Annotated in this window: 82 protein-coding genes, 1 tRNA gene and 3 pseudogenes (1 of these 86 running past the window's edge); 42 read left to right on the top strand and 44 right to left on the bottom strand. The window is 72.3% G+C overall.

The window, feature by feature from the left end:
* From CC117_RS13105 to CC117_RS38945, 4 genes and pseudogenes are all read left to right on the top strand, one after another.
* The coding region (locus CC117_RS13105; RefSeq protein WP_116287780.1) for an IS30 family transposase at positions 1-472 on the top strand (472 nt) is incomplete at its 5' end.
* Positions 473-1,271: 799 nt separating this feature from the next.
* Positions 1,272-1,705 (top strand): annotated as a pseudogene (locus CC117_RS13110) (transposase); the annotation flags it as partial.
* A gap of 169 nt (positions 1,706-1,874) precedes the next feature.
* Positions 1,875-2,267, top strand: a complete 393-nt coding sequence (locus CC117_RS38940) for a site-specific integrase (protein ID WP_071084019.1) — start codon at positions 1,875-1,877, stop codon at positions 2,265-2,267.
* A gap of 5 nt (positions 2,268-2,272) precedes the next feature.
* A complete protein-coding gene (locus CC117_RS38945; protein WP_241830083.1) occupies positions 2,273-2,554 on the top strand; it encodes a tyrosine-type recombinase/integrase in 282 nt (93 codons plus the stop codon).
* A gap of 7 nt (positions 2,555-2,561) precedes the next feature.
* Here CC117_RS38945 and CC117_RS13125 read toward each other — a convergent pair.
* Positions 2,562-2,635, bottom strand: a tRNA-Ile gene (locus CC117_RS13125).
* 72 nt (positions 2,636-2,707) lie between these two features.
* Positions 2,708-3,430 carry a DUF3566 domain-containing protein gene (locus CC117_RS13130; RefSeq protein WP_241830066.1) on the bottom strand — a complete coding sequence of 241 codons (723 nt, stop codon included), beginning with the start codon at positions 3,428-3,430 and terminating at the stop codon, positions 2,708-2,710.
* Between CC117_RS13130 and CC117_RS13135 the strand changes: the two genes are divergently transcribed.
* Entirely contained in the window at positions 3,429-4,415 is a 987-nt protein-coding gene (locus tag CC117_RS13135; RefSeq protein WP_198541833.1) for a hypothetical protein, read from the top strand. The genes CC117_RS13130 and CC117_RS13135 overlap by 2 nt on opposite strands.
* A 120-nt stretch (positions 4,416-4,535) precedes the next feature.
* Here CC117_RS13135 and gyrA read toward each other — a convergent pair whose 3' ends face one another.
* The 6 genes from gyrA to dnaA form a co-directional block, all read right to left on the bottom strand.
* Complete coding sequence (gene gyrA, locus CC117_RS13140) at positions 4,536-7,049, bottom strand: DNA gyrase subunit A (protein WP_071084022.1); 2,514 nt, start codon at positions 7,047-7,049, stop codon at positions 4,536-4,538.
* Positions 7,050-7,246: 197 nt separating this feature from the next.
* Entirely contained in the window at positions 7,247-9,352 is a 2,106-nt protein-coding gene (gyrB, locus tag CC117_RS13145; protein WP_071084023.1) for a DNA topoisomerase (ATP-hydrolyzing) subunit B, read from the bottom strand.
* A 283-nt stretch (positions 9,353-9,635) separates the two neighbouring features.
* A complete protein-coding gene (locus CC117_RS13150) occupies positions 9,636-10,301 on the bottom strand; it encodes a DUF721 domain-containing protein (RefSeq protein WP_241830067.1) in 666 nt (221 codons plus the stop codon).
* On the bottom strand, positions 10,291-11,751 hold the full coding sequence (locus CC117_RS13155; protein ID WP_071084024.1) for a DNA replication/repair protein RecF: 1,461 nt from the start codon (positions 11,749-11,751) through the stop codon (positions 10,291-10,293). Before CC117_RS13155 ends, CC117_RS13150 begins: the two co-directional genes overlap by 11 nt.
* 1 nt (position 11,752) lies before the next feature.
* Positions 11,753-12,913 carry a DNA polymerase III subunit beta gene (gene dnaN, locus CC117_RS13160; protein ID WP_071084025.1) on the bottom strand — a complete coding sequence of 387 codons (1,161 nt, stop codon included), beginning with the start codon at positions 12,911-12,913 and terminating at the stop codon, positions 11,753-11,755.
* Between the two features lie 1,544 nt (positions 12,914-14,457).
* Entirely contained in the window at positions 14,458-15,981 is a 1,524-nt protein-coding gene (dnaA, locus tag CC117_RS13165; protein ID WP_071084026.1) for a chromosomal replication initiator protein DnaA, read from the bottom strand.
* A gap of 1,163 nt (positions 15,982-17,144) precedes the next feature.
* Between dnaA and rpmH the strand changes: the two genes are divergently transcribed.
* The 9 genes and pseudogenes from rpmH (at position 17,145) to CC117_RS13210 (ending at position 26,058) form a co-directional block, all read left to right on the top strand.
* Positions 17,145-17,282 carry a 50S ribosomal protein L34 gene (gene rpmH, locus CC117_RS13170; RefSeq protein WP_018636658.1) on the top strand — a complete coding sequence of 46 codons (138 nt, stop codon included), beginning with the start codon at positions 17,145-17,147 and terminating at the stop codon, positions 17,280-17,282.
* A gap of 29 nt (positions 17,283-17,311) precedes the next feature.
* A complete protein-coding gene (gene rnpA / locus CC117_RS13175; protein ID WP_071084027.1) occupies positions 17,312-17,695 on the top strand; it encodes a ribonuclease P protein component in 384 nt (127 codons plus the stop codon).
* Positions 17,692-18,147 carry a membrane protein insertion efficiency factor YidD gene (gene yidD / locus CC117_RS13180; RefSeq protein WP_071084028.1) on the top strand — a complete coding sequence of 152 codons (456 nt, stop codon included), beginning with the start codon at positions 17,692-17,694 and terminating at the stop codon, positions 18,145-18,147. Before rnpA ends, yidD begins: the two co-directional genes overlap by 4 nt.
* A gap of 12 nt (positions 18,148-18,159) precedes the next feature.
* A complete protein-coding gene (gene yidC, locus CC117_RS13185; RefSeq protein ID WP_071084029.1) occupies positions 18,160-19,581 on the top strand; it encodes a membrane protein insertase YidC in 1,422 nt (473 codons plus the stop codon).
* 228 nt (positions 19,582-19,809) lie between these two features.
* Complete coding sequence (locus CC117_RS13190; protein WP_071084157.1) at positions 19,810-20,403, top strand: Jag family protein; 594 nt, start codon at positions 19,810-19,812, stop codon at positions 20,401-20,403.
* 171 nt (positions 20,404-20,574) lie between these two features.
* Positions 20,575-22,398, top strand: coding sequence for a glycosyltransferase family 39 protein (locus CC117_RS13195; protein ID WP_084132032.1), 1,824 nt, complete (start codon positions 20,575-20,577; stop codon positions 22,396-22,398).
* A 489-nt stretch (positions 22,399-22,887) separates the two neighbouring features.
* Positions 22,888-23,643 carry a 16S rRNA (guanine(527)-N(7))-methyltransferase RsmG gene (gene rsmG / locus CC117_RS34655; protein ID WP_241830084.1) on the top strand — a complete coding sequence of 252 codons (756 nt, stop codon included), beginning with the start codon at positions 22,888-22,890 and terminating at the stop codon, positions 23,641-23,643.
* 106 nt (positions 23,644-23,749) lie between these two features.
* Positions 23,750-24,628: pseudogene (locus CC117_RS40510) on the top strand (ParA family protein); the annotation flags it as partial.
* 500 nt (positions 24,629-25,128) lie between these two features.
* Positions 25,129-26,058 (top strand): ParB/RepB/Spo0J family partition protein, encoded by a 930-nt coding sequence (locus CC117_RS13210; RefSeq protein WP_071084031.1) that lies wholly within the window; start codon positions 25,129-25,131, stop codon positions 26,056-26,058.
* Between the two features lie 188 nt (positions 26,059-26,246).
* Here the strand turns inward: CC117_RS13210 and CC117_RS13215 are convergent, their stop codons facing one another.
* The 10 genes and pseudogenes from CC117_RS13215 to CC117_RS13260 all read right to left on the bottom strand — a co-directional run bounded on the left by CC117_RS13215 (position 26,247) and on the right by CC117_RS13260 (position 42,849).
* Positions 26,247-26,885 (bottom strand): GNAT family protein, encoded by a 639-nt coding sequence (locus tag CC117_RS13215; protein WP_018636667.1) that lies wholly within the window; start codon positions 26,883-26,885, stop codon positions 26,247-26,249.
* 163 nt (positions 26,886-27,048) lie between these two features.
* Positions 27,049-28,344 carry an N-acetylmuramoyl-L-alanine amidase gene (locus tag CC117_RS13220; RefSeq protein ID WP_071084032.1) on the bottom strand — a complete coding sequence of 432 codons (1,296 nt, stop codon included), beginning with the start codon at positions 28,342-28,344 and terminating at the stop codon, positions 27,049-27,051.
* Between the two features lie 572 nt (positions 28,345-28,916).
* Positions 28,917-29,243 (bottom strand): thioredoxin, encoded by a 327-nt coding sequence (trxA, locus tag CC117_RS13225; protein ID WP_018636669.1) that lies wholly within the window; start codon positions 29,241-29,243, stop codon positions 28,917-28,919.
* A 155-nt stretch (positions 29,244-29,398) separates the two neighbouring features.
* Positions 29,399-30,442, bottom strand: coding sequence for a thioredoxin-disulfide reductase (gene trxB / locus CC117_RS13230; protein WP_071084033.1), 1,044 nt, complete (start codon positions 30,440-30,442; stop codon positions 29,399-29,401).
* A gap of 238 nt (positions 30,443-30,680) precedes the next feature.
* On the bottom strand, positions 30,681-32,153 hold the full coding sequence (locus tag CC117_RS13235; RefSeq protein WP_071084034.1) for a hypothetical protein: 1,473 nt from the start codon (positions 32,151-32,153) through the stop codon (positions 30,681-30,683).
* A 252-nt stretch (positions 32,154-32,405) separates the two neighbouring features.
* A pseudogene (gene sigM / locus CC117_RS13240) lies at positions 32,406-33,161 on the bottom strand (RNA polymerase sigma factor SigM); the annotation flags it as partial.
* A 161-nt stretch (positions 33,162-33,322) separates the two neighbouring features.
* Positions 33,323-35,350 (bottom strand): protein kinase family protein, encoded by a 2,028-nt coding sequence (locus CC117_RS13245; RefSeq protein WP_071084035.1) that lies wholly within the window; start codon positions 35,348-35,350, stop codon positions 33,323-33,325.
* A 649-nt stretch (positions 35,351-35,999) separates the two neighbouring features.
* Positions 36,000-39,740, bottom strand: a complete 3,741-nt coding sequence (gene murJ, locus CC117_RS13250; protein ID WP_071084036.1) for a murein biosynthesis integral membrane protein MurJ — start codon at positions 39,738-39,740, stop codon at positions 36,000-36,002.
* Entirely contained in the window at positions 39,737-42,382 is a 2,646-nt protein-coding gene (locus CC117_RS13255; RefSeq protein WP_407673515.1) for a DUF6049 family protein, read from the bottom strand. The genes murJ and CC117_RS13255 overlap by 4 nt, the downstream gene beginning before the upstream one ends.
* A complete protein-coding gene (locus CC117_RS13260; RefSeq protein WP_071084038.1) occupies positions 42,379-42,849 on the bottom strand; it encodes an NUDIX hydrolase in 471 nt (156 codons plus the stop codon). The genes CC117_RS13255 and CC117_RS13260 overlap by 4 nt, the downstream gene beginning before the upstream one ends.
* 185 nt (positions 42,850-43,034) lie before the next feature.
* On the opposite strand from CC117_RS13260, the gene CC117_RS13265 reads away from it, so the two are divergent.
* Positions 43,035-44,579 carry a CCA tRNA nucleotidyltransferase gene (locus CC117_RS13265; RefSeq protein ID WP_071084039.1) on the top strand — a complete coding sequence of 515 codons (1,545 nt, stop codon included), beginning with the start codon at positions 43,035-43,037 and terminating at the stop codon, positions 44,577-44,579.
* On the opposite strand, the gene CC117_RS13270 is transcribed toward CC117_RS13265, so the two are convergent.
* A complete protein-coding gene (locus tag CC117_RS13270) occupies positions 44,569-46,059 on the bottom strand; it encodes an MFS transporter (RefSeq protein WP_071084041.1) in 1,491 nt (496 codons plus the stop codon). The genes CC117_RS13265 and CC117_RS13270 overlap by 11 nt on opposite strands.
* 286 nt (positions 46,060-46,345) lie before the next feature.
* Between CC117_RS13270 and CC117_RS13275 the strand changes: the two genes are divergently transcribed.
* A complete protein-coding gene (locus tag CC117_RS13275) occupies positions 46,346-48,205 on the top strand; it encodes a substrate-binding domain-containing protein (RefSeq protein WP_071084042.1) in 1,860 nt (619 codons plus the stop codon).
* A gap of 114 nt (positions 48,206-48,319) precedes the next feature.
* On the opposite strand, the gene CC117_RS13280 is transcribed toward CC117_RS13275, so the two are convergent.
* A complete protein-coding gene (locus CC117_RS13280; RefSeq protein WP_071084043.1) occupies positions 48,320-49,393 on the bottom strand; it encodes an inositol-3-phosphate synthase in 1,074 nt (357 codons plus the stop codon).
* Between the two features lie 254 nt (positions 49,394-49,647).
* Complete coding sequence (locus CC117_RS13285; RefSeq protein ID WP_071084045.1) at positions 49,648-50,352, bottom strand: PadR family transcriptional regulator; 705 nt, start codon at positions 50,350-50,352, stop codon at positions 49,648-49,650.
* A gap of 338 nt (positions 50,353-50,690) precedes the next feature.
* Between CC117_RS13285 and CC117_RS13290 the strand changes: the two genes are divergently transcribed.
* From CC117_RS13290 to CC117_RS13360, 15 genes are all read left to right on the top strand, one after another.
* Positions 50,691-51,098 (top strand): DUF5318 family protein, encoded by a 408-nt coding sequence (locus CC117_RS13290; RefSeq protein WP_071084046.1) that lies wholly within the window; start codon positions 50,691-50,693, stop codon positions 51,096-51,098.
* Between the two features lie 314 nt (positions 51,099-51,412).
* Positions 51,413-54,835, top strand: a complete 3,423-nt coding sequence (locus tag CC117_RS13295) for a transglycosylase domain-containing protein (RefSeq protein WP_071084165.1) — start codon at positions 51,413-51,415, stop codon at positions 54,833-54,835.
* A 174-nt stretch (positions 54,836-55,009) separates the two neighbouring features.
* Entirely contained in the window at positions 55,010-56,821 is a 1,812-nt protein-coding gene (locus CC117_RS13300) for a glycosyltransferase family 87 protein (protein ID WP_071084168.1), read from the top strand.
* 116 nt (positions 56,822-56,937) lie between these two features.
* Positions 56,938-58,170, top strand: coding sequence for a hypothetical protein (locus CC117_RS13305; protein ID WP_407673518.1), 1,233 nt, complete (start codon positions 56,938-56,940; stop codon positions 58,168-58,170).
* Positions 58,171-58,258: 88 nt separating this feature from the next.
* Positions 58,259-58,576, top strand: coding sequence for a hypothetical protein (locus tag CC117_RS13310; RefSeq protein ID WP_071084048.1), 318 nt, complete (start codon positions 58,259-58,261; stop codon positions 58,574-58,576).
* Between the two features lie 165 nt (positions 58,577-58,741).
* Positions 58,742-59,068, top strand: a complete 327-nt coding sequence (gene rpsF / locus CC117_RS13315) for a 30S ribosomal protein S6 (RefSeq protein ID WP_026310950.1) — start codon at positions 58,742-58,744, stop codon at positions 59,066-59,068.
* A 63-nt stretch (positions 59,069-59,131) separates the two neighbouring features.
* Entirely contained in the window at positions 59,132-59,737 is a 606-nt protein-coding gene (locus CC117_RS13320; RefSeq protein WP_071084170.1) for a single-stranded DNA-binding protein, read from the top strand.
* Positions 59,738-59,798: 61 nt separating this feature from the next.
* Positions 59,799-60,035 carry a 30S ribosomal protein S18 gene (gene rpsR, locus CC117_RS13325; protein WP_006543269.1) on the top strand — a complete coding sequence of 79 codons (237 nt, stop codon included), beginning with the start codon at positions 59,799-59,801 and terminating at the stop codon, positions 60,033-60,035.
* Between the two features lie 11 nt (positions 60,036-60,046).
* Positions 60,047-60,493, top strand: coding sequence for a 50S ribosomal protein L9 (rplI, locus tag CC117_RS13330; RefSeq protein ID WP_071084172.1), 447 nt, complete (start codon positions 60,047-60,049; stop codon positions 60,491-60,493).
* Positions 60,494-61,339: 846 nt separating this feature from the next.
* Complete coding sequence (dnaB, locus tag CC117_RS13335) at positions 61,340-62,698, top strand: replicative DNA helicase (RefSeq protein WP_018636689.1); 1,359 nt, start codon at positions 61,340-61,342, stop codon at positions 62,696-62,698.
* Between the two features lie 77 nt (positions 62,699-62,775).
* Positions 62,776-63,138, top strand: coding sequence for an antibiotic biosynthesis monooxygenase family protein (locus tag CC117_RS13340; RefSeq protein ID WP_018636690.1), 363 nt, complete (start codon positions 62,776-62,778; stop codon positions 63,136-63,138).
* Positions 63,139-63,164: 26 nt separating this feature from the next.
* Complete coding sequence (locus tag CC117_RS13345; protein WP_071084049.1) at positions 63,165-64,121, top strand: hypothetical protein; 957 nt, start codon at positions 63,165-63,167, stop codon at positions 64,119-64,121.
* A 309-nt stretch (positions 64,122-64,430) separates the two neighbouring features.
* Positions 64,431-66,284, top strand: coding sequence for a dihydroxy-acid dehydratase (ilvD, locus tag CC117_RS13350; protein WP_071084174.1), 1,854 nt, complete (start codon positions 64,431-64,433; stop codon positions 66,282-66,284).
* A 127-nt stretch (positions 66,285-66,411) separates the two neighbouring features.
* Positions 66,412-67,704, top strand: coding sequence for a glycoside hydrolase family 16 protein (locus CC117_RS13355; protein WP_241830070.1), 1,293 nt, complete (start codon positions 66,412-66,414; stop codon positions 67,702-67,704).
* A gap of 85 nt (positions 67,705-67,789) precedes the next feature.
* Positions 67,790-68,728, top strand: a complete 939-nt coding sequence (locus tag CC117_RS13360; RefSeq protein ID WP_071084176.1) for a cold-shock protein — start codon at positions 67,790-67,792, stop codon at positions 68,726-68,728.
* Positions 68,729-68,803: 75 nt separating this feature from the next.
* Here the strand turns inward: CC117_RS13360 and egtD are convergent, their stop codons facing one another.
* The 4 genes from egtD to egtA are packed head-to-tail and all read right to left on the bottom strand — an operon-like array spanning position 68,804 to position 73,667.
* On the bottom strand, positions 68,804-69,967 hold the full coding sequence (gene egtD, locus CC117_RS13365) for an L-histidine N(alpha)-methyltransferase (RefSeq protein WP_071084052.1): 1,164 nt from the start codon (positions 69,965-69,967) through the stop codon (positions 68,804-68,806).
* Between the two features lie 42 nt (positions 69,968-70,009).
* The gene (gene egtC, locus CC117_RS13370; RefSeq protein WP_071084054.1) at positions 70,010-70,756 is read right to left on the bottom strand and encodes an ergothioneine biosynthesis protein EgtC; all 747 of its coding nucleotides are present in this window, start codon (positions 70,754-70,756) and stop codon (positions 70,010-70,012) included.
* Between the two features lie 32 nt (positions 70,757-70,788).
* On the bottom strand, positions 70,789-72,246 hold the full coding sequence (egtB, locus tag CC117_RS13375; RefSeq protein ID WP_084132043.1) for an ergothioneine biosynthesis protein EgtB: 1,458 nt from the start codon (positions 72,244-72,246) through the stop codon (positions 70,789-70,791).
* Positions 72,228-73,667, bottom strand: a complete 1,440-nt coding sequence (gene egtA / locus CC117_RS13380; RefSeq protein WP_071084055.1) for an ergothioneine biosynthesis glutamate--cysteine ligase EgtA — start codon at positions 73,665-73,667, stop codon at positions 72,228-72,230. Before egtA ends, egtB begins: the two co-directional genes overlap by 19 nt.
* Before the next feature lie 495 nt (positions 73,668-74,162).
* On the opposite strand from egtA, the gene CC117_RS13385 reads away from it, so the two are divergent.
* On the top strand, positions 74,163-74,954 hold the full coding sequence (locus CC117_RS13385) for a nuclease-related domain-containing protein (RefSeq protein WP_071084180.1): 792 nt from the start codon (positions 74,163-74,165) through the stop codon (positions 74,952-74,954).
* Between the two features lie 41 nt (positions 74,955-74,995).
* Here CC117_RS13385 and CC117_RS13390 read toward each other — a convergent pair whose 3' ends face one another.
* From CC117_RS13390 to CC117_RS13410, 6 genes are all read right to left on the bottom strand, one after another.
* Positions 74,996-76,912 carry a conjugal transfer protein TraC gene (locus tag CC117_RS13390; RefSeq protein ID WP_071084057.1) on the bottom strand — a complete coding sequence of 639 codons (1,917 nt, stop codon included), beginning with the start codon at positions 76,910-76,912 and terminating at the stop codon, positions 74,996-74,998.
* On the bottom strand, positions 76,909-78,411 hold the full coding sequence (locus CC117_RS13395; RefSeq protein WP_071084058.1) for an SCO6880 family protein: 1,503 nt from the start codon (positions 78,409-78,411) through the stop codon (positions 76,909-76,911). The genes CC117_RS13390 and CC117_RS13395 overlap by 4 nt, the downstream gene beginning before the upstream one ends.
* A 7-nt stretch (positions 78,412-78,418) precedes the next feature.
* Entirely contained in the window at positions 78,419-79,642 is a 1,224-nt protein-coding gene (locus CC117_RS13400; RefSeq protein ID WP_456320345.1) for a hypothetical protein, read from the bottom strand.
* A gap of 185 nt (positions 79,643-79,827) precedes the next feature.
* Positions 79,828-80,607 carry a hypothetical protein gene (locus tag CC117_RS34660; RefSeq protein WP_241830071.1) on the bottom strand — a complete coding sequence of 260 codons (780 nt, stop codon included), beginning with the start codon at positions 80,605-80,607 and terminating at the stop codon, positions 79,828-79,830.
* Positions 80,608-80,679: 72 nt separating this feature from the next.
* Positions 80,680-81,117: a DUF6112 family protein gene (locus tag CC117_RS13405; protein WP_071084061.1), complete on the bottom strand. Its 438-nt coding sequence runs from the start codon at positions 81,115-81,117 to the stop codon at positions 80,680-80,682.
* Positions 81,114-84,341, bottom strand: a complete 3,228-nt coding sequence (locus CC117_RS13410) for a hypothetical protein (RefSeq protein ID WP_071084063.1) — start codon at positions 84,339-84,341, stop codon at positions 81,114-81,116. Before CC117_RS13410 ends, CC117_RS13405 begins: the two co-directional genes overlap by 4 nt.
* A gap of 422 nt (positions 84,342-84,763) precedes the next feature.
* Between CC117_RS13410 and CC117_RS13415 the strand changes: the two genes are divergently transcribed.
* From CC117_RS13415 to CC117_RS13425, 3 genes are all read left to right on the top strand, one after another.
* A complete protein-coding gene (locus CC117_RS13415) occupies positions 84,764-84,955 on the top strand; it encodes a helix-turn-helix domain-containing protein (RefSeq protein WP_071084065.1) in 192 nt (63 codons plus the stop codon).
* Positions 84,956-85,029: 74 nt separating this feature from the next.
* On the top strand, positions 85,030-85,665 hold the full coding sequence (locus CC117_RS13420) for a hypothetical protein (RefSeq protein ID WP_241830072.1): 636 nt from the start codon (positions 85,030-85,032) through the stop codon (positions 85,663-85,665).
* A 46-nt stretch (positions 85,666-85,711) separates the two neighbouring features.
* Entirely contained in the window at positions 85,712-86,710 is a 999-nt protein-coding gene (locus CC117_RS13425) for a C40 family peptidase (RefSeq protein WP_071084067.1), read from the top strand.
* 42 nt (positions 86,711-86,752) lie between these two features.
* Here CC117_RS13425 and CC117_RS38020 read toward each other — a convergent pair whose 3' ends face one another.
* The 4 genes from CC117_RS38020 to CC117_RS13440 all read right to left on the bottom strand — a co-directional run bounded on the left by CC117_RS38020 (position 86,753) and on the right by CC117_RS13440 (position 94,380).
* Positions 86,753-86,911: a hypothetical protein gene (locus tag CC117_RS38020; RefSeq protein WP_198541830.1), complete on the bottom strand. Its 159-nt coding sequence runs from the start codon at positions 86,909-86,911 to the stop codon at positions 86,753-86,755.
* A gap of 520 nt (positions 86,912-87,431) precedes the next feature.
* Entirely contained in the window at positions 87,432-89,159 is a 1,728-nt protein-coding gene (locus CC117_RS13430) for an FAD-binding oxidoreductase (RefSeq protein WP_071084068.1), read from the bottom strand.
* Positions 89,160-89,208: 49 nt separating this feature from the next.
* Positions 89,209-91,737 carry a serine/threonine-protein kinase gene (locus CC117_RS13435; protein ID WP_071084070.1) on the bottom strand — a complete coding sequence of 843 codons (2,529 nt, stop codon included), beginning with the start codon at positions 91,735-91,737 and terminating at the stop codon, positions 89,209-89,211.
* 15 nt (positions 91,738-91,752) lie between these two features.
* Entirely contained in the window at positions 91,753-94,380 is a 2,628-nt protein-coding gene (locus CC117_RS13440) for a serine/threonine-protein kinase (RefSeq protein ID WP_071084071.1), read from the bottom strand.
* Positions 94,381-94,737: 357 nt separating this feature from the next.
* On the opposite strand from CC117_RS13440, the gene pgi reads away from it, so the two are divergent.
* Together pgi and CC117_RS13450 are read left to right on the top strand one after the other, a co-directional pair.
* Positions 94,738-96,396: a glucose-6-phosphate isomerase gene (gene pgi / locus CC117_RS13445; protein ID WP_071084073.1), complete on the top strand. Its 1,659-nt coding sequence runs from the start codon at positions 94,738-94,740 to the stop codon at positions 96,394-96,396.
* Between the two features lie 147 nt (positions 96,397-96,543).
* Entirely contained in the window at positions 96,544-96,891 is a 348-nt protein-coding gene (locus tag CC117_RS13450) for an STAS domain-containing protein (RefSeq protein WP_071084075.1), read from the top strand.
* On the opposite strand, the gene CC117_RS13455 is transcribed toward CC117_RS13450, so the two are convergent.
* Entirely contained in the window at positions 96,853-97,260 is a 408-nt protein-coding gene (locus tag CC117_RS13455; protein ID WP_071084077.1) for a hypothetical protein, read from the bottom strand. The genes CC117_RS13450 and CC117_RS13455 overlap by 39 nt on opposite strands.
* Positions 97,261-97,565: 305 nt before the next feature.
* Between CC117_RS13455 and CC117_RS13460 the strand changes: the two genes are divergently transcribed.
* Positions 97,566-97,808 (top strand): hypothetical protein, encoded by a 243-nt coding sequence (locus CC117_RS13460; protein ID WP_018636713.1) that lies wholly within the window; start codon positions 97,566-97,568, stop codon positions 97,806-97,808.
* Between the two features lie 18 nt (positions 97,809-97,826).
* Here the strand turns inward: CC117_RS13460 and CC117_RS13465 are convergent, their stop codons facing one another.
* The 3 genes from CC117_RS13465 to CC117_RS13475 are packed head-to-tail and all read right to left on the bottom strand — an operon-like array spanning position 97,827 to position 102,504.
* Positions 97,827-98,990 carry a right-handed parallel beta-helix repeat-containing protein gene (locus CC117_RS13465; RefSeq protein WP_071084079.1) on the bottom strand — a complete coding sequence of 388 codons (1,164 nt, stop codon included), beginning with the start codon at positions 98,988-98,990 and terminating at the stop codon, positions 97,827-97,829.
* Positions 98,987-101,233, bottom strand: coding sequence for a right-handed parallel beta-helix repeat-containing protein (locus tag CC117_RS13470; protein ID WP_241830073.1), 2,247 nt, complete (start codon positions 101,231-101,233; stop codon positions 98,987-98,989). Before CC117_RS13470 ends, CC117_RS13465 begins: the two co-directional genes overlap by 4 nt.
* The gene (locus CC117_RS13475) at positions 101,230-102,504 is read right to left on the bottom strand and encodes a glycosyltransferase family 2 protein (protein WP_071084080.1); all 1,275 of its coding nucleotides are present in this window, start codon (positions 102,502-102,504) and stop codon (positions 101,230-101,232) included. Before CC117_RS13475 ends, CC117_RS13470 begins: the two co-directional genes overlap by 4 nt.
* A 358-nt stretch (positions 102,505-102,862) precedes the next feature.
* On the opposite strand from CC117_RS13475, the gene CC117_RS13480 reads away from it, so the two are divergent.
* Both CC117_RS13480 and CC117_RS13485 read left to right on the top strand, forming a co-directional pair.
* Positions 102,863-104,290 (top strand): UDP-glucose dehydrogenase family protein, encoded by a 1,428-nt coding sequence (locus CC117_RS13480; protein WP_071084081.1) that lies wholly within the window; start codon positions 102,863-102,865, stop codon positions 104,288-104,290.
* A gap of 59 nt (positions 104,291-104,349) precedes the next feature.
* On the top strand, positions 104,350-105,279 hold the full coding sequence (locus CC117_RS13485; RefSeq protein ID WP_241830074.1) for a polysaccharide lyase: 930 nt from the start codon (positions 104,350-104,352) through the stop codon (positions 105,277-105,279).
* Here the strand turns inward: CC117_RS13485 and CC117_RS13490 are convergent.
* The 4 genes from CC117_RS13490 to CC117_RS13505 all read right to left on the bottom strand — a co-directional run bounded on the left by CC117_RS13490 (position 105,231) and on the right by CC117_RS13505 (position 110,856).
* Positions 105,231-108,461, bottom strand: a complete 3,231-nt coding sequence (locus tag CC117_RS13490; protein ID WP_071084083.1) for an adenylate/guanylate cyclase domain-containing protein — start codon at positions 108,459-108,461, stop codon at positions 105,231-105,233. The genes CC117_RS13485 and CC117_RS13490 overlap by 49 nt on opposite strands.
* A gap of 104 nt (positions 108,462-108,565) precedes the next feature.
* Positions 108,566-109,366 carry an ABC transporter permease gene (locus tag CC117_RS13495; protein ID WP_071084085.1) on the bottom strand — a complete coding sequence of 267 codons (801 nt, stop codon included), beginning with the start codon at positions 109,364-109,366 and terminating at the stop codon, positions 108,566-108,568.
* Entirely contained in the window at positions 109,363-110,346 is a 984-nt protein-coding gene (locus CC117_RS13500; protein WP_071084182.1) for an ABC transporter ATP-binding protein, read from the bottom strand. The genes CC117_RS13495 and CC117_RS13500 overlap by 4 nt, the downstream gene beginning before the upstream one ends.
* Before the next feature lie 54 nt (positions 110,347-110,400).
* The gene (locus CC117_RS13505) at positions 110,401-110,856 is read right to left on the bottom strand and encodes a MarR family winged helix-turn-helix transcriptional regulator (RefSeq protein ID WP_071084183.1); all 456 of its coding nucleotides are present in this window, start codon (positions 110,854-110,856) and stop codon (positions 110,401-110,403) included.
* Between the two features lie 202 nt (positions 110,857-111,058).
* On the opposite strand from CC117_RS13505, the gene CC117_RS13510 reads away from it, so the two are divergent.
* Complete coding sequence (locus tag CC117_RS13510; RefSeq protein WP_071084185.1) at positions 111,059-111,688, top strand: nitroreductase family protein; 630 nt, start codon at positions 111,059-111,061, stop codon at positions 111,686-111,688.
* 313 nt (positions 111,689-112,001) lie between these two features.
* Entirely contained in the window at positions 112,002-112,829 is an 828-nt protein-coding gene (locus CC117_RS13515; RefSeq protein ID WP_241830076.1) for a hypothetical protein, read from the top strand.
* Between the two features lies 1 nt (position 112,830).
* On the opposite strand, the gene CC117_RS13520 is transcribed toward CC117_RS13515, so the two are convergent.
* Positions 112,831-115,343 carry the 3' portion of a patatin-like protein gene (locus tag CC117_RS13520; protein WP_241830077.1) on the bottom strand. It continues 784 nt past the right edge of the window, so the window shows 2,513 of its 3,297 coding nt (coding positions 785-3,297); its start codon lies off the right edge, out of view; the stop codon is at positions 112,831-112,833.

Consider the following 115,343-nt stretch of genomic DNA (forward strand, 5'->3'; position numbering starts at 1 on the left):
GGGAGACCTCATCATCGGCAAAGACCAGAAGTCGGCGATCGGCACGCTCGTCGAACGCACGACCCGCCTGGTCCGGCTGCTGCATCTGCCCGGCCGAGACAGCGGCAGTCTGCACGAGGCGTTGAAGGCCCGGCTGGGCGACCTGCCCGCGACGCTGATGCGGTCGATCACCTGGGACCAGGGCACCGAGATGGCCCATCACGTCACGATCAGCCGCTCGCTCGGTGCCCAGGTCTACTTCTGCGACCCCCACTCGCCCTGVCAGCGCGGCTCGAACGAGAACACGAACGGCCTGCTGCGCGACTACTTCCCGAAAGGCACCGACCTCAGCGTCCACTCCCCGGAGCACCTGCTGGCGGTCGAGAACGAACTGAACAGGAGACCACGGCGCGTCCTCGACGACTGCACACCGGCCGAACTCTTCGCAGCGCTGGTAGCCTCCGAAACCACTCCACGTTGCGACGTTGACTAGAACCCAAGTCGGCAACGCCTGTTCAGTTTTGCGTCGGCATCGACACCCCCATCGTCATCCGTCGGGGCTTCGTCATGGCCCGTGACACGAAGCATGAAACGACGTTCCCAGACACGGCGCGGCAGACAGACAGAAGAACGTCCTGGTACGGCAATCGGTGGAATCCATTTCAGGGGAACACATTTCTGGAACTAAGCGGTACGCGGTGGAACACTCTGTCGGCGGCTCATAATCCGCCGGTAGTGGGTTCGAGCCCCACCCGCCCCACCACATTCCGTCACGAACCATCTGACCTGCATAAATAGGTTCCACGAGCAGCTTCGGCCGGTGGGGTGCGTACTGAACGGGCAGGTCGGCCGGCTCGATAGCGGTTCGCTCAGCACTTAGGTTCCCCGGGATCGCAACCGCGAGGGGTGATCGTAGGTGATCGGCGGCCCCCGTCGACCCTGTTGGGGTCTGCTATCACCGTCTGGGGCGCCCGAGCGGGTGACACTGTCGGTGTGGTCCGGCGCCGTAGTTGGACGGGTACGACGGGTCTGACAGCTGGGCTCCGGAAGTCGGTGTGGCGGTGCTTGTGGCGCGGGGCCAGCGAAACTCCCGCCTGTAGGCCACGGTTGAGGACGCTTTGCCGTGCGGTCCGGAGCGTCCGTGACTGCACGGAAGCTCAGGACTCGTCCTGATGCGCCCCGCGTTCCCGGACAGCCAGCAATGGCTGGTTATAGGCGGCCGGCCTTCTGTTCGTGGCACTCGGCGTAGACCTCGCTGGGGTGTTGTAGCCGAGACCGCGAGTGGCGTTTCCCCAGGCGCGCAGCTGCGCCTCACCGACGTCGATGGCCACCGCTGCACCGCCTTCGCCACCAACACCGCCCGCGGCCAGCTCRCCGACCTCGAGCTGCGCCACCGCCGCAGAGCACGCTGCGAGGACCGGATCCGCGCGGCCAAGGACACCGGCCTGCGCAACCTCCCGCTGCACGACTTCGACCAGAACCGGATCTGGTGCGCGCTCGTCGCGCTGGCCCTGGACCTCCTCGCCTGGACCCAGACCCTCGCCCTGCCCGGCCACCCGCCCGACGCTGGGAACCRAAACGCCTGCGCCACCGGCTGTTCTCCCTCGCCTGACGCCTCGCCCGCCACGCCCGGCGCACCGTRCTCCACCTGCCCGCCCACCACCCCTGGACCGCCCTGGCCGTACAGGCCCTGACCACCCTGCGCGCCCTGCCCGACCCCGGGTAGACCAAGGACACCTACGTCAGGCCGGTCATCGGCGCGACCTCGCTCGAGGAACTCACCCCCGTCCGCCTGAACCTGCTCTACGCACACCTTCTCAACCAGGGGCGGGTACGACGGGCGCGCCGCCCAAGGGCCGGGGCTCTCACGGTCGTCGGTCGCATCCGTTCATCGGATGCTCCACCGTGCGCTGCGGGACGCGGTCCGCTGGGACTACCTGGCGCGCAACGTCGCCGAGGACGCCGAGCCGCCGAAGCCCGGGCGTCGACCGCCCACGGTCTGGACGCCGGCCCAGTTGCGAACGTTCATCGATCACGTCAAGGACGACCGGCTCTATGCGACGTACCTCCTGCTGGTCACGACCGGCCTGCGCCGTGGAGCCGTCGCGGGTCTGCGGCGGGCGGACGTCGACCTGGACCAGGGCGCCGTCTCGCCGAGCATCCCGAGGGTCGTGGTGGACGGGAAGGCCGACGACGGGGAGCAGAAGACAGACAGCGCCTACCGGCCGCTGGTCCCGGACACGATCTCACTGACTGGTTCCAGCAGCACGCCCGCGCCGCAGGCCTGACCGCAATCCGGCTACACGACGTCCGGCACTCCTACGCCACCGCCGCGCTCAAGGCGGGGGTGCATCCCAAGGTCGTCTCCGAGCGGCTCGGCCACGCCGACGTCGCGTTCACCCTCCGGATCTACAGCCACATTGTGCCCGGCCTCGACAGGGAGGCTGCGAACCAGGTCGCGAGCGTGATCCTCGGCACCGATCAGCCGGTCCGCCAGGGGATCCCGGACGGCCCCGGCCACAACGAGGCCGGATCGCCACTCACCGGAAGGGAGGGAAGGGGTAAGCCCTGCTAGCTAGGGGTGGACCTAGGTGGACTTGAACCACCGGCCTCTTCCTTATCAGGGAAGCGCTCTAACCGACTGAGCTATAGGTCCTTGCTGGTGATGAGAGTACAGGATGGCGGCGGTTGTGGGACGGCCGCCGCCACCCTGGTTCCGGCTGATCCGCTACTGGTCGCTCAAGGTGACCTCGAGGCCGCCGATCATGTCGGCGCAGAGGTTGTAGAGGAGCGCTCCGAGGGTGGCCAGGGCCGTCATCAGCACCACGTTGATCGCGCCGACGAGGAGGCTGATCTGCATCGCGCGGCCGAAGGACAGCCAGCCGGACACGTCGGTGTTGGTGCCGTCGGTCAGCGTGTCGGCGGCGTCGGTGACGCTGTCGAAGACGCCGATGGAGTTGAGGACGAACCAGAGCACCGCCACGGCGACGATCAGAATGAGGAAGACACACAGGGAGAACGCGAACGACAGCCTGGTGACGGACAGCGGTTCGACGCGGGAGAGCCGCAGCCGGGCGCGTCGGCTGCCGGCGGGGCTGCGGCGCTGGCCCTGGTCGGGCTGGTCGCCACGGATGGGTTCGAAGCTGTCGTGGCTGCCGCGCTGGGCGCCACGCGGCCCGCTCTGGGGTCCGGGCGGGCCGAGGGGGCCGGGCGGGCCGAGGGGGCCGGGCGGGCCGAGGGGGCCGGGACGAGCGGAGCCGGGGGCACCGGTGGGCCCCAGCGGCTCGGTGGAGAGCCCGTTCGGGCCGAGGCCACCCGACAACGGCGGTGCGCCGGGTGACGCGCCTGGGCGGTCGTAGGGGGCGGCGCGGTCGGCCGGGACGGCCCGGGTGGCGGCTGAACCGGCGCCGACCCGGGCCGGTTCGGGGGTGGGCCGGCGTTCGACGGGCATGCGTTCGGTGACGGCCGCCCGGTCGGTGGGGTTCCTCACGTCCGCGGCGCCCGGCTCCGTGGGGGCAGCTGTCCCGCGTTTCGACAGGTTCGGGCGCACCAGGGAGATCGTGTCGGTGTCCCGGGGCCGGTCCACAGGCGCGCCGGGGCGGGCCGCCGGGGTCGTGACGGTGGTCTGCGCATCGTGCTTTCTTGTCGTGTCGGTTCCGCCCGCCCGGGTGCCACCCTGGCCGGTGGTGGTCGCGGTGGCTGGCTCGGCGCTGGTCCGGCGCCTGGCGTCGGCCGGTTTCCGGGCAGCGCCGCCGGCGGGTGCGGGGTCGGTGTCACGGGCGGATGTTCTGGTCGGGGCAGGTCGTGCCCCGCTGCCGCGATCGGTGTCGCTGCCGCGGGGGGCGGGGGCCGGGCGGTCGGTTCCGCCTCCCCTGCCCGCGGGCGCGGGGCCCGAAACGGGCGGGCTGCCACCAGGCGTCTTCGCCGCCACCGAGGTGCCGGAGCCCGGTGCCGTGCCGGAGCCCGGTGCCGTGCCGGAGCCCGAGGATGACTTGCCCCGTTGGAAGAAGGGGCTGGCGCTGTCCGCGGCCGCGCCTCCGCTCCCCTTGCCGCCGCCCGCACCACGCGAGCCCGATCTCGTCGGCGCCGAGGCCGGCAGCGGCGGCGCCGCGGCGGGGTTGGACGCAGATGACGGTGATGCGCCCGAGGAGGACGGCGTGGCCGGCTTCGGCGCCGAGGAGGCGGTGGATGGCCGCGCCGGGTTCCGCGCGGCCGATCCCGACGCGGGTGGCTCGGCCGGGTCGGCCTTCCCCGCTCCGGCCTTCCCCGGCGTGCCGTCGGCGCCCGTCGCGCGGGGCTCGCCGGGGCCCGCGGACCCGGTGCCGTCCGGCCGTCGCGTCCGGTCGGGGTCGTCCGGCCGGCCGCCGCTCACGGGTGACTCCGGGCGGCCCGGGGATGCGCGGTGGACGGCCGACCGGACGGGCCGGTCATTCTGACTGTCGCTCACGGATACTCCCCGTCCACTCCTGGTCGCACGTGGGCATTCTCGCCCAGTGGTCCTGGCGTTCCACCGGCGAGGCGCGACATGGCCATCTGGGTCTGCCGGATGGCCGAGCTCAGGAGGCCGCCCCGTCCGGCCCCGTGGTCTCGTCGCTTCCGTCACCGTCGTTGGCATCAGCATTGCGCGCCACACCCACCACCTGCACACCGGCCTCCAGGTCGATGAGCCGTACGCCCATCGTCTGCCGTTGTGCCCGGCGGACATCCTTGGCTACGGTACGCAACACACCGCCATTGGATGTGATGGCGTAGAGCTGGTCGTCGGGTGCCGCGACGAGCGCTCCGACCAGTCCGCCCCGGGTGGAGACGATCTTGGCGGTGAGGACTCCCTTGCCCCCCCTGCCCTGGACGGGGTACTCCGCGAGCGGGGTCCGCTTCGCGTAGCCGCCGCTGGTCGCGACCAGCAGGTCCGCAGTGCTTTCCGGCACGACGACGTCCATGGAGAGCAGCTCGTCCGCCTCGTCGAACCGCATGCCGATCACACCGGACGTCGCCCGGCCCATCGGCCGGAGCTGCTCGTCGTCGGCGTGGAAGCGGATGGACTGGGCGTTGCGGCTGACCAGCAGCAGATCGTCCCCGGGAGCGACGAGGCGGGCCGAGATCAGCTCGTCGTCGTCGCGCAGGTTGATGGCGACCAGGCCGCCGGCCCGGTTGGAGTYGAAGTCGGTCAGCGCGGTCTTCTTGCACAGTCCGCGCTTGGTGGCGAGCACCAGGTACGGCGCGGCCTGGTAGTCCTGGATCGCCATCACCTCGGCGATCCGCTCGTCCTGGCTGAACGCGAGGATGTTGGCGACGTGCTGCCCCTTGGCACTGCGTGCCTGCTCGGGCAGTTCATGCGCCTTCGCCCGGTAGACCCGGCCCTTGTTGGTGAAGAACAGCAGCCAGTGGTGGGTCGTGGTGACGAAGAAGTGCTCGACGATGTCGTCCTCGCGCAGCGTCGCGCCCATCACGCCCTTGCCGCCGCGCTTCTGCGAGCGGTACAGGTCGGTCTTGGTGCGCTTGGCGTAGCCGCCGCGGGTGACGGTGACGACGACGTCCTCGCGGGCGATGAGGTCCTCGACGGACATGTCGCCCTCGAAGGGCACGAGACGGGTACGTCGCTCGTCGCCGTACTTCTCGACGACCTCGGCCAGCTCCTGACCGATGATCTCGCGCTGCCGGGGCGGCGATGCCAGGATCGCCTCCAGGTCGGAGACGCGCGCCCGCAGCTCGGCGGCCTCGTCGGTGATCCGCTGGCGTTCCAGGGCGGCCAGCCGGCGCAGCTGCATGTCCAGGATCGCGACGGCCTGGATCTCCGAGAGGGAGAAGCGTTCCATGAGCTGGCCGCGGGCGGCGTCCGCCGACTCGGCGTTGCGGATGAGGGTGATGACCTCGTCCAGGTGGTCCAACGCGATGAGCAGGCCGTCCAGGACGTGCAGCCGCTCGCGCGCCTTGCGCAGCTGGTAGCGCGTGCGCCGGACGATGACCTCGACCTGGTGCTCGACGTAGTACGAGATGATCTGGTCGAGCCGCAGCGTGCGGGGCACCCCGTCGACGATCGCCAGCATGTTGACGCCGAACGTGTCCTGCAGCTGGGTGTGCTTGTACAGGTTGTTCAGCACGACCTTGGCGACGGCGTCGCGCTTGAGGTCGATGACGAGCCGCTGCCCGATCCGTGCGGACGTCTCGTCGCGGACGTCCGAGATTCCGGTGATCTTGTTGTCACGGACCAGCTCGGCGATCTTCTCCGCGAGGTTGTCCGGGTTGACCTGGTAGGGCAGCTCGGTGACGACGAGCTGGGTACGGCCCTTGTTCTCCTCGACGTTGACCACCGCGCGCATCCGGATGCTGCCCCGGCCGGTGCGGTAGGCGTCCTCGATGCCGTTCCGGCCGACGATCAGACCGTAGGTCGGGAAGTCCGGGCCCTTGACGATGCCGAGGAGGGCCTCGAGCAGCTCCTCGGGCGTCGCCTCGGGGTGGTCAAGCGCCCACTGGACGCCCTTCGCGACCTCGACCAGGTTGTGYGGCGGAATGTTCGTCGCCATRCCCACGGCGATGCCGCCGGCACCGTTGACGAGCAGGTTCGGGAAGCGGCTGGGCAGGACCAGCGGCTCGGACGAGCGGCCGTCGTAGTTCGGCGCGAAGTCGACCGTCTCCTGGTCGATGTCGCGCAGCATCTCCATGGCCAGCGGCGCCATCCGGGCCTCGGTGTACCGCATGGCGGCGGGCGGGTCGTTGCCCGGCGAGCCGAAGTTGCCGTTACCGTCGACCAGTGGGTAACGCAGCGACCACGGCTGGGCGAGGCGGACGAGGGTGTCGTAGATCGCCGAGTCGCCGTGCGGGTGGTAGTTACCCATGACGTCACCGACGACGCGGGAGCACTTGAAGTACCCCCGGTCCGGTCGGTAGCCGCCGTCGTACATGGCGTACAGGACCCTGCGGTGGACGGGCTTGAGCCCGTCACGCACCTCCGGCAGAGCACGGCCGACGATGACGGACATGGCGTAGTCGAGGTACGACCGCTGCATCTCGACTTCGATGCCGATGGGTTCGATGCGGTCGCCGGGGGGCGGGGGTAGGACGTCGACCACGGGGTCCTTCCAGGCAGTGGGAGCGATGAGTCGGCGGGGGCGGGCCGGGCGCCGGGTCGCGGGGGTGGCCCGGTCCGGGCCCTGCCATCCGCGGGCCGCTCACTCGCGGGTCCGCCGGGATCGGGAACGCCAGATCGCCCCGCCGGGCCGGGTCGGTCGGCCCGGTCAGCCCGGACCCGACCCCGACGGGGGCTGGCTCAGATGTCCAGGAAGCGCACGTCCTTCGCGTTGCGCTGGATGAAGCTGCGGCGTGCGTCGACGTCCTCGCCCATCAGGACGGAGAACAGCTCGTCGGCGACGGCGGCGTCGTCCAGCGTCACCTGGAGCAGAATTCGCTTGTCCGGGTCCATGGTGGTGTCCCAGAGCTCGGTGGCGTTCATCTCGCCGAGGCCCTTGAACCGCTGGATGGCGTCCTTGGGCAGCTTGCGCCCGGCCTCCACGCCCCGCTCGAGCAGACCGTCACGCTCCCGGTCGGAGTAGGCGTACTCCCAGTCCTCCCGCCCCCATTTGATCTTGTAGAGCGGGGGCTGGGCCAGGAAGACGTGCCCGGCCTCGACCAGTGGGCGCATGAACCGGAAGATCAGGGTGAGCAGCAGGGTGCGGATGTGCTGGCCGTCGACGTCGGCGTCAGCCATCAGAACGATCTTGTGGTAGCGCAGCTTGGCGATGTCGAAGTCGTCGTGGATGCCGCAGCCCAGGGCCTGGATGAGCGCCTGGACCTCGGTGTTCTTCAGGACCCGGTCGATCCGGGCCTTCTCCACGTTCAGGATCTTCCCGCGCAGCGGCAGGATGGCCTGGTACTTGGAGTCCCGGCCGCCCTTCGCGGAGCCGCCGGCCGAGTCGCCCTCGACGATGTAGAGCTCGCAGCGCTCCGGGTCGGTGTACTGGCAGTCGGACAGCTTGCCGGGCAGGCCGGTGCCGCCGAGCAGGCCCTTGCGCCGGGTGAGGTCGCGGGCCTGGCGGGCGGCGATCCGGGCCCGCTGCGCGTCGAGTGCCTTGCTGACGATCGCGCGGGCCTCGGTCCGGTTGACCTCGAACCAGTCCTTCAGCGCGGCGTAGCACATCTCCTGGACGAACTTCTTGGCCTCGGTGTTGCCGAGCTTCGTCTTCGTCTGGCCCTCGAACTGGGGCTGCGCGAGCTTCACCGAGATGATGGCGGTGAGGCCCTCGCGGATATCGTCGCCGGACAGCCGCTCGTCGGAGTTCTTCGAACCTGCCTTCACCGGCTTGAGCAGGTTCTGGTCCTTCGCGTAGGCGTTCACCGCGCTGGTGAGGGCGGCCCGGAAACCCTCTTCGTGGGTTCCGCCCTCATGGGTGTTGATCGTGTTCGCGAAGGTGTAGACCGACTCGTTGTAGCCGCCGTTCCACTGCATCGCCAGCTCCGCCTCGATGCCCGTGCCCTGGGCTTCGAGGGAGATCACGCTGCGGTGGATGGCCTCCTTGGTCGCGTTCAGGTGACCGACGAAGTCGACCAGCCCGTTGTCGTACTTGAAGGTGACCTCGGTCGGCTCGGCGGCCTCGAGCGGCTCCGCCGCCGCTGCCCCGGAACCGTCGACGGCTGGCGTGACCTCGGCAGCCACTCCCTCGGCGTCGGTCTCCACGCCGCTCGGAGAGCCGTCCGCACCGTCCGCCGCCGCGGCGGCCGCCACCGCCTTCGCGGCCCTGGCCGGGTCCTTCGCCGCAGGGCCTCGCTCATCACGCAGCGTGATGGAGAGGCCCTTGTTCAGGAAGGCCATTTCCTGCAGACGGCGGAAGAGCGTCTCGTACTTGTACGTGGTGGTCTCGAAAATCGTCGGGTCGGCCCAGAACGTGATCGTCGTGCCGGTCTTCTTCGAGGTTCCTGTTTTCGCCAGCGGTGCCGCGGGACGGGAGCCCGCATAGGGCTGGAACCAGGAGTGACCCTCCCGCTCGATCGCGACGTCGAGCCGGGTCGACAGCGCGTTCACGACGCTGACACCGACGCCGTGCAGACCGCCGGAAACCGCGTAGGACTTGCCGTCGAACTTTCCACCGGCATGCAGGGTGGTGAGCACGAGCTCCACCGTGGGAATCTTCTTGACAGGATGCTCGCCGACCGGGATACCACGGCCGTTGTCCGTGACGCGAACGCCGCCGTCGGCCAGCAGGGTCACGGTGATCGTGTCGCAGTAGCCAGCGAGCGCCTCGTCCACCGCGTTGTCCACAACCTCGTAGACAAGGTGGTGCAGGCCCCGCTCCCCGGTGGAGCCGATGTACATACCCGGGCGCTTGCGTACCGCGTCGAGACCCTCGAGAACCTTGATCGAACTAGCGTCGTAGGCCACGCGGCAGGTCCCCTCGTTCTGGACGGAAGTACTCCTCAGTCTACCCGGCAACCCGCCGCAACGGACGCAAGGTGCCCTCTCAGCTGTGCGCTGGGCCCCGAATTCCGGGCGGGTGTGGCCCCCTACCGGCTCCACATCGGCCGTGGCCTTGCGTCCGTCTGCGACGGGCGACCGGTCCGCGGCGCCACCGGGACGATCCGGACACTGCTCCCGATCAGGTCCGCAGCGCCCGTCCGGGGCGATACCGGGCCCGCCCTCGGCAGGCGGCCCGGGAGCCGGAATGTCATCCGTACGTATCCCGCGGCCCGCGCCCACCCTGCGCCGACATGCCCCCGCGACTCCAGGAAGGAGCGGCCGGGCCACGCACCGTGATATGGCGGACGACGTGCGGACCCAGCTCACGACGCAGGATCCCGAGGATCTGCCGCGACAGCATGCGCAGCTGGGTTGCCCACGCCGTCGATTCGGCGACCAGCTCCAGCTCGCCGTCACGCAGCGAGACCGGCGTGCAGTGCGCGGCGATGTCCGGCCCGACGAGGACATCCCACCGCGCCAGCACCGAGGCATCCGTCGTCTGGGTCTGCCAGCCGCGCTCCGCCACCAGCCGCGCGACCGCGGAGCCGAACGCCATCGGCGTCCGCCACTCCCGGCCCGGTGGTGCGATCCCCGGCAGCCGTGGCCGTGGCGGCGGATCACCGGGGCGCTCCTGGCCCCGGCGGCCACGCCGCGAGCCGTAGCCGTGACCTCCGGCGGCATCCCCGGTGCCGTCGCCGTCAACGGAATCGGCACCGGCACCGGCAGGGGCGCCGGAGCCACCGGAGCTGCGGCCCTGTCGCGGGCCGAACCTGTTCTGATCGCGGGCCCGTGCGTCCCGCTTCGCGCGCGCCAGCATCTCGCGAGCGAGGTCGGCACCGCGCGCGGCGGACGCGGCGGCGTCGTCAGCCGACACGTCGCACCTCGCCAGCAGCCACCTCGAACCGGGTGCCGGCCAGCTCGGCGGGCACGTCCGCGCCGACGGCCGCTGTGACGAGCACCTGCTCGGCCTGCGCGACGAGGGTCCCGAGCCGCGCCCGGCGCCGCGCGTCGAGCTCGGCGAACACATCGTCCAGCAGCAGCACCGGTTCCCGGTCATCCGCGCGAAGCAGCTCGAACGACGCCAGCCGCAGCGCGAGCGCCAACGACCACGACTCGCCGTGGCTCGCATATCCCCGGGCGGGACGTCCCTTCACCGAGAGCAGCAGATCGTCGCGGTGCGGCCCGACCAGCGTGACCCCGCGTTCGATCTCCTGAGAGCGGACCTCGGCGAGGCCGGCCAGGATGGCCTCGGCGAGGCCGGCCCGCGTACTGGCGTCCGCGGCCCGCCGGGCCGCTCCACCGACTCCACCCGTTCTGTGTCCGTCTGTTCCGCCCGCCGCACCCACGCCGGGCACGGCACCCGGCCTCGCGTCGTTCGGGGCATCCGCGCCAGCGCCCACCGCCGGGGCGACCGGAGTGTCCCGCGGCGGGGCGGCGTCCAGCCCCGGCTCCCCGGACGAGGCTGATGACGTCGCGGAGGATCCGTCGGCTGTGTCGTTGCCGGCTGGGCGATCGCCCGCTGTGTCGTGGTGCCCGGTCCCGCTCCCGGCGGCGTCGCCGCTCGTCAGGCCAGTGGCCGCTGCCTCGTCGGGTGCGTCGGGCGCGGGCCGGGGGGTGTCGGGGACGCTCGAACGGTAGGCGAGATCCGTGGGCGAGTCCTCCCCGGCGACCGCGGCGTAGGCGCTGCGCACCCTCGGTCGGAGCTCCTCGACGAGTGCCAGGCGGGCCGCGAGCAGCTCCGCCCCGTGATCGGCGAGGTGTCTGTCCCAGACTTCCAGTGTGCGCAGGTCGCCCCGGCTACCGGCACGCCGGGCGGCGCCGGCGGTCCGCAGCAGCGCCGACCGCTGTTTCAGCACCCGGTCGTAGTCCGCCTGGACAGCGGCCATCCGCGGCGAGCGGGCCACGAGCAGCTCATCGAGGAACCGCCGCCGCTCGGCCGGATCTCCCTTGACGAGAGCCAGGTCCTCCGGTGCGAACAGGACCGTGGCGAGCAGCCCGGCGACGTCACGTGCCCGCTGCAACGGGGCCCGGTTCAGCCGGACCCGGTTCGCCTTCCCGGGCATGATCTGGATCTCGACGAGCGCCGCCCGGTCGCCGCGGACGATCCGGGAGCGGACCACGGCCTCCGAACATCCCTCCCGCACGAGGGGGGCGTCGTTCGCGACCCGGTGACTACCCAGAGTGGCAACGAATCCGATCGCTTCGATCAGGTTCGTCTTTCCCTGCCCGTTCGCTCCCACGAACGCGGTGACCCCGGGCTCCAGCAGCAGATCCAGCCGCGGGTAGGAGYGGAAGTCGGTCAGGGACAGGTGCGTGAGATGCACGTCACCCGTTGAGACGAATCGGCATCAGCAGGTAGCGGTAGTCGGGGATCTCCGTCTTGTCGTCGCCGCCCTTGCCGGTGAGGATCGCGGGCTTGTTCGCAGCCAGGGCCGCGTCCTCGTCGCTGGCGAACCCGATCCGCACGATGTCGGACTCCAGAGCGCCGAGGGCGTCAAGCAGGTAGGCGGGGTTGAACGCGACGGTGAGTTCGGGGCCGTCGTAGGTGACCGGCAGGGTCTCGGACGCCTGCGCCTCACCACCGGTGCCCGCCTCCAGCACGAGATGGTCGGGGGTGAAGGTCAGCTGCACCGGGGCGGTGCGGGGGGCGACGAGTGCCACCCGCTTGACGGCCTCGGTCAGGGGGGAGATCTCCAGCTGAGCGATCAGCGGCGAGCTGTCGGGCAGCAGCTTGCGGTAGGGCGGGAAGGTGCCCTCCAGCAACCGGGTCGTGGTCTGCCGGGTGTTCCCGGCGAAGCCGGCGAGGGTCTCGCCCGACGGGCCTGTTCCCAGCGCGATGGCGACCTCCACGCCAGCCCCCGACAGCGACTTGGCGGTGTCGAGCAGAGTGCGGGCCGGAACGAGAGCGACGCCGGACGCATCCGGTGACGCCGGGCGCCACTTGAGGGTGCGCACTGCGAGCCGGTACCGATCGGTGGCGGCGAGGGTGAGTGTGTCGCCCTCGATCTCCACCCGGACGCCGGTGAGGACCGGAAGGGTGTCGTCCCGGCCCGCCGCCACTGCGACCTGTGCGACGGCGCTACCGAACGCGGCGCCCTCGATGTGGCCGGTGATCTCCGGCATCGGCGGCAGGGTCGGGTAGTCGTCGACGGGCAGCATCGGCAGCGCGAACCTGGCGTTGCCACAGGCGACGACGAGGCGGGTGCCGTCGACGCTGACATCGATCGGGGCCGCGGGCAGCGAGCGGGTGATGTCCGCCAGCATCTTGCCGTTGACCAGGCCGCGGCCCTCCTCGGTGACCGTCGCGTCGACCTCGCCCTGGGCGGCGACCTCGTAGTCGAACGCGGCGACCTTGAGCGCCGGGCCGGTGGCGTCGAGCAGCAGGCCGGCCAGCACCTGCAGCTGGGTGGTCGCCCGGCTCGGCAGGGTGCGCGCCGTCCAGGCCACCGCATCGGTGAATTCGTCCCGTTCCACCCGGAACTTCATGGACATGTCCTCCCGTCGTTCCACGTCCGCCGTTGCCTGCGGCGAGCCGCGGAACCTGACATCACCGGTAGAGCCGCGCAGGAACCAGCTCGCCACCGCCRATGCCACGCCCCGGCCAACCGGGACGGACGAACGGCCACGATGYCGGGCCTGACCCGATCCAGCATCTCAGAGCCGGCCGGGCGTGCGGCGAGTGGTCTGTGTTCCGAGGGTGGCACACCGACCCGGGTGACCGGACGGCGGTGCCGTGGTGTCCGGCTCCGCTGCCGATGACCCGTGCACACCACGCGGCCTGGGACCCGCCCGCTGACGCGCGCGCTCCTGCACGTTCATGACGCGTTTGCGCGAACGCGTTTGCCGGGAGGCGCCGGCGGGGACGACGCGTCTCGGCGGGCGATCGGTGCGGTGTGGGCGAACGGCCCGTCCGGAGCGGGTGGACCACTCCAAGATCGTTTTCGAGCACTTGTCCCCAGCCCCTACTGCTTCKCGTTTTTTCTCTCCTGAAGAAGATCTCTCTCGTAGTAGTAGTAGGGGCTGTGGATACTGTGGAAAACAGGCGTTTTCCCAGCTCAGGGCACCTACGGGCCTGTGCGCATCCTGGGGGCGACGATGTGGATGATCAAGGTGCTTATCCCCAGGGCTTGATCGATTCCACAGCACCCCCCCAGCTACACACAGGCTGTGCACACGTTCATCCACCGGCTACCCACAGGCCACGAGACCACTGTTCCGCAGTTTCGGGGCACGCTCAGCCAGCCCGGGATGACCAGCATCGACCGACATTGACCAACATCAACTGTCTCGCGCCGAGAATGACGACTTATCCACAGCCTTCTCCACAACCTGTGGGCAAATACCACTAGTGGCCTCTCGGCTGGTATCGAGACGCGGTCGGAGATGGCACGAGTCCCCGTTCGGCAGGTACACCCGATCTGAGTTGAGCACCCCTGTTCGGACGCACACATCAGCTCTCGCCCGTTATAGGCATTCCATGCTTTCTGGCAGGGAAACTAGATGAATAGCGGGTAACGGGTGGAAGGCCCCGAGTCCGCCGTCCGCACCACTCCCCCGCCGCGCGGGCCGCATGCCACCGCCTTCAGGAGCTGAGGAGGACGGTGCGGGGACRCCGGGCGGCCGGCCGCGTGGGGCGAGGGCCACGGCGGCGGCGCAGGGCCGGGTGCGACGCCGCGACGCTGCACCGCCRCAGGGCGTCGGTGGGCGTCGGTGGGCGGAACGCCGTCCCATGACAGCGCACGGCGCTGTCAGAAGGGCGCGGCGCGACACGCACAACCGAGAGGGCATCGCGGGTTGCGGAGTGGCGATGGTGAGCCGCGTGGACGGCGGAAGGAGAAGGTCGTTCCGTGGGCCGGTCGGCGCTGGGTGCCGGGCGCTGCGCATCCGGCTGTATCTCTCCTACTTCGTCCGGGAGAGACGGGTCATTGATGCGCGGCGCGTTATGCCCGATTCGGCCGCATTTATCGCAGCTGCCTTTCCGCTACGCCATCCCGGCCATACCGGTCGTCGCAGTCCGAACGAGCGCCGGTTCAGGCGTGGCGGGCCTGCGCGCGGATCCGGTTCGTCAGCTCGGTCACCTGGTTGTAGATCGCACGGCGCTCGGCCATCAGGCCACGGATCTTGCGGTCGGCGTGCATCACCGTCGTGTGGTCGCGGCCGCCGAAGTGCTGGCCGATCTTCGGCAGCGACAGGTCGGTCAGCTCGCGGCAGAGGTACATCGCGATCTGGCGGGCCGTGACGAGCACCCGGCTGCGGGACGTTCCACAGAGGTCGTCCATGGAGACCCCGAAGTACGCTGCGGTCGCGTTCATGATCGCCGCTGCGGTGATCTCGGGGTTGGCCGCATCGGGGATGAGATCGCGCAGAACGATCTCGGCCAGCGTGCGGTCGACGTGGGACTTGTTGAGGCTCGCGAACGCGGCGACCCGGATGAGGGCGCCCTCGAGCTCGCGGATGTTGCGCTCGATGTGGGTGGCGATGTACTCGAGGACGTCCGGCGGCACCGGGAGCCGCTCGGTGGCCGCCTTCTTGGACAGGATCGCTATCCGCGTCTCCAGGTCCGGCGGGGTGACGTCGGTGATCAGGCCCCATTCGAACCGGCTGCGCAGCCGGTCCTCCAGCGCCGACAGCTGCTTGGGCGAGCGGTCGGAGCTGATGACGATCTGCTTCTCGGTGTCGTGCAGGACGTTGAAGGTGTGGAAGAACTCCTCCTGTGTCCGCTCCTTGTTCTCCAGGAACTGGATGTCGTCCACGAGAAGCACGTCGATGTCGCGGTAGCGGCGCTGGAAGGCGAGCTGCCGGTCGTCGCGGATCGACGCGATGAAGTCGTTGGTGAACTCCTCCATGCTGACATACTTGATCTTGCTCTCGGGGTAGAGCCGGACCGTGTAGTGGCCGATCGCATGCAGCAGGTGGGTCTTGCCCAGACCGGAGTCGCCGTAGATGAACAGCGGGTTGTAGGCCTTGGCCGGAGCTTCCGCCACCGCCACCGCTGCGGCATGGGGGAACCGGTTGCTGTCCCCGATGACGAAGGTCTCGAACAGGTAGCGGGGGTTGAGCCGGGCCGGCTCGGACGGCCGGGGGGACGGATCGCGGCCGAGGCCTGGTGACACCCGCCCGGGCGCCGGGCCGTCGGCCCGGCCGTTGTCGTCCGCGGTGGTGTCGGCGCCCAGCACGTGCCGGGAGACGTCGGGCCCGGTGCCCGGCAGGGTGAGCGGTCCGGTCATCGGTTCGGGGTCCGGCGTGTGCTCGACGGTGACCGCGACCCGGATCTCCCTGCCATAGGCCGAGGAGAGAGCGGTGGAAAGGAACGGCCGCAGCCGGGAGTCGAGCAGGTCCTTGGTGAACTCGTTCGGTGCGGCGAGCAGCGCCGTGTCCTGGACCAGGCCGAGCGGCCGGGTCAGCCGCAGCCACGCACGCTGCTGTGCCGACAGCGCACCGTCCGCGACACCGGCCACAGCTTCCTCCCACACCGCCGACAGGTCCGGATCGGACGTCGGCGCGGCTCCCCGGGACGGCAGACCGGCGACGGAGTCGGCGCTGAGGTCGGTCACTGCGGGGCTCCTTGTGGCTCTTCGTGGCTCTTCGGCGGACCACGCGACCGCCGGAGCCGGAGTCGCTGGCTGGCACTGTGACGCTCCGGCTGGCACTGACGCTGTGGCTGCACTGACGTTCTGGCTGTGACTGTGGTCTTTGAGAGTCTGCGGTCGTCCTGTCCCGGTGCTCAGTCCTTCTGTCCCGRCTGCCGTCGGATGTTGCGGTGCTGACGAACGGGGCCGGACTGACGACTATGCCGGCCGACGAGCGATGTGTCGTGCCGACGGGATCCGGGACGGACCTGGGCGGGAGTCGGCGGTGGGGCGCTGCTGGCAGTTGCTGGTGGTTCCTGGTCGTTCGCGGGGTTCAGGATCTGTTCGCTGTCTCGTGGTCGGACCGTACGGGGCAGTTAACAGGGCGGYGGTGACAGGGTGTGGGGCGGTTGTGCTACTGGGGATTGTTCCGCCTCGCCACGGCCGGTGTGCGTGGGACCCCCCGCGGTGTCGGCACGGTCCACGGCCGGTCCCGGGCTGCCGGAACAGCTCTGCGGCCTGTCGCGTCCGGCGGCACACGGCTCCTCCGAGAAAGTTCTCCACAACGTCGTCCACAGCCTGTGCATGGACATGACACCGCATCGGGTATGGCACCGCGGTCGGCCCACATCGGGTGGCGGCCGGGCCAGGGGGCGCGTGGTTTCCGACAGGTGGCGGTGCTGCCCGCCCGCGACCCTGCGTCCGGGCGAAGGGAGCCGGTGGTGCACGGGTTCGTGTTCAGGTGATGCGCGGACGGAGGTTGCGGACGTTCACGGAGGCACGGACAGAGCACCAAACGTTAACAGCAGGGCACTGCAGGCGGGATCGGGGTCTCCCGACGGCCACGCATCGGCCACGCATCGGCCACGAGAGCGTGGCCTGCGGTCAGGACGGACCCGGCGTTGGTGGCATCGTGTGTAGGCTAGGGCGAACCACGGCGACGGTCGGCTCAGCACCTGTTCGAAACGGCTCAGTGCCTGTTCGAAACGCAGGGTCTGGCTTCCCGGACGTGGGCTTCGGCGAGCGGCCTCCCCTAGCYTTGGGGGTGCCCGGTGCTGTTGGCCCGGGTCCTCGCCCCGTAGCCGAGGTGTCAGCCATGACCGGCGTGCCGCCGGTGTCCCGCCCGCCTGTGTCTCCGGAGTCCTCACGTGAGTAAGCGCACCTTCCAGCCGAACAACCGCCGGCGGGCCCGCACCCACGGGTTCCGGCTCCGGATGCGGACCCGCGCGGGCCGCTCCATCCTGTCCGCTCGCCGCCGCAAGGGCCGCAACGAGCTTTCCGCCTGACRGCGGAACGAGCCCGCCGCCGTCCGGCCATGCTCCCCCGGGGCTCCCGAGTACGCACAAAGCAGGACCACGCCGAACTGGGGCGGTCCGGGCGGCGTGTTCGGGCGGGGTCAGTCGTTGTCCACAGTGTGTACACCGATGTGGACAGTCCGCCCCGGGCCGGCTTCACTGTCGGGCGGCGGGTTGGTAACGCTGTGGTCCGCAACCGCGTCCGTCGGCGTCTGCGGGAGCAGACCCGGCTGCGGCTGTCGTCCCTGCCGCGGGGAACCGCGGTGCTGATCCGGGCGCTGCCCGGCGCGGCGGGCGCGACGTCGGTCGAGCTGGGTAGCTCACTTGACTCGGCTTTCCGAACGGTGCGGTCCGCCGCTTCCGCGCGCTCCACGGGGCCACAGCGAACGGCCCGGTCCACATGAGCATGGCCGCGGCCCTCGGCACGGTGGCCGTGATGCTGGTGCTCGCCGACCTCGGTCTCGCCGCTCCCCTGACAGCCAGCCGGTTCCCCGCACTGGCCCGGACATCCAGCGGTGCGGTGCGCGGCCCGTTGGCCTGGTCGCTCGCGGCGCTGGTACGGCTCTACCGCGCGGGCTGGTCGGGGCGGAACGCGGGCTGTTGCCGCTTCGAGCCGTCGTGCAGCGCCTATGCCCTGGCGGCGATCACCCGTCACGGCGGCGTCGTCGGTGGCCTGCTGGCCGTCCGCCGGTTGCTGCGCTGCCAGCCGCTGTCGGTGGGCGGCTACGACCCGGTGCCCGGCGCGGCGGCCGGGGGCACCAATCGGGTGCATGTCCGGCCCGGGTATCGCACTGCGTCCCCCCGCCGGGGGACGCGTTCCGAGATCGAAGGTTCCCGTCGCGGAACGCGGGTGTGAGGAGACAGACTGGTGTTGGATCCGCTTTACCATCTCGCGGCAAACGCGATCGTCTTCTTCCACAAGGGCTTCGGGCCCATCTTCGGCCACGACAGCTTCTTCTCCTGGGCGCTGTCCGTCGTCCTGCTGGTCATCTCCGTCCGCATCCTGATCTTCCCGCTGTTCGTCAAGCAGGTGAAGTCCCAGCGGACGATGCAGATGATGCAGCCGCACATCAAGGAGATCCGGGAGAAGTACGGGCACGACAAGCAGCAGATGCAGCTGGAGATCATGAAGCTGCAGAAGGAGCACGGTAACCCGCTCCTCGGCTGCCTTCCGATCCTGCTGCAGATCCCGCTGTTCATCTCGCTGTTCCACGTCTTCACCCACCTGGCCCCCATGAACGAGGGGCCGGGCGGCTCCCTGGTCTGGCGGCCCCGGGTCGGCCTGTCCGCCGATCAGGTCGAGCAGATCGCCTCGGCGAAGCTGTGGGGCATTTCGCTGTCGGGTAAGTTCACCTCCTCGCAGGAGTTCCTGGACTTCCTCGGCGGTAACGGAACCAACACCAAGATTCTCGCGGTCGTACTGATCGTCCTGATGGGCGCGACGACCTTCCTCACACAGCGCCAGATCATGGCGCGCACCGGGCCGGTCGACCCCCAGCAGGCGATGGTCCAGAAGGTCCTGCTGTACGGCTCGCCTCTCATGCTGGCGATCTTCGGTTTCCAGTTCCCGATCGCCGTCCTGCTGTACTGGTTCACCACGAACCTGTGGAGCATGGGCCAGCAGTTCTTCGTCATCAAGAAGATGCCGCCGATCAAGCCGGGCGGCGGCGGCAAGGTGCCGGGCGCGCGTCCCGGCTCGGCGGACGGTGCCGCGGTGTCCCGGCCCGCTCCCGGCGCCCGCGCGGGTGCCAAGTCCAAGAGCCGTCCGCGGGCGGACGAGGTCTCTCTCACCAAGGGCACGGCTGGGGCCGGAGCCACCGGCGCGCAGGTAGCGACGCCCCGGTCGGGCAGCCGGCCGTCGACCGCCCCGCCCGGGACACGTTCCCGGACCGGTGCGTCCGCGGGTAACGGCAACGGCGCCCCCAGGACCGGCGCCGCCGGCAAGCCCGGCGCTGGCAAGCCTGGTGCCGGAGGTAAGACCGGTGCCGCGGGTAAGGCAGGTGCGGCCGCGGCAGGAGCGAAGGGTGCTCCCGCCGGCGGCAAGCCCGGTGCTGCGGGCGGCAACGGGACGGCGGGCGCGACAAGCGGGCTGGCGGAGGGTGCGAACGACACCCAGGCCGGTTCGGTCCCCGCCGCGGCGGGCACGCCCCGGACGAACGGCATCGCCGACGCCGACCAGACAGCCCGGCCCACCCCGGCGCCGGTACCCGCGGGTGCGCGGCGCGCGCCCGGTGGGTCCCGGCCCGCGAAGCGCCGTGGGAAGGGCAAGCGGCCGGGCGGGCGCCGGTGATGTACGGGCGGTGGCCCCGAGCGCGCTCCACGAGGTGTCCGGTCGACGTCCCAGGGCCCACGCCCGGCAGCGGTCCCGGACCCGACCACAGGCATCGTCCGGGCAGTCTGGCCGGGACGACCCGGAACGTCCGCGTCGGTCGCCCCCGACAGCGTCGCGTTGACCCCGCGGCGTTCGGACGTCCCGTACCCTCGGCACCGCCGCCCACTTTCCCCTGGAGTAATGCTGATGACCGGTTCGGCACCTGATCTGGCCGTGGAAGGACCTGAGGCCGACGTGGCCAACGAGGACGGCTCCGCGGCCGGGGCCGACACCACCACGACCGAGGAGTCCGCGGACCCCGTCCGCTCCGAGGAGCGCCGCCTGGCCGACCTGGAGCAGGAAGGCGAGGTCGCGGCCGACTACATCGAAGGTCTGCTCGACATCGTCGACATRGACGGTGACCTCGACCTGGACGTCGAGGGTGGGCGTGCCATCGTCGCCGTGGTCGGCGACGGGCTGGACAAGCTCATCGGTCCCGGCGGCGAGACGCTGGAGGCCCTGCAGGAGCTGACCAGGCTCGCGGTGCTGCAGAAGACCGGCATGCGTAGCCGGCTGATGCTGGACGTCGGTGGTCACCGCGCCCGCCGGCGGATCGAGCTGCGCAAGGTCGCGACCACGGCCGCAGGCCGCGTCCTCGACAGCGGCGAGCCGCGGAAGCTGGCCGCGATGACGCCGTTCGAGCGCAAGGTCGTGCACGATGTGATCGCCTCGATCGATGGTGTGCACAGCGAGTCAGAGGGCGAGGAGCCCAGCCGCAGGGTCGTGGTCCTGCCCGACTGACGGCCGTGTACCGTCGCGGGAACCTGTCCGGGGCCCGGTACCGACGGCGGACCTGAGACCCGCGCGGATGTCACCTGCGTGTGCGAGTGATGCCACGGCGTGAAGGGCAACCCCCGGCGCGGTCACCGCGCCCGGGGCCCCGGGCGTTCGGCACGGGATCGGGGAGCACGGGTGGTTTCGCCACGGGTGGAGGACCCGGCCGCTGGGATCCCGGCAACGCAGACGGTGCCGGCGCGGACCGCCGAGGCCGGGTGTCTGACGGGCAGGCCGGACACGCCGGTCGCGGCCCGCGACGCCGGCGGGCCTGGTGGGGCCGAGACGGTCCGGTCATCGGGGCGCGCCCGGCTGTGGACAGTGGCCTTCGTCGTCGCGGCGCTGGTGGGTCCGGTGGTCCTCCTCTCCGCCTACCTGCGCCGGCCGTTCTGGTACGACGAGATCTGGCGCGGGCACTTCGTCAGCGAGCCGGTGAGCTCACTGTGGTCCGAGCTGTCGGTGGCCAACACACCCTCCGCTCTCGGCTGGCTCGGCCTCGTCCGGCTTTCCGGCGAGGTGTTCGGCTGGCATGGCTGGGCGCTGCGGCTGCCGGGCCTGCTGGCGGTCCCCGCACTGGGCATCGCGATCGCCGTCCTGGTCCGCCGGTTCGCCGGACCCGTCGCCGCCGTCGCCGCGGTGTGCCTGCTGTGCCTCAACGCGACCTTCCTCGACCTGGCGAGCCAGCTCAAGCCATACGCGATCGAGACACTCGCGGTGGTCGCCGTCGTCCTCCTCTGGCTGGGGCCGGCCCCCGGCGGTCGCGAGGAACGTGCCCGCGGGATGAGGCGCACGGCGGCCGGCGTCGTGGCCCTGTGTGCCGTGCCCGCGGTCTTCGTGGTTCTGCCGCTCACCGCGCTGGACGTCCTGGCCGGTGCCGGGAAGCGGAGACGCCGCCTGGTCGAGGCGCTGCCGGCCGTCTGTCTTGTCACCGCGCACACACTTGTCTTCCTCGGGCACCAGTCCGCGCAGCGCGGCGGCGTCTACTGGGACACCCAGTTCCTCGCCGGGCGCGACCCGTGGGAAGCCCTCGTCTTCGTCGCTGACCAGCTCTGGCTGACCGTCACCGGATCCCCACCGGGGATCGACAGGTTCGACCCGAGTCTCCTGCCGGTGTTCGTCGAGCTGCCGCACCAGCTGCCCTGGCTGCTTGCTCCAGCGACGGTAGGGTTCGGCGCGGTCGGAGTGGCGGCGCTGCTCCGGCGGACGGACGGCCGGCGGGTGCTGGGGGTTGTCGCGGGGGCCGAGCTGCTCATGCTCGCGGCGAGCGCCGTCCGGTTCTGGCCGTTCGGCCCGACCAGGACGAACCAGTTTCTCGTACCGCTGCTTCTCCTGGTCGTGCTGGTAGGCGCTGACCGGGTGGCCCGCCGCGCACTCCGCTCCGACGGTCTCCCTTTCCGCTTCCGTGGGACTGCCGGCGCTGTGTCCGCGGTGATGGCTGTCGTCCTGACAGCGGGTGTGGCGCTCGCCGGCGGGCTGTCCGGGGACGGGCTGCTGTGGGAGCGGCGGGACCGCCTGCGCGGGATGGACCTCACAGTCGACGCGGCGGTGGCCGCGCGACGGCTGGTCCGGCCAGGGGATGTCGTGGTCGTCGGTGGGCGTCTGGCTCGGCCCGGCTGGATCTACGCCATGGAGGTCAGCGACGATGCGCCGCGGTCTCCCGGCGGGCTGCCCCCCGTGCCGGCGGGCACACCGGCCGGGCGGGAGCCGGCCCGGATCCCCCGCGCAGAGACCGTCTTCGTGCCGGCCGATCTCCGTGACGACGCCGGCCGCCCGATACCGCTCGCTGCTGCGCTGGCGCGCCCCCGGAAGCCGGAGCGACTTGTGGTCTTCATCCTCGACATCGAGGAACGGGAGATGGCCGCCGGACTGGCCGCACTGCGCGCGGACGGATGGTGCGCCGGCGAGCGCTGGTTGTTTCGACTCACTGGTTCGGTCACGGTCTACGGGCGCTGCGCGGCCTGACCGTCCGGCGCCGGCGGAATGATTCACGGGAAACATCGGGCGGCGGCGGGCGGGTCGCTCGTCCCGAAACGACTCTCTGAGCCCTGATTCCCGACACAGCACCTATCCTGGGCATCGCCTGGCCCGTCAGCGCGTGTTGAGCAGGGATGCTGGTTCTGTGCCTCCATACCCCACCTTTCCGACCCGTCGCGGGTGTCGCCCGTTGTCGGCTCGCTCCGGCCTGTCTGGACCGCCCTCCCCCGATTGGGGGAGGGCGCGCCTGCCGCGTCACCACCCCGCCGCGGAAGTGGATCGCGCGCGACACAACCGGACGGCGGCCTGCCAGTGACCGGTCAGGATGGCCCCGACACTCCAGAGAGCGCCCGTGGCGCGGACAGCCCCGACCGTCTCGACAGCGTCGCCGGCCCCGACAACGTCGCCGGCAGCGGCGGTGAGGTCGGTGGAGTCGGGCCTGTTCCGGCGGCCGCGGCCACCGTCTTCGGTGCGCGCCTGCCGCTTGCGGTCCGGTACACGGAGCTGCTGGCGACTGCCGGCGTCGAACGTGGCCTGATCGGTCCCCGTGAGACGGGCCGGTTGTGGGAGCGCCATCTCCTCAACTGCGCGGTGCTCGCCGAGGCCGTCCCCGCGGCAGCGCCGGATGCCGCCGGCTCCCCCGGGCGCCCGCCCGAGGTGGTGGACGTCGGCAGTGGCGCGGGTCTGCCGGGTATCCCCCTGGCGCTCGCCYGGCCGGACCTGCGGGTGACCCTGCTCGAACCGATGGACCGAAGGTGCCGGTTTCTCGGCGAAGTTGTGGCACAGCTTGGCCTGGACGAACAGGTGACCGTTGTGCGTGGCCGTGCTCCGGACTTCGCAGACCTGCCGCCACGTCGGGTTTTCGACGTATCCGTGGCCCGCGCCGTGGCTCCTTTGGCGCAACTTGGCGCGGTACTGCTTCCGATGACTCGTCCGGGCGGTGTCATGCTTGCACTGCGCGGTTCGCGAATCCTTGAGGAATTGCAGGCGGCGCGTAGTGATCTCGATTCCCAGGGTTGGCGCGAGGTGGACGTCGTGACGTGCGGAGCTGGCCTGGTGGAGGAACCCACCCGCCTGCTGCGCGCTGTGCGCTCCCGTTCGTCGGCTCGCGGGGACGGCGGGAGGGGACGGCGCGGCGCGGATGACCGGCAGGCCAGGCGGGCGACACAGCCACGGCGAGTACGGGAGGGCACTCCTGATCGACCGGCACGTGGACGGTCTCGTTCCACGTGAAACACAGATGCCTCATCACATGGCGAGGGCACCTGAAGCAGCGTCGACGGGTTGGGGTGGCCTGGTACCCGGGGGGGCTCCGGGCCACGCGTCCGGCTTCCCGGGGCTGGACCCCCTCGACTCCTCGACCCCGATCGGAGCGGCGGCGGCAGCAGCGGTGGAAGCACTGACGATGGAACGACGACGGCCATTTCCCCGACCCAGGCGGCGGCGGATCATCACCGTCGCCAACCAGAAAGGTGGCGTCGGGAAGACGACGACCACCGTCAATCTCGCGGCCGCACTGGCCATGCACGGCATCCGGGTGCTCGTGGTGGACCTGGACCCCCAGGGCAACGCCTCGACGGCGCTGGGTGTGGACCACCGCTCCGGGACTCCGTCGATCTACGAGGTGCTCGTCGGTGACCGGCCACTCGACGAGATCGTCGTGCAGTCCGGTGAAGCCGAGGGGCTCTTCTGCGCACCGGCCACCATCGACCTCGCCGGCGCCGAGATCGAGCTGGTCTCCCTGGTGGCGCGGGAGACCCGTCTGCGGCGGGCCATCGAGGGCATGCGCAACGAGGTCGACTACGTCCTCATCGACTGCCCGCCATCCCTGGGCCTTCTCACGGTCAACGCGCTGGTCGCCGCCCGTGAGCTCCTGATTCCGATCCAGTGCGAGTACTACGCCCTCGAAGGCCTCGGTCAGCTGCTGCGTAACGTCGAGCTGGTCCAGGCCCATCTCAACCAGGAGCTCCGGCTGTCGACCATCCTGCTGACCATGTACGACTCGCGCACCCGGMTCGCGGACCAGGTCGTGCACGAGGTGAAAGAGCATTTCGGTGACCGGGTGCTGAACACCACGATCCCCCGCAACGTCCGGCTCGCCGAGGCGCCGAGCTACGGGCAGTCCGTCCTCACCTACGACCCGGCGTCCCGCGGGTCGCTGTCGTACCTGGCTGCTGCACGGGAGCTCGCCGAGCGCGGGGCTGCAGCACCTCGCGGCGCCGCCGTCCCGCCCGAGCGGGAGACTCCGCCCGCCGCCGGGGCACCGGCACCGAGCACCGCCGGGGCCGCACCGGCACCCGTCGTGCAGGGCGGTCCCCTCGCACCTGGGGGCGGGGCTCCGAGCGGGCCTGTCCCACAAGCGCCCGGAGCCATGAACGGGCACTCCCCCGCCGGTGACACCGCCTCCGCCGGTTTCGGGCCGCAGCAGCCCGCTGAGCGCCGCGCCGCGCCCCTTCCGCAGTTCCGCAGCGCGGAACGGCGCGGCGGCGTGGACGGCTATGCCGAGGCCGCGGCCTACCCGAGCAGCACCCCGTACCCGAAGGGCGACGGCTACGCGCCGGCTGACGCCTACTCGTCGGCTGACGGCTACCCGACCGCCGATGACTACGAGGCCGCGGACGGCTACCCGGCCCCCGACGCCCAGCCGGCCCCCGACGGCTACCCGGGGTCGGGCGGCTACGCGGGTCCCGGTGGTCCGAACCTGAACGGGGCCCGCCGATGACGGCGCGGCGCGGCGGACTCGGCCGCGGGCTCGGCGCGCTCATCCCCGCGTCCGCCGAAGCCGCGGATGCCTACCACCAGCCAGGCGTGGCCCCGGAGCGCGGGCCGGCACCCGCCCCGGTCGCCGGCGCGACCTTCCGCGAGATCGCGCTGGACTCGGTCACCCCCAACCCGCGGCAGCCGCGCAACCACTTCGACGAGGATGCTCTGGCCGAGCTGGCCGACAGCCTCAAGGAGGTGGGCCTGCTCCAGCCGATCGTGGTCCGCGAGCTGCTGCCCGGCCGGTATGAGCTGGTGATGGGTGAGCGCCGCTGGCGCGCGTCGCGGCTCGCCGGCCTCGACCGGGTACCCGCCATCGTCCGGGAGACCGCGGACGACGCCATGCTGCGCGACGCGCTGCTGGAGAACCTGCACCGCCAGCAGCTCAACCCGCTGGAGGAGGCGGCCGCCTACGAGCAGCTGCTGCGGGACTTCGGCGCCACGCACGAGGAGCTGGCGGGCCGACTCGGTCGTTCCCGCTCGCATGTCACGAACACCATCCGGCTGCTGGGCCTGCCGCCGGCCGTCCAGCGGCGGGTGGCCGCTGGTGTCCTTTCGGCCGGGCACGCCCGCGCGTTGCTCTCCCTGGAGGACCCTGAAGCCCAGGACCGCCTGGCCACCCGCATCGTGGCCGAAGGGCTTTCGGTGCGGGCGGTGGAGGAGATCGTGGCGCTGGGCGAGGAGGGGCCACGCAAGCGCGCGCCGCGCCAGCCGCGGTCGCCGGCCCCGGCGCTGACCAGCATCGCCGACCGGCTGTCCGACCGGCTCGAGACGCGGGTGAAGGTGGACATGGGCCGGAACAAGGGACGGATCACCGTCGAGTTCGCGACGTTGGAGGACCTGGAGCGCATCGTCGAGGCGATGTCGCCCAACTCGGCCGTCTCCTGATCCGTCCGCTTCCCCGCAGGCCCGTCTCCTCGCAGGTCCGTTTCTCGGTCGCCTGGGTCCTGCGGACCCGGCCGACGGCCGTTCCCTGACCCGACGGCCGGCCTGCGGTTCACCCCCCTGTTCCGCCCTGCCTCGCCTCGCCTCGTCCCGTCCTGCCTCGTCCCGCCCCGCGAACGCAGGGGCGGGCCTCAGATCGCTCCAGGGACAGGGTTCACCTGGCGCAGGACGCCCTCCGGGTTCATCGACCCGAGCAGGCGCTCGAGGGCGACCTCGACGTCCTCCCGCCAGCTCACCGCGTTCTTGACCTCCAGCCGCAGCCGGGGCCACCGGTGGTGCGGGCGCACCGTCTTGAACCCGACGGCCAGGAGGTAGTCGGCAGGCACCACGCAGCGGGTGCCGGAGCCCTTGAGATCGCCGAACGCCTCGATGGCGCGGTAGCCGCGGCGGGTGATCTCCTTCGCCACCGACTGGACGATGACCCTGCCCAGGCCCTGGCCGGTGAACTCGGGGACGATCTGGGCCGTCGTGAGCAGCACGGCATCCGGACTGACCGGGCTGGTCGGGAAGGCCACGGCCCGCGGGACGTACGCCGGCGGCGCGAACATCACAAATCCGGCCGGGACGTCGTCGACATAAACGATTTTTCCGCAGCTGCCCCATTCGAGGAGCGCGGATGACACCCAGGCTTCCTTCTCGATGTCGGTGCCGCCCGCTTCCTCCGCCCGGCTGCGGGCGACCGGATCGAGTTCCCAGAAGACACACCGCCGACAGGGGAGCGGGATGTCGTCGATGTTGTCGAGCGTGATGTTCGCGATCCGTCGACTCATCGAGCAGCGCCTCCCAGCGGTGGGGATGATCCCGTCAGGCCGGTCCTTTCGCTTACCTCGGACAGCCTAGGACGCCCAGCGCCTCTGGTGACCACGGGCACGCCGTGACGTGTTCCACGTGAAACCCGCGGACGGCCGCCGGATGGCTCGTCGGTGGCCGACGTCAGGCGCGAGCCGTGATGCGGGGGACCCGCAGCTGACCGGTCGGCGGGTCCTGCTCCGGCGGCAGGAACAGTCGCTGGGTGGCGGCGAGCAGCGCCTCGGCCACCGCGGCCCGGAACTCGGTCGAGGCGAGTGCGGCCACGTCGTGGGTGTTGGTGAGGTAGCCGAGGTCGATCTGGACCGCGGGCATCCGCGTACGGCGCAGCAGCTCCCACGTCTTGGGGTGTGCCCGGCAGTCGACCATGTCGGTCCGCGAGATGATCTCCCGCTGGACGAGTAGCGCGAACCGCTCACCGACCGCCGACGACCCGCGCGCGTGGCCGTAGTAGTAGGTCGACACGCCCTGCGCCTGACTGGAACCGCTCGCGTCGACGTGTAGCGAGACGAGCAGGTCGGCGCCGATCTCGTTCGCCCGGGCCGCGCGCTCCGCCTCGGGGGGCGACTCGTGCGGGCCGTGCACCAGGTGTGCCTCCAGCCCGGACGCCAGCAGACGTGCCTCCAGCCGGGAGGCGAGGTCGGCCATCAGATCGCGCTCGCACAGGGGGCCGTTCGTGACGCCCGGGTCATCGCCACCATGGCCGGGGTCGATGGCGACGACCATCCCGAGCAGGGACGGCCCGCGGGCCAGCAGCCGCACCGACTCCCGCAGGACGTCCGGCCGGCCGCCGGTGACCGTGCGCTCGAGCCGCTTGAGCTCACGAAGGGTCCGGGGGCCGCACAGGCCGTCGGGGTCGAGCCCGCGGTTGCGCTGGAAGTCCCGGACGGCGGCGTCCGTGCGGGCACCGAAGATGCCGTCGGCACGGCCGACGTCGAACCCCATGTTCGACAGACGTTCCTGCAGGGCGGCCACGTCGTCGCCGACGAACGGGTGCGTGACGCTGTAGTAGAGGAGGCGGTCACCGAGGCGGCGGCGTGCCTCCTCGATCGCGCGGAAGGTGTCCGGGCCGATGATGCCGTCGACGGAGAGGCCACGGCTCTGCTGGAAGGCCCGGACCGCGTTGTCGAGCTCCCGGTCGAACAGCTCGGCCGTATCGGACGTCTCCGTCGAACCGGCGGTGCTGCCCAGACCTGCGGCGCCACCTGAACCGGCGGCACCGGCCGAGTCGTAAGCGCCGGTCGAGTCGGTGGTGCCGACTGAATCCGGGGCGCTGGCCGGCCGGGCCTGATCGGCCGGTGCGTCGACGTYTGACGAGCTGGACTGCTGGCGCGGTGCGACAGGCAGGAAGCCGAGGTGGATGAAAGCTGCCCGTGCCTCGGCTACGGAGGGATCACGGTCGCCATGCCGCAGCAGCTTCACGAAGAAAGACCTTTCATCACCTGTGCGTTCACCGGACCGCCGATCTGCGCCGACCGGTCCGGCCGCCGGATCCCGCCATCAGATTAGGGCATGGGCCCAGGCGTGAGAGGACGGCGATGCCCATCGTCCGGCTTTCGGCACTCACGCACGATTGGCTGGTCCGGTACCCCGCCGGACGTGCGGAAAACGGGTGTCACTACCGCGCGTGATCGAAGGTAACGGCAATGGGTGGGTCAGGACCCTGCGTTCCGCTTTCGATCATGTCCACGGCCCGTACAGGGCCGTTGAGCGCCATCTGGTGCCCCAGGGACGTTCCGCGACCGCTTTCTGGTACCGCAGGCAGCCACGGTGTCACGTGGCGTCGCGGGCTGGCCAGGCCGGATCCCGGCCGGGGCCGACGTCGGGTCCGGCCGGGATCGGGCGGGTCGAGGAGGGACCGGGTCGGGTCGGGAGGGGAAACAGCGACGGCCCGCTCCGAGCGGAGCGGGCCGTCGTTTCTGGCTCAGATCAGGTCGGTGCCGGATGAGTCCGGGCGCACAGGCCGCCGGCCGGGGGACCGGACGGCAGCCCGCTCAGACGTACGACGCCAGGTCGCGCAGCAGCGCGGCCTTCGGCTTCGCGCCGACGATCGTCTTGTCGACCTCGCCGTTCACGAAGACGGCCATCGTCGGGATCGACATGATCTGGTACTGGCGGGCGATCTCCGGGTTCTCGTCGATGTTCAGCTTGACGATCCGGAGCTTCTCGCCGTGCTCCTTCGCGATCTCCTCGAGGACCGGCGCGACCATCTTGCACGGGCCGCACCACTCGGCCCAGAAGTCGACGAGCACGGGCTTGTCGCTCTTGAGTACCTCGGCGGCGAAGGTGTTGTCCGTCACCGACGGTGTGGCGCCTGCCATGGGAGTCTCCTTGCGGGTTGCGTACCGGGTCGGGGTGGTGAGGTGGGGTGGGCGTGAGGGGCCTGGGGTGGTCGTCGGCGGCGGGGGGCCGCCTCGGCCCGCCGGCTTCGGTGGCGGAGAGCCCAGGGCGGTGGAGAGCTCAGGCGGTGGAGAGCTCAGGTGGTGGCGAGCTCGGGTGCCGGCTGGCGGGGGGCCTGCGCGGTGGTGTCGGACRCCCCCTCCAGACCGGCGATGTAGCGCTCGGCGTCGAGGGCGGCCGAGCAGCCGGTGCCGGCCGCCGTGATGGCCTGGCGGTAGGTGTGGTCGACCACGTCACCACAGGCGAACACGCCTGGGACGTTGGTCAGCGTGGTCGGGTGGGCCACCTTCACATAGCCCTCCTCGTCAAGCTCGAGCTGGTCGCGGACGAGGTCCGTCCGGGGGTTGTGGCCGATCGCCACGAACAGGCCCGTGACGGCCAGCTCGTCGGTGGCGCCGGTCACCRTGTCGCGCAGCCGCACACCCGACACCTTGTTCTCGCCGAGCACCTCCTCGACCGCGGCGTTCCACCGGAACCTGATCTTCGGGTCGGCGAAGGCGCGTTCCTGCATGATCGCGCTGGCACGCAGCTTGTCCCGGCGGTGCACGACGGTGACCGACTTCGCGAACCGGGTGAGGAACGTGGCCTCCTCCATCGCCGAGTCACCGCCGCCGACGACCGCGATGTCCTGGTCCCGGAAGAAGAAGCCGTCACAGGTGGCGCAGGCGGAAACGCCGCGGCCGAGCAGCCGGTCCTCGTGTTCGACGCCGAGCTTCTTGTAGGCCGAACCGGTGGCGATGATCACCGACCGGGCCAGGTAGGTCTCCTCGCCGACCCTGACGACCTTCGGGTTCGCGGCGAGGTCGACCTCGGTGACGTCGTCCGGGATCAGCTCGGCGCCGAACCGCTCCGCCTGGGCGCGCAGGTTGCCCATGAGCTCCGGGCCCTGGATGCCCTCGGGGAAGCCGGGGAAGTTCTCCACCTCGGTCGTGGTCATCAGCGCGCCGCCGGCGGTGATGGCGCCCTCGAACACCAGCGGGCGCAGGCTCGCGCGGGCCGTGTAGATCGCCGCGGTGTAGCCCGCCGGCCCGGATCCGATGATGATGACGTCCAGGACCCGCTCGCCGGAACGTTCGGTCCCGGCGGTCGGGGCCGCCTGGTCCTTGCCCTGGCCTGCCACACCCGCTCCCTTCGTGGTCGCCGGCGGATCCCCGCCGGCTGCTGTTCGGCTTTTCGGCCGGTGCCGGCCGCGGGTGCCGGGTCGACGTGATGTCTGCCCGCATAACCCCCGGCACCCGCCGCTGATTCCTTCGGTGAGTCAGTGTGGCCGGCGGCATCCGGGCCGGGCCGGCACCCACGGGCGGTCCGCGCCCGTGCCCGTCCTGCGCACTCCACCACAGCCACCGATGATCACCCGGTCATGCACGGTTCGCGTTCACGCTGTACCACACAGCGCTGTGCGCCGGTACGACCCCGCAGTGCGCGTCGATGATGACGAGCCGCGTGGACGTCGGCTGTCCCGCGACCGAAAGAACGATCATGATGGCCGCCTGGTCGTCGAAGCGGACCCGGTCCAGCGCGATCACCGTGCCGCCGGTCTGCGCTGCCAGGCCGTCGTAGCACATCCGCAGCTGCGGTGTGTCGATCAGCCGGACGAGGGACTCCGGGGTGTTCCGCATGGGCGTGCTCTGCCCGCCCTGCGCGTCGCCGGGCCCGCTTCCGCCGGCGCGGGGCGGGGCGGCGAGCGGATCGTCCGCCCGCGGGGACGGCGCCCCCGCCATGGACCAGGCCAGCCGCGTCACCGCGATCCGCCCGGCCAGCAGGGCGTGGCCGTGGGCCACGACGGTCGCCGGGCGGAGCACTTCGTCGGAATCACCGACGAGCACGAAGGTGCCGCCCGGCGCCTCGGCCAGGGCGTCGGTGTCCGCGTCCGGGACGGGCGCCGCGGCGGCCGCCGGCCCGGACGCGCTGTCGGCAGCGACCTCCACCGCCGGGTCGCTGGCCGAGGTCGCTGCCGAGTACGACTCGCTGCCTCCGCCGGTCAGCGCGCGCACGGCGAGGAGCGCGGTGCCGAACGCGAGCAGCGCCACGCAGGCGGCGGCGATCGACACCCAGTCACGGGTGATCCGGTCGCGGCCCTGCGCCGCCTGCCCGCGCCGCGGCGCACGGCTGTCCTGCCCACCGCCGACCAGCCCGGGGCCGGGGCCGCGGCCCCGGACGGGCTCCCGTTCCCGCCTCCGCCGGAGGCCGCCGGCGACGCGGGAACGGCGGCTGCCGAGCCCACCAGGCACCGCGGCGCCGCCGGGGTGGTCATGCATCCCACCGGTGCCAGGCCCGCTCAGGGGGGCGCCGCCGACGCTCGTGCCGTTCGTGCCGTTCGTGCCGCCGGGTCGGCCTGCCTTCGTGACCTGGCCGGCCTGGCGAGCCTCGCCGGAGCTGTCAGCCGGCCCTCGGCCGGGTCCCGGCTCGGCGTCATCACCACCGGCGCCGGAACGGGAGGCGAGGGCCGCCTGGATGCGTGCGGCGACCTCGTCAGGCATCGTCATGGTGGCCAGCCGGGCGAGTTCCGCGCGGACCCGGTGCAGAGCGGCGAGCGTCTCCTGGCAGGTGACGCACCCACGAACGTGCCGGTCGACCCGGGACGCGGTGATCACCCGGGAACGGCCCGGGCCCGGGGGTTCCGGATGAGTGTCGAGATAGGCGTCGAGCACCTCGATGTCGGGGTGCGAGCCGCGCCGGGTCACCGAGGACGTGTCATCGGCGAGAGCGTCGTCGGGTGCGTCCGGATCGGTGAGGCCGCCGGGGCCGGGGCCGTGTGCGCCGTCGGCGCCGGTCGGGTCGCCGAGGTGCCAGCCGGGATCAGAGTCCTGGGCGCCGTGCTTGTCCGTCATCACCGCTGATCACCTCCTCCGGCGAGTTGGCCGCCCGGCCGTCAGGTCGGTCGGATCGGTCGGTTCGTTCAGGCTGATCGGGCCGGCCGGCCCGGGCGGACCAGCGTCACCGGATGCCGCCGTGGCAGTGCCCCCCGGACTACCGGAGCCTGCCGGGCCAACGGCGGCCTCCGTGGCGAGGCTGGCGGAGACATGCGCGGCCGGATCGACGGCGGCGATGTCACCCGCCGTTCCGCTGCCCGCCGTTCCGCGGCCGGTCGCAGGCGCCTCCGTCGTCGCAGGTGCCTCTGCCAGGTCGCTCGCCGGCACCGTGATGCCCTCATCGGATCCGTCCCGTGCGTCGCGCCGTCCCTCATCTGAGACGGAAGGCGAGGCCCCCGGGTTCCCGAATGCCGGCTGCGGCGCGCTTTTGGGGGCGAGATGCCCGAGATGAGCGGCCAGTCGGGCCCGGGCCCGCGCGCAGCGGCTCTTCACCGTGCCGACGGGAATGTCCAGCATCTCGGCGACCTCGGCGACCGGGCGCCCCTCGACGTCCACCAGCACGACCGGGACGCGCAGCGTGTCCGGGAGCAGGGCGAGCGCGGTCCGGATGTCCATCCGGGTGTCATGCTCGGCGATCGCGTCGCGGGCGTCCACCGGCTCGTAGGGGACACCGTCAGGAGATGACGGAAGGGGCACTGTCGGGCGGACCGCGCGGCGGCGAAGGCGGTCCAGGGCCGCGTTGGTGACGATCCGGTGCAGCCAGGTGCCGACGGCCGCCTCGCCACGGAAGTCGGCCGCGCGGCGGTGCGCGGAGAGCATCGCCTCCTGGACGGCGTCCGCCGCGTCCTCGGCATCACGCAGCAGGACGAACGCGACCGTCCACAGCCGGTCCGCGTGCGCGCGGAACAGCTCGCCGAACGCCTCCGGATCACCTGCCACATGCCGGCGCAGCGCCTCGGCGTCCGCGGCAACCCCGGCGGCCCGGTCCGCCGCGGGGACCCGCGCCGTATCGGCAGCCCGCTCCACGCCGGCAGCCTGGTCCGGCACATCAGCAGGCCCGGTCCGATCCACGAGGTCCGCCCCGGTGCCCGCAGCGCCCGCGGGAAGGACGGGGGCGCCGCGCCCCTCCGGCCCTGCCGGAGACGGTGTCACCGTCGTCCCGTCGCAGCCCACCGCCTCCGCGTCGCTCAGTTCCGGAACTCGACCTCCGCGAGCGACCCCTTGAACTTGCCCTGCACGGTCGGCAGCTTGGTGAGCCAGACCACCCAGTACTTGTACGCCGTCTGTTCGGACGGCATGCCGATGGTCACCGGACCCGACTTGTCCTCCTGCACGAGGCCGACGACCTTGTAGCCGTCGATGGCCCCCGAGGGGGTGTCGGATGCCCTCAGCTCGAACGAGACCGGCGCGAGGTCTCCAATGGTGACCACCACCTGGCTGGGGGAGATGGGCTCGCTGAAGGTGAACCGCAGCCCGACGCCGGTCTTCGACGGATCGCCGAACATATGTGGAGGGTTGTAGCCGCTGGTGGTCCACGAGGTGCTCGGCTGACCGTCCGAGACATTCGGTACGGAGTCGGGGTTCTCGTCGGTGTCGTCGGGCGACTGGGGATCGAACGATATGACGTCGACGGGCGGGATCTTCTGCCCGGCGGGTACGACCGCGGGACCCGACGGCCCGGCCTGGGCGCCGGGCTCGCCGTCGTCGTCCTTCGGCTGGAGCGCGATCACCGCGACGACGGCGACGAGCGCGATGACGACCAGCAGCGCCAGCCACGGCAGGAGACGCCTGACCGTGCCACCGGCGCCGTCCGCTTCGCCGCCGCGCCGGCCGTCGGACGGCGGCACAGGACCGCCGCCGTCGTAGCGGCGTGGCTCGGAGGGCCCGCGCTGGGCGGGGTAGCCGTCGTAGCCGCGGTCCCGGTCGTCGTAGCCCCGGTTGTCGCGTTCGTCGTAGCCGCCGCGGGCGCCGTAGCCCCGCTCGTCGTAGGACGTCTGGTCGTAGCCGTCGCGGCCCAGGTAGGAGGTCTGGTCGTAGCCCTGGCGCTCGCGGCCGCCGTACCCGTTGGTCGGGTTCGAGTCGTAGCCGCCGCGGCCGTTGTAACCGGAGCTGTCCTGGTAGCCCCCGGTGCCCTGGTAGCTGCCGTTGGACGGGTAGTCCGCGGTGCCCGGGCCGTAGGGGTCCATCGACATCGCCTCGGTGCTGACCGGGCCGTCGTCGCCGAGGCTCATCAGGCCGGTGTCGAGCACCTGGTCGACCGGGCTGACGGCCTCCAGCTCGGCGACCAGGTCGGCGGCCGTGGTGATCGGCGCGCCGGCCCGCTCGTCGCCGAGGGTGGCCAGCGTGATCGCGTCGAGGTCGCGGGGGACGGCACTGTTGATCTGCCGGGGGGTGCGCAGCCGCCCGTTGGAGGTCGGGGCCGCCGGCAGGGCGTGCTCGCCGACGAGGGGCCAGGTGCCGGTGAGGCCGGCGTAGAGCAGCGCGCCGAGAGCCCGCACATCCGCCAGGTCTCCGGCGGTACCGACGCCCGCGTCGTCGCCGCCCTCCGCTTCGGTGGAGCCGATCGTGGGCTCGGCGCCGGTGAYGGCGCCGTCGAGCCCGGCGAGGATGCCGCCGATCTCCAGATCGACGACCTTGACCGTGCCGTGGCCGGAGACAATGACGTCACCCGGGTTGAGTCCGCCGTGGTGGATGCCGCGCTCGTGGGCAGCGGCGAGGACCCGGGCCGCGGCCAGCACGATGGCGCCGGCCTGCTCGGGGCGCAGCGGTGTCTCGGCGGCGAGCTGGCGCAGCGTGCGCCCCTCCACCCACTCGGACACCACGTAGGAGACACGTGCCGACCCGGTGGTGGTGGTTGTCGCGTCATAGGTGGAGGCCGCACCGGGATGGACGAACCGCCCCGAGCTGATCGCGGCCCGTAGGAGCGCCTGGGCGATGTCCTCGAGAGCGGCCTGATCGATCTCGCCTTCGGTGTCCGGTTCATCGCTGTCGAGATGCTCCACGATGCGGACAGCCACCGGACGGGCCAACACGTTGTCATCGCCCCGCCACAGCGTGACCGGACCACGGGTGTTCAGGGGGGCCAGCAGCCGGTAGCGCCGGTCGAGAACGGATTCGGCCRGCACGGCGGTACTGGCGGGGCCTTGCGCCGACGCTTCGTTCGTCACGTCGTTATCGACGTCCGCGCCCTGCGGTCGGTTGCTTCCGTCGACCACAGCGCCTCCGTCGTCCGCATACCCGCCGGCCGACCCGACGGCGGGTTGCCCCACCCGAACCGGGCAGGGGATCCGCCCAGCGTTCCGCCACTGTGAACGAACACCCCGGACACCCTCCGTCGCCTTGGCAGACATCGGGCGCCCATAGGCGCCGCGAGCCTGGGTGCTGCGCCTGGTTCACCGGCGACGTTGGGCGGGGCCCGCGCACAGCGTGTTCAGTGTACGAGGCGAGCCCAGTCATCTCGCGGATGTCTTCGGACAAGCCAGGTTGGCACACGCACCGGAACCGCGTGCCTATCGATGCGCCACGGACACCGTCTCGCGCCGGCCCGGATATGGGGCGGGCCGGCGGCCCGGGCGACACGAATCCGATTGAAGTTTTCTCCTCGACACTCTCCGTTCCAGATCCTGCCGGATGGCTGGAGAATTTCACGCGATCGACACGTAATTGCTACGTGTCGTTGTGTCGCGGGATGGCGGACACGGCCGGGTGGGATCGGAAGCAGTGCCGGGCCCGCCGCCGCCAACCGCAAGGGGCTTTGTCGTGCCCCCGGTGGTCCTCCCAGGCTGGCAAACCGCGGATACGACCTTGGTGCCATGGGTGGCCGAAAACAGGGCGACGGATTCGTGGCCGCCGGCCCGCCGGGGCTCAGCGCCCGCGCCCGCCAGGCGGCCCGCCGCGTCCACCCGAGGAGCCCCGAGGGCCGCCGCCGCGTCCGCGGTTCTGCCCCCTGTCCGACCCGGGGCCGCCCGACCCCGACCCTCGGGCCCCCGACCCTCCGGATCCTGACCTTCCGGATCCGCCCGACCCTGATCGTCCCGAGCCGGACCGTCCCGACCCGGACCGCCCGGAGGAGCCGCCGCCGGACGGCGGCCGGCCCGACGAGGAACGGCCTGAGGAGGAGCGGCCCGACGAGGCGCCTCCGGTGGGAGCCCGACCGGACGGTGGCCGTTTCGCTCCGGCCGCCGGGGCCGGCCGCGCGGCTGCACCGGCTCCGGCCGCGGCCGGAGCGCGTCGCCCGGCGCCGAGCCTGCCGCCCACCATGCGCATCAGCGCGGTCATCTCGTAGAGCCCACTGCGGACTGACACCACGACGAAGACCACGCCGCCCACGGCCAGACCGAGGATGACCGCGACCGCCGAGACGAGCCAGCCCGTCCCGAGCAGGTCGCGCAGGCCGTCCGCGATGACGCTGGCGAGCACGGCGCCGATGCCGGCCGTCACGCTCACCCGGGTCGTCACCCGCGCGATCCGGTTCCCGTCGATGCCACCGAGCCGGCGCCGCAGCAGAACGGTGGTGGCGGCCAGGCCGATCAGGTAGGCCAGYGAGAAGCCCAGCGGCAGCACGACGGCGCGGTGCTCCACATCCGCCAGCTGGGACAGCGTCACCGCGGCGACGACGTTCGTCGCCACCACGCCGATGTTGACCAGCGCGGGGGTGCGGCTGTCCCGGTAGGCGTAGAAGGCCCGCAGCTGCACCTGGAACAGCGAGAAGGGCACCAGGGCCACGGCGAAGGCGCTCAGCGCGTCGCCGATCTTCACCGCGGAGTCGTACCCGACAGCACCGTGGTGGAAGATCGCGACGGCGATCGGACGTCCCAGCGCCAGCAGGAACAGTGCCGACGGAACGATCGCGGTGACCGTCATCCGGGTCGCGGTGGAAAGGTCCTCGCGGACCAGCGCGTCCTTGCCCGCGGCCGCGTGGTTGCTCATCCGCGGCAGCAGTGCGGTGACGACCGAGACGCCGATGATCGCGTAGGGCAGCTRGAAGATCTGGTAGGCGTTCTGGTAGATCGTGAGGACCTGGCCGCCTGTCGCCAGCTTGGTGATCACGATGAAACCGAGCTGGCTGACGACCACGTAGAGCAACGTCCAGCCGGYGAGCCGGTACGCCGCACGCAGGCCGGGGTGGCGCAGGTCGAGGCGCGGCCGGTAGCGGAAGCCGACGGCGCGAACGRCCGGCAGCAGCGCGACGGTCATGACGATCACGCCGAGCGTGGTGCCRCCGGCGAGGATGTAGGTCTGCGCGTCGGTGATCCCGTCGACCGTCGGCGGCCTGTCTCCGGGCGCGAAGATGAACACCACGCAGGTGAGGATGACCACCAGGTTGTTCAGCACCGGCGCGAACATGGGCGCGGCGAACGACTGTCTTGTGTTGAGGACCGCRCCGAGCGTCGCCCCGACCCCGTAGAAGAGCACCTGGGGGAGGAACCACCGCAGCATGTCCGCCGCCAGYGCCTTCTGCCCCTCGTCACCCTTGATGTACAGGCCGATGATCTGGGGCGCGGCGAACATGCCCAGGACCACCGCCACGCCCAGACCCAGCACCGTCAGGGTCACCAGGGACGAGGCGAAGCCGTCCCCGCCGTCCGGGTCCTCCTTCGAGGCGCGGACCAGCACCGGGACGATGGCGCTGGTGAGAATGCCCCCGAGCAGCAGGTCGTAGAGGATGTTGGGCGTGGTGTTGGCGGCGGTGTAGGCGTCGCCGACGGACGCCACTCCGATGGCGGCCGCGATGGCCACGGTGCGCAGGAATCCGGAGGCCCGGGAGGCGATCGTGCCGATCGCCATGGTCCCGCTGGCGCGGCCCAGGCCAACGCCCGCCTTGCCACCACCCTTGCCCGTGCCGGTGCCCTTGGCGGCGGCCACGGGCCGCTTCCCGCCCGGCTGCCGTGGGCGTTGCTGCTGTGGCTGACGTTGCTGCTGTGGCGGGCGCTGCTGCCGTGGTGGTCCGGGTTGCCCCGGTGCCGGTGGGCGGAGGCGCTTGCCGGAGGGCGGGGGTGCTGCGGGCGGGGCCAGGCGGGCGGTGCGGTCGTCGGCGGGAAGTTCCTCGAACAGGTCCTCGTCGGCCAGCGGTGCGCGGGCACCGCCCGGTGGCGGCGTGCGTCCACCGCCGGGCAGTGGTGTGCGGGGACCGGGGGCCGGGGTGCGCGCGCGGGCCGGCCGCACGTCGGGCCCGCCCTCGGACGGCGGCGGGATCGCCGGTGCGCTCGGAAGCCTCCTGGTCTGCTCCTCGGCCAGACGCTCCACGGGGGCGTGCGGGCCGGAGGGGTACCCGCTGATCGCTTCCTCATCCACCTGGTATGACTTGGGCGGCGTGCCTGGATACGGGTCGATACGGCCGGCCCCGCTGTCGTGCGGGTCTCTGCTGGGCCGCCGGCCCGCTGCCGGTGATGGTGGCGGCGCTGCCGGGGGCGGAGTCGGAGGCACCGGCGGACCACCGGGGTAGGTGGAACCGGACGGCACGCGGGCCGTGGGGGGCGCTCCGTCCGCGTGCCACGAGCCCGCCCGACTGTCCGGGGAGCGCCGGCCTCGGCCCTCGCCGCGATCGTCGTAGCCGTAGTCGTAGCCGCGGTCCGCGTGCTCACGGTCCGTGCCGTAGCCAGGTTGCTGGTCGTAGCCAGGTTCCTGGCGGTAACCGCGGTCCCGGCCGTAGCCGTCGTCCTGGTCGTAACCGTCATCGGCCCAGGGGCGTCGGGACCCTCGGTCGTCGGCCGCGGCGTCGTGACGCTGCCCCTCGGCCAGGGGACCGCCATACCGGTCCACGTCATACGAGCGGCCACCGCGGTCGCTGCCGCCGCGTTCGTCGTCATACCAGCGCTCGTATCCGGCGGGCGTGTCCGCGCCGGGCGGGCCGTAGCCCGGACCGGGCTGCCGAGAGGGCTGCTCGTACCCCGGCGGGGCGTGACCGCGGTCGCCGCGCGCCGCGTCGTGACCGTCATATCCGTGCCGATCACCGCGCCCGCGTTCGCCGTCCCGCGGGTAGCCGCCGGACTCGCGGCCGTTGTACGGACGGTCCTCGTAGGGAAGGTCCTCATACCGATGATCGCCGGACTGGTAGCCGCCGGACTGGTAGCCGCCGGACTGGTAGTCCTCCCGCCGGCTGCCCTCGCGCGGGTGATCGTCCGGCGGGTAGGCCTCGGGCGGGTAGGTGCCCGGCGGGTAGCTGCCACGCGGGTAGTCGACCGGCGGGCCGTCGTCGGGCTGGTAGCCGTCGTGCCGGTAGTCGTCACGCCCGTACCCGTCGTACGGCCGTTCGTAGCCGCGGGGGTCGCGGGGGTCGTGGTGGTCGAACTCGTTGGCGGGACGGGGGGGCCGGCGCGGATCCGGGTCGTCCCAGGACGTCGAGGAGTCTCCGGAGGGTCGGGCCACGTTCGGACGGTAGCGGTCCAGACGCTCATCGGCACCGGGAAACGGTGGGTCTTCCGGACGTGGCTGCGCGGCGTTCCCGTAGTGCTCGTCGCCGTGGTCGGCGTACCGCTCGACGGAGTAGGGATCCCGCTCGGCGGCGTAGGGGTCGCCGGCGGTGCCGCGGTCGGGGTTCCGCCCGTGCTGGCGGCCGTCCTGGCCGTCGCGGGGGGGCCGCCTGGGCCGGTCCGCCGGGGTCACCGGCCGTCCCGTCGCCGCGGCCGGGGCCCCGAGCCGGCGGGTGCGGCCGGCCGGTCCGGGCCCCAGGGCACTGTCGGGCCGTGGTCCGGGTCGCCGGGATGGTGGGGGAACCGGTCGAGGCCCGGCGGATACGGGTCCCGCTCCGGAGCGCCCGACGGGTTGCCCCGCAGCGGCAGCGTCGCCTGGTCGGCCCATTCGGACCCGGCCCGGGACGGCCCAGGACGGCCGGCATCGGGCCTGGAGGGATCGGGGTGGTCAGGCGACCCGGCACCGCCGGCCAGGGCACGCTGGCGGGACCACGCGCGCAGCCGGCGGAGCTGGCGGACCACGACGGCCACCATCAGCACGCCGATCGCGCCGACCGTGATGGTGGTCGCGATGGCGCCGTAGACCGTCGACCGGACCAGCACCCGCGCGGCCGCCTCCGGGCCGAGCGTCCTGCCGTCGGCGGTCTCCAGCCGGATGTCGATCGGGAACGTGCCGGCGCTCTCCGCGTCGACCTCGATCTCGATCTGGTCCTTCTGCCCGGCGATGAGGCGGCGGGCGACCTCGGGCGCCGAGATGAGCCGCCCGCGGTCGCTGGAGACGATCTTCAGGACGACGGTGACGTCCCATGGGGTGCTGTTCTCCAGGGTCACCGGCACCCGGCCGCGGCTGCTGGTGAGGTTCACCATCTGTGACCCGACGACCCGCACGCCGTCCCGGAACCCGGTGGCCTCACCGTCTGCCTGCTGGACCAGCGAGACTCCGGCCGGCCGGTCCGTCCGCCAGGCCGCTGACAGACCCGTGATCAGGGTGTTCTTCAGGCGCTCGGTCTGCTGGCAGGCGAGGGGGGCCGCGGGGGCCGCGGGGGTCGCCGGGCAGAAGAGCGAGGCCAGGGTCTGCACCTTGTCCCGGACCTCGCCGACGCCGTCGACGTAGTCGACCGGCAGCTCGCGCTCCCGGAGCGCCTCGGGGTAGGTCAGCCCGGCGCGCTGCCGGGTGCCGTCCAGGGCGGGGTCGGTCACCGCCTGGATGCCGATGGCGGTCGAGTAGGGGCTCTCGATGGTGCGGAGGATCTCGGCGAGCCAGCCCTGGGGGATCCGGCTCGCGTCACGGGGCAGGGCGAGGACGACCGACCCCGACGCCGACCGTGACGCCCGCAGCCGCTCGAAGGTGATCATCGCGAGTTCGGCCCGGAACCGGGCGAGTGCCACACCGCGGTCCGCCTCGCTGCCCTCGTAACCGGTGACGAGGTCGGCAAGCCGGTGGTCGGCGGCCAGCGCGTGGATCTGACCGGTGTCGGTGGCCAGGGTGACCCCGGCGGACGGGGTGTGGGTGACGGAGCGGGCCGCGGGCAGCAGCTCGTCGTCGACGATCACCGTGCCGGCGCCGTTGGCGCTGAGCACGTTGACCGTCGGTGCGTCGACGATCCCGTCCGCGGGGAAGGCGATGTCCCGGATGCGCTGCGGGTCGACTCCGAGYAGTTCGGCGATCACGGTCTGGCCGGTGTTGACGGAGTACTGCAGCGCGTCCAGCTGGTCGGCGTGTACGAGGGAGGGCAGATCGACGTCCCCGTAGGGCAGGGCGAAGACGGTGCCGCCCAGGTCGGCGTACTGCTTGATCATGTCGAGGAAGGCGCCGGCCTCCGGGTCGGCCCGGCCGGCCTTCGGCCCTTCCGGAGCCGCGAAGGAGTAGTCCTCCTGCATCAGGAGCAGGGCCTGGACGAGGGTGGGGTCGACTCCGAGCGCGACTGTCGGCGGGCCGGAGGGCAGGATCGCCGCGGTGGCGTAGACCGCCTCGAGTAGCTCGCGGAGCCCGCCCCCCTCGGCGATCTCGGCGCGCAGGCCGTCGTCGGTGAGCAGGCCGTCCGAGCGCAGCCGCGGCGGGCTTGCGAGCGGCACCACGGTCAGGACCTGCGTCCGGGCCGTCACCCGCGGGGCGGACAGGACCATGAACGTCGTCGCCGTGGCCACTGTGTCCTCGGCCCGGCCGTTGACCCTGCCGACCACTCTGATCTGCACGGGGTGCACCGCGACCCCGGTGGGGGGGACGTAGCGGGAGACATCCGCCTCCGCGCGGAACGGGCTGCCCAGCATCGTGCCGGCCGAGTCCAGCAGCCCGCCGGCCAGATTCCGGTACTGGACGGTCGGTACCCGCTCGCCCTGGCTCAGCCGGCCCAGGTCGTCCCGGGAGCGCACGGCCGACCCCACGTCGAGGGCGATGCCGAGGCCGGTCACCCGGTCGGTGCCCTGGACGAGCACGGAACCGGAGACCTGAAGCAGAGGCGAGGCGGCGCTCGGGGCGGAGACCTGAGTGAGGGTGAGGCGGATCGGGAGGTTCGCTCCCGGCGGCATCGTGCCTGACGGCACCGTGCCGGTTGTGCCCGGAGATGTCCGGGTGACGGACTGGATGGTCACCGGTGGGCCGGTAGCGATTCCCACAGATGAGGCTGATCCTGTGGACAAGTCTGTGGACAGTCCTGTGGAAACTGTGGATGAAGCCTGTCTGGAGCGGCCCTCCGCTCCGGCCGCGGCGCCCACGGCCACGCCCGTTCCCATACCTGGCCCGGCGATCACCACGGTGCCGAGCACGGCCGTGACCGCGGCGAGGCGCGCCGCCGGCCGCCGCCGGCACCGCCGGGCCGGGAGGAATCCGCTCACGAGGCGTCGGCGAGAATTGTCGGAACACCGTCCAACAGGCGCCGCTCGTCCGCGTAGGCCAGGCGGGCGGCGGCCTCGGACAGGGGCACCCACGCGACCTCCGCCACCTCGATGTCGTCGTCGGAGAGCTCACCGGACATCCGCAGCAGGAGGAAGTGGTGCACGGTCTTGTGTACCCGGGCCTGCCCGGTGACGAACCAGAAGTCGATGGTRCCCAGCGGGCCCAGCACCGCTCCCGTCACCCCGGTCTCCTCGGCGACCTCCCGGACGGCTGCCTCCTCCGTGGTCTCGTCCRCCTCGACATGCCCCTTCGGCAAGGACCACAACAGGTGACCATGGCGATCCCTACGGGCGATCAGGGCCGCGTTGGCCCTGGTGGAGACGGTATCGAGAACGAGCCCACCCGCGGAGGTCTCCTCCACCCTGCGCAGCGGCCTGCGGCCGGGCGTCCTGCGCGGGGAGGGCATGCACTGATCGTACGAGCAGCGGCCGAATCGGCCCCGTTGTGTGTCCGCTTCATCCGGGAGTATCACCTCAGCGCGCGGTTGGCTACGTTCCGCATCTCGGCGGCAACCCGTGAGGCGTCCGCGCGCGTCGGAGCGGGTACGGCCGTCGCTCCGGGCCCGCTCGCCCGTAATCTGAACAGGTGGCTGTGATCAGTCTTGACAATCCCCGGGATTCGGCGGAGCAGGTGGTGAGCGAGCTGCTGCGGGTCCCCGCGCCCGCTGACGAGCTGGGCCGGATCTTCGCCGACCACGGGCATGCCCTGTACCTGGTCGGCGGGTCCGTCCGTGACTCGCTGCTCGGCCGCGCCGGCGACGCCCCTGACCTCGACTTCACCACGGACGCCCGTCCCGAGCGCGTCCTGGAGATCACCCGCGGCTGGGCCGACGCGACCTGGGAGGCCGGCATCGCCTTCGGCACGGTCGGCCTGGCCCGCCGCGGGGTGCGCTTCGAGGTCACGACCTACCGCAGCGAGTCCTACGACCGGACATCCCGCAATCCCACCGTTACCTATGGTGACGGCCTGCGTGAGGATCTGGTCCGGCGGGACTTCACTGTGAACGCGATGGCGGTGTCCGTCCCAGGGCACGACTTCGTCGACCTGTTCGGTGGCATGGCCGACCTCGCCCGCGGCGTGCTGCGCACCCCCGGCCCGCCGGAGGCGTCCTTCGACGACGACCCGCTGCGCATCCTGCGCGCGGCCCGCTTCGAGGCCGCCCTCGGCCTCACCCCGGTCCCCGAGCTGGTCGCCGCGATGCGTTCGCGGGCGGACCGCATCTCGATCGTCTCGCCGGAGCGGGTGCGCGACGAGCTGCGCAAGCTGATCGTCAGCCCGGACCCGGTCGCCGGGCTGGAGCGGCTCGTCGAGATCGGCGTCGCCGATCTGGTGCTGCCCGAGCTCGGCGCGATGCGGATGGAGATCGACGAGCACCACCAGCACAAGGACGTCTACGCGCACACGATGACCGTGCTGCGCCAGGCGATGGCGCTGGAGGACGACGGGCCCGACGAGGTCCTGCGCTGGGCGGCACTGCTGCACGACATCGGCAAGCCGCGCACCCGCCGGCACGTCCCCGGCGGCCGGGTGTCCTTCCACCATCACGAGGTCGTCGGGCGGGACATGACGCGCCGCCGGCTCGTCGCGCTGCGCTTCCCCAAGGACGTCGTCGACGCCATCTGCTCGCTTGTCTACCTGCACCTGCGCTTCCACGGGTACGGCTCCGGCGAGTGGACGGACGCCGCGGTGCGCCGGTACGTCCACGACGCGGGGCCGCAACTGTCCCGGCTGCACAAGCTGGTCCGCTCGGACTGCACGACCCGCAACCGGCGCAAGGCCGAGAACCTGGCCCGCGCCTACGACTCCCTGGAGGAGCGGATCACCGACCTCGCCGCGAGCGAGGAGATCGCCGCCATCCGCCCGGAGCTCTCCGGCGACGACATCATGTCGCTGCTCGGGCTGCGCCCGTCGCGGCTCGTCGGGCACGCCCGGGCGTACATGCTCGACGTCCGGTTCGAGCGGGGGCTGCTCGGCCGTGAGGGCGCCGAGGCGGAACTGTTCCGCTGGGCGCGCGAGAACGGCGTCCCGCTTCCGGGCGACGCGGCCGGGGACCGCGACGGCGGCAGTGCCGGCGACGGCGATGGCGGGGGAGCCGGCGACGGCGGAGGAGCCGAGGGCCCGCCCGTCAGGTCGTGAGCGTCGGGTTCGTCGCGGGCGGCACGGTCGTCCCCGGCGGCGCGGACAGCGTGCCGCCGGGGGACAGCGCGCTGCCCGAAGACGGAGCGCCGCCGGGGGGCGGAGAACTGCTGGGGGGCGGAGCGCTGTCCGCGGCCGACGGTCCTGGCACCGCGACAGTGGGGTGGGCCGCGCCGACCCCGCGGATCACCCGGTCCTCCGGGTGGCGCATCGCGGCCCGGAAGTAGATCGCGCCGGCGAGGCAGTAGCCGACACCCGCGGCGACGACGACCGGTGCCGACCGGCCGTCCTCGGGCAGGATCAGCGCCGCGATCGCGGCCGCGGCCACGAAGGCGAGGTTGAACAGCAGGTCGTAGAGGGAGAAGGCCCGGCCGCGGTAGGCGTCCTCGGTCTCCTCCTGCACGATCGTGTCGACGCAGATCTTGCTGGCCTGGGCGGAGAAGCCGAGTAGCAGGCCGGCGACGACGTACAGCGGGGAGAGGAACGGCAGCCCGAGCGCGATCTCGACCGCGCCGCCCGCCACGAGGACCAGCGCGATCCAGGTCGCCTTCGGGATGCGCCTGGTCACCCGGGGGGTGACGACGGCGGCCAGGATCGTTCCCGCGCCGCTGGCGGCGACCACCGCCGCGAGGCCGGCGAGCCCGCCGTCGGTGCCGGTGAAGTGGTTGCGGTAGAGCAGCACCGTCATGACCAGCACCAGGCCGTAGGCCGCCCGGGACGTCGTCAGCGCCGCCAGGGCGCGYCGGGCGGGGCCGTGATGCCACAGGTAGCGCACCCCGTCCGCCATGTCGACAGCGACGCTGCGGGTCTGTGACCAGGCACCCTGCCAGGGCACCGTCTCGACCGGGCCGAAGGCGACGCGGCCGGGTCGGGCGGCGATCAGCGCGGCGGTGGCGTAGGCGAGCGCCGCCAGTGCGGCGACCAGGGCGACGGCGGTGTCGCCGCCGCCGGTGATGCCGCGCAGGCCGCTGCCGACGCCGGCCCCGAGCAGGGTGGCGACGGTGCCGGAGGTGACGGACAGCGCGTTGGCGGTGACGAGCCGGCCGACGTCGACGACCATCGGCAGACCGGCGGAAAGCGCGGCCAGCACGAACCGGTTCACGCTGACGGAGGCGAGGGCGGTCGCGTAGAAGTCGGCACCGGTCCGCCCGCCGAGGATCAGCCCGACCAGCACCACCATCAGCACAGTGCGGACCACCGAGGAGACAACGAGAACGCGTTGCCGGGAAACCCGGTCCAACACGATGCCGGCGAACGGGCCGATCACGCTGAACGGCAGCACCACAACGGCGAGGGACGTCGCCAGCGCGCCCGCGGACGTCGCACGTTCCGGCGAGAAGATGACGTAGCTGACCAGGCTCGCCTGGAAGACACCGTCCGCGGCCTGCGACGACAACCGGCAGGCGTAGAGCTGCCGGAATCCGCGGCCGTCGAGCAGGGCACGCAGGCTGCCGGTCCAGTGCTTGCTGCTCCAGGCCACGTCCGCAGCCTATGAAGAAGGCGGCCCGGCCGTGGGAGCGGGTGGCGGCGTGGTTGCCGCGGGCGACAGGCATACAGGCGCCGGAGACAGGCGCCGGCGACAGGCATCAGTCGCCGGACAGGGCAGGGGTGTCGCAGGGCCGCCCACCGACAAGGGCCCTGGATTCAGCCGACCGGCAATGGCGTCTCAATGTAGGCACTGCGGTTCTCCGACGCCCGGATGCTGTTCGAAGAGTCGATTACGGTCGCTTCGCGTAGTTCACCCGTTTCGGAGGTGTTCCGGTCTGATGTCTGGTGCCCGGCACCGGTACCGCCGCTCAGGAACGTCGTTACGGGGGGTCGCCACGCTGGCCGCCGTTCCGCTCGCTGCCGGCGCTCTCACCTGCGGCTGGTTGTTCCTGCGCGTGACAGCCGGGGCGGCGGGATGCTCCGGCTCCGTGACGCTGACCGTCAGCGTCGCACCGGCGCTGGCCGAACCGCTGCAGGCGGCCGCGGTGGCCTACCGCAGCGAGCACCCGGCGGTCTTCGGCTACTGCGCCTCCCTTGAGGTGAACACCGTCGACGGCGGCAAGGCCGCCTCCTACCTGCGCGGAGGCTGGAACGAGCCGGGCGCCGGCGAGATCCCGGACGTGTGGGTGCCCGACTCCGCCGACTGGCTGGCTCTCGCCCGGACCACCGAACCGGCCAACCGGCTGCTGATCGACTCCGGGACGGTGATCGCCACCTCGCCGGTGGTTCTTGCGATGCCCCGCCCGATGGCGGAGGCGCTCGGCTGGCCACGCCACCAGGTCTCCTGGGTCGAGCTGCAGGAGTTCCTCGGCGCCGAGGACTTCTGGGGCGCCCGCGGCCAGGAGGCCTGGGGAGACTTCTCCGTCGGCCTGCCCGACCCGCGGACGTCGACGGCCGGGCTGACCGCACTGACCAACGCGGTCTCGCTCGCGCTGGACGTCCCGCCCGAGCAGCTCACGGAACGTGCCGTCACCAGCGATATGGCGGCCAGGCGGGCCGTGCTCGAGCTGGAACGCCGGGCGAGCCTGGTGCCCGACTCGGACACCGGCCTGCTCACCGCGTTGCGCGCCGCCGACGTCAACAGCCCTGAAGGCCTGCGGATGTCGGTCGCCCTGCTCTCGGAGAGCGTGGTCTACCAGCACAACCGTGGTCTGGGAGCCGGCGGCGCGACCGCAGCCGCGGGCGGCGGGGGCGGCGCGGGCGGCGGGATGCCGGGCGGGGAACAACTCGTCGCGTCCTATCCGGACGACGGCCAGACGTTGGACGAGATCCGTTACATCGAGCTGAGTCGCACCTCGGCGGACCCGGTGAAGACACGCATGGCGCGGGATCTGCTGACGGTGCTGCAGTCACCGCGGGGCAGGTCAGCGCTGGTGCACAGCGGTTTCCGACCGCCGGACGGCGTCGCCGACTCCTTCGGGCCGGAGATCGGCCTGCTCGCACGACCGCACCTGGAGAAGAAACATCCGCTGACCGCGTCGGTGCTGGCCGCGCTGCAGGCGACCTTCATCAGCGTGCACCAGCGCGCGAACGTCCTCGCCGTCCTGGACACCTCGGGCTCGATGAACGAACCGGTCCCCGGTGGTCCGGGGCGCAGCCGCCTGACGGTGGCCATCGACGCGGCGAAGGCCGCGCTCCCGCTGTTCGCCGACGACAGCCGGCTCGGGCTGTGGCGCTTCTCCGTGCGGCTGCGCGGGGAGCAGGACTGGGCGGAGCTCGTCCCGCTCGGCCCGATCAACGAGCAGCTCGGCCCGTCCACGCGGGCGCAGGCCCTGGTGGACGCGATGGACGCGATCGAGGCGCGCGGCGACACCGGGCTCTACGACACCGCGCTCGCCGCTTTCCGGTACATGACCGGGCACTACCTGGACGGCCGGCCCAACCAGGTGGTGCTGGTCACCGACGGGAAGAACTCCGATCCGGGCAGCCTGTCCCTCGACGAGCTGCTGCGAACCCTGCGTGAGGAGTACTCACCGCGACGCCCGGTCGAGATCGTCACGATCGGCTACGGGACGGAGGCCGACCTCGGCGCGCTCGCCCGGATCTCGGAGGCCACCGGCGCCGAGACCTATCCCGCGCTGGACCCGAACAACATCTTCGGGGTCCTGGTCGGCGCACTCACCGAGATCCCCCACTGACCGCGCCGCAGGGCCGTCCCCTCGTGGTGAGCGAAACGGCGAGAGCCGCCGCGAGTGCCGTCTCGGGCACTCGCGGCGGCTCGGGCACCACGCCGGGCTCGGCCCGGCCGGGGCTCAGCCCTCGCCGCGGATGAAGGCAGCGACCTTGTCGCGGGCGTCGCTGTCGCGGTACTGCTCCGGCGGCGACTTCATGAAGTACGACGACGCGGAGAGGATCGGGCCACCGACACCGCGGTCGAGGGCGATCTTCGCGCAGCGGACGGCGTCGATGACGACACCGGCGCTGTTGGGGGAGTCCCAGACCTCGAGCTTGTACTCCAGGTTCAGCGGGACGTCACCGAACGCGCGGCCCTCGAGGCGGACGTACGCCCACTTGCGGTCGTCGAGCCAGGCCACGTAGTCGGACGGGCCGATGTGCACGTTGTCCTTGCCCAGGTCATGAGACACCTGGGAGGTCACGGCCTGCGTCTTGGAGATCTTCTTGGACTCCAGCCGCTCCCGCTCGAGCATGTTCTTGAAGTCCATGTTGCCGCCGACGTTGAGCTGCATCGTGCGGTCGAGGATGACGCCGCGGTCCTCGAACAGCTTCGCCAGCACGCGGTGGGTGATGGTCGCGCCGACCTGCGACTTGATGTCGTCGCCGACGATCGGCACGCCCGCCGCGCGGAACTTCTCGGCCCACTCGGGGACACCGGCGATGAACACCGGGAGGCAGTTGATGAAGGCCACCCCGGCGTCGATGGCGCACTGGGCGTAGAACTTCGCCGCGTCCTCGGACCCGACCGGCAGGTAGCAGACCAGGACGTCGGCCCGGGCCTCGCGCAGCGCCGCGACGACGTCCACCGGGGCCTCGTCGGACTCCTCGATGGTCTCGCGGTAGTAGCGGCCGAGGCCGTCGAAGGTGTGCCCGCGGGCGACGGTCAGCCCGAGCGGGGGCACATCCGCGATCTTGATGGTGTTGTTCTCGCTGGCCACGATGGCCTCCGAGAGGTCCCGGCCGACCTTCTTCGCGTCCACGTCGAACGCGGCGACGAAGGTCAGGTCGGAGACGTGGTAGTCGCCGAGCGTCACATGCATCAGGCCAGGGACCTGGGCGGACGGGTCGGCGTCGCGGTAGTACTCGACCCCTTGGACGAGAGAAGCGGCGCAGTTGCCCACACCGACGATGGCGACACGTACCGAACCCATGACGGATGCGCTCCTTGGCTGGTGGATGGGATGCTGGCGTTCACTGACTGGCAGGTGCTCTGCTGGACGGGCAGAGCAGGATCGGCCAGGACGAACCCGGAAACGAGCCCGAGGACGGGCCCGCGCCGGTGGCCTGGCCCGCCGGACCGGCTGTCGGCCCGGCCCGGCCCGGTACTGCCCGGCCCGGCGGGCCTCCGGACGCCGGGCCTGTGCGTACGGACGCTGCTCCCGGGGCCCGCGGGGCCAGGCCCGCGCTAGCTCTCGGGACCCGGGGATGTGCCCGCGCCGTCAGGGCCGTCGGCGCGGATCGTCGGGTCGCCCGGGGGGCCGCCCGCCGATCCGTCCGCTGCCGAGGCTGCCTCAGCTGTGGACAAACCTGTGGACAACTCTGTGGATGATGTGGACAACAGCTGTGCCCCGGGAGGGGATGCGGGCTTCTGGGCCCGTTCCGTCTCGATCAGCTCGCTGAGCCATCTGACCTCGCGCTCCACCGATTCGAGCCCGTGGCGCTGCAGCTCGAGGGTGTAGGAGTCGAGCCGCTTCTGGGTGCGGGACAGCGCCGAACGCACCTTCTCTCCACGCTCCTCGAGCCGGCCACGCCGCCCCTCGAGGATCCGCAGCCGCACCGCCGCGTCGGTCTTGGAGAAGAAGGCGAAGCGGACGCCGAACATCTCGTCCTCCCAGGAGGACGGCCCGCCTTCGCCGAGCAGCTCGRCGAGTTTCTCCTTGCCCTCGCCAGTGAGGGTGTAGACGACCCGGCTGCGCCCCCCGATGCGGGCGGCGGCGCCGGCGTCGTCCGCGGTCACGTACCCGGAGGCCTGCAGCCGGCGCAGGCAGGGGTAGAGCGACCCGTAGCTGAAGCGGTGAAAGGACCCGAGCACGGCGGCAAGCCGCTTGCGCAGCTCGTAGCCGTGCATGGGGCTTTCCGACAGGAGTGCGAGCACCGCCAGCTCCAACATGCGCGCGCTCCTCCCGGTCGTGGTGGCCAGGTCGCCCTGAGGCCAGTTGTATCGAGGTACTGCATCGAGAAACTGCATCGAGCTGTCCTGTCGCGCCGACATATCGATGCGATACATCGAGGATAGACCTTCCGGTACGACCACGGCAACAGTGGATGGCGGACCGGCGACCGGGCGATGACGGATCGACGTCGACAAGCCAACCCGTGCACCCGGATGTGCCGGCGATTCGGGGCGGGAGGGGACCGGCGTGAGGCCGCGGGGGACGGCCTGGCCGGCCCGTCGAGTTCTGTCGTTTCCGTCTGCCCGGGGTCCGGCGTCGGCGTACCGTGGCAGCTATGCGTCCAAGGTCGGTCGTCGACTACGCGCTCGCCCGCAGGGCGACGCTGGGCGACCTGTTCGCAGGAAGGGTCGCCTCCGGCGACGTCTGCGACGCACATCCGTATCTGGTTCGGGCCGCGAGATACCACGGCGAGCCCACCAGGAAGCGGTGCCCGGTCTGCCGGGGCGGCGACCCGCTCGTCAACGTCACCTACACCTATGGCGACGAGCTGGGGCCGAGCTCCGGCCGGGTGCGGGCGACCAAGGAGCTCCCCGGTCTCGCCGCCCGGTACAGCGAGCTGCATGTCTACGTCGTGGAGGTGTGCCAGCCCTGCGGCTGGAACCACCTGATCACCTCGTATGTGATCGGCACGGGCGAGCCGCCGGCGAGGAAGCACTCCGGCCGCCGGGCCGCCGACACCTGACACCCGCGCGCTCCGGCGCCACCCGCACATAGGTGCCCTCTCGCGGGTGTCCCGATCTGGCGTGAGATTCTGGTCTGCCATGTGGGTTTCCACGTGGGTGCGGCCGCCCTCGGTATGCCGCACCGGATGCGGCACCGGCCGGACCATGGCATGAGCACGGTGACCGGGGGGATTCACGGCGACGGATGGGGTAGCTGGTGAGCACTCCCTACAGCCAGGGCACAAGGGCGATCGGGCCTCGTGCCGGCGACGGCGAGGACCCGCGTGGGGCCGCGCCGGGCTCGGGCGCCGAGCGGCCACGCCCCGGCGCCCCGGTGGCCGGCGGGCCACCGCCACCCGGTGGGCCGGTTCCCGGCGGGCCGGGTGCCCGGCGAAGCCCGGGTGCCGCCAGCGCCGGCGGGCCCCCCGCGGCTGGCCGCGGCGGGCCCGGCGCAGACGAAGCCGAGGCCGGTGGCTGGACGCCCGACCGGGGCGCCGCCGCCCGCCGCCGGGAGACCGAGGCTGCCACCCGCTCCCGCCCTGGCTCCAGCCCGGACGGACGCTCCGCGCAGCGCCCCCCCGCCGGCCCGCCGGCCGCTCCCACCGGTGGCCAGGCCTCTGGCCGGCCCGGTGGCCGCCCGGCGACCCCTGAACGTGCTGGTTCCACCAGTCGCACCGGCCAGGCCGGCCATGCCGGTCGCGCCGACAGCCGCGTCGACGATCGCGCGGACGCCCCCGCGAGGCCCGGCTCCGGTCCGGCCGGCAGGCCGGCGACAGGCCGCGCTGCCGCCGCGGGAGCTGGGACCGGCAGCGGGACCGGCGCAGGCACGGCAGGTGGCCGCGGGTACTCCGATCGCGGCGGATCCCGCCAGACCGGGGCCGGGCGGACCGGCTCGGGCCGCGTCTCCAATCCCCGCGGGCAGTTCGGGCGCGAGGACCCCGACCGGGGCGACCTGACGCGCGCCGCCAGCTCCGGCCCCGGGGAACCACCCGCATCCGGCCGTGCGCCGCGTTCGGTCGCCGGCCGGGCCGCCGCAGAGCGCGCCGCAGGCCGACCGGCCGCCGTCGATGACAGAGGCGGCCGAGGCGAGCGCGGCGCGCGGGGCGAGCCCGAACGGAGGGACCGCACCGAGCGGCTGTCAGCCGCCACCACCCGGCTGCGGGCCGTCCGCCCGGGGGGTGGGCGCCCGTCGACGCCCGAGCAGCCGCCCGCCCGGCCCAACGCCATCTACGACACCGTCGACCAGGCCGCGCTGAGCCGGGTCGACGTCGCCGAGCGCACCGCGGACGCCACCGTGTACCGCAAGGTCACGCCCGGCGGGGCCGCCGGGCGCTCCGGCGGCTCCGGAGGCCTCGACGAGCTGGACGACATGGGCCGCGACGCGGGCTCCGGGCCCTCGGCCACGGCGCGCATGAACGGTGTGGACCGGGCGTCCGGCCCGCGCCGTGCGGCGCCGGGCCGGCGGCCGGGCGGTCCGCCGCGCCCCGGTGAGCGTGACCCGGGCGGGCGCACGGGGCCCCGATCCACCGCCGCGCACGCGGCCGGCGGGCGGGCCGCGGCGGGCGGGCGCGGTGCCGCGCGCCGCACCCAGGGCCGGCGCGGCCCGAAGTGGTGGCGCAACCGGCCGCGGTGGTTCCGGCGCCTGGTGCTCATCGGCCTGACGTCGGGGTCGCTGCTGTTCGTCGCCGGCATCGCGGTGATCTATGCGGCCACCCGGGTGCCGCTGCCCGACGAGGTGAAAACCGACCAGACGTCGATCATCGCCTGGGGGAGCGGCGGTGAGATCACCCGGATCGGCACGGTGAACCGCACCGATGTCCCGCTCTCCCAGGTGTCGAAGGACGTCCAGCACGCGGTGCTGGCCGCGGAGAACTACAACTTCTACAACGAGCCCGGCATCTCGCCGAAGGGCATCGCCCGCGCCCTGTGGGTGAACGTCACCGGCGGTGAGATCTCCCAGGGTGGATCGACGATCACCCAGCAGTACGCGAAGAACGCCTACCTGACGCAGGACCGCACGTTCACCCGGAAGATGCGGGAGATCGTCCTCGCGATCAAGCTGGACCGGAAGTACTCCAAGGACCAGATCCTGGAGTTCTACCTGAACACGATCTACTTCGGGCGCCAGTCGTACGGCATCGAGGCTGCGGCCAAGAGCTACTTCAACAAGCCCGCCGCCCAGCTCACCGCCGGTGAGGGCGCGGTGATCGCCGGTCTCATCCGGTCGCCGAACTACCTGGACCCCAAGGAGAACCCGGGGCCCGCGGAGTCGCGGTGGAAGGATGTCGTCGCCACGATGGTCGCCCAGGGCTGGGCGCCGGCGTCGCTGGCGAACGAGAAGCCGCCGCCCGTCCTGGACAAGGACGAAAGCGGTGGCTACAACTCCTCCGACCAGGTCGGCTACATCCGTGACCAGGTGAAGGATGAACTGGAAGCCGCCGGGATCACCGAGGACCAGATCAACCGCGGTGGCCTGCGTATCACCACGACCCTGGACGAAGGGCGGCAGACCGCGGCGTTCCAGGCCGTCGACGGCCAGCTCGCGGAGGCCTACGCGGCCGTGCCCGACCTGCGCACCGGACTGGTCGCGCTGAAACCGGGCACCGGCGAGGTGCTGGCCTGGTACGGCGGCTCCTTGTACGGCAAGGGCGACAACGGCCAGGAACAGTTCGTTGACAACGTGTCCGGCGCGCGGGTGCCACCCGGGTCGACGTTCAAGACGGTGACCCTGGTGACGGCCCTGAAGGAGGGCATCAGCCTCAGGTCGACCTACGAGGCGCCGGCCCGGCTGACGGTCCTCGACTATCCCGTCAACAACGACGAGAGCGAGCCCGGCCATCTGGGCTGGCCGGACCTGGTCGAGGCCACCGCGGAGTCGATCAACACGGTGTACGTGCCGCTGGGTGTCGATGTCGGGGTCAACGACATCATCCGGACCGCCCGCGACATGGGCGTCGACGAGGGCACCCTGCTCGAGGACGTCGCCGGTGTCACCCTCGGCAAGGACGGTGTGTCCGCCCTGGACATGACGCAGGTCTACAGCACCCTGGCCAGCGGTGGTTACCGGTCCACCCCGCACATCGTCGCCCGGGTGGAGGACAGCTCGGGCGAGGACATCCTGCCGCTGCGGGACGGCCAGACCACCAGCGACCCGGTGATCCCGCCGACCGTCGCGCGGGACGCGACGTTCGCGCTGCAGGCCGTGCTTGACCACGGCACCGGCAAGAATGCGAGGCTCGCGAACAACCGGCCGGCGGCGGGGAAGACGGGCACCACGGACGACTTCCGCTCCGCCTGGTTCTGCGGGTATACGAAGCAGATCGCCTCCTGCGTGAACATGTTCCGCGGCAAGGGTGAGCGCAAGGACCAGTTGAAGGGCATTCCGGGCGCCGAGGACGGCGTCTACGGTGGGAACTACCCGGCGAAGATCTGGAAGGCCTTCATGGACGCCGCGCTGAAGGACGTGCCGGTGACCGGGTTCGACCCGCCCGCCTATGGCGGCGCGGTCACGCTGCGCAGCCCGGCGCCGGCTCCCACGACGCCGCCGTCCGAGCTGCCGACCCAGCCGGCCACCAGCGGCGGGATCGGTGGCTGGGACCTCTTCGGCGACGACGATGACCGCAACGGCCGCGGTGGCCAGACCGGGCAGCAGGGTGGCCAGACCGGGCAGCAGGGCGGCCAGACCGGGCAGCAACCCACCCGACCTCGACCGTCACGATCACCCGGCGGGATCATCGTGGACCCGTTCAACAACTGAGCGAGGCCGTGACGGCGCTGCTCCTCCGCCAGCGCCGTCACGGCCGGCTCGTTCCCCGCGCCCATGCCCTCGCCGGTCCCGGAGCCCCGCCGCGGAACGCCCGCGRCACCTGGGCGGCCGGCGCCGCAAGTGTCGTCGGACGGGGCACGGACGCCGTGTACCAGAATGGCCCGCATGGCCACGACACCGGCGTCGCCCACCCGGTCCAGCCCGGCGCGTCACGACCCGGTCGTCGCGGGCGCGAGTGAGCTCATCGGCGGTCCGCCGGGGAAGCACGCCGTCATCGGCGCGAACCGGAGCTGGTGGACGCCGCTGCGCCTGCTGATGCTGCTGGTGATCGTCAGCTGCGTGCTCGGCTACGTGCAGAAGGCCGGCTGCCGCGACACCCGCAACTGGTCGGACGAGTACCAGTACACCCGGATGTGCTACTCGGACGTCGTCGCCCTCTACAGCCAGGAGGGCCTGATCGATGGCAAGATCCCCTACCTGGACTACCCCACCGAGTACCCGCCGGTCATCGGCGCGGCGATGCAGTTCGTCTCCGTGTTCGCCGGCCTCGGCTCCGCGCCGGCCGCGGTCTTCCGCACCGACCCGACCGGCGCCCAGGTCTTCGACCACTACTCGATGGACTCCCGGTCGGCCCTGTTCTACGACTTCACCGCGCTGCTGTTCGTCCTCGCCGCCTGCGTCGCGGTCGCCTGTACCGCGCTGACCGCCGGGCGCACCCGCGTCTGGGACGCGGCGCTCCTCGCGCTGGCCCCGACGCTCGTCCTGCACCTGCTGACCAACTGGGACATCCTCGCCGTCGCGTTCGCCGCCGGTGGCCTGCTGGCCTGGTCGCGGCGCGCCCCGCGGCTCGCCGGCATCCTGTTCGGGCTGGGCATCGTCACCAAGCTCTACCCGGTCTTCTTCCTCGTCGGGCTGGCCGCGCTGTGCCTGCGGACCGGGCGGATGCGGGAGCTGGCCCGCACCGCGGTCTTCGCGGCCGGCACGGCGGTGCTGGTGATGCTGCCGGTGTGGCTGACCGCCGGCTACTTCGACGGGACGACCAAGGTCAGCGGCGGCATCTGGTCGACGTTCTGGGGCGGCGGTGACTGGATCGCCCTGCTGGACGGTGAGAGCGCCGGCGCCCACAACGGCCTGCAGCGCTTCTTCGAGCTCAACTCCGAGCGCGGTGCCGACTGGGACTCGCTCGCCTTCGGGCTCACCTGGGCCGCGGGCAAGTACGACACCGGCTGGTTCGCTCCCGTGCATCTGCTCGTCCTGGCCGTCACGCTGCTGCTGGCGGGGCTCGCCGCCTGGCTGGCGATCCGCAGATGGCCCTGGCTGACCCGGCCGATCGTCGCGGCGGCCGTCGTGTGCTGGCTGGTCCCGGCGATCGCCACGCCGCTGGTGCTGGGCGCGGTGCACGAACACGGCATCCCGGTGGGGACGCTGAACATCATCACGGCGGTGCTCCTCGTGGCGGCCGTCGCCGGGATCCTCGCGCTCGCCCTGCTCGCACCACGGCGGCCGCGTGTCCCGCAGGTGGTCCTGCTGCTCGTCATCGCCTTCCTGCTGACCAACAAGGTCTTCTCGCCGCAGTACACGATCTGGCTGCTGCCCCTGGTCGCGCTGGCCAGGCCCCGCTGGCGGCTGTTCCTGGTCTGGCAGGCCTGCGAACTGTGGGTGCTGTTCACCCGCTTCATGCACTTCATCTTCAACGACACCTCGGGCGCCGACGGCATCGACCGCGGCTGGTTCGTCGGCGCCGTGGTCCTGCGCGACCTGGTCCTGTGTGTCCTCGCCGCGTTCGTGGTGCGGGAGATCCTCCGACCCGAACGGGACGTCGTCCGCGCCGACGGCCTGGACGACCCCGCCGGCGGAGTGCTCGACGGCGCGCCGGACGTCCGGGGCGGGCAGTTCGGTGTGCGCTCGCTGCTGCCGCGCCGGCCACGCCGCTCGCAGGAGGCCGTGCCGGCGGGCGTCCCCGCGTCGGTCGAATGACCACGGAATCCTCGCCGCCCAACCCCCCCGGGCAGGGCGGACCGGAACCCGACAGCAGTACCGGCGGTGCGCGGATCGCCGGCCGTGCCGACGACGCGCCGAGCCGCGGCGGGACCATGGGCGGCGTCGCCATCGACGACGCTCCGGCTCCCGCTCCTGGTGCCGAGAGCGGAAGTGGGTCTGGGTCTCGGCCTGGGTCCGGGTCTGCGAGCACGTGGCTCCGGAACGGCTGGGCGCGGCTCCCCGGGGCCGTGCAGGCGACGCTGCCGCTCTGGGTGGCGAGCCGGATGGCAGTGGTCATCGCGTCGCTCGCCGGCGCCCGGGCCCTGTCGAACGGGCCGGTCCGGGACGTCCCCGGCCTGACCACTCTGTGGGACCGCTGGGACGTCGGCCTGTTCACGAAGGTGGCCCGCTACGGCTATCTCTCCGACGCGTACTCGGACCGCACCGAGGTCGACTTCCCGGGGCTGCCGCTGGCGATTCGCGCCGTGCACGTCGTCGTCCCGGACTGGATCGCCGCCGGCCTCGTCGTCTCGTTCCTGGTCGGCATTCTCGGGGTGGCCGCGCTGTGGCGGCTGGCGGCCGACGAGGTGGGCGAGGCGGACGCGCGGTTCGCGGTTCTGGCGCTGGTCTGCTTCCCCTACGCCGTCTTCCTGTTCGCGGCCTACTCCGAAGGCGTGTTCCTCGGCTTCGCCACGGCGTCCTGGCTGGCGGCGCGGCGCGACCGCTGGCTGCTCGCCGGCCTGCTGGGCGCGGCGGCGGCCTCGGCGCGGGTGACCGGCCTGCCGTTCTGCGCCGCCCTGGCCGTGCAGTACGTGGTCGTGCGGCGGGCGGCCGGCAGGCCGGTGGTCGCCCGGCCCGCGCTGGCCCTGGCGCTGCCCCCACTGCCGATCATCGGGTTCATCCTCTACCTGCGGGCCCGGAGCGGGCGATGGGACTCCTACACCGACGCGATGCGCGCCGGCTGGAACCGGGCCGTCGACTGGCCGTGRCACGGCTGGTCGAAGACCTGGCACTCGGCCTTCGACGGGAACGGCGCGGCGACGTTCGTCTGGTTCTGGCGGGGTGAGCTGCTCGCCGTCGTCGTCGGAGTGCTGCTCACCGGTGTCCTGCTGTGGTCGCGGCGCTGGGGCGAGGCGACGTTCGTCGGGCTCATGACGATCCTGATGAGCTTCTCGAACTACTACGCGTCGGGAATCCGTGGCATTCTCGTCGCCTTCCCGCTCTATCTGCTGCTGGCCAGGGCGGGTGCACGGAGGCCCTGGGTGCGCGGTGTGTACGTGTGGTGCTGCGCGCCGCTCATGGTGGTCTTCGTTGTTGCCTTCACGCAGGGGAACTGGGTCGACTGAAGCCGTCGCCCGCCCGCGAGGACGGAGCGACACGACCACCGTGATCGGATGCGCGCCCTCGCGGCCGCCCATGGTCCAGGATGGGTGCGTGGCTGACCATGGACGGGACGACCCCGCGGGCCCGGCGGCGACCTCCGCGACCTCGGCGCGCCAGGAGGGGGGCGGCGCCCCCCCGGCACGCCTCGCGAGCGGGCGCCTGCCGCCGTCGCTGCTGGTGCCGGCCATCGCCGCCGGTCTGCTGGCGCTGCTCTTCCTGATCCTCGCCGTCGTGGTGCCCGAGCCCGGCCGGCATGCCCACGGGCTCCTGGTCGTCGTCGACCTGGCCGGCGTCATCGGCGTCGCCGTGGTGTGGCTCCGGGTGATCCGGCTGCTGAGCCTTCCGTCCATCCGCGGGCGCGTCGAGTAATCTCGTCCAGACATGCCGTGTGCCGACGGTGCGGCGCTCTGCTGGCGGTACAGCTCTGCTGATCAAACAGCTCTGCTGGAAACACAGCTCAGCCGCCCCGGCATGCGGTCCCTCCTGCCACGGGTCATCCGTGGCCGCTAGAGTCCACAGGAGGTGGGTTCAGCCTTGTCACGTCACTATGAACTGATGGTGATCCTCGATTCCGAGCTCGAGGAGCGCACGGTCGCACCGTCACTCGACCAGTACCTCAACGTCGTCCGCCAGGGCGGCGGCGTGGTGGAGAAGGTCGAGGTCTGGGGTCGCCGCCGGCTCTCCTACGAGATCGCGAAGAGCCACGAGGGCATCTACGCGGTCATCGACCTGCACACGGAGCCGGCCGTCGTCGCCGAGCTGGACCGTCAGCTCGTGCTGAACGAGTCCGTGATCCGTACCAAGGTGATCCGGCTGCCCGAGCCGAAGGCGCCGAAGCCCGTGCGCCGGGCGGCAGCGTGACGTACCCCGCCCGTACGGCGCGTCTCGCGCCGGGGCGGGCTGTCCAGCCAGGGAGTTGTGATCATGGCCGGTGAAACGGTGATCACGGTTGTCGGCAACCTGACCAACGACCCCGAGCTGCGCTTCACCCCGAACGGGGCCGCGGTCGCGAGCTTCACGGTCGCATCCACCCCGCGCACACTCGATCGTGGCACGAACGAGTGGAAGGACGGCGAGGCGCTCTTCCTGCGCTGCTCGATCTGGCGTCAGGCCGCCGAGCACGTCGCCGAGTCCCTTACCAAGGGCGCGCGGGTAATCATTCAGGGGCGCCTCAAGCAGCGCTCCTTCGAGACCCGTGAGGGCGAGAAGCGCACTGTGATCGAACTAGACGTCGATGAGATCGGCCCGTCCCTGCGGTACGCCACCACGAAGATCACGAAGGCCTCCCGCGGTGGCGGCGGCTTCGGTGGTCAGGGTGGCCCCGGCGGTGGCGGTGGTGGCTTCGGCGGTGGCCAGAGCGGGCCTGGCGGCCCGGCTGGCGCCGGCTTCGGTGGCGCTCAGGGCGGTTCCGGCGGCCCCGGCGGTGGCGGCTACGGCGGTGGTCAGGGCAGCGGCGGTTACGCCGGCGGTGCCGTTGACGACCCCTGGTCGCAACCCGCTGGTGGCTACTCCGACGAGCCCCCGTTCTGAGGCCGGGGTGTCTACATCGCGCGATCGGAACTCGCGCTCAAACCGAGGTAGGAGCACATCCATGGCCAAGGCGGCCGTGCGCAAGCCGAAGAAGAAGGTTTGCGTCTTCTGTAAGGACAAGGTCCACTACATCGACTACAAGGACACCTCGCTGCTCCGGAAGTTCATCTCGGACCGGGGGAAGATCCGCGCTCGTCGAGTGACCGGCAACTGCAGCCAGCACCAGCGTGACGTCGCGACCGCGGTGAAGAACAGCCGCGAGATGGCACTGCTTCCGTACACCTCGACGGCTCGCTGAGGGGGATGACGATGAAGCTCGTCCTCACCCAGGAGGTTCCGGGCCTCGGTAGCCCCGGCGACATCGTCGACGTCGCCGACGGCTACGGGCGCAACTACCTGGTGCCGCGCAAGTACGCGATCCTCGCGACCCGTGGCGCCGAGCGCCAGGTCGCGCAGATCAAGCGGGCGCGTGACGCGCGTTCCGTCCGCGACCTCGACCACGCCAAGGAGATCGCCGGTCAGCTGGCCGGTCTGTCCGTGCGGCTGACCAGCCGCGCGGGCAAGGAGGGCCGGCTGTTCGGCTCGGTGACCGCGGCCGACGTCGTCGCCGCCGTCACCGAGGCCGGCGGCCCGGCCCTGGACCGCCGCCGCGTCGAGCTGAGCACGCCGATCAAGGCGCTCGGCTCGCACTCCGTGTCGGTCCACCTGCACCCGGAGATCACCGCGAAGGTGAGCGTCCAGGTCGTCGCGGCCTAGGGCGCCTGCCACGGCCACCCCGCACTCGGCCCCAGGCCCGGCGCGGGACCGGTGCGTCACGGGCGCGCCGGCTGATGTGCTGACGAGGCTCCGCCGGCTCCCGACCATGGTCGGGAGCCGGCGGAGCCTGCGTGTTTCGGCGCCGCGGTGCGGGGCCGCTGCCACGTGTAGATCACTGTTCCCCGGCGTGTGGTCGGGRCAGACGGTGCCGGGTGGCAGGAGACTCGTGATGGCTGGGCACGCTGTTCACCTGGTTGCGCACGGCCGGCTCGTACGCGGCGTGCGGCGCAGGTCTCCCTGCGCGACACGATCAGACCCCGGGACGGTATGACTCGAACTGGTTAGCCCCCACGATGGTCCCAGAACGGCCCGGACGATTTTTCGTCCACAGGCGGAGCCGCGCCGACGACCGGCGGGCGCTGCGGATCCGGTTCCCGCCGTCCTGCGTGTCCACAGTCATGCCGGGTTCCGTCCCAAGRCATTCCCCAGAACTTGGCCAGTTACCAACAGGTTGTCCACAGGGGGTGTGGATAACTTCTTGGAGCCGCCCCGTGCGCGTGCCTACTGTCGAGCCGTCCACACTGGCCATCTATCCACGAGGACCGGATAGTCCAGACGGGCGGGGGGAAATGATCTTCGAACTGGTGGCCGGGCGGCCGAGTTGACAGGCCCCATGCGTCCATCGAACATATGTTCGATGCTGGTGGTCGGGGTCTGTGCCGGTTCTGACGGCATCGCTGCTGGCGGTATCGCTACCGGCGGTGTTGCTGGCGGTGTCGGTTCTGGCGGCGGTGCGGGTGTCAGGTCCGCGGCCGTCGGCGTCGAAGGGCGGGAGGGCAGCAGGGCGTGAGCGTCGCCGACATCACCCGTGGGTCCGGAGCACCGGTCGAGTTCGACCGGACGCCGCCTCACGACCTTCCGGCTGAGCAGAGCGTCCTCGGCGGCATGCTGCTCTCCAAGGACGCGATCGCCGACGTCGTCGAGGTCCTCAACGCGGCCGACTTCTACCGGCCGGCGCACGCCACCGTGTACGAGACCATCGGAGATCTCTACGGGCGCGGCGAGCCGGCCGACGTCATCAGCGTTGCCGCCGAACTCGGCCGGCAGAACCTGTTGGAGCGGGTCGGTGGCCCCGCCTACATGCACACGCTGATCTCCAGCGTCCCCACTGCCGCGAACGCCGGGTACTACGCGCGGATCGTCGCCGAGAAGGCCGTCCTGCGCCGCCTGGCCGAGGCCGGCACCCGCATCGTGCAGCTCGCCTTCGGCCCCGCGCCCGACGTCAGTGAAGTCGTCGACCGGGCGCAGGCCGCCGTGTACGAGGTGACCGAGCGGCGTACCAGCGACGACTACACCCCGCTGGGTGAGCTGCTCAACCCCGCGCTGGAGGAGATCGAGGCCATCCAGGGCCACGACGGGGCACTCACCGGCGTGCCGACCGGCTTCACCGATCTCGACGAGCTGACCAACGGACTGCACAGCGGCCAGCTGTGGATCGTCGCGGCCCGGCCGGCGGTCGGAAAGTCCACCCTCGGGCTGGACTTCGCCCGCGCCGCGTCCATCAAGAACGGCATGACCTCGGTCATCTTCTCGCTGGAGATGAGCCGGATGGAAATCACCATGCGGCTGCTGTCCGCGGAGGCCCGGGTGTCGCTGCAGAACATCCGCACCGGCCGGCTCACCGACGACGACTGGGGGCGGCTCGCCCGGCGGATGGGTGAGGTCGCCGAGGCGCCGCTGTACATCGACGACAGCCCCAACCTGACGATGATGGAGATCCGGGCGAAGGCACGGCGCCTCAAGCAGCGCAACGACCTGCGCCTGGTCATCCTCGACTACCTGCAGCTCATGTCGTCGCCGAAGAAGGTGGAGAGCCGCCAGCAGGAGGTCAGCGAGATCTCCCGGTCGCTGAAGCTGCTGGCGAAGGAGCTGGAGGTTCCGGTCGTGGCGATCTCGCAGCTCAACCGTGCCTCCGAGCAGCGGGCCGACAAGCGGCCGCAGGTCTCCGACCTGCGCGAGTCCGGCAGCCTCGAGCAGGACGCCGATGCGGTGATCCTGCTCTACCGGGAGGACGCGGTGGAGAAGGAGTCCGCCCGGGCCGGCGAGGCCGATCTGATCATTGCGAAGCACCGCAACGGGCCGACCGGCACCGTCACCGTCGCCTTCCAGGGGCACTACTCACGTTTCGTCGACATGGCCAACTGACTGTCCACCCACCACCCACGGCGGGTCCGTGCGCCACCGGCCTGAACAGGCGTCCGGGCGGTGACAGACTGGACGCCATGACCGTTTCCGGTGTTCCCCCGCGCGACTCCGGGGTTGTCGAGGTCGCGAGGTTCGACGTGTTGCCCGGCAGCGAGGAGGCCTTCGCGGACGCCTATCTGCTCGTCCGGCACGAACTGGTCACCACGCCCGGCTGCCGGTCTGTTCGGATGACCAGGGGCGTCGAGTCGCCGTCCCGCTTCGTGCTGTTCGTCGACTGGGACAGCCTGGAGGCGCACACCGAGACGTTCCGCGGATCCGACCGGTTCACCCGGTGGCGGGCGGCGCTCTCGCCGTACTTCGCCAGCGCTCCGGCGGTGGAGCACGTGGTGGCCATCGCCGACCGTGCGGACCCGGCGGGCCCGCCGGCGACGTCGGCCTAGCCCGCACCCGGCCCGCCTGATCTGCGATGGCCACCTTCTTCGAGTACCTCGTCTTCGCGCCGCTCACCGCCGCCTTCTTCGGCTTCCTCGTGTGGCTCTTCGTCGCGATCATTCTGCGGAGGGTCGTCGAGCGGATCCGGATCAGGCCGGTCGTGTTCTTCGTGACCGGCTACGCCTTCATCGGGCTGCTGAGCATCTACCAGCTGGTCGGCTACGACGACCCGGACGTCGCGCCCCTCCTGGGCACCGTCGCCTCGCTGGTCCTCGTGCTGGCGGTCCGCAGATGGTGGCGGGGACGGCGGGGCAGCACGACGGTGGCGCGGTTCAACCGCGCATCCGGTCCGCGGGCCGGGGCGGGCTCCCTCGGTGGGCCGGCCAGCTCCGGCGGCCCCCATCCGGGGCAGCAGCCCGCGGATCCCGGCCATCCCGGGCCGGTGGAGCAGCCGGGCCAGCCTGGCCAGGCCGGCTATCCGGGCTTTCCCGGTCAGCCGGGCCACACCCCCCAACCGGGGCAGCAGGGCCGTCCCGGTCAACCCTTCGTCCCGCCCCACGGCCAGCCGGACCACCCCGGGTGGACGCCCGGCGTGCAGGGCAGCCCGTCCGCTCCCGGGCCCGGGCCCGGGCCCGGGGCCGGACGCCGGCCCGGCTATCCGCTGGCCGCTCCGCCGCCGCCTTCGTCGCCTTTCGCGCCCCCGCCGCCGCACCGGCCGCCGCCGCGGCCGCGGCCGGTGGATGAGCATCCCGAGATGCCTGGTTCGGGCACCGCTGGTCCGACCGGAGACCGCCCCGCCGCGGACTCGGCACCGGAGCCTGAACCGGACATCGACCCGACCTGGCTGGACTTCCTGGCCACCGAGTCCGGTGGGGCGAACCGTACCGACCGGCCCGAGGGGAGAACGGGGGACCAGGGGAGCGCAGGGCCTGGCGAGCCGGACGACCGGGACGATCCGGACGCCGGACCTCCCCGCGGCTGGACGCCCTGAAGGGTTCCCACCCGGCCGCCCGGCTCCAGCCGAGGTCCTGGTTCCGACCTGCTCGACGTCCAGCGCGCTTCGCGGTCCAGTGCGCCTCACAGTCCAGTGCGCTTCGCGGTCCAGTGGGATCCGCGATCGTGGTAGGGCCGATTGTCGGAGGTGAGGCGTAGCCTTTGCGGTGGCGGACCTCCGGATCCACACCTCGGATCGGGGTGCGCCCCGCGTGTGTACGCACGGACCGGTGCCCACCTGCCCAGGTCTGGCGTCCCGAGCACCTCTCCAGTGTTCCGTGCCCCGCAGTCCAGCCCAGAGGTCAAGATGCCCGCTCTGCGTTCCCGCACCACCACCCACGGCCGCAACATGGCCGGTGCCCGCGCCCTGTGGCGCGCGACCGGCATGACGGATGACGACTTCGGCAAGCCGATCGTCGCGATCGCGAACAGTTTCACGCAGTTCGTGCCGGGCCACGTCCACCTGCGTGACCTGGGAACCATCGTCGCGGACGCGATCGCCGGCTCCGGCGGTGTCGCCAAGGAGTTCAACACGATCGCGGTGGACGACGGGATCGCGATGGGCCACGGCGGCATGCTGTACTCCCTGCCGTCCCGCGAGATCATCGCCGACAGTGTCGAGTACATGGTCAACGCGCACTGCGCCGACGCCCTGGTCTGCATCTCGAACTGCGACAAGATCACCCCGGGCATGCTGCTGGCGGCGCTGCGGCTGAACATCCCCACGGTCTTCGTGTCGGGTGGGGCGATGGAGTCAGGCCAGGCCGTCATCACCGACGGGGTGGCCCACGCGCGGCTCGACCTGATCGACGCGATGACCGCCGCGGTGAACCCGGCGGTCAGCGACGAGCAGCTCGGCTCGATCGAGCGTTCGGCCTGCCCCACCTGCGGATCCTGCTCGGGGATGTTCACGGCCAACTCGATGAACTGCCTGACCGAGGCGCTCGGCCTGGCGCTGCCGGGCAACGGGTCGGCGCTGGCGACGGCGGCGGCCCGGCGCGGCCTGTTCGTCGAGGCCGGCCGCCTCGTCGTCGACCTCGCCCGGCGCTACTACGAGAAGGACGACGAGGCCGTGCTGCCGCGTTCGATCGCGACGGCGGCGGCGTTCCGCAACGCGTTCACGGTGGACGTCGCGATGGGCGGCTCCACGAACACCGTGCTGCACCTGCTGGCCGCCGCCGTCGAGGCCGGTGTGGACGTGGGCCTCGACGACATCGACCAGATCTCCCGGTCGGTGCCGTGCCTGTGCAAGGTGGCGCCGAGCTCGACCGACTACTACATGGAGGACGTCCACCGCGCCGGCGGGATCCCCGCGATCCTCGGCGAGCTCGACCGCGGCGGGAAGCTCGACCCGAACGTGCACAGTGTGCACGCGGCGAGCCTGCGCGAGTTCCTCGACCGGTGGGACATCCGCGGCGCGGACCCGTCTCCGGACGCGGTCGAGCTGTTCCACGCGGCGCCCGGCGGGGTGYGCACCATCGAACCGTTCAGCTCCACCAACCGCTGGGACAGCCTCGACACCGACGCGGAGAACGGCTGCATCCGCTCCGCCGAACACGCCTACTCGGCCGATGGTGGTCTCGCTGTGCTCCGCGGGAACCTGGCGCCGGACGGCGCCGTGGTCAAGACCGCTGGTGTCGACGAGAGCCAGTGGACGTTCCGCGGGCCGGCGGTGGTGGTCGAAAGCCAGGAGGCCGCGGTCGACGCGATCCTGAACAAGGTCGTCAAGGCCGGAGATGTGATCATCGTCCGGTACGAGGGCCCGCGCGGTGGGCCGGGCATGCAGGAGATGCTCTACCCGACGGCGTTCCTCAAGGGCCGCGGGCTGGGGCCGAAGTGCGCCCTGATCACCGACGGCCGGTTCTCCGGCGGCAGCTCGGGCCTGTCGATCGGCCACGTCTCGCCGGAGGCGGCGCACGGCGGCCCGATCGCGCTCGTCCGTGACGGAGACATCATCGAGATCGACATCCCGACCCGCCGGCTGGAGCTCCTCGTGTCCGAGGAGGAGCTCGCCGCGCGGCGGGCCGAGATCGAGGCCGGCGGCGGCTACCGGCCGGTGGGTCGGGAGCGTCCCGTGTCGGCGGCGCTGCGTGCCTACGCGGCGATGGCGACGTCCGCCTCGACCGGTGCGGCGCGTGACGTGCGGCTCATCACTGGTTGATCACCTTTGGTTACTGGATCGATCGGCTGATGTATGTGAGGGTGGGCGTTGTTCGCCCGTAGCGACGTCGGGTAGTCGTTCGATCACGATGTGATCTGTGCGGTAGCTGGCGGTCGCGGTCGGGCCCGTGGGGGCTGACCATGAGGAGATCCGCCTCGCCATGGCTCGTCACCGGCGTTCGACCCATCGTCGCCCCCCGTTTCGGGGCGCCCGTCGCCGTCCCCGCCCCCGGGCGGCCGCCGCGGCCGCGCTGCTGTCCGGGATGGTGGTGGCCGGCCTGGTCACCGGCATCACGGTGACCACCCGTCCGCAGCTCGACGACGGCCCGGCCCGCCTGGGCGCCGCCGGCATCCCCACCGGCGGGCCCCCGGCCCCCTCCGTGGGCCCGCCTGGCCGGTCCCCGGCTTCCTCCTCCGGCCGCTCCGCGGTCCCGTCCGCCGAGGTCTCCGGGCGGCCGCCATCCGCGGGCGCTGACCCTGTGGTGGGCTCCGCCTTCGGCAGCGCCGAGTCCGACAGCGCCGGGGCCGGGGCAGCCGATCGTCCCGTCGGCGAAGCCGGTTCCGCGGGGCCGGAAGCCGAACGTGGGAGCGGGCAGCCGGGTTCGGCTGGCCCACCGGCTGCCGGCCTGCGCGGCTCCAGCCCGGTCGCGCCGTCCAGGCCCGGTGCGACCGGAGGACACGCGAGAGGTGACGAGGTGAGCCTGCTGTGGTCGGACGAGTTCGACGGGCCCCGTGGGGCCGCTCCGGATCCGGGCACCTGGATCACCCAGACCGGCGCCGGCTGGGGCGACCGGGAGATGCAGTGCTACACCACGGACCAGCGGAACCTGGCGACCGACGGCCGCGGCCACCTGGTGATCACCGCGCGGCGGGAGCCGTCCTGCGGTGACGCGGAGTTCTCCTCCGGGCGGATCGAGACGCTCGGCAAGCGGACCATGCGGTACGGCTACCTGGAGGCGCGGGCGGTGCTGCCGACCGGCCAGGKTGCCTTCCCGGCGATCTGGCTGCTCGGCTCCAACATGCCGGAGGTCGACTGGCCGGCGAGCGGTGAGCTGGACGTCGTCGAGACCGTGTCCACAGCGCCCACGACCGTGCACACCAACGTCCACGGGGTGGACGAGTCCGGTGCCCACTGGCAGGCGACCTGGGGTCGCGGCGGCATGCACGACGCCGGGGTGGACCTCGCCGCCGGTTTCCACACCTACGGACTGGAGTGGACGCCGTCCGAGCTGCGGTTCACCTTCGACGGGCGGACGATCCGCACGGTCACCCGCGACGACGTGCCGGTCTGGCTGTGGGACAAGGACCACTACGTGATCCTCAACGTGGCGGTGAACCGGGGCGGCGCCCAGGCCACCACCGCCGACTACCCACAGCGGATGATCGTCGACTACGTGCGCGTCTTCTCCGCCCGCCCCTGAGGACTGTTCGCTCCGGACCTGTCCGGAGCGCAACGCGGCAGCCGGGGAACCGGGCGGGGACCGGCCGCGTCAAAGCACCGTGACGATGATGACGCTGCGCGGCGTGCGACTCGCGGCCGTCGCTCTCCCCCTGTTTCTCCCCGTGGTGGCGGCCTGTGCCGGTGGTACCACCGGGTCGGACGGCCTCCGCGGGGGCGGCCCCGCCCGCACGAGCGACCCCGGCACTGTCGTCGCGTCCGCCGTGGGCCACGCCGCGGTGCTGCGGGTGGACCTGGCCGGCGGTCTCATCACCTCGCAGATGCTGGCGGCCCGGCTGCCGGTGGTGAGCGTCTACCCGGGTGGCCAGGTGATCTCCGAGGGCCCGCAGGCGGCGATCTTCCCCGGCCCGGCGCTGCCGAACGTCCAGCTGCGGCGGATCTCGGCGGCGGACGTCCAGCGGCTCGTCGACCGCGCGGTCGCGGCCGGCGTCGGCGCCGGGCGGGACTACGGCGAGCCATCGCTCACCGATGTCTCGTCGACCCGGTTCACGGTCCGGACCCCGGAGGGCGTCGGGACGACGCAGGTGCGGGGGCTGGCCGAGGCGGACGGCACCGGACTGACCGCAGCGCAGCAGGACGCGCGACGGGACGTCCAGGATCTGCTGGACGCGCTCACCGGCCTGTCGGGCACGCTCGGCGGCGACGCCGAGCCGTACACCCCGACGGCCGTCGCCGCGATCGCCGCACCGCTGGTCAGCGACTGCCCGTCCGGTGGTGTCCAGTCGCCGGGCTTCTGCGGAGGTGGCCTCCCACGCCCTGCGGAGCGAGCCTGGCCCGGCCCGGCGCTGCCGGGCGAGCCGCTCGTCGAAGGCCACGAGGTGGGCTGTGTGACCGCCAGCGGGCCCGACACGACGGCGCTGCTGGCGGCCGCGCGTACGGCGATGAACACGACCCCGTGGACGTCCGGTGGCCGGCGCTGGACGGTCCACTTCCGACCGCTGCTCCCGGACGAGTCCGGGTGCGCTGACCTGCGCGCGGCTTCCTGAACAGCGCGTCCGTTCCGGCCCTGCCGGTCCAGCTCGGCCCCGTCGGCCGGTCCGGGGTCAGTCGGGCAGTCGGGTTCAGTCGGGGACGGCGAGGGTGACCGAGAAGTCGCGGTCCGGGTCGGTCCACTGGCAGCTGGTGGCGAGGCCGGACGCGGCGAGTTCGGCCCGCAGCCCGTCCAGGGTGAACTTGGCACTGATCTCGGTGCGCATCTGCTCGCCTTCCTCGAAGCGGGCGACCAGGTCCAGCGCCCGCACGGTGACCTCCTGGTCGCGGACGCTGCGCAGCCGCATCTCGATCCAGGAGTTCTCCGCGTTCCAGGCCGCGACATGGGCGAACCCGCGCAGGTCGAAGTCGGCGTCGAGCTCGCGGTTGATCACGGAGAGCACGTTCCGGTTGAACGCGGCGGTGACACCGGCGCTGTCGTCGTAGGCCGCGACCAGGCGTCCGGTGTCCTTGACCAGGTCGGCGCCGAGCAGCAGGGCGTCCCCGTCGCGGAGCTGGTCACGCACGGCGCGCAGGAACGCCGCGCGGGCGGCGGGCTGCAGGTTGCCGATGGTGCCGCCGAGGAAGGCGATGAGCCGCCGGTCGCCGCCCGCGGCCGGCCGGGTGCCAGGGGATGGGGATGCCGGGGATGCTCCCGCGGGCGAGCCGGGGAGGCTGCCCAGGTGGCGCTCGAAGTCACCGACCACGGCGCGGACCGCGACTCCCGGGTAGGCCCGCAGGATGTCCTCACCGGCCTGCAGCAGCGTCGCCTCGTCCACGTCGAAGGGGACGAAGCGGCGCAGCGTGCCGAGGCGGCGCAGGGCGTCGAGCAGCAGCCGGGTCTTCTCCGAGGTGCCGGAGCCGAGCTCGACGAGGGTCATGGCCGGGCAGGCGGCGGCGATCTCGTCGGCATGGGCGGTGAGCACGGCGTGCTCCCGGCGGGTCGGGTAGTACTCGGGCAGCCGGGTGATCCGGTCGAAGAGCAGGCCGCCGGTGGCGTCGTAGAACCACTTGGGGGGCAGCTCGCGGGGCTGCGAGGTCAGACCGGCGCGGACGTCGGCGGCGAGGGAGGCGTGGCGTTCCGCCGCGGCGAGGTGGCGGTCGACCGTGACGCCGGCGGGACCCTCGGTGCCGCGGGACCCTCTGGATCCGCTGCTGTCACAGGCTTTGTCGGGGTCGCCTGATCCGCCACCGGCTGCTCCGGCGAACGTGGACCCGAGGGTTTCCCGGGCGGTGGCCGGCGTCCTGGATGTCATCGTGGGTCCTCCGTCTGCCTTGTGCGACTCACGGTAGCCGACCTAGGAGGTCAAGCTACTGAGAGTGACTTTGCGTGTGTCGGCCACCAGGAGTTGCTGGTCCGGTACGTCGACCCAGCCCGGTTCGTCATCATCCGGCTCGCTTGCGACAAGAACGCCGTCCGGGTCCTCGCGGTAGCTGAGGGTGTCCCGCCAGGTCGTGGCGACGATCTGGGTACCGTCCGTGACGAGCAGGTTCAGCCGGGCGGGCGTCCCGTCGGGTTCGGCGAGGTCGCCCAGCGTGAGGACGACATCCGCGACGGCCTTGGCCAGCGGCAGCCGCGACGTGCGCTCCCAGAGCAGCGCGGCGACGACCGCCGAGTCACAGCGGGACTCCGGCACCACCACCCCGTCCGTCCGGGCCTGCAGCTCCCGCATCGCCGCGGCCGCGTGCACCCGGCCGTTGTGGCTCAACAGCAGCGTGCCGGAGGTGAACGGCGCGGTGGCCGTCTCCTCGACGGGCATGCCCACCGTCGCGCTGCGCACCGCCGCCAGGACGCAGCCGGAGCTGATCGTGCCGGCGAACGAGGCGTAGGAGGCATCCGTCCACATCGGGACGGCGCGCCGGTACCGCGCCGGTTCGGGCCGCAGCGCCGGCGCGTACCACCCGACGCCGAAGCCGTCGGCGTTGACGGTGCCGTGCCGCATCCGGCGCGGCGCCCACGACTGGCGCAGGAGGCCGGACGGGCGGTCGAGGGTCAGCTCCGCCAGCGTGCGCGGGGCCCCGAGCCAGGCCAGGTGACGGCACACAGACGGATGGCCCCTCCGGGTCAGGACGCGGGTCAGGAGGCGTCGGCGTCGCGGGCGAGCCGGAACCCGGCGAAGATCTGCCGCCGGATCGGGAAGTCCCAGTTGCGGAAGGTAGACCGGACCGCACTGGGATGAGTGGCCCAGGAGCCACCGCGCAGCACCCGGAACCGGGCCGGATCGTTGCTTCGAGGATAGAAGACCTCGCTGTACTCCCGATACGGGAACGCGGCGAAACCGGAATAAGGGGTGAATCCGCTTGCGGTCCACTCCCACACGTCCCCGATCATCTGCTCGGCTCCGCACGGGCTCGCGCCGGCCGGCCGGCTGCCCACCGGCACGGGCCTGGCCTGCCCGTGGCCCAGGTTCGCATGCTCGGACGTCGGATCGGTGTCGCCCCATGGATAGTGTCGTGAACGCCCGGTGACCGGGTCGTGTGCGCAGGCCTTCTCCCACTCGGCCTCGGTGGGCAGCCGCCGTCCCGCCCACCGGGCGTGTGCCTCGGCCTCGTACCAGCACACATGCTGCACCGGCTCGTCCAGCGGGACGGGTTCCACCCGCCCGAACCGCCGCCGGGTCCAGACGTCGCCGTCCCGCGACCAGAACAGGGGCGCGGTCAGCCCCTCCTGGCAGCGCCACGCCCAGCCCTCGGCGGACCACAGTCGCTCGTCGTCGTAGCCGCCGTCGGCGATGAAGGCCAGCTGGGCCCGGTTCGTCACCGGGAACCGGCCGATGTGGAAGGCGGGCAGGTGCACACGGTGCGCCGGCCGCTCGTTGTCGTACGCCCACGGGTCGGTGGACGTCCCCATCGTGAACGCGCCGGCCGGGACCAGCACCTCCGCGGTGTCGTCGACGACCACACCACCCGCACCCCCAGCACTGCCCGCGCGACCCGTCCCGGGGTCGTCCAGGACGGGTGGCCCGCTGCGCAGCTGCAGCGTGGCGAGCATGGTCTCGTCGTGCTGGTGCTCGTGCTGGATCACCATCCCGTACACGAGGGCGCCCGCCAGCAGCCGTTCCCGGCGATCCTGGCCGGACCCGGGGAGCAGCTGGTCGGCGTCCAGCCCGGCGAGGACGTCCAGCACCCGCGCGCGGACGTCGGCCAGGTAGCCCCGCGCCTCGGCCGGGCCGAGCAGCGGCAGCGTCGTCCGGCTCGCCCGGCTGTGCCGGAAGGCGTCATAGATGCCGTCCAGACCGGGACGCAGCTCCGGGGTGCCCGTGAGCGCGCGCAGCAGCCAGATCTCCTCGTAGTTGCCGATGTGCGCCAGGTCCCAGACCAGCGGGGACATCAGCGGCGAGTGCTGGCGCAGCAGGTCGTCCTCGGCGAGGTCGGTGTAGCCGAGCGACCGGCTGCGGGCGGCGTCGAGCTCCGCCGCGAGCGCCTCCGGGCCAGCGGAAGCGGCGGCCTCCAGGCCGGCCAACCCGGCCACCCCGTCCGCCCCGGCGGGGTCGGCCGGTCCAGCGGATCCGTCGGTCAGGGCACCGGAACGCATCGGGCAGCCTCCTCGCGCAGCAGCTCCGTCGGCCCGCGCGCCGCGAAGCGCGCGCTCAGATCGTCGGCCGGCGACCGCCGCCGCCGGGTGTAACGGTCCGCGAACGCCTCCACCGCGGCCCGCAGCTCGGGGTCACCGCCGGCCCGGCCGAGAGCCGCGACGGCGAGGTCGATGCACCGCGACGCGGCGCGGAACAGCTCCGGGTCGCGCAGCCCGCGCCGGGCCGCGGCCTCGCCCCGGCCGGCCACCGGCAGGCAGGCGGCGAGCGCGCCGCGGGCGGCGTCGGGGTCGTCGAGCAGCACCGTCGGAACGGCGACCGCCACCGGCCAGAGCCCGGACGGCTGCGCGTCCAGGTAGCGCAGCTCCAGCCAGCCGCGGGGACGAACCGGCGGAAACAGCGTCGTCGCATGCCACCCCAGGTCCTGGACGGTCGGCGGCCGCCGCACCGGCCCCGCGCCGGCCAGCCAGGCGCCGAACGTCGTCGGCCGTTCGACGGCCTGGTACCGGCCGTCGTCGTGGCCGACCATCATCAGCGTCGCGTCATGCAGGTAGCGGGCCCACAGCACGGCGAGCCGCTCCGGCCCGTCGGCGAGGTCCGTCAGGTCGGCGAGGTCGGGCAGGACCGGCCCGGTGCGGCTCGCGTCGATCCCGGCCCACACCGCCTGCCGGCCGGACTGCCAGCCGAGTCGCTGCCCCGCGCCGACCGGTGACGCCGCGAACATCGCGATCAGGACCGGCTCCAGCGCATGGGCGAGCCGGAAGCGCGCGACGATGTCCTCGTCGTCGGATCCGCCGTCCAGGTTGACCTGCACGGAGGCGGTGGAGCACATCATCGTCAGGCCCGCCTCGCCCCCGCAGGTGCGGAAGTGTCGTTCCATCGCCACGTAGCGGGCGGCGGTGGAGTGCCGGCGCGGCGGCCGCAGCGGGTCGACGCCGAACCCGGCGACGCCGAGCCCGGCCCGGGCGAGCTCCTCGCGGACGATCTGGAGGTCACCGCGCATCGCGGCCACCGCCTCGGTCATCGGCAGCGGGGGACCGGACAGCTCGAGCTGCCCGCCGGGCTCGAAGGTGAGCCGGCTGCCACCGGGCAACCGCCCCTCCGTCTCCGACCCGGTTCCGGTCCCGGTCGTGGTTCCGGTTCCGGTCGTGGCTGCGAGCGCGGCCGCCGTCTCCTCCGGCGGGACGGACCGCTGCGGGCGGGTGACGTCGACGACGAACGATTCGATCTCGATCCCGACCCGGCGCGCGCCGCCGGCATCGGCCGGTCCGCCGCCCGGTCCGCCGCCCGGTCCGCCGCCCGGTCCGGCAGCGCCGGCCGCCTGCCGCTCGGCGTGCGGGTGGGCAAGGACGTCCCGCCCGGCGACCCGGACGATGTCCTCGAACGACCGGAGCACGTCCGCGGGCGCGGAGGTGGTCTCCATGTGATCTGCCTCGTCGGTCGTCTCGGGCTGGGTGCGCGGGCCGTCGCGGCCGGCCCGGGTCGTTCGCCCGTCTACGGAAGCGCCAGGGGGCAAGCGGAGTGGCATCGAGCGGCTCCTCTCCCTGCGCCTCGGTCACAAGGAGGCGCCTATCGTGAGGGCGTTCTCCCCACAGCGACGGCCCGGCTACCCCTCGGCGGGCGGCGTCGGGACGGACTCCACCTGACACAAGGCATCACGGTGGCCGCCACTTCCCGATGGTGAGCTGTGGGTCTTCGGTGGCTCTCCCGGATGTTCCACGCTTCCGGGCTGTTGTGACTGCGAATTGGATGGAAGTGTGACCCTGATGATGGAGATTGCTGGTAGCGCCCGGTGACCGGATCGGGGCAGACTCGCTGTTACCCCCCTGCGGTCCGCCGAAGCACGGCGACGGCACCGAGCTGACAGGAGGTGGTGACTGCGGACACTCACGATCGCGTGTCGGCCGGCAGGTCGGCCATGGCCGAGTACCAGCGCCGCCGGCAGCTGTACGCCGCCGAGCGCGGTGACAGGTCGCGGCGGGTCGCTGTCACCGCGGCGGCCGCTGCCGTCGGCGCGAGCGTGCTCGCCGGGTTCCTCTGYGGTGCCGCCGGCCTGTCCGCCGGGCGGGTGGTGCAGACCGCGGTGCTCGCGGCCCTCGCCGTGCTCGGTGCGGTCGCCGTCCGGTACTACCGGGTTCCGCCGGAGATCGAGGCCTGGCGGGTGGACGCCGAGGCGGAGCGCCGCACCGCCCGCTCGCTGGACCGGCTCAGCCGGGCCGGTTACACCGTGCTGCACGACCGGCAGCTCGCCGACTCCGCCGGCAACATCGACCACCTGGTGATCGGCCCGTCCGGCGCCTGGGTGATCGAGACCGACGCCCACCGCGGCCCGCTGCGGCAGAACGTCGCCGGGGTGTGGGTGGGCAAGGTGCCGCTGCGCGCCATGCTCGGCCTCGTCACCTGGATGGGCGAGGAGGCCACCAGCCAGCTCGTGACCGAACTGCCCGCCGGGTGGCAGCTCGAGGCCCAGCCGGTCGTGGCCTTCGCCCGCACGGATGTCCCGAACGGGCTCGCGCTGGTGGACGGGGTTCTGCTGCTTCCGCTGGCCGGGATCGCTGACTACATCCTGTCGGCCGGTGTGGTCCTGCGCCCGATCGACGTCGCGCTGCTGGTGGATGTCGCCGAGCGGGTCCTGCCGGGCTACGAGGTGGCCGGGCCGCCGCCGGCCTGGCCGACCCGCTCGCGGCTGCGCGGCATGCTCCGCCGCTGACCTGTCGCCGACCCGCCGGGCGTGCGGGGCACGCAGGCGGGTCAGTGGTGTGCGCCGGCGCCGCCCGCGGGCGGCTGGCCCATCCCGTGGTAGGTCGGCGGGGGCGTCGCCTCGCCGGGGACGTGCGGGTCTCCCACCTGGATGTGGTGGAGTCCCTCCCGCACCAGCGGCGGAGCGGACCAGCGGGGGCCGGCGACGAGGTTCTCCTCGTCCTCCTCGGCGGGGTCGTGACCGTGGTCGGCGCCGTCCCGCCACGGGGCGGGGACGAGCTCCGGCGGGTCGAGCTCGCTGGGGTCGAGGTCGTCCGGCACGAGGTTGGTGTCGTCCACCTCGCCGTGCATCTTGGACCCGTTGAGCACCACCGGGATCTCCAGGTCGCCCACGACGTGCTCGACGTAGAAGGCGCGGTGCTGGATCAGCCAGAGGGCGTAGCCCGGGTCCAGCCGCGGGAGCAGGTCGGCCGCGACGTCGGTGAGGCCCAGCGCCTCCTGCGTGTCGGCGATCTGGTCGGACGCCTGCTTGTACAGGATGCGGATCGCCGTCTCGGCGAGCAGGCCCTTGGCGATCTCCACCGAGTCGGGGGACGCGGAGAGCAGGTCGGAGATGCGGTGCGCGACGATCGCGTTCGCACAGCCCCACTGCCGCGCCAGCTTCTGCTGGGCGGAGAGGCGGCGGACGAGCCCGGCGAAGCGCATCAGCCGCCAGCACTCGTCGTAGACGACGTAGCGCTGCACACCGTCCTGGCGCATCAGGGCGGCTTCCATCCAGGCCTGTGCGCAGGTCATGATCAGAGCGATCATCTCGTCGCTGCCCTGGACCCGCTCCAGGTTCAGCACGGCGATCGGCCGGTCAAAGTCCAGCGGGGACGTCGTCGGGCCGTCGAAGAGACCACCGAGAGCACCGTGGGTGAGCCGTCGCAGCGTCAGCGTCGCGTCGCGGGAGGCGTCCCGCAGCTCGGTGGCGGTCATCGGCAGCGCCGCGCAGTCCTCCTCCGTCGGGTCGGTCATCGCCTCCAGCACGTGCGGGAGCAGCGGGGTGGCCCAGCGGTCGGGCGCGGCCCCGGTGATCTGCCGGGTGACGACGTCGAGCGCCAGGTCGACGGCGGTGTGCTCGGCGGGGGTGAGTGGCACTCCCTTCGCCGTCTCGATCAGCGAGGACAGCAGCGACGAGCGGGCCCGCTTCACCTCGCGCGCCCAGTCGGCGTCCGCGATGCCCCGCGGGCGCGGCGGGGCGTCCAACGGGTTGAGGCGGGTGGAGAGGCCGGGGCCGATGTAGGTCGGTTCGCAGCCGAGCCGGCGGGCGAGCCGGGTGTACTCGCCTTTCGGGTCACAGGGGACCGCGGCCTGGTAGCCGAACGCCGACCCGCGGGAGATCAGCGTCTTGAGCAGCGCCGACTTGCGTGACCCGACGGCGCCGAACACCGCGAAGTTCGGGTTCTCGATGACCTGCTGCCGGTAGAGCTCGAAGACGTCGAAGTCGAACGAGTTGCCCGACCACACGTGCCGCCCGATGTACATGCCGGGCGCGTCGAGCCCGGAATCGACGACGAAGGGGTAGATCCCGGCGATCTGTGCCGTGGTCTCCATGTGGGCCGGCAGGCGGAGCTTGTGGTAGTTCCGGCCGGCGTACGGGCCGAGCAGCTTCGGCGGCTGGACGCCGCGCCGCAGCGCGGCCTGCGCCCGGCGCATGGCGATCTTCTCCGCGTTCGCCGCCGCGCGCTCCGCGCGCCGTGACCGACGGCTGTGGGCTGCCTGTGCCTTCGCCCGCCGCCGGCGGCTCTGCTGGCTGCCGCCCAGGTCGGCGAAGCCACTGGCCTGCCAGCCCGGTTCGGCCTCGTTGCTGGCGTCGTAGCCGTAGCCGGGGTCGTAGCCAGTCTCGTAGCCGGAGTCGTATCCCGGGTCGAAACCGGTCTGGTGGCCGGTCTCGTAGCCGGCGTCGTCGGAGTCAGCGGGCGTCACGAAACCCCCACCGCGAGCGGCAGCGCGCCGACACTGAAGCCCTGGTCCTGCTCGCCGACGAGGCGGACCATCTCCAACCGGCTGCGCGACGCCAGCGTCTCGGCCTCGCCACAGGCATCGGCGAGGGATTCCAGATCGTCCGCGGAGACGGTGACGAAGCCATGGAAGCGGAAGGCACCGAAGCCGGCGATCAGTTCCTGCTCGCGCCGTTCGACCTCGTCGGCTTCGGCGACGTCCCGCTGGGTCGTCACCTTGCCCACCTTGTCCCGCATCTGCTGCTCACCGAGGTGCGCCATGCGCCGCCGGTTCACCGCCTTCTCCGCCTTGCGGCCCGGCAGCGGCTCCACCACCAGGGAAACGGTACGCCGGCAGGTCGTCTCCATGAGCAGCGGTGCCAGGAACGCCGCCGGGGACGGGACGCGAGGCCAGCCGTTGATCCAGTAGGTGGTGTGGAAGCCGGAGTCGGTGCGGTAGTGGTCCCAGGCGTTGACCGCCCGGACCGGGCCGGCGATCGCCGGGTTGATGCCGGACGGCAGCCCCTTGAGCCCACCGGCGAGGTCGGTGCTCGCGCCGCCGCGGGCATCGATCATCTCGGTCGAGTACGGGTCATAGGTCGTGCGAATCACCGCGGCGAGCGCCCGCGGTGGCAGCCACCCCACCGTGTTGATCGTGGCGCGCGCCAGCGCCGCCTCCATCGTCCGCAGCTCGCCGAGGAGCACGGCGCACGCAGCCTCGTCCCCACCACCCGCACGCTGGATGGCCCGGCGGGCGTCCTTGGCTCGCAGCTGGAAGGACAGGTAGGTCTCATGTCGCTGCGCGACCGGCCCCGCCGCGTCGATCACCTGCTCGTAGGCCTCCGCGGCCCAGGAGTCGTCGTGATGACCCCGCACCCGCCAGTGGCGCTGCAGCTGGTCACCGGAGTCCGGCAGCGTCCGCTCCAGCCACTGGATGCGCGACAGTTTGCCGCCGCCGCCGGTCAGCCCGGCCAGCAGCTCGCCCCAGGCATCCACCCGGGCCTGCTGGTCACCGGACTCCAGCAGCGCGAACTGGCTGCCCTTCACCTGCAGGACGGCCGTGTAGGTCTGCTTCTTCACATCCTTGACCACGGCCACATACCGGCCGCCGCCCACCGGGAACGACAGGATGACCAGGCTCGACAGCGGCCCCGGCAGGGCCGTCCTGGTCATCCGGTCCTCGGTCGGCCCGAGCCGGAAGAAGCCTCCGCGGAACACCGTCTCGCCCGTCACCTTCTGCATCGTGAAGCCGAACACGATCGGCACCCACTGGTCGAGGTTACGATCCTCCACCCGGACGAACGCGACGAAGACGAACCCCGCCGCCAGCAGCAGCCACAGCGGCACGAAGATCAGCGGCGAGCGCAGCGCACCCAGGATCGACAGCATCACGCCGATCAGCAGGGCGAGCTGCGGCCAGCGCATGCCGAGGAGAACCCCGCCCCGCTCCAGGGGCCCGAAGCGATAGCTGCGTTCGGCGATCACGATCGGCTCACCCGCCGCCGGTACGCGCCGGCGGGGTGACCCGCGGCGTGGCCTGCGGCGTCACCGGCGGCCTCGCCACCGGGCCGCCGCCTCCGGACGTCCGCCCGCCACCCGAACCAGCTCCGCCGACCCGGGTCACGCCGCCACCCCCGCGGGTGGTGACGGCCTTCGCCGGGACGGACCGGGGTGCCCCGGCGGCCGCACCGACCGTGCTGCGGGCAGCCCGCACGCCGGCCGTCGCCGGCGCCTCACGCCCACCGCGGGCCGGAGCGGAACCCGGCGTGCCCGAACGGTTGGCCCTGGCACGCACCGCGCCGGCGGTACCGGCGCGCGCGGGCAGTCCGGCCGGGGCGTTCCCGCCGCGGCCCGGCCGCACAGCCGGCCGCGCGGCCGGGACCGCCGAACCACCGACCACGCCGGCATCGCCGAGCATTCCCCGGTTCCTGGTCTGCAGCCGCGAACCGATTCCGCGGAACGTGTCCCGCGAGGTCGAGCCGAGCAGTGCGCCCGCGCCATGCCCGAAAGACGCCGCGCTCCGGCGGCCCGCCGATCCGACCGCGCGCATCAGCTGAACGTCGGCGAACCCCAGCAGGTGCATGAGCATGAACGGTGAGAAGACCGCCGCGATCATCACAACGACACCACTGAGAATGCTCAGCGTCTGGTCAACCGTGGAGCCGGACGGGTCCTGGGCGATACCCGCACCCAGGGCAAAAATCGCGTAGATGACCGGCTTCGCGAAGATCAGGGCGACCAGCATCTCCGCCGCGCGCTTGATCCAGGTGCTGGTCGTCATGGTCGGCTGCCCCGCCAGATACAGCGGGATGAAAACCGCCACCACGATGATCGCGACTTTCCGGATGTACAGCACCACGAAGAGGGTGAAGGAGAAGATGGCCACCAGGAGCGACAGCACCAGGTCGAGGGCGAAATTACCCTGTTCGGGCAATGTTCTCAGCTGGGCGACGAGGTCCGCCCCCAGCTCCTTGTCGTTGCCGAAGGCCTCGGCCATGCCATCTGAGGCGGCGAGGATCATCTGCAGCAGCGTCAGGGCGATGAACGACCCGATGATCGCCGTACCGGTCGAGACCAGAGCACGCACGAACACATGCGGGTCGCCCCGCAGGGCAGCCACGGTGCAGGAACAGAGGAAGAGACCGGTCACGATCAGGATCGAGACGCCGAAGACGATGTTGTAGTTGTCGACGACATACTGGGCATTGAGATCCACAGCGGTCTTCTGCGCCGCAAAGCTGAAAACGGACGCCGAAAGATCGGCCGCCATGTTGCAGAACGCCTTGCCGACCGAGTCCAGAAAATCGTCCGCAGCCCCACCGGCAAGATCCCGAAGAGGTGTGAGTGGCGTCCATGCCAGGACTACGGTTTCGTCTGGCGTGGAGGCCGCAATACCACCCGTCATGATTGAGGTCCTCCAGCCATCACGAAATCTCTAAACTCTCCGGCGGTACGGCTATGAAGAAGTGGGCCATCGGGGCCGTCGTCGGCGTCTATCAGTTTCCAGTCGTCTTCCTGCCAGTGCACCTGGCAAATCTCCGAGCCCCAGCGGACCTGAGCCTGCCTAATTGGGTCTACAGAGTCGTAAATTCCGAGAGAGATTGCGCCCCAAACAAATATTGTTGCGTCAGACTCTGAAGATGATTGGACCTGGTATCCCAGAGGCCGTGCGTCGAAGTTGACTTGAGGATCCTGAATTGACGTGACGCCGAGTGTCGCCGCGTTTTCTTTGTCGACCTGCAGTATTCCGCTGGCAAGTGTTTCTACTGATGTTTGATCTGAGATCGAGCCAAAGAATCCGCGGATTCTGTCTTCCGCTCGATTGGTGACGTTGTTGTAGGCGGTGAAGTAATTACCGCAGGCGCTTATGGCGCCGGCTTCGGTGTGGGGGTAGCCGACGGGCACCCCGAACTCGTTGACCCGGGTGGGCCCACCCACCGGGCCGTCGCTGGCTGCCACAGGGACCTCACTGGTGGGCGAAACCGCCATGGCCGGTGTCTCGGGGGCGTCCTCGGCGGACTGTTCGGGGACAGGTTCGGAATCGGCCGGAGTCTTGGGGCCGCCGTCCGATGAATGCCGCCCCGCGACGTAACCGATCCCACCGGCCCCGATCGCGGTCACCGCGGCTGTCGCGACGATGACGATGATCAGGCGCCCGAATGCCCACTCCGTCAGGCTCACCAACGCCCACTCCCCTCCGTTGCCGGCAGGGTCATCATCGCAATGTCGGAGGCCAGATACCTCCGGAACCGGCTAGAAGTCGCTGGACGGAAGCTCATGGACCACGTCGGGGTCATCGACGATGTCATCAGCGGGCGCTGGGGTGAACGTCTGGACCACGGCCGGCGRGCGCATGCTGTTCGCATCACCGGAGTCGTTGGTAGCGGAGGCGCCGGTCGCGAGGAAGAAGTTGACGAACGCTGCGGCGRCACCGACCAGGAAGGCGAGGCCGAACCCGGCGAGGACACCGCTCTTGCCTACCGCCGAAGCGCGGTCGAGCCCCATCCGTTCGCCGAGCGCCCAGGCGATTCCGCCCAACAGCACGGCGGCCACGGCTGCGACGACCGCGTAGGCTGCCAGACCGTTGACCAGGTCTTGCAGGGCATTGATGCCGGGTGCCTTGGTGTTGTCCGGCTTGACTTCCGCGGCAAGAATGACCGCCGCCGAAGCGGCTGCAGCATCGACGATCATCGTGGTTCCCTTCCTGCGGGCGATGGATCGCCCGGACGATCCGGCTCGGACACCCGCGCGGGTGGGCTTCCGGGCCGCAGGTCGCCAAATGATACGCCCGGCACCTGACCGTGATCAGCATCGGCAGTGTGTGGCAGCGTCGAGGTGTTGGGTGTTGCTAGTTCGGCGGGTGGTCGGACGGTCGGTCGAGCTACTGCCGATGTTGGCTCTACCAGAGTCGTGACCTGCGCTTCGGCCTCCTGCGCGTCGCCTTCGGAGTCGGCGACGGCCGCGAGGGCGTCCACCGTTTCGGCGGCGAGCCGCAGGTAGGCCCGCCGGGTCGCGAGCCGAAGCCGGGGAATCCGTACCGGGGTGCCCCGGCTGGGGTCGAGACGAGGGTCGTAAGGGACCCGCACGATGCCGTCGACATGGCGGGCCAGCCGCGCGGTGGCGTTCCGCGCGCGGGGCGAGGGCCGGCCCCGCCGCGGCGATACCACCGCCGCGATCACGACGGGCCCGGAAGGCGCCGGATCCGCTGCCCCGTCGTCAGGTGCTCCTGGCTCGAGATGCCCGCGGCCGGCTGGCTCACGGGCCCGCACACCGACACCGGCGAGTGCGCCCTCCGGGTCGGTCAGGTCCGCGAGGGTTGTTTCCAGGTCGGACGCGGTCGCCAGCGTCACCAGGATCACCGCGTCGGCGGAGCGGAGCGCGGTGGGGGTCAGCGGAGCAGCCGCGGGCGCGTCCATGAGGACCAGCGGGTAGGCGTGAGCCAGACCGCCGAGGACGGCGTGCAGCATGGCCGGGGTGACCGGTTCGTCGGCCGGCACCAGGGACCGGTCGTCGGTGCCRGTGCCGTCGGTGCTGTTCTCGGCAGGGCGGTCGACCGGCAGGACGTCCAGGTCGTAGACGCTGCCCGCGCGGCGCGCGCCGATCAGCGCCCGCGTCTCCTCGGAGGGAACACCTGCGCCGGAGCCGCGCAGGCGGGCGATGTCGGCGACTGTGGCCAGCCCCTGGCTGCCGACCCGGCTGACCAGGTTGTCACCGCGTGACTCGTCGATCTCGACGCTGTCGGCCGAGGTCGGCGGTACGAACCCGGGGGTCTCCGTCCCCGGGTGGAGGTCGATGCCGAGTACCGGCTCACCGCGCACCCCCGCCAGGGTGAGGCCGACGACCCCGGTCAGCGTGGTGGTACCCGAATAGGGAAACAGCGAGGTCACGACGATCCGCCACGAGCCGGGCAGGATGCTGGACGCCCGGTCCGAGAGGGTGGTCCGGAGCGGGATCTCCTCCCAGGGCTCGGGCTCGTCCCCACTGGCCCAGCTCTCCTGCCCGGGCCACTGCCGGCGGGTGGACGGCCGCAGCAGCGCGGCTGGTACCTCGTCTCCGGCGGTGAGAGTCGGGACGCGGCGGCGCCCGCCGGGGACCACCTCGGTAGAGGTGGGCTCCTCGTGGCTCTCCGAGGCCGCAGGCGACTCGGGTACGGCGGGCACCCTGGTCGGGGCAGCCAGCCGCGGCACCGGGGACGCCGCCGGGGCCGACTCGTCCCAGCCGTGCTGACCGGGCGTGCCGTACTGGTCGGCAGCGGCCGGCGGGGCCGTCAGATCGGGCGGAAGCGCCTCCACGATCTCGCCCGGTGCCGGTGCCGGTGCCGGTGCCGGTGCCGGTGCCGATGCCTCGTGCCACGCATCGGCCTGGTCCCAGGCCGGGGCGGCCGCCGCGGTCGTTTCGGGCGGGGCCTCCGTGGGCGCGGCCTCCGCAGGAGCGCCTGACCACGCGGTATCGCCGGGCCAGGCCGGATCGGTCGGCCACGCGGGTTCGGTCGGCCACGCGGGTTCGGCTGGCCAGGCCGTCTCGCCCACCGGCTCGGCGCTGGCTGCGGGGGTCGGTTCGGCCGTGGGTGCGGGCGCCTGGGCGGGCAGGACGGCGTCCGGCGGGTAGACCTGCTCCGGCCCGCCACCGACCTGGCTCGGATACCCATAGCCCACAGACGGGTCGTTCCAGCCGGCGGGCGACGCCGGATCCGATCCGAAGACGGCCGGCGACTGCGGGCCAGCGGGTGGCTGGGGGGCAGGAGGCGGCTGCGTGACGGCAGGTGGCTGTGGCTGGGGAGCCGCGAGCGGCGACGTGGAGGGCGCGGCGGCGGGCGGGGGAGCCGCCGGCTGCGGGCCGGTGGCGGGATTCCTCGGTGCGAGGGCGGCCGGGCGGCCGGGACGGCGCGGCCCGGCCGAGGTGGGCCGGCGGCCCGGTGGGGGCACGCTGGTCCCGCCGCCCCGGCGGGCCGGTGGTTCCTGCGGGTCGCTGCTCGAGGGCCGCCCGCCCCCCGACGAACCGGAACGAGACAGACCGGAGCGACCGGAGGCGCCCCTTCCGCCCGCGACACCCGAACCACCTCGGCCGGCACCACCCGAAACCGGACCGGTGCGGCCGGCGGGAGCCGCCGTGTCCGGGCTGGTGGGTGCCGAGGGCGCGGCGGGTGCAGCGGGCGCGGCCACGGAGCCCGCCGTGGCGGGCGGGAAGCTCGGGTCCTTGCGGCCCATGGGGGTCGGCGGCGGGACGGCGCGGGGTGTCGCCGCGCGCCGGAGCGCCGGGCGGCGTGGCGGATTCCGCTCCGCCAGCTCGTCCTCCGGGACGTCCGATGCCGGGGTGGCGGCTGTGACCCGTGGCAGCGGTGACGACGCGGCGAACCGGCCGGGGGGGACCGGGGCGGGGACGCGGGCGACGTCGACGCGGCGCGGTGGCTCCCCGGCGACGGGCGGTTCGGTGCGGGGCGCACGCGGTGCTGCGGTGCGCCCGCCGCGGCCGGCCTCGCTGCGGCCGGAATCGCCGGGGGTGGCCGGTGCGCCGTCACGGCCGGCGCTCGGCGGGGTGCGGGGCAACCGGCGGCCGCGGCGCTGGGCCTGGCCGCGCGGCTCGTCACGGGTGTCACGGAACATGCCGGTCCGGCCTGACCCCGACATGCCGGACCGGCCTGTGGGGGCCGGCTCGTCCGGTGCCGCATCCTCGAGGTGGAACGCCTGGTCCTGCCATGGTCCGTCACCACCGTCGGTGGCGGTGGCCTCGTCCTCGTCGCCGCGCCTGCGGTGTCGGCGGCGGGCCGCCCGTGCGCCGGTACGGTCCTCGCTCTCGCCGTCGCGAGCCGGGAGCTCGGCCGCGAACGGCGTGGCTGAGGGGATTCGCGCGCCAATCAGTGAAACGGGCCGCGCGTCCCCTTCCTCACCGTACGGTGCCTGTGGCACATCGCTCACGCGCCGTCGCCCTCCTGGCAGGTCTGGGCTGGTTGCTTGGTCTGGGCCGTATCGCTTGGTCTGGGCTGACCGGTGGATCTCGGTCAGGAGCCGGGCTGGTGGCTGTTGGGCCAATTGGTGCCAGTTACAGTTACTTACTGTTACTTGCTCTTGGCTGCGGTCGGATCGATGTAACACGAGCCATTCGAGTATGACAAGCGCCAGTTGGGGCTCGCCAGGGTAGCCATTGCGGTGTTAGCCTCCCTCGCCGGTGCACAACGGCTGGTTGACGCCGGTCGAGAAGGGGGCCCTGGGTGGTGCAGGACGGCTTTCCGGCGGCCTCGTCGCGTTCGTCGCGCCCGCCGCGCATGCCTGCCCGGCCGGCGGCGAGGACCGCCGAGCCGGCGGTCGCTCCTGTGGTCTCGAGTTCCCCACCTGCGAGGATGCCGAGTTCCAGTCGTCCGGCCGACGACGACGAGGTGCTGACCGTCGACGAGCTGGTGTCGTGGTTGCGGCTTTCCGAGAGCACCGTGCTCAAGCTCCTGTCCGAGCGGGCAATCCCCGCACGCAAGGTGGGTCATCAGTGGCGGATCCGGCGCGGCCGGGTTCGGGACTGGCTGGACGGCCACGAGTGAGACCACGTGGGCACGAGGGAGGAACACCAGTTCGGCACACTGATAGCTCCTGGTGCCACCCCCTTGCCCGCTGCGTGACATTGATCTCTCTCGTCCTGGTTACGGCGGTGGGCTGCGCGGCGCTCGACGATGCTTCGACCGAGCCGACGCCGTCGCCGACCGGTGGGCCACCACCGGGGGCCAGCCAGGCGCCCGGCCCGCCGCTCGCGACCGCCACCGTGGAACCTCAGGCCACGGTTGATCCCACAGATCCGCAGGCTGTGGCCCGGGGCTGCTTTCAGAAGTGGCAGTCCTTCGACGCGCGCACAGACGCCGGCCCGGTGGCCGGGGTCGAACGGGCCCGCGACTGTCTCACCCCGGACTTCGCCGCGAAGCTCACCGGGACAGCCGGCCCGGGTGGGGGTGTGGATGGCACGGACGGGGGGCGGGACGACCCTCAGGCTGATCGTGCCTGGCAGGAACTGCGGGCCGCCGGCACCCGGTCGGTGGTCACGGTGCTCGCGGTCACACCCGTCGGGGCGGCCGACACCACCACATCCGGGCAGGTGGCGCTCCTGCTGAATGTGCGCAGGGAGACGGTCTCGAACGACGGTCAGCCCGAGATCACCGTCTCGACACCGGCGGTCACGATGCTGGCCGGCACGGACGGCACCTGGCGGATCGCCGGTGCCGACCTGGCGAACGCCGCCGGCGACGCGCCGGGCCGGTAGCCGGCCGGTAGTACGGACACGCGACGGGCAGAGGCGGGCGACGGGCATGGTGGGAACGTCGCGGCGACCGGGCCGCGGAGGGCGCTGGCTGCTCTGGCTGGGCGTCGGTGGCTTCGTCACCGTCGGTGGYGTCTTCCTGCTGATCTCCATACTGATCCTGCTGATCGCCGCGCCGTTCCTCGAGGAGCAGCGGACCGGTAGCCGCGCGATCGTGAACTCCGAGGGGATCCCGACCGAGTACGTGCAGCTCATCACGGATGCGGCGAACGCGGCCGGCTGCACCGAGGTGACGCCCGCCGTGCTGGCAGCCCAGCTGCGGCAGGAATCGGGATTCAACCCGCAGGCCCGGTCCCCGGTGGGGGCGATGGGAATAGCCCAGTTCATGCCCGGCACCTGGGCCGCTCATGGCACCGGTGATGTGTGGAACCCGGTCGACGCCATTCCGGCCGCCGCGCGTTACGACTGTGCTGTCGTGGCGTCGGTGAAAAATGTTCCCGGATCAACTCAGGAAAATATGCTCGCCGCCTACAACGCTGGGCCCGGTGCCGTGCTCGCCTATGCCGGTGTGCCGCCCTACCCGGAAACACGCAACTATGTGCGTACGATTCTGGCGCAGGCCCAGGTGTACGGCGACGCGCTGGACACCGGTGCCGAGGTGTCGGTGGAGGCGGTCCAGCCGGTGCTCGACTTCATGTGGTCGCAGATCGGCAAGCCCTACGTCTGGGGCGCCACCGGGCCGAACGCGTGGGACTGCTCGTCCCTCGTGCAGGCGGCCTACCGGACGATCGGCATCTCCATTCCCCGCGTGACGACGGATCAGCTTGCGTTCGGCCCCCGGGTCGCCGGCGTCGAGCCGCAGCCGGGAGACCTGCTCTTCATTCCCGGATCGGACGGGACGGCACTCGCGCCGGGCCACGTCGGAATGTATGTCGGGAACGGGCAGGTCATTGCGGCGAAGGGCGCCCGGTGGGGGGTTGTTCTTTCGGAACTGTCCGACTGGACGACGGTGGTTGCGGTCACCCGTCCCCTTGCCGGCAGTTTCTGAGGGTATTTCCGGTCTTGCCGAGGCGTCCCCGCCGCCCCGGCCTCAGGCGGCGGTTTCCGAGACGAAACTGCTGAGCCCGTCGGCTACGGTACCCAGCGCGCCGAATGCGCTGTGAACCACATCGGCGGCGTCTCCAGGGGAGGTGACCATGAAGAAGATGATGAAGATGGTCACACCCCACGGCCAGATCAGCTGCTTCATTGGACCTCCCGAAGAGCGTGGGCGAACCGGTGCCCTCGGGGGTCCGGTGCCTGTGGTGACGATCGGTGGTTGCCGACAGCATGTGTGTACTGACTTTGAGTAGTGGTCGCAAGGGGAACCGCCGTGCCACGGCGGGGTCCCCGTGCGGCCCACGGGTGGTCCTCCGCCCGCCCGTGGAGATCGCGGGGGCAGTCCGGGAGGCCTGTCCGCGGGCCCACCCCGTGGCCTCCGGCGGCGTGTCGAACCGCCGATCGAGCAGGGTCGCCTCGGCAGGGAAACCCCTGTGGGGCCGAAGACATCGGGGTCCGGGTGCGGACCCGCCCGATGACACGGAACTGACAGGGGACTGACCAGGGGCGGCCAGTAGCCGACGTCCCGGCGAACCGATGTACTGATCCTCACCGCTCCGGGCAGGTGACGTCGACTCCCTGCCTGGAGCGGCAGCCTTGTCGGGCAGCTGACTACGGTGGGTGACGCCGGTCGTGGGGTGCGTCCGGTCGGCGTCGCGGGGTGTGCCCGCTCAGGCGGGGCGGATGCTCTGCGCGAAGGCGAAGACGTTGTCCGGGTCGTAGGCGCGCTTCACCGACCGCAGACGGGGCAGGTTCGCCCCGTAGTAGGCGGTCTCCCAGTCCGTCAGCTGCGGGTCGATGTAGTTCTGGTAGGCCGACGGCGAGACGTGCGGAGCCAGCGCGGCCACCGTGTCCCGCAGCCAGCCGGCGTTGCGGGCGCGCAGGTCGCCGTCGTCACCGAGGTCGTAGCCGGCGATGTACTGCGCGCTCGCGACCACGTCTCGGTGGACGAACGCGGTCTCCTGCGGGCCCAGCCGCCCGATGGCGCCGCCCCAGGAGTCGAGGACGACGCCGCCCGAGCGCAGGCCGGGCACCTGCTGGCGTGCCTCGACGGCGTCCAGCAGTGCCTCGGCACCGGCGCCCGACAGCGGTTCGGTGAGGAAGTTCGACGCCGCGAGCTGGGCCACCCGGGGCAGCGTGCCCTCGGGGCGGCGACCAGTGAGGTGGCACTGGGCCACGGTCCGTCCCGCGCAGCCGGCTTCGATCAGCATGGCCTCCAGCGGGCCGCGCTGAGCTGCGAAGGTCGAGGACGGGGCGCGGCCGACGGCGTCCACCAGCTGGGCGAGCAGGTCCTGGGCCGTCCGCGGGACGGCCGTGGCCGAGCCGGCCGAGCCGGATGACCCGGATGACCCGCCGAGCGGTGTGCGTGCGCCCGGGCCGGAGCCTGTGGCGGGGGCGACGTCGCTGATCACGCCGCTGACCCGGATCACGGGCACGGTCGCGGCCGCGCCGCCCGTGCTCGTGGTGCTCGTGAGGACGCAGGTGGACCACAGATCGTCCGGGGCGTCCGGCCGCAGGTTCCAGTCCTGCCAGGCGGCGATCACATCGGCCGCGGCGTCCCACGGCCACCGGTAGGTGAAGATCGTCAGAGGCACCGCCTGGTAGGTGGCGAACGTGAACGAGGTGACCACCCCGAAGTTGCCGCCGCCGCCCCCGCGCAGCGCCCAGAACAGGTCGGCGTCACGCTCGCCGTCCACCCGGATGATCTCGCCGGAGGCCAGGACCACCTCGGCGGAGAGCAGCTGGTCGCAGGTCAGGCCGTGGCGCCGGCTGGCAACCCCGATGCCGCCGCCGAGGGTGAGGCCGGCCACTCCCACCGTCGGGCAGGAGCCGGCAGCAAGCGCCGCCCCCGCCTGCGCGAGCTGGTCGTAGACGTCGACGAGCTGGGCGCCCGCGCCGATGGCCGCGATTCCCGCAGCCGCCGTGCCGTCCGCGGCGGGGCCGTCCGCGGTGGGGCCGCCCGCACCCGACCGGCTCCCCGGGCGGACCTCGTTCAGGAGCGACACGTCGATGACCAGGCCGGTGCTGGCGGAATAGCCGCCGTAGCTGTGCCCCCCGGAGCGGGCGGCGAGCGGAATCCCGGCTGACCGCGCGAACGCGAGACTGGCCGCCACGTCGGCAGCCGACGCGCAGTAGGCGATCCCCTGCGGCCGGATCTGGTCGAAGGCGGGATCGAAGAGCTGGCTCGCGGTGGCGTAGTCCTGCGTGCCCGGCCGGACCAGGCGGCCGGAGAGCTTCTCCGCGAGGCGCTGCCAGTCCCGCTCGGTCGGCTTCTCCTCGCCCGCACCGCCGCACCCGGTCACACCGGCGGCGAACCCACCAAGACCCAGCAGTGCCAGACCCGCCCCGGCGAGGCGCAGCGCCTCCCGCCGGTCGACCGAACCGTGCCCGTCGACCATGCCGCCCGTTCCGTCCGATGCCCGGGCGCCTCCGTGCCCGCGCGTGGCTTTAATCCTCCTCCGCCGCCCGCAGCACGGTCGACACGATGCCGTCCGGCCTGATGCGCCTGACTCCGCCGTCACCCTCGCTCACGTAGACGGCGCCGGAGACGTCGACCGCCAGCCCGCGGGGCATCATCCGGGTCTCGGTGGCCTGGCCGCCGTCCGCGATGTTCGCGGTGGCTTCGCTCGAACCCGCGAACGTGGTGATCTTACCGTCGACGGACACGACCCGGATCGCGTTGTTGGCGGAGTCGGCGATGTAGAGCTCGCCGTTCGGACCGAGTGCGAGGTCCTGCGGGTAGGAGAGCAGGGCGTTGACGGCCGGCCCGCCGTCACCCGAGCGCCCGGACTCGTCAGGCTTGCCCGCGACGCGCATGACCTTGCCGCCCGGGGTGATCTTTCGCACCGTGTGGGCGCGGTAGTCGGAGATGTACAGAGTCCCGTCGTCGGCGAGCGCGAGGCCCGCCGGCTTGGCGAACATGGCCTCCGTCGCCGGGCCACCGTCACCGGACGTCCCCCAGGTGTCGGCGCTGCCGGCGACCACCGAGATGAGACCGTCGTCCGGAGTGACCTTCCGGACACGGTAGCCATCGGTGAAGTAGAGAACGCCGTCATCGGAGACCACCACCGCGAGTGGGCTGCTCAGGGCCGCCTTCGCTGCCTGGCCGGACGCTCCGCCGAAGCCCTCGTCCGGCGCCGTGCCGGCGACCGTCGTGATCGTCTTTCCGTTGACGAGGCGGATCCRGCCGCCGTCGGTGTCGGCGATGTACACCTCGCCGTCACCGCCGACCGCGAGGGCGTGCGGGCCGATCAGGTTCGAGCGCAGAGCCGGCCCGCCGTCACCCAGGACCGGTGTCGGGGAGGGCGAGGGGGAGGGCGACGGCGAGCTCACGGGCGGCGACGCGGACGGCCCACCGGTCGGCGTGGGGGTGGGGGTCGGAGCGGGCGGGCCGACACCGGCGATCCGGCTCAGGGATCCGTCCGGCCGCAGCCGCAGGACCTGGCCCTGCCCGCCGGACGTCAGGCCGCTGTCGACCGCGTACAGCGACCCGTCCGGGCCGATGCTGACATCCTCCGCGCTGTACAGACCCTGGACGTCGACGGGCTCGCCGGCGTACGCCGGCCGCTCGGGATCGGAGCCGCCCGTGAGCCAGAGGCCCAGCCCGATCGCCGCGGCGAGCAGCGCCACCGCGGTGACCGAGGCGATGACGACGGTCCCGCGTCCGGGCCGGTACCCGCCGCCGCCCGGACCATGGTGCTGCGCCCGCCGCCTGGTACGCGGGCCGGTGGCACCGCCGTACGGGTCGATCCGGGTCGGCACCGGCCCGCTCGGCCTGCCCGGTCCACCCGGCCAGCTTGAACCACCCGGCCCACCCGGCCCACCCGGCCCACCTGGTCCGTTCGGCCCGCCGGGCCCGCTCGGTCCGCCAGGCCAGCTCGGCCCGCCGGGCAGGCGAGCCGTACCTGGACCGCTGGGGCCCGCCGGCCCGAGCGGCATGCCAGGCCCGCTGTGACCGCTCGGTGAGCCGGGCATGCCGCGGCCACCCGACGGGGCAGCGCCGAGGCGGCCGGCCAGTTCTGCCGCGGTGGGATTCGAGCTCTGGGCGTGGCCGGCGGCGGCGAGCACGTCGTCGCCGAGGCGCACCGGCACTCCGCTGGCCGCGAGCCAGCCGGGGCCGAACACCTGCGTCGCGGCGGCGGCGAGGTCGAGGGCGAAGTCGTGGGCCGTCGGCTGGCGCCAGGCCGGCTCCTTGGCGAGGGCGGTGAGGATCACGGCGGCCAGCGGCGGCGGCGCCTCGGTGAGCGGCAGCGGCGCCACCGACATGTGATGGTGCAGCAGCGCGGGCACGGGCAGGCCGGCGGGGAACGGCGTCCGGCCGGCGAGCAGTTCGTACAGGACGACGCCGAGGGAGTACAGATCGGTGCCCGGGCCGAGGCGGGCGCCGGTGATCTGTTCCGGAGCCATGTAGCGAGGCGTGCCGACGAGGCCGGTCGTGGTCGCTGCTGCGGTCTCCAGGATCTTGGCGATCCCGAAGTCGGTGACCTTGGGGGTGCCGTCCGCGGCGAACAACAGGTTGTCCGGCTTGACGTCCCGGTGCAGCACGCCGCGGTCATGCGCGGCGGCCAGCGCCCCGGCCGCCGCCAGACCGACCGCGCAGCCCGCGCGCGGGTTGTGCGGGCCGAGCGCGCGGTGCTTCAGGCTCCCGCCGGTCAGCTGCTCCATCACCAGCAGGCAGAGGCCGTCGTGCTCGACGTAGTCGTAGATGCGCACGACGTGCGGATGGTCCAGGCCGGCGAGGACCCGGGCCTCGGAGAGGAACCGGTCGCGCAGGTCGCCACCGCTGTCGCCGTACCCGCTCCCGTGCCCGCCGTGGCCGCCGCCGCTCGGTTCGAGCAGCACCTTCACGGCGACGTCCCGGTCGATCAGTCGGTGACGACCGGCGAGCACCGCCCCGAAACCGCCCCGCCCGAGCTCCCCCCCGAGCTCGTAGCCGGTCAGCGCGGCCGCGACACGGCCGATGTCGACGGACGTCATGGTTCGTGCCCCGGCCTACTGGGCGATCGTGGTGATCGTGCCGTCCGGCGCGATGCGCCGGATCCGGTCGTTGCCGGCGTCCGCGATGTAGAGGGAGCCGGAGCCGTCGATGGCCACCGAACTGGGCTCGGTGAACTGGGCGGCGCTGGCGGGGCCGTTGTCGCCCGAGAAGCCCTCGGTGCCCGTCCCGGCAATCGTGGTGATCGTCCCGTTCGGGTCCACCTTGCGGACCCGGTTGTTGCCGTAGTCGGCGATGTAGACCTCGCCGCCGGGGCCGAGGGTCACGGACGGGACGGACAGCTGCGCCCGGGTGGCGGGGCCGTTGTCGCCCGAGAAGCCCTTCTGTCCGTTGCCCGCGACGGTGTGGATGATCCCGTCTGTAGTGATCTTCTGGATGGTGTTGCTGCCGAGGTTGGCGATGTAGAGCGTGCCGTCACTGGCCAGCTCGACGTCGTTCGGCCCGTTCAGGGTGGCGGCGGTGGCGGGGCCCCCCTCACCGGTGAAGCCCTCGGTGCCGGTGCCGGCGATGGTGTTGATGATCCCGTCCGGTGTGATCTTCCGGATGCGGTTGTTCTCGTAGTCGGCGATGTAGATCGACCCGTCCGGCCCGATCGCGACCTTCTCGGCGCTGTTGAGCTGCGCGGCCGTGGCCTGGCCGCCGTCGCCCGAGAAGCCGCTGGTGCCGGTGCCGGCGATCGTGGTGATCGTCCCGCCCGGGGTGATCTTCCGGATGCGGAAGTTCTGCGCGTCCGAGACGTAGATGTTGCCGTCCTTGTCCAGCACCGCCGAGCCGGGGCCGTCGACCTGCGCGGACGCGGCGGGCCCGCCGTCGCCGGCGTAGCCCCCCGAGCCGGTGCCGGCGAGATCGGAGACCTGACCGGTGCTGGTGATCTTCTGGACGCGGTCCGTGGAGAGGCTGGTGACGAGGAGGGCGCCCTGCGGGTCGATGGTGAGGCTGTAGGGGCTGAGGCCCTGCACCGTTACCGGCGGCCCGCTGTACGCCGTGCCCGCGGCGGCCGGGCTGTCCCCACCGCTACCCGAGCCGCCCTGGGTTGCGCGGTCGTCGTCGCCACCGCCGCCGGACACGGCCGCGACGATGCCGACTGTCAGCGCCACCACGAGGACGAAGACGACCGCCGCGATGATCAGAATGCGGTTGTTGCGGCTCTGGTCCTCCTGGCCCGGGGCCCGATGACCCGGCCCGCCCGCGGCCGCGCCGCCGGGCCGCGGCGCCGGCCGCTGACCGGCGCCGCCCCAGCCCGCGCCGGCGTAGTTCTGCGCGCTGGTCGGCCGGGCGGCGCCCRGGCCCTGCTGGCCGGGAGGCGCGTAGGGGCGGGTGGGCCCGGGGCCCGGCCCGAGCGGCCGCGGCTGCGGCGTGGAGCCGGGCGGCGGACCCAGTGGCCGTGGATGGGGAGTGGCGCCCGCCGCCCCCAGCGGTGCTGACGGAGGTGTCGCGCCCGCCGGGCCGGTCAACGGCCGCGGGTGGGGTGTGCCGCCGCCGGGTGGCCCGTAGCCGGGCTGGCTGTAGCCGGGCTGGCTGTAGCCGGGCCCGCCGGGAACCTGCCCCGGCTGGGCCGCACCGGGCATCGGCGTGCCCATGCCCGGGTAGCCGGCGCCCGGCCCACCCGGGACCGGCCCGCGGTAGCCGCCGCCAGGCTGCCCCGGCGGATAGCCCGGCCCGCCGGGTGGGTAGCCCCCGCCGGGGCGTGCGGCCGGGAAGCCCCCGGATCCGCCGCTGTTGCTGCTGGTGGTGCCACCGATCGCGCCGCGGATCTCGTCGTCCACCCGGAGCTTGACGTCCGAGCGGGAGATCCAGTTCGGGCCGAACGCCCTGGAGCTCGCGAGGGCCAGCTCCAGGGCGAACTCGGCGGCGTCGGCGAACCTCGCGCCGGGCTCCTTGGCCAGCGTGCGCATGATCACGGCGGAGACCGGGGCGGGCACCATCGTGAGCGGCTCGGGCATCACGGTCAGGTGGTGGTGTGTCAGCGGCTGGACCGCCATCTGCCGGCCGAACAGCGGCCGCTGGGCGAACATCTCGTACAGGACGCCGGCCAGCGCGTACAGGTCCGTGGAGGGGAAGAGCCGCCCACCCATGATCTGTTCGGGGGCCATGTAACGGGGCGTGMCGAGGATGGCGCTGGCCGTGGTCTCCGCCCCGTCGAAGATCTTCGCGATGCCGAAGTCCGTGACCTTGAGCAGRCCCGAGCCGTCGAACATGATGTTGTCGGGCTTGATGTCGCGGTGCAGCACGCCCTGGCTGTGCGCCGTGGCGAGCGCGGCGGACGCGGCGATGCCGATGGAGCAGATGGTCTCCGGGGTGAGCTTCCCGGCGGTGATGCGCTGCTTGAGCGTGCCGCCGGAGAGCAGCTCCATCACCAGGAGGCAGGTGCCCTGGTGCTCCACGTAGTCGTGGATGCGCACGATGTGCGGGTGGTCRAGCTCCGCGAGCACGCGGGCCTCGGAGAGGAAACGCGCGCGTAGATCCGGGTCGTCGCTGGTGTCAAGGAGGATCTTGATGGCCACCWTGCGGCCGATGAGCCGGTGCTGGCCGGCGAGCACGAGGCCGTAGCCCCCCTTGCCGAGGTCTCCCTCGACCGCGTAGCCAGGGAGCGCCGCCTCCACGAGAGATCTGTCGATAAGCAAGGTCGGTTCCGTCCGTCACCGGCTGCCGGGCGGTCACCACAACCACCGTGCGGTGGTGACATCCCGAGGGCCACATCGTGCGGGATTGTGCGTGGGCAGCCCCGCGGTTGGTTCGTCTGGTGGTGCCGCGTTGGATGGCCAATCCGGGGTGCTTCGGCGCGTTCTCGGCGATACTACGGCCTCATACCCCCCATTCCGCCCTGGGTGGCGACCCGGCAGACGCGTCAGATGCGCGACTGCAGCATGCTGGGCGTCGTCGACAGGTGTTCGGCCGTGCGCGCGTGCCGGGGGAGCCCGGGAACGCAGCCGCACGACAGCACTGCCTCCGAACTCCCCGCCGAGGAAGGGCCCCACGTCATGGTGAACACCGAGCCCACCGCCCTCACCGCTGGAGCGGGTGCGCAGCAGACCCCGGAATGGGCCGCGCTGACCGCGCACCACGCGGAGCTCTCCGCGGTGACGCTGCGCCAGCTCTTTGCCGACGACCAGAACCGCGCCGCGTCATTCAGTGTCGACTCGGACGGACTCCACCTGGACTATTCCAAGAACATCGTCACAGCGCGGACGATCGAACTGCTGGTGGCCCTGGCCAACCGCGTCGGGCTTGGTGCCCGCATCGAGGCGATGTTCGGCGGCGAGCGGGTCAACGTGACCGAGAACCGGCCCGTCCTGCACGTCGCGCTGCGCGCCCCCGCCGGCGACGTCATCCGGGTGGACGGTGCTGACGTGGTCCCCGAGGTGCACGCGGTGCTCGACCGGATGTCCGCGTTCGCGGACCGGGTCCGCTCCGGGGTGTGGACGGGCGCGACCGGCGAGCACATCACCACCGTCGTGAACATCGGTATCGGCGGCTCCGATCTCGGGCCGGCCATGGCCTACCAGGCGCTTCGCGACTACTCCGACCGGTCGATCACGGTCCGGTTCGTCTCCAACGTCGACCCGACGGACATCTGGGAGGCGACCCACGACCTCGACCCGGCGACGACCCTCTTCATCGTCGCGTCGAAGACGTTCACGACGCTGGAGACCCTTGCGAACGCCCGGGCGGCCCGCTCCTGGCTGACGGCGGCGCTCGGCGAGGACGCCGTCTCGTCGCATTTCGTCGCGGTCTCCACGAACGCCGAGAAGGTGGCCGAGTTCGGTATCGACACGGCCAACATGTTCGAGTTCTGGGACTGGGTGGGYGGCCGGTACTCGATGGACTCCGCCATCGGCCTGTCCCTCATGGTCGCCATCGGTCCCGGGCACTTCCGGGAGATGCTCGCCGGATTCCACGCGATGGACGTCCACTTCCGGAACACGCCGTTCGAGCGGAACCTGCCGGTCCTGCTCGGCCTGCTCGGCCTGTGGTACCGGGACTTCTTCGGCTCCCAGGCGCACGCGGTGCTGCCCTACAGCCAGTACCTGGACCGTTTCGCCGCGTACCTGCAGCAGCTTGACATGGAAAGCAACGGCAAGTCAGTTGACCTTGAAGGACGGCCCGTACAGGTGCCGACCGGCCCGGTGGTGTGGGGCACACCGGGGACGAACGGTCAGCACGCCTACTTCCAGCTTCTGCACCAGGGGACGACGGTCGTCCCGGCCGACTTCATCGGCTTCGTGCGCCCGAACCACACGGGTGTCGGCGACGTCGACCAGCACGCCCTGCTGATGGCCAACTTCTTCGCCCAGACCGAGGCGCTCGCCTTCGGGAAGACGTCCAAGGAGGTGGYGGCCGAGGGGGTGGCGCCGGAGCTGGTCCCGCACCGGACGTTCGCCGGGAACCGGCCGACGAACACGCTGCTGGTCTCCGCCCTGACCCCCTTCACCCTCGGCCAGCTGGTGGCGTTGTACGAGCACAAGGTCTTCACGCAGGGTGTCATCTGGGGCGTCAACAGCTTCGACCAGTGGGGAGTCGAGCTGGGCAAGGTGCTGGCCGGGCGGATCATCCCCGAGCTGACCGACCCGGCCGCTCCTCTGGGGCACGACAGCTCCACCAACGCACTGATCGAGCGGTTCCGCACCGGCACCGTCTGAGCCGGCACCGTCTGAGCCGGCACCGCCCGAGGTCGGCAATGAGTAACAGTAGTTCAACGATTAGCTGAGGTCATGTTACTCTCGGTGACCGGCCGACGGGATGACGCCCGTGCTGTGACGGACGGAGATCTCCGGGGGGCGACAGGCATGCGGGTCGAGTCGACAGCCACGCAGATGACGGTGCGGCGAATCGGGGACGACGTCGTCATCGAGCTCGGCGGCGAGTTCGACACCGTCGGCCGGCTGCGGTTCCGCGAGCAGATAGGTGAGCTCCTGGGCCGGGGCGGCGGCCTGGTGACGGTGGACGTCGGCGACCTGGTGGCCGTGGACATCGCGGGCCTGGCCGCGCTCCTGCGCGCGGAGCTGCTGCTCCGCCGCGTCCACACCGAACTGCRCATCCGCGCGGCGTCCCCCGCCTTCAGTGAGCTCGTCCGCGAGACCGGTCTCGCGGGTCGGCTACGGGTCGAGGAGGCCGGCCGCCGCCGCGGCTACTGACCCGAAGGTCGCGCCGCCACCCACACCAGTGCCCAGGGACAGCCCGCCGGACGGAACCGCTCCCGCGAAGGGAACGGTGGTCGCGGTCACGCCGGCCGCGCTGACAACGGCCGCGATCGGGGAGCCGACCGCCACCGCGGGGCTGGCCGGTATCGCGGGGCTGGCCGGCATCGGGCCGGTGGACGGCGCGTCCCTGGTGTCCACCGGTGCCCTGTCGGTGGCCGGCGCGGCGTCGGAAGCGGCTCCTCCGCGGGCGGCCCGCCCCGCGGAGGAGAGGCTCTGTTCCACCCTGCTCATCATCAGCATCCCGATCATCGCGAGGAGCGGGAAGCTGAGCATGATCAGGATTTCGGATGAGGTCAGGTCCACCGGTCCCCCAGAGATCGGGTGTCCGGGCGCCGGTTTGGCGCCCCGCAGGTTCGCTTACCCGACCTGGAGGTCAGTTCACGCTCCGGGTGACGCGGACCTCGCACTCACCCGTGTCGGGTAATCACCCACCCGGCGTGCCGGTCGCCGGAGTGTGGGCAATCCGGTGCTGCGCAGCCGACCCCACTGCTCGTACTCTTCCCTGAGGGATGTCCTCCTGCCCCGACGACATCCGCCCGGCCGGCTGATCTCCGGGACTGCAGGGGAGGCTCACCATCAGCACCGAGGACCTACGCGCCCGACTGACGATGGTGACCGAGCAGGTCGACTTCGCCCTCGCCGAGGTCGCGCTGTGCGGGGCAGCCTACCGGCGCGCGGCGCAGGACGACCCCGACTGGCCGTGGCCGCCCGAATCCTCGCAGCACCTGGCCCGGCCCCTGGTCGCCCGTGCGCTGGCGGCGCAGCTCACGGCCGTCGCCCGGCTGCGCCTGTGGGCACAGGAGCTTTACTGGCTGCAGGAGCAGGTTCGCCTGCGTGCCATGGTCCCCTGATCTTTCGGTCGGCCGGCGTCAGTCGCGGGTGCAGTCGGTGTTGAACGGCCCGGACTGCGCGCCCGTCACCTCGTTGTCGCAGGCCACGATGTTCTGGGACCGGTCGGGCTGGTGGATGTACACGCCGAAGCCTGTCGCGTTCACGGTGAGGGTGTTGCGGCGGAAGGTGTTCTGCTGGCCCCAGCCCTCGTCGATGACATGGGTCTGGATGCCGTCCTCCAGCGTGCCGCCGCCGACACCGATGTTGTCCTCGACGAGCCAGCCGTTGCCCTTCACGTCGATCCAGGAGTCGGCTTCGACGAGAGCGTCCGAGGAGAGGGTGTTCCCGCGGACCACCCCGCCGGTGGTTCCCTCCTTGATGTCGATGTTCTCCGAGGTCGTCCCGGCGATGTCGTTGCCGATCACCGCGTTGCGGTCACTGCGGTCCGGCTGGCAGTCGGTGTAGGTGCACCAGTTGCTCTCGGCGCTGCCGATGTAGACGCCCTCGCCGAACTTCTCCCGGCGGTTGCCGGTGTCCCGGATGACGTTGCCGATGACCGTGTTGTCCGAACTCGCGGTGCGCAGGTGAATGGCCTCGTCGCCGATCGTGGTGACGCGAAGCCGGGCGATGGTCGAATGCTGGACGTCGTCCCCGATCACCCCCTTCTGGCCGTTGCGCACGGAGAAGCCGACCACCCGCACCCAGGACGCCCCTTCCAGGTGCAGCACGTACTTGGCGTCGTCGTCACCGTCGTCGTCCTTGCCGTCGAGGACGGCGTCCGCCGACCCGCACAGCCAGATCGGCTCGGCCTCGGTGCCCGAGGCGGTGAGCTTGAACGCGCCCCGGTAGACACCGTCGGCGATCTGGATGACGTCGCCCGGCTTCGCTGCGGCGAGAGCGCTGCGCAGGTCACCGGCGTCGGTGACGGTGGTCCCGTCGGACGGGCATTCGACCCGTTCGACCCCGGCGGTGGCCGCGGCGGCGGTCGGTGCGGCCGTGCTGGCCCGCGGCGACGGAGCGGGCCGGGACGGCACGACCTCGAGGGGGCTCTCCGTCTCCTCCGGGGCCGGGGTGCGCGCTGCGCCGGAGCTGGACCCGTCCGAGCCGCAGGAGGTCAGGGCGACCGCCACCGCCACCAGGACACCGGTCGCGGCCAGCCGCGCGGTCCGGCGGTGGGGTCGGGCCGCGCGGGCGGTCGTCATTTCGTGTGGTCCCCTCTGGAGCGCCGGCGGCGCCGGTGGTGTGGGCCGGTGGCCGGTGACGGCGGCTCGGTCTGCGGGTGCGGTGACGGCGGCTCGGGGGCCGGCCGGGATGGTTCGGGAAGGCGGCCGTCCGCCCACCGGCTGCCGGGCCCGTGGGCGGCCGGTCCGGGTTCGGGTGCCGCCGGGCCGCCCGGCCAGTCAGTGCGGGGCCACTGGGCTGGTCCCGCGCTGTGATCGGCGCCGTCGAAGGGCCGACCCGTCATTCCCGTTCCGTGCGGGCCGGTGTCCGCGGTGTCGATCCGCGGTCGGGTGGAGCGCCGTGGCTGCCGTGCCTGGGGGACCACGGGGCTGGCAGGGCCCCTGCCCGCCGCGCCGGCGCCCACCGGCGCGAGCGCGGTGGACGTGGCGACGGCGGCCCCGGCAGGAGCTGTCCTGGTGCTCCCGGCGACCGGCACGAGCGTGGCCGGGCCGAACGCGGCCGGGCCGTACGGGGTTGGGTCGAACACGGCCGGGGCGAGGTCGTCGGCGGCGCCACGCTGGCCGGGAATGCCGGAGTAGGCGGCATCCGGGCGCATCGTGCCACCGGTGAGCCGCCGGACCAGCAGCTCGGACTCGGGGTAGGGGTGCATCGGCGGGCGACGCCGGGCCCGGTGCCGGGTCCAGGCACCGAGGATGGGGAACAGCGCGACGGCGCCCCACACGACCAGCGCCGGATGCCGGCGGATCAGTGTGTACCAGTGCTGTGGCTCGCGTTCCACCCAGCCTTCCGCGTTGTTGTGGTGCACGTCGGCCTCGCGGACCCCGAGGGCCTTGCGGATGTCGACGGCACGCCACCCCTCGCCGGCGAGGGTGTTCCACTGGATGGCGGTGCCGTCCGCGGGCCCGCGGACGGTGATCGCGAACTCGGTGGCATCGCGGATCTTGTTCCGGCTGATGATGTTCGTCGTGGCCTCCTGGGTGATCACCCCCAGGCGACTGTCGGACACCGCGTTCTCGGTGATCGCGGTGCGGCGGGCGTCCGGTCCGATCTGGATGCCGGCCTCGTCCGGCCCGGTGATGGTGTTGCCGGTGACCTGGGTGCCGTTCGCGCCGCTCTTGACGATGATGCCGAGCTGCCCGTCACTGATCGTGTTCTTCCGGACGATCGTGTTCTCGCCGCCGACGACCCTGATCCCGTACCGCCCGTTCGCCGAGACGGTGTTCTCCTCGATCAGTGTGTCCCTGATCTGGTTGATCTGGACGCCGGTCGCGGTGGCGATCACACCGAGGCCACGGCCATCCAGGGAGATGCCGTCGCCGCTGTTGTCGGCGACCGTGCTGCGCATCACCCGGGAGCCCGAGGCCCGGTCGATGGTCATGCCGTCACCGTGGTTGCGTGCGGCGGTGACCCCCGACACGAGGGTCGTGATCGCGTCCCGGTGCACGGCGAGGCCGGAGCGCTCGTTGTCGGTCAGGCGCACCCCGATCATCTGGATGCCCTCGCTGCCCGAGACGTAGGCCCCGTAGATGTTGTTGCTGAACGTCGAGTTCGCCGCCCCGCCGGTACTCGGCTCGCCCTTGCTTCCCGTCCAGGCGACACCGCCGGTCCGGCCGTTCCAGAAACCCAGGTGGTTGGCGCTGACGTTGCGCAGGATCAGCTCGCCGCCCATGGTGCGAAGGTAGGAGCGGCCGTCCGCGGTGAGGCTGTCCGGTTCGAGGTTCTGGACGTCCCAGCCGATGACGGTCAGCGGGTTGTCCGGGGTCGCACCGGCGAACTCCAGTCCGCCGCGCCAGGTGGACACCGAGGTGAAGCCGGCTGCGCCGCTCGCCAGCCGCAGCGTGCCGACGCTGGCGTCGATCACCAGCCGGGCCTGCGGGCCGACCAGGACGTGCGCGGTGAACAGCACGGCCCCGTCCACCTCGCGCCGGCCGCCGCCGGCGGCGATGACGTCCTCGGCGCTGTAGGGGGCCCTGCGAGCGGGCAACAGCAGCGTGGGCTGGCTGCCGGCGACCTCGACGAGGGTCGGCGCGGTCAGCACGCCGAACCGCTCGAACATCGACCGCATCCGGATGTCCTCGGCGTCGACCAGGACGGACTGTTGCTTCGCGTCCCCGGAACTGACCGGAGGCAGCGGCGGCACCGGCTTCGCCTGCGCCGGCAGTGCGGTCAGGGTGGTCAGCGCCGTCACCGCCGCCAGCACTGCCAGCGGTGCGAGGGCGGCCAGGGCGGTGYGGGGCTTCCAGCGCGGGGTCGTCGGGGTCATCGGGCTCCGCCCGTAGCTGTTACGGCCGCCGGGTGGGCTGCCGGGCCGGTTCGGGTCGAGGCGTCGGTCTGTCCCTCGCCGCCGATCAGGTCGGAGCGGCGGGTCAGCCAGCCCTGCTTGTTCATCGAGATGAGGGCCCAGGCCTTGATCGGCAGCGCGATGACGATGATCATCAGTACGGTGAGGGGAAGGATGAAGATGTCGCGGGGATGCTCCCGTAGGTGAGAGAGCCCGCGGATGAGCCGTCCGAGCAGTAGCCAGGCGACCGCGATGATCGGGGCGTTCGGCTCCGGCCGGAACATCCACAGGACGAAGTAGGTCATCGCCACACCCATCGTCACCGGCGTGAGCACGATCTGCAGCACACTGATCTGCGTGATCAGGGGTTGCCGCCACAGCCAGCCCTTGTAGATGGCCGTCAGGTAGGTCCGGTAGGAGTTCCGGCTCCAGCGGACCCGCTGCTTCAGGAAGGCCCGCAGGTTGTCCGGGAACATCGACATGGCACGTGCCGTGTGCTGGTGCATCGTCCGGTAGCCGGAGGCGAGCACGAGCCAGGTCAACCGCCCGTCGTCACCGGCGATGCACCGCCGGCCGAGGAAGAACTCGTGCTCCAGGTTGTGCAGTACGGGCAGGATCGCCGAGCGCCGGTAGGCCGCGGTGCGCCCGGACAGGCAGGCGACGGCGCCGACCCGGCCCTGCGCGGGCACATAGTCGAGGTAGCGGATGTCAACGAGCCAGTTCGCGACCCGGCGCCACACGCTGCTCCGCGGCTCGTACACGTTCTGGCGGGTTCCGACCCCGCCGACCTGCGGGTCGATGAACGGCATCTGGACGGCGGCGAGCAGACCCGGCTCCCAGGCGGTGTCGGAGTCGCAGAGCACGACGATCTCCATCGTCGCGGCCGACAGGCCGACACCGAGCGCCGAGCGCTTGCCCTCGTGGATGAAGGGGATCACCCGCACCGTCGGGTCGGCACGCCGGGCGAGGCGGTCGATGAGATCCCGGTCCTCGACGTCGGGAATGATTAGGATCTCGTCCGGCTGCTGGGCGAGCCAGGTCTCCAGGCAGCGGATCAGGACGTCGGGGTCCTCCCGGAAGGACGGGACAACGACCGACGTGGTTGTCCGGAAGTTGTTCCGGATTGGCTTGTATCTGGTCGAGAGGAGCCGCCGGCTGAGCCACACCACCCAGGACACGGCGCCGGCGATGCCGAGCGGGATCAGAGATCTGTGATCGCGGACGAACTGCACCGCGTCGCCGAGCCACTCCATGCCTGGTTTCGCTCCCCCCGAACGTCGGCTACCGAGAACGCCGGGGGCACGGGCAGGAACGGGCACGATGAACCGACAGGCGCGCCAGCCTGCAGGTTCACGGCCCCCACCGCCCCCGTCGGTGGTAGCTCAGACGTGTTATTTGCTGAGCCGCCAGAACAGTAGCAGCAGGCTCTGCCCGTTCGGCCCGCCGTCACAATGGCGTAACTCGGGCTGGCAAACTTGTTGCTTGAGGTAGTGCCTCGAACACGCGGGGGGATGCATGCTTCGCCGCCGGCCCCCGCTCATCTCAACGAAACCTGGGCGGTCCACAATGCCGTCCGCGGCCCAGCCAGATGCTTGAGTGGGGGGACACACTATGAGCGCCGAGTCAGTGAGTACCGAGACGGTGAGTACCGAGACGGTGACGGCACCACTGCGGATCAGTGTGATCGGCACCGGATATCTGGGGGCCACGCACGCGATCTGCATGAGCGAGCTCGGTTTCGACGTCGTCGGTGTCGACGTCGACCCGGACAAGGTGCGGCGGCTGGCCGACGGCGAGGTGCCCTTCTTCGAGCCCGGTCTGGAAGAGCTCCTGCGTAAGAACCTGGCGACCGGCCGGCTGGCCTTCACCACCTCCTTCGCGGAGACGGCCGACGCCGACGTGCACTTCCTCTGCGTGGGCACCCCGCAGCGTGCCGACTCCGGCGCCGCTGACATGACCTACGTGGACGGCGCCGTGGAGCGTCTGCTCGCCGTCGGGCCGAAGCCCGGGGCGCTGCTGGTGGGCAAGTCGACGGTCCCGGCCGGTACCGCGGTACGCCTCGCCGGCTGGCTCGCGCGGGAGGCCCCCGACGTCGACCTCGCCTGGAACCCGGAGTTCCTGCGCGAGGGCTTCGCCGTCGAGGACACCCTGCGCCCCGACCGGCTGGTCTTCGGGCTGCCGGCCGACGACGAGTGGTACGGCGTCGCCGACCGCCACGACCACGGTGACCACACCGGGCGGCGGGACCGGGTGGAGGCCACGCTGCGGGCGGTCTACGCGGTCGCGCTGGACGCGGGCACACCCGCCGTCGTCTCCGACTTCGCCACCGCCGAGCTGGTGAAGGTCGCGGCGAACGCCTTCCTGGCCACGAAGATCTCCTTCATCAACGCGATGTCCGAGGTCTGCGAGGTCGCAGGCGCCGACGTGAAGACCCTGGCCTCGGCGCTGTCGTACGACACCCGCATCGGCGGCCGGTTCCTCGGTGCCGGCCTCGGGTTCGGCGGCGGCTGCCTGCCCAAGGACATCCGCGCCTTCCAGGCCCGCGCCGAGGAGATCGGCGCCGGCCCGGCCCTGCGCTTCCTCGACGAGGTCGACACCGTCAACCTGCGCCGCCGGACCCGGACGGTGGAGCTGGCGATCCACCTCCTCGGCGGCGTTGCCGCCGGGCGACGGGTGGCCGTGCTCGGCGCGGCCTTCAAGCCGAACAGCGACGACATCCGCGACTCGCCGGCCCTCGACGTGGCCGACACCCTGCGCCGGGCCGGCGCCCGGGTGACGGTCTACGACCCGGCCGCGATGGAGAACGCCGCCCGCAAGTTCCCCGACCTGCGCTACGCGACCGGTGTCGCCGCGGCGGTCGCCGACGCCGATGTCGTGCTGCACCTGACCGAGTGGGCCGACTTCCGGGAGATCGAGCCGTCGCTGCTGACCCCCCTGGTCCGTCGCCCGGTGATCGTCGACGGGCGCAACACCCTCGACCCGCAGCTGTGGCGCAGCGCCGGCTGGATCTACCACGCCCTCGGCCGACCGAACGTATGAGCGGGCCGGGGCAGCCGGGAGCAACACCTCCGGAGCCCCGCGGCCGGACGAGGCGGGCCGTGCTCRCCTCGTCCCTCGGCGTGCTCGGCCTCGCTGCCGGCGCCGGGTGCGGAGCGCTCACCGACGACCAGGTCTTCGACCCGGCCAGTGAGATCCTCCCGCCCGACACGGCGACGCCGGCCGCGGGTTCCGCCACCACGGCGCCCGCGATCGGTGCGGCGACGGGCCGCACGCTGGCGGACCCGGCTGCGGCGCGGGAGTTCTTCGGCAGGGAGCTGGCCCCGCAGACCCGGTCGTCCTTCGGGCTCGACCGGGCCGCGATCATGGCGTCGGACGATCCGCGTTTCCCGCAGTTCCTGCGGGTGACGATCCCGGTCGACGCGATGAACCCGTCCGACGCGAGAATCTACGGTGACGGGCCGACCTACGGCGGGACGCAGCTTTTCGTCGATCACACGCTGCGTTCGCCTTACGAGCTGTACCTGCGTTACTACCTGCGGTTTCCGGAGACGTTCGACTTCGGCAGGGGCGGCCGCCTGCCCGGATTCTTCGGGACCATCGTGAAGGACCGCCAGCGCACCGAGACGATGCGCAGCGGACTGGCGACGCGTTTCGCCTGGCGCGAGGGCGGCAAGGGCATCGTGTACGCGAACACCGCCCGCGAGGACCATCCGGTGAATGTGATCGGGAAAGGCTCGTGGTACTGGCCGAGGGGTCGTTGGGCCTGCGTCGAACAGGGCGTCAAACTCAACTTCGAGGGTTTCGCCGACGGGGTGATTCTCATGTGGCTGGACGGCCAGCTGGTGCACAAGGAGAGCTTCAACCCGCGGATCTCGAGCGATCTGCGGATCGGCGGCATTCTCGCCACGGCCACGTTCGGTGACGGCGGGGCGTCGTTCGCGCCGACCACGACGCAGGCGATCGACCTGGCCGGCTTCGCCTACGGCATCGCGCGTCTCAACCCGCTGCCGAGGCCGGAGGAGACCTGATCGAGGCTCTCGAAGTGCCGCCGGGCCATCGCCGCCGCGGCCCGGTTTCCCTTGTGCAGGAAGCGCGCGGCGGCGGCCTCGAGGCTCTCGGTCGCGTCGTCCTTGCGCCCCGCGCGGTACAGCACCTCAGCCCGGGCGAGCAGGGCGTTGCCCTGCCCGTCGATGTCGTCGGTGCGGCTGGCGAGATCGCAGGCGGTGTCGGCGAACCGTAGTGCCTCGGCGTCGCGCCCGGAGATCGCCAGCAGCCGGGCGTGCACCGAACACCAGCCGGCCTGGGCGGGGAGCTGGTCGCCCGCGGCGGCGTCCCGGCACCGGTTCACGTACTTCGTCGCCTCCTCCAGCTTGCCGAGGCGGACGAGCACGTCGGCGAGCAGCGCGGCGCGGGTGGCCAGGTGCGCCCGTTCGCCCATCCGGGACAGCTGCCGGCAGCTGCGGCGCAGCTCGCGCTCGGCGACTTCCGGCTCGCCGGCGAGCAGCGCGACCCGGGCGACGACGAAGCCGCTGTGGAACGGGTCGGCGCGGGCGCCGCGGATGTCACCGACGATCTCCTCGGCGTCCTTGAGGTGGGTCCGTGCGGCTTCCATGTCGTCGGACATCGCGGTGAGCAGCGCGAGCTGGGCGAGGACCGCCCGGCGCAGGCCGCGGTCGTCGCCGGCGCTGTCCAGCGCCGCGGCCGCCTTCGCGATCGAGTAGGGCACCGGCCCCGGAACCAGGCTCAGCAGCAGGACGAGCTCGCGCCGCAGTGAGTGCGCCGCCCGTGGCACCCCCGACTCCTCGGCGTGCCGCACCGCGTTCTCCATCGCCTTCTCCGCCGCCGCGAACTGGCCGGCGGCGCCGTAGGCGGCGCTCTGGCTGCGGCAGGCCAGTGCGGCTCCGACGTCGTCGCCGTCGCGGACGAAGGACGCCAGCGCCGCGGTCGCCTCCGTGAGAGTGCTGGCGACCAGGCCCTCCGGGTCGGTGGCGAACAGGACGCGCAGGTGCGCGAGGCGGGCATGGGCGCGCAGCCCGTCCTCACCGGCGCGGCGCGCCCGGTCGCTGACCTGCCGCAGGATCCGTTCGGCGTCCGAGAGCCGGCCGAAGGAGTACAGCGCCCAGCCGAGGTCGATCTCCGCGCGCAGCCGCAGCGGGTCGGTCTCCGGCAGCAGGGTGATCGCCCGCTTCAGCAGTTGCGCGGCGCCGGTCTCGTCACCCTGGCGGACCCGGTCGGCCGCCTCGATCAGGCAGGTCGCCGCGGACCGGCCGAGCTCGACCATCTCGTTGTCGCGCTGACCGAGCACCACCCGGTAGCGGTAGGCCTGCTCCAGGTGGTACCCGACCAGCTCGTCGTGCTCGCCGGGACCGCCGACCATCCGGGCCTGCAGCCAGCCGGCGAACCGCTCGTGCAGGTCGGCGCGCTGGCGCTTGGACGTCGTCTGGTACGCGCAGTCACGCAGCAGGACGTGCAGGAACCGGTACGCCTCCACCCCGGGCAGGTCGGAGCGGTCGGGGTGGACCAGCTCCTTGCGGACGAGCGACAGGCAGTGCTCGTAGACGTAGGGGCGTTCGACCGGGTCGGACAGTTCGATGACGGCATCGAGGTAGAAGCGTTCGCCGACGACCGCGGCGCGCTCCAGCACCTGGCGCTCCGGCGGGTCCAGCCGGTCGAGCCGGGCGGCGAGCAGCGCGGAGATCGTCGGCGGCACGGTGACGCCGCGCAGGCTGCCGGTGGCGATCCACCGGCTGCCCTCCCGCCGGAGCAGGCCGTCGTCGACGAGCGCGGCGACCATCTGCTCGACGAACAGCGGGTTGCCCGCGGCGGAGGTGGTGATCCGGGAGACCAGCGCGGGGTCGAGGTCGTCCGAGCCCATCAGGGTGCGGATCAGCCGCTGGCAGCGTGCCTCGGTGAGCGGCGCCAGCAGCAACGAGGTGGCGTTCAGCTTGCCGCCGCCCCACATCCTGCGCTCCTCCAGCAACTCGGGGCGGGACAGGCACAGCAGCAGGATCGGCGCGTCGCGGGACCAGTCCGCCACGTGCTCGATGAGGTCGAGCAGGGTCGGCTCGGCCCAGTGCACGTCGTCGAACCAGAGCACCAGCGGGCGCTGTTCGGCCAGCGCCTGGAAGAACGTGCGGACGGCCCAGAAGCTCTCCTGGGTGCCCAGTTCCGCACCGCCGAGGCCGACGAGGGGGGCGAGGGCGTCCACCACCTCGGCGGCCTGTGGGACACCGGCGAGCAGGTTCTTCAGCCGCAGCCGACCGTCGGGCGCGCTTTCGTCGGCGGACATGCCGGTGGCCTGGCGCACCATCTCCATCAGCGGCCAGTAGGYGATGCCCTCGCCGTAGGACAGACAGCGGCCGGTGAGCACCATCGCCCGGCTGGAGATGCCCTCGCAGAACTCGCCGACCATGCGGGACTTGCCGATGCCGGCGGGCCCCAGAACGGTGAACAGGTGACAGGTCCGCTCCTCCACGACTGCCTCGAAGGCGTCCTGGAGGCGGCGGCGCTCGCGGTTGCGGCCGATCACCGGCGCGGCGAACCCCTGGGACGGCTCCCGCAGGCCGGGCCCGACGCCGGGGTTGCGCAGGCCGAGCAGCCGGTGCGCCCGCACCGGCTCCYGCTTGCCCTGGACGACCAGCGGCCCGACCGAGCTCGTGGTGATGCTGTGCCGGACGAACCGGTAGGTGCTCTCACCGATGAGGATCTCGTCGGGCGGGGCGGCCTCCTCCAGCCGGGAGGCCACGTTCACCGGGTCGCCGGTGGCGCCGCCACCGGCGACGGTCACCTCGCCGGTGTTGATACCGATCCGCACCCGCAGCTGCAGGTTCAGGTCGCGGTGGAACTCGGCGTTCAGTTCCTCCATGGCGGCGCGGATGTCCAGGCTCGCCCGAAYGGCGCGCAGAGCATCGTCCTCATGCAGCACCGGGATGCCGAACACGGCGAACACCGCATCCCCGATGAACTTCTCGACCGTGYCGCCGTGCGCGTAGATGACCTCGCGGACGGTCGTGAAGAACCGCCACATGACCTGTTGCAGCTGTTCGGAGTCGATCTTCTCGCCGATGTCGGTCGACCCGGTGATGTCGACGAACATGATGGTCACGATCTTGCGGGCTCCGATACCCGCGACGGGCAGGGGATTCCCGCAGCCGGAGCAGAAGCGTGCTCGCTCGGGGTTCCCCTCCTCGCATGTCGGGCACAACGCCATGTGCGGGATCGTAGGCCGATCGCGGTGGCGAGAGGTGGGGGATGAGGGGACGTGCCGTGCGGGCAGTGACCTATGCCACATCACGGATTCGGTCCGTTCCTGGTTCAGGATGGCAGGTCCCGGCGCAGTGAGGCGCTCGCGGCGGCGATGAGGACCACCGCCCACGAGATCGCGGCGGACAGTGACGAGACCGGGGTCTCGGTGGTGGGCCACAGGAGCACGCCCGAAGGTGCGGTTACCGGGCCGTGGAAGCGGGCCCCGTCGAGTGCGGCCTCGGCCAGGCCGCTCAGGGCGACGACACCGGCAGCCGGGGCGAGACCGCGGGTGATCTCACCCAGTGCCACGCCCGTCAGGCCGGCCGCGCACACCACGGCGACCACGATCAGGTAGGCGGTCAGCACCTCCGCCGGACGGCCCGACCGCATGGCCGCGCCCCCGTGCCGGCCGGCACCGCGCAGCCACCAGGCCGCGAACACCAGGCTGGACAGGGCCGTGCCGATCAGCACCACCGTCGCGGCCTGGGCGGCGAGGACCCGCACCCGGCCCGGGCTGACCAGCCAGGCGTGGGTGATCGTGCGGTACCGGTACTCACTGGTGACGAGAACGACGCCGAAGAACATCATGGCGTAGGCGAGGAGGAAACCCGAGCGGGAGCGCAGCCCGTTCCAGGCGAGGGCCGGATCGGCCTGGGCGCCCCACAGCAGCAGGGGCAGTGCGTGCACGGCCAGGACGACGCACAGCCCGGCGAGCTGCCACCGCCCGGTGGCCAGCTTCATGAGCTCGGCACCCACCAGGCGCGATGTGTTCGGCCCCCGGCCCCGCCCCGCACCCCCCGCACCCCCTGCGCGCGACCGGCGGGCGGCGGCCCGGCCGCCGGAGGTGACGAGCGTGTGTGGGCCGGTCATCGGCCCTCGCCGGTGGACTGGCCGGTCAGCTCGAAGAACGCCCGCTCCAGATCCGGCCCCGTGGTGTGCAGCTCGACGAGGGGGATGCCGTGCCCCGCGCACAGCCGGCCCACCCGTTCGGCCGTGCCGTGCGGCAGGCGGAGGGAGTCGGGCCCGGTACGGACGACCCGCTCCCCGGGAAGCAGGGAGGGCAGGAGCCCGGCGAGCCGGTCGGCCTCGGGTGTGCGGACCTCGACCCTGCCCGCGCCCACCTCGCCGGCGGGCGCGGCCAGCACCACCCGGCCTCGGTCGATGATCACGACGTGGTCGACCGTCTGTGCGACCTCGGCGAGCACGTGGCTGGACACCAGGGCGCAGCGCCCGGAGGCAGCCCACTCGCGCAGGAAGTGGCGCAGCCAGCGGATGCCGTCCGGGTCCAGGCCGTTGGCGGGCTCGTCCAGGACGAGCAGCTCGGGATCTCCGAGCAGGGCGCAGGCGATGGCCAGCCGGCCGCGCATCCCCAGCGAGTAGCCGCCGACCGGGCGGTCGGCGGCCGAAACGAGGTCGACACTCTCCAACGCGCCCTCGACGGCCGCCGACCGCGCGCGGCGGGGCAGGCCGAGCGCCACGGCCAGGCAGCGGAGGTGGTCACGCCCGCTGCGGGCCGGGTGAGCGGTCGGCTCGAGCACGGCGCCCACTGTCCTCGCCGGGTCCGACAGTTTCCGGTAGGAACGGAGCTCCCGACGGAGGCCGTCCCGGAGCAGCGCCTGCCCGCTGGTGGGCGTGACCAGGCCGAGCAGGATGCGCAATGTCGTGGTCTTGCCCGAACCGTTCGCGCCGAGGAAACCGGTCACCGCCCCCGCGGGCACGGTGAACGAGACGTTCCGCAGCGCCTCCACCCGCCCGTACCGCTTGGTGAGGTCGCGGACCGCCACGACGTCGCCCGAGGCGGCCGCCCGGGCCGGAGTCGGACCGCTGGCCTGGCGGGCGTTGTCATCCACCGTCACGGATCTGATTACGGTGGCCTCCTCAGGTCGGAACGCCCTGTGATCGTCTCACGGTAACGGCCGTGTGTTTCCGGGGGCAGCGCTGTCGCGCAGCTGGGCGAGCAGACGGCTCAGAGTGGCCCGTTCGTCGTCGGACAGGCCGCCGGTGAACTGCCCGACGGCACCCGAAGCGTCGGCCAGCCCGCGCTCCAGCGCGGTCCGCCCCGTCGGTGTCAGCTCCAGCAGAATCGCCCGCCGGTCAGTGGGATCGACCCGGCGGCAGACCAGGCCGTCGGCCTCCAGCCCGTCCACGGTCTCGGTCATCGTGCGGGGCGCGACGGCGACGGCCGCGGCCAGATCGCGCGGCCGGACGGGCCCGCGCTCGGCGACGAGCCGCAGCACCTTCAGGCGGGCCAGGGTCAGTCCGGCGCCGGCGCGCAGTGCCTCGTTGACCGAACGCCGCACCTGGTGGCCGACGGCCAGCACGAGGTCGATGAGCGGGTCTCCGGTGTCGGGTGGGGGCATGTCCCGGTCGTCCCCTTCGCTGCTTCCGTCGTTGTTCTCGGCAGATTGTGCGCCGTGCGTCACAGGTCCGAGCACGGAGCATCCTCTATTGTGAGGGCACCTCATTGAAATGGAAAGGGCGCCCCCGCGGAGCGTGAACGATCCCGAACCCGGCGTGTGGACGGGCCGCGGCGAGCGTGACCTGCGAACGGAAGGGAACACCGTGGACGCACTGGCCTGCCTGATGACCCGCCGCACGGCCACCCGGCTGGTGGAGCCGGGCCCGACATCCGAACAGCTCGCGGTCATGCTCACCGCGGCGACCACCGCGCCGGACCACAAGATGCTGCGTCCGTGGCGCTTCGTCGTGGTCCGGGGCGAGGCGCGCACGACCCTCGCGAACGCGATCACGGCCGCCGCCGAGGCCGTCGGTGGCCTGGCCGAACCGGTGATCCGTAAGGCCGCGGGCAAGGCCACCCGCTCGCCGGCCCTGATCGCGGTGATCGCCTCCCGGGTGCCTGGATCCAAGGTCCCCCGTGCCGAGCAGGACGCCTCCGCCGCCGCGGCGGCGCAGAACATCTGCCTGGCCGCGCACGCCCAGGGCGTCGCCTCGGCGTGGAAGTCGGTACCGCTGCCTGACAGCGACGAGGTCCGCGCCGTGTTCGGGCTGACCGGCGGCGAGGAGCTGCTCGGCTGGGTCGAGCTGGGCACGCTGTCCGACGCCGTCCCCCTCCCTCCGCGCCCCCGGGTCGACCTGCCGGCGGTGACCGCAGAGCTCACCACCGCCGGCGTGCTCGCCCCCGTCCCGGCCCTGGCCGCGGCAGCCGCCACCCTCGTGACGCCGGCAGGGTGACGCGCGGGCCTGTTCGTGGCGGCTGACCCGGCGTGTGACGGATGTCCGGTCGTGGCGGGCAGGCCTTGGCTGCGGCCGGCAGGGGAAGTTGCCCTCGGCAGGGGAAAAGGAGCGCCGCCGGGGTACAGAGACTGCTGCGGGCGGCGTTGTTGCGCCGTCCCGGGTCGGTCGTCTGCCCGGTCACCGACGCTCGCGGCGAACCCGCCGGTTCCGGCACCCCCGAACTCCGCTTCCGGAAAGTAGCGGCGTTCGGCGCCGGGAGCTACCTAAGCTGAACCCAGGCCGGCAGCCAGGCCTGTGAGGGGGTGGCGCGGTGACCAGGACTCGCTCGTCCGGTACGGCCCCCCGGGGCCCGCTGCGTCGGCCGATGATCAGCTGGCTGGTGGCCGGCCGGCTGGTGGTCGCGGGGGCCCTGTTCACCGCTGCGCTGGCCGGGTGCGCCGAGTCCGGAGCGGACACCGCCAGCTCCCGACCCATGCCGCCGGCAGCGGCCGACCCGACCCAGCCCCACTCGACGCCGGACCCGGCAGCCACCGGGGCCCAGACCCCGGGGGGCCCCGGTGGCGCCGCCGCGGGTACGGGTACCGCCGGTACCGATCCGGCTGGCTCCCCGGGTGATGGCGCCGACAGCGCCGACGGGGCAGGCGCAGCTGGCTCCGGCGGAACGGCCGGCTCCGGCGGAACGGCCGGCTCCGGTGGCGACGGGGCGAACTCCCCGTCCAGCGGCGAGGCCGGGACGTCCGGCGCGGAGGACGGCGCGAGTGGCGCCGGTGGCGCCGATCGAGATGCCGCGGGCGGCTCGGCGGGGCCGCTGGTGCCGGATCTGCCGTCGGTCGCGCCTTCCCCGGTCTTTCTCGGCGAGGCGTGTGACCCGGACCGCGACTCCGAGCCGGCGACGGCCGTCAACGGCCTGGTCCTCTACTGCGTGCCGGTGCCGGAGCCGGAGATCACCGGGGCCGACCCGAGCGGGGTCGGGCGCTGGTCGCCCGGGCCGCCGTCCCAGGGCACCCCGACCGGTCCGGAGCCTGGCGGTGAGTGTGACCCGGCCGACGTCGGCCGGGTCGTCCCCGGTGCCGACGGCCGGCCGCTGTCCTGCCTGCGCGAGCCGGACGGCGCGATGCGCTGGGCCGACGTCTCCTGACTCAGCGGCGGCGGCGCGGGCGCAGCAGGTCGGCGAGTGACCAGAGCGGTGGCAGCACGAGCAGGGTGAACACGGCCGCCCAGGCCCAGGGATGGTCGGCGAGGTAGGGGACGGCGTCGTCACGCAGCCAGGGGAACAGCCGGTCGCCGGCCGCCGGGATCAGCCCGGCGGCGGCCAGCACGGCGAGCCCGCCGACGCCGGCCACCGTGAGCCCGCCGGTGAGCGTCCGCCAGCTGGTCACGCCGATCATGAGCAGGCCGACGGCGGTGACCAGCAGCCCCAGCCCGCCGAGCAGCCCGGCCTGGGTGACCGCCCCCGCGAGCCCGGCGAGGAACAGCACCGCGCCGGTGGTGATCGTCACCCGGTACCGGCGGCGGGCGAGATTGTCCACGGCCGCGTGGGCGAGCCGGGTGACGGTGCGCGCGGCGGCGACGGCGGGGCGCAGCGGGCGGGGGAGCGCGCGCAGCGATGCGAGCCAGGCGGTCAGTACCGCCAGGGTCTGGGCGACGGCGGCGACGAGGATCGCGCTGTTCGCCCGGTCGGTCAGCCGTTCGTCGGCTACCCGGCAGGTCCGCAGCACGGCGTCGGTGGCCGCGGGATCGACCCGGTCGCCGCCGGCTTCGGAATGTTCGGCCACCGCGTCGAGGAAAGTCCGGTTCGGGGCGGGGCTGGCACCGGCGCCGTCGATGTCCGCGCGGACGGCGGTGGCCACGCTGACCAGCTCAGCCGCGGCGATCTCGCGTTGGATACCGGCGGCGACCCAGGCCGCGGTCTCCGGCAGGGCGGCCGGGACCGGTGCGTCCGGATCGTCCAGCCAGGCCAGCTCGGCCAGTACCGGTCCGGGAGCCGGGACCGCGGCGATCGTTGCCAGCTGGTCCACGAAGTCGGTGAGCCACCGCGCCTCGTCGGCCGTGGAGCTGGGCCGGCCGCCCGCGGTGTCGCGTAACCAGGCGAGGCGGCGCGGGTCGAGCAGGATGCGGACCAGCCAGGCTGCGCCGTCGAGGCGCCCCCACATCCAGTCGTTCGCCCGCCAGGACGATTTCGCGAAGGCGCCGAAGTTCCCGAGCTGCAGCCCGGTCAGCTTGCGCGCCGCGGTTGCCCGGCCCGGATCAAGGTCGCAGCGGACGTCCGCGCTGACCTGGACCAGCTCCACCGGCTGGTCGACGATCTCAGCTCCGGTCAGGGTGCGGGTGACCAGATGCAGGTCAAGCAGGGCCAGGGCCGCCCCGCCGCGTCGCGGCGGGAGGTACCGGACGAAGTCGTCCAGGGTGCGGGCGGCCACCCGGCGCCGGGCGGCGAGGCTCAGCCCGTTCGGATGGGTGCGCGGCCGCTGCGTCAGCAGCGCGGCGGACGCGAGCAGTGCGGTCGGTGCGGTCGGCATCGCCGGCCTGGAGGACGCCGCCGCGGCCGGCGACCGGCCGAGGACCCTGGCAGGTGAGCGCGCCACGATGCGGCCGAGCAGGTCGCGCAGGTTCTCGGTGAGTGAACCCAGCGTGGTCCAGGCGAGGGTGAGATCGGTCTGGCTGGTCTCGGCGTCACCCACCCCGCGCAGCCAGCGCCGGGCTGCCTCGGCGACCACCGCGTCGGACGGCGCACCTGCCAGATCGCGCAGCGTGTGGCGGACGATCGTGAACGCCCCCCGGTTCGCCGGGGTCGACGGGAGCGGCAGCAGGTGGGCCCCGGCCTGCTCGCGGGGCGCGACCACAGCCCCGTGGATCCCCCGGGCCAGGTGCGCCAGCGCCCTCCGGTCACGTGGGTCCGTCGCCAGTACGTAGCCCTCGTTGATCATTGCGATCAGGATGCCCTTGGCCGCGTCGACCGCGGGACGTCCCAGCCGCCACAGCTCACCGGTGTCGGCCTGACCGGGCAGCTCGTCGGGAAACTGCGCGAGGGCGGCGCGCACGGCGGCGACGCGCAGCTCCATGCGGCCGCCGGCCGTCGCCAGCAGCTCCGCGGCGTCGGCGGGAACGGTGTCCAGCGGTGCCGGGCCGGCCGCCGCGTCGACGACGATCCGGTCGAAGACCTCCACCACGGCATCCGCGGCGCGTTCCGCCTCCCGCCCGCGGTAGGCCTCGTAGATGTCCTGGTCGGTCAGCCGCGGCCCGCCGGCCGGCGCGAGCCGGAACAGTGCCCGCCGGGTCGCGCGCAGGCCGCGGACGGCCTCGTTGTGCTCCCGGATGCGCCGCAGGTCGACCGAGATCGACTGGTTCAGCGCGGCGTCGAGCGCGCCGAGCAGTGTCTCGGTGGCCGAGGGGAGGCCGGGGCGCTGCCCGGGTCCGTGGTCCGCTGCCGGGTTTCCCGCCGGGTTCTCCGGTGCGTCCTCGGGTGGGTTCGGTGCGGGCACGACGTAGGCGAGGACGCGGCGGACCTGCCGGCCGCGCGCGGGCCGCTCGAAGACCTCCTGGATCGCCGGCCCGATCGGGCGGTTCACCAGGATGCCCCCGTCGGAGCCGTAGAAGTCGCCGGCCGCGTTCACGTAGTCGGCCATATCCGGATGGTCGGCGTCCGGGGAGT

The organism is Parafrankia colletiae, from assembly GCF_001854655.1.
GTDB lineage: Bacteria > Actinomycetota > Actinomycetes > Frankiales > Frankiaceae > Parafrankia > Parafrankia colletiae.

Coding starts and splice junctions, on each gene's coding strand:
- CC117_RS13495 (WP_071084085.1), bottom strand. CDS start 109,366: ATGACCGGCCCACACACGCTCGTCACCTCCGGCGGCCGGGCCGCCGCC.
- CC117_RS13215 (WP_018636667.1), bottom strand. CDS start 26,885: ATGAGTCGACGGATCGCGAACATCACGCTCGACAACATCGACGACATC.
- CC117_RS13130 (WP_241830066.1), bottom strand. CDS start 3,430: ATGCCCGTCGAACGCCGGCCCACCCCCGAACCGGCCCGGGTCGGCGCC.
- rplI (WP_071084172.1), top strand. CDS start 60,047: ATGAAGCTCGTCCTCACCCAGGAGGTTCCGGGCCTCGGTAGCCCCGGC.
- egtD (WP_071084052.1), bottom strand. CDS start 69,967: ATGACATCCAGGACGCCGGCCACCGCCCGGGAAACCCTCGGGTCCACG.
- CC117_RS13290 (WP_071084046.1), top strand. CDS start 50,691: ATGCGTCCAAGGTCGGTCGTCGACTACGCGCTCGCCCGCAGGGCGACG.
- CC117_RS13345 (WP_071084049.1), top strand. CDS start 63,165: ATGGCCACCTTCTTCGAGTACCTCGTCTTCGCGCCGCTCACCGCCGCC.
- CC117_RS13430 (WP_071084068.1), bottom strand. CDS start 89,159: ATGGTCGACGGGCACGGTTCGGTCGACCGGCGGGAGGCGCTGCGCCTC.
- egtB (WP_084132043.1), bottom strand. CDS start 72,246: ATGCGTTCCGGTGCCCTGACCGACGGATCCGCTGGACCGGCCGACCCC.
- CC117_RS38940 (WP_071084019.1), top strand. CDS start 1,875: ATGCTCCACCGTGCGCTGCGGGACGCGGTCCGCTGGGACTACCTGGCG.
- CC117_RS13465 (WP_071084079.1), bottom strand. CDS start 98,990: ATGACGACCGCCCGCGCGGCCCGACCCCACCGCCGGACCGCGCGGCTG.
- CC117_RS13280 (WP_071084043.1), bottom strand. CDS start 49,393: ATGGGTTCGGTACGTGTCGCCATCGTCGGTGTGGGCAACTGCGCCGCT.
- trxA (WP_018636669.1), bottom strand. CDS start 29,243: ATGGCAGGCGCCACACCGTCGGTGACGGACAACACCTTCGCCGCCGAG.
- CC117_RS13360 (WP_071084176.1), top strand. CDS start 67,790: ATGATGACGCTGCGCGGCGTGCGACTCGCGGCCGTCGCTCTCCCCCTG.
- CC117_RS13475 (WP_071084080.1), bottom strand. CDS start 102,504: ATGGAGTGGCTCGGCGACGCGGTGCAGTTCGTCCGCGATCACAGATCT.
- CC117_RS13415 (WP_071084065.1), top strand. CDS start 84,764: ATGCCGAGTTCCAGTCGTCCGGCCGACGACGACGAGGTGCTGACCGTC.
- CC117_RS13210 (WP_071084031.1), top strand. CDS start 25,129: ATGACGGCGCGGCGCGGCGGACTCGGCCGCGGGCTCGGCGCGCTCATC.
- CC117_RS13275 (WP_071084042.1), top strand. CDS start 46,346: ATGTCTGGTGCCCGGCACCGGTACCGCCGCTCAGGAACGTCGTTACGG.
- CC117_RS13460 (WP_018636713.1), top strand. CDS start 97,566: ATGGTGACCGAGCAGGTCGACTTCGCCCTCGCCGAGGTCGCGCTGTGC.
- egtA (WP_071084055.1), bottom strand. CDS start 73,667: ATGGAGACCACCTCCGCGCCCGCGGACGTGCTCCGGTCGTTCGAGGAC.
- CC117_RS13340 (WP_018636690.1), top strand. CDS start 62,776: ATGACCGTTTCCGGTGTTCCCCCGCGCGACTCCGGGGTTGTCGAGGTC.
- CC117_RS13135 (WP_198541833.1), top strand. CDS start 3,429: ATGCGTTCGGTGACGGCCGCCCGGTCGGTGGGGTTCCTCACGTCCGCG.
- CC117_RS13300 (WP_071084168.1), top strand. CDS start 55,010: ATGGCCACGACACCGGCGTCGCCCACCCGGTCCAGCCCGGCGCGTCAC.
- CC117_RS13320 (WP_071084170.1), top strand. CDS start 59,132: ATGGCCGGTGAAACGGTGATCACGGTTGTCGGCAACCTGACCAACGAC.
- CC117_RS13235 (WP_071084034.1), bottom strand. CDS start 32,153: ATGACGGACAAGCACGGCGCCCAGGACTCTGATCCCGGCTGGCACCTC.
- yidD (WP_071084028.1), top strand. CDS start 17,692: ATGAGCATGGCCGCGGCCCTCGGCACGGTGGCCGTGATGCTGGTGCTC.
- CC117_RS38020 (WP_198541830.1), bottom strand. CDS start 86,911: ATGAAGCAGCTGATCTGGCCGTGGGGTGTGACCATCTTCATCATCTTC.
- CC117_RS13480 (WP_071084081.1), top strand. CDS start 102,863: ATGAGCGCCGAGTCAGTGAGTACCGAGACGGTGAGTACCGAGACGGTG.
- rpsR (WP_006543269.1), top strand. CDS start 59,799: ATGGCCAAGGCGGCCGTGCGCAAGCCGAAGAAGAAGGTTTGCGTCTTC.
- dnaN (WP_071084025.1), bottom strand. CDS start 12,913: ATGAAGTTCCGGGTGGAACGGGACGAATTCACCGATGCGGTGGCCTGG.
- rnpA (WP_071084027.1), top strand. CDS start 17,312: ATGCTCCCCCGGGGCTCCCGAGTACGCACAAAGCAGGACCACGCCGAA.
- CC117_RS13505 (WP_071084183.1), bottom strand. CDS start 110,856: ATGCCCCCACCCGACACCGGAGACCCGCTCATCGACCTCGTGCTGGCC.